At 68.9% G+C, this 112,377-nt stretch carries 104 protein-coding genes (1 of these 104 only partly in view); 43 read left to right on the top strand and 61 right to left on the bottom strand.

Annotation, left to right across the window (positions count from 1 at the left end):
- Nucleotides 1-216 precede the first annotated feature (216 nt).
- Nucleotides 217-985 (top strand): IS5 family transposase gene (locus tag EBE87_RS14230; RefSeq protein ID WP_408887718.1). Its coding sequence is split into 2 segments (ribosomal slippage): nt 217-521 and nt 520-985, totalling 771 coding nucleotides; the frame shifts between segments, so codons are not numbered across the junction.
- Nucleotides 986-1,077: 92 nt separating this feature from the next.
- On the opposite strand, the gene EBE87_RS14235 is transcribed toward EBE87_RS14230, so the two are convergent.
- From EBE87_RS14235 to EBE87_RS14250, 4 genes are all read right to left on the bottom strand, one after another.
- Nucleotides 1,078-2,055, bottom strand: a complete 978-nt coding sequence (locus EBE87_RS14235; RefSeq protein ID WP_120639830.1) for a Bug family tripartite tricarboxylate transporter substrate binding protein — start codon at nt 2,053-2,055, stop codon at nt 1,078-1,080.
- A 136-nt stretch (nt 2,056-2,191) separates the two neighbouring features.
- Nucleotides 2,192-2,836, bottom strand: coding sequence for a ThuA domain-containing protein (locus tag EBE87_RS14240; protein WP_120639831.1), 645 nt, complete (start codon nt 2,834-2,836; stop codon nt 2,192-2,194).
- 18 nt (nt 2,837-2,854) lie between these two features.
- Entirely contained in the window at nt 2,855-3,952 is a 1,098-nt protein-coding gene (locus tag EBE87_RS14245) for a Gfo/Idh/MocA family protein (RefSeq protein ID WP_120639832.1), read from the bottom strand.
- Entirely contained in the window at nt 3,928-5,178 is a 1,251-nt protein-coding gene (locus tag EBE87_RS14250) for an ROK family transcriptional regulator (RefSeq protein ID WP_120639833.1), read from the bottom strand. The genes EBE87_RS14245 and EBE87_RS14250 overlap by 25 nt, the downstream gene beginning before the upstream one ends.
- Nucleotides 5,179-5,377: 199 nt before the next feature.
- Between EBE87_RS14250 and EBE87_RS14255 the strand changes: the two genes are divergently transcribed.
- The 9 genes from EBE87_RS14255 (at nt 5,378) to EBE87_RS14295 (ending at nt 15,876) form a co-directional block, all read left to right on the top strand.
- Nucleotides 5,378-6,640, top strand: a complete 1,263-nt coding sequence (locus EBE87_RS14255; protein WP_120639834.1) for an ABC transporter substrate-binding protein — start codon at nt 5,378-5,380, stop codon at nt 6,638-6,640.
- 19 nt (nt 6,641-6,659) lie between these two features.
- Nucleotides 6,660-7,598 (top strand): carbohydrate ABC transporter permease, encoded by a 939-nt coding sequence (locus EBE87_RS14260; protein WP_120639835.1) that lies wholly within the window; start codon nt 6,660-6,662, stop codon nt 7,596-7,598.
- A complete protein-coding gene (locus EBE87_RS14265; RefSeq protein ID WP_120639836.1) occupies nt 7,598-8,419 on the top strand; it encodes a carbohydrate ABC transporter permease in 822 nt (273 codons plus the stop codon). The genes EBE87_RS14260 and EBE87_RS14265 overlap by 1 nt, the downstream gene beginning before the upstream one ends.
- 28 nt (nt 8,420-8,447) lie before the next feature.
- Nucleotides 8,448-9,509, top strand: a complete 1,062-nt coding sequence (locus tag EBE87_RS14270) for a sugar phosphate isomerase/epimerase family protein (RefSeq protein ID WP_456316291.1) — start codon at nt 8,448-8,450, stop codon at nt 9,507-9,509.
- A gap of 1 nt (nt 9,510) precedes the next feature.
- On the top strand, nt 9,511-10,692 hold the full coding sequence (locus EBE87_RS14275; RefSeq protein WP_199707706.1) for a Gfo/Idh/MocA family protein: 1,182 nt from the start codon (nt 9,511-9,513) through the stop codon (nt 10,690-10,692).
- Nucleotides 10,692-12,176: a xylulokinase gene (xylB, locus tag EBE87_RS14280; protein ID WP_120639838.1), complete on the top strand. Its 1,485-nt coding sequence runs from the start codon at nt 10,692-10,694 to the stop codon at nt 12,174-12,176. The genes EBE87_RS14275 and xylB overlap by 1 nt, the downstream gene beginning before the upstream one ends.
- Nucleotides 12,173-13,483 (top strand): xylose isomerase, encoded by a 1,311-nt coding sequence (gene xylA, locus EBE87_RS14285; RefSeq protein ID WP_120639839.1) that lies wholly within the window; start codon nt 12,173-12,175, stop codon nt 13,481-13,483. The genes xylB and xylA overlap by 4 nt, the downstream gene beginning before the upstream one ends.
- 120 nt (nt 13,484-13,603) lie before the next feature.
- Nucleotides 13,604-15,304, top strand: coding sequence for an ATP-binding protein (locus tag EBE87_RS14290; RefSeq protein ID WP_122140046.1), 1,701 nt, complete (start codon nt 13,604-13,606; stop codon nt 15,302-15,304).
- The gene (locus EBE87_RS14295; protein ID WP_122140047.1) at nt 15,301-15,876 is read left to right on the top strand and encodes a hypothetical protein; all 576 of its coding nucleotides are present in this window, start codon (nt 15,301-15,303) and stop codon (nt 15,874-15,876) included. Before EBE87_RS14290 ends, EBE87_RS14295 begins: the two co-directional genes overlap by 4 nt.
- On the opposite strand, the gene EBE87_RS14300 is transcribed toward EBE87_RS14295, so the two are convergent.
- From EBE87_RS14300 to EBE87_RS14320, 6 genes are all read right to left on the bottom strand, one after another.
- Entirely contained in the window at nt 15,873-16,811 is a 939-nt protein-coding gene (locus tag EBE87_RS14300) for an NAD(P)-dependent oxidoreductase (RefSeq protein ID WP_120637817.1), read from the bottom strand. The genes EBE87_RS14295 and EBE87_RS14300 overlap by 4 nt on opposite strands.
- Nucleotides 16,808-17,221 (bottom strand): carboxymuconolactone decarboxylase family protein, encoded by a 414-nt coding sequence (locus EBE87_RS14305; protein ID WP_120637816.1) that lies wholly within the window; start codon nt 17,219-17,221, stop codon nt 16,808-16,810. The genes EBE87_RS14300 and EBE87_RS14305 overlap by 4 nt, the downstream gene beginning before the upstream one ends.
- A gap of 106 nt (nt 17,222-17,327) precedes the next feature.
- The gene (locus EBE87_RS29005; RefSeq protein ID WP_158600852.1) at nt 17,328-17,477 is read right to left on the bottom strand and encodes a hypothetical protein; all 150 of its coding nucleotides are present in this window, start codon (nt 17,475-17,477) and stop codon (nt 17,328-17,330) included.
- A 320-nt stretch (nt 17,478-17,797) separates the two neighbouring features.
- Nucleotides 17,798-18,853 (bottom strand): HlyD family secretion protein, encoded by a 1,056-nt coding sequence (locus EBE87_RS14310; protein ID WP_120637815.1) that lies wholly within the window; start codon nt 18,851-18,853, stop codon nt 17,798-17,800.
- Between the two features lie 21 nt (nt 18,854-18,874).
- Complete coding sequence (locus EBE87_RS14315; protein ID WP_120637814.1) at nt 18,875-20,461, bottom strand: MFS transporter; 1,587 nt, start codon at nt 20,459-20,461, stop codon at nt 18,875-18,877.
- Entirely contained in the window at nt 20,458-20,898 is a 441-nt protein-coding gene (locus EBE87_RS14320) for a MarR family winged helix-turn-helix transcriptional regulator (RefSeq protein WP_233553150.1), read from the bottom strand. The genes EBE87_RS14315 and EBE87_RS14320 overlap by 4 nt, the downstream gene beginning before the upstream one ends.
- 197 nt (nt 20,899-21,095) lie before the next feature.
- On the opposite strand from EBE87_RS14320, the gene hemA reads away from it, so the two are divergent.
- Both hemA and EBE87_RS14330 read left to right on the top strand, forming a co-directional pair.
- On the top strand, nt 21,096-22,307 hold the full coding sequence (gene hemA / locus EBE87_RS14325) for a 5-aminolevulinate synthase (protein ID WP_120637812.1): 1,212 nt from the start codon (nt 21,096-21,098) through the stop codon (nt 22,305-22,307).
- Between the two features lie 139 nt (nt 22,308-22,446).
- Nucleotides 22,447-22,665, top strand: a complete 219-nt coding sequence (locus EBE87_RS14330) for a hypothetical protein (protein ID WP_120637811.1) — start codon at nt 22,447-22,449, stop codon at nt 22,663-22,665.
- Nucleotides 22,666-22,785: 120 nt separating this feature from the next.
- On the opposite strand, the gene EBE87_RS14335 is transcribed toward EBE87_RS14330, so the two are convergent.
- The 3 genes from EBE87_RS14335 to EBE87_RS14345 form a co-directional block, all read right to left on the bottom strand.
- On the bottom strand, nt 22,786-23,151 hold the full coding sequence (locus tag EBE87_RS14335; RefSeq protein ID WP_120637810.1) for a response regulator: 366 nt from the start codon (nt 23,149-23,151) through the stop codon (nt 22,786-22,788).
- Nucleotides 23,152-23,181: 30 nt separating this feature from the next.
- The gene (locus tag EBE87_RS14340; protein ID WP_120637809.1) at nt 23,182-24,627 is read right to left on the bottom strand and encodes an ATPase domain-containing protein; all 1,446 of its coding nucleotides are present in this window, start codon (nt 24,625-24,627) and stop codon (nt 23,182-23,184) included.
- 105 nt (nt 24,628-24,732) lie between these two features.
- The gene (locus tag EBE87_RS14345; RefSeq protein WP_120637821.1) at nt 24,733-27,228 is read right to left on the bottom strand and encodes a response regulator; all 2,496 of its coding nucleotides are present in this window, start codon (nt 27,226-27,228) and stop codon (nt 24,733-24,735) included.
- Nucleotides 27,229-27,641: 413 nt separating this feature from the next.
- Between EBE87_RS14345 and EBE87_RS14350 the strand changes: the two genes are divergently transcribed.
- A complete protein-coding gene (locus EBE87_RS14350) occupies nt 27,642-27,959 on the top strand; it encodes a hypothetical protein (protein WP_120637808.1) in 318 nt (105 codons plus the stop codon).
- Nucleotides 27,960-27,977: 18 nt separating this feature from the next.
- Here the strand turns inward: EBE87_RS14350 and EBE87_RS14355 are convergent, their stop codons facing one another.
- Entirely contained in the window at nt 27,978-28,628 is a 651-nt protein-coding gene (locus EBE87_RS14355) for a TetR/AcrR family transcriptional regulator (protein WP_120637807.1), read from the bottom strand.
- 106 nt (nt 28,629-28,734) lie between these two features.
- Here EBE87_RS14355 and EBE87_RS14360 point away from each other — a divergent pair, with 106 nt between their 5' ends.
- From EBE87_RS14360 to EBE87_RS14380, 5 genes are all read left to right on the top strand, one after another.
- A complete protein-coding gene (locus EBE87_RS14360) occupies nt 28,735-29,898 on the top strand; it encodes an efflux RND transporter periplasmic adaptor subunit (protein ID WP_120637806.1) in 1,164 nt (387 codons plus the stop codon).
- 6 nt (nt 29,899-29,904) lie between these two features.
- Nucleotides 29,905-33,021: an efflux RND transporter permease subunit gene (locus EBE87_RS14365; protein ID WP_120637805.1), complete on the top strand. Its 3,117-nt coding sequence runs from the start codon at nt 29,905-29,907 to the stop codon at nt 33,019-33,021.
- A 110-nt stretch (nt 33,022-33,131) separates the two neighbouring features.
- Complete coding sequence (locus EBE87_RS14370; protein ID WP_120637804.1) at nt 33,132-33,794, top strand: SGNH/GDSL hydrolase family protein; 663 nt, start codon at nt 33,132-33,134, stop codon at nt 33,792-33,794.
- A 128-nt stretch (nt 33,795-33,922) separates the two neighbouring features.
- Entirely contained in the window at nt 33,923-35,341 is a 1,419-nt protein-coding gene (locus EBE87_RS14375) for an MBOAT family O-acyltransferase (RefSeq protein ID WP_120637803.1), read from the top strand.
- A 10-nt stretch (nt 35,342-35,351) separates the two neighbouring features.
- Entirely contained in the window at nt 35,352-36,482 is a 1,131-nt protein-coding gene (locus tag EBE87_RS14380; RefSeq protein ID WP_120637802.1) for an alginate O-acetyltransferase AlgX-related protein, read from the top strand.
- 1 nt (nt 36,483) lies between these two features.
- Here EBE87_RS14380 and EBE87_RS14385 read toward each other — a convergent pair whose 3' ends face one another.
- The 12 genes from EBE87_RS14385 to EBE87_RS14440 all read right to left on the bottom strand — a co-directional run bounded on the left by EBE87_RS14385 (nt 36,484) and on the right by EBE87_RS14440 (nt 50,899).
- Nucleotides 36,484-37,224: a GDSL-type esterase/lipase family protein gene (locus EBE87_RS14385; RefSeq protein ID WP_120637801.1), complete on the bottom strand. Its 741-nt coding sequence runs from the start codon at nt 37,222-37,224 to the stop codon at nt 36,484-36,486.
- A complete protein-coding gene (locus tag EBE87_RS14390; RefSeq protein WP_120637800.1) occupies nt 37,221-37,922 on the bottom strand; it encodes an alginate O-acetyltransferase AlgF in 702 nt (233 codons plus the stop codon). The genes EBE87_RS14385 and EBE87_RS14390 overlap by 4 nt, the downstream gene beginning before the upstream one ends.
- An 83-nt stretch (nt 37,923-38,005) precedes the next feature.
- Complete coding sequence (locus EBE87_RS14395; RefSeq protein WP_120637799.1) at nt 38,006-41,893, bottom strand: cellulose biosynthesis protein BcsC; 3,888 nt, start codon at nt 41,891-41,893, stop codon at nt 38,006-38,008.
- A 494-nt stretch (nt 41,894-42,387) separates the two neighbouring features.
- Nucleotides 42,388-42,588 (bottom strand): hypothetical protein, encoded by a 201-nt coding sequence (locus tag EBE87_RS14400; RefSeq protein ID WP_120637798.1) that lies wholly within the window; start codon nt 42,586-42,588, stop codon nt 42,388-42,390.
- 124 nt (nt 42,589-42,712) lie between these two features.
- The gene (locus EBE87_RS14405; protein WP_233553147.1) at nt 42,713-44,101 is read right to left on the bottom strand and encodes an amidohydrolase family protein; all 1,389 of its coding nucleotides are present in this window, start codon (nt 44,099-44,101) and stop codon (nt 42,713-42,715) included.
- Between the two features lie 14 nt (nt 44,102-44,115).
- Entirely contained in the window at nt 44,116-45,699 is a 1,584-nt protein-coding gene (locus EBE87_RS14410; RefSeq protein ID WP_199707281.1) for an ABC transporter substrate-binding protein, read from the bottom strand.
- A 55-nt stretch (nt 45,700-45,754) separates the two neighbouring features.
- Nucleotides 45,755-46,576 (bottom strand): ABC transporter substrate-binding protein, encoded by an 822-nt coding sequence (locus tag EBE87_RS14415; protein ID WP_233553146.1) that lies wholly within the window; start codon nt 46,574-46,576, stop codon nt 45,755-45,757.
- 33 nt (nt 46,577-46,609) lie between these two features.
- Nucleotides 46,610-47,497, bottom strand: coding sequence for a polysaccharide deacetylase family protein (locus EBE87_RS14420; protein WP_120637795.1), 888 nt, complete (start codon nt 47,495-47,497; stop codon nt 46,610-46,612).
- The gene (locus tag EBE87_RS14425) at nt 47,484-48,308 is read right to left on the bottom strand and encodes an ABC transporter substrate-binding protein (RefSeq protein ID WP_120637794.1); all 825 of its coding nucleotides are present in this window, start codon (nt 48,306-48,308) and stop codon (nt 47,484-47,486) included. The genes EBE87_RS14420 and EBE87_RS14425 overlap by 14 nt, the downstream gene beginning before the upstream one ends.
- 10 nt (nt 48,309-48,318) lie before the next feature.
- Entirely contained in the window at nt 48,319-49,089 is a 771-nt protein-coding gene (locus EBE87_RS14430) for an amino acid ABC transporter ATP-binding protein (RefSeq protein ID WP_120637793.1), read from the bottom strand.
- Nucleotides 49,086-49,928, bottom strand: coding sequence for an amino acid ABC transporter permease (locus tag EBE87_RS14435; protein ID WP_120637792.1), 843 nt, complete (start codon nt 49,926-49,928; stop codon nt 49,086-49,088). The genes EBE87_RS14430 and EBE87_RS14435 overlap by 4 nt, the downstream gene beginning before the upstream one ends.
- A gap of 29 nt (nt 49,929-49,957) precedes the next feature.
- Nucleotides 49,958-50,899, bottom strand: a complete 942-nt coding sequence (locus tag EBE87_RS14440; protein ID WP_199707279.1) for an N-carbamoyl-D-amino-acid hydrolase — start codon at nt 50,897-50,899, stop codon at nt 49,958-49,960.
- Nucleotides 50,900-51,033: 134 nt separating this feature from the next.
- Between EBE87_RS14440 and EBE87_RS14445 the strand changes: the two genes are divergently transcribed.
- From EBE87_RS14445 to EBE87_RS14460, 4 genes are all read left to right on the top strand, one after another.
- On the top strand, nt 51,034-51,927 hold the full coding sequence (locus EBE87_RS14445; RefSeq protein WP_233553145.1) for a LysR family transcriptional regulator: 894 nt from the start codon (nt 51,034-51,036) through the stop codon (nt 51,925-51,927).
- Between the two features lie 233 nt (nt 51,928-52,160).
- Entirely contained in the window at nt 52,161-54,281 is a 2,121-nt protein-coding gene (locus EBE87_RS14450) for an FUSC family protein (protein ID WP_122140048.1), read from the top strand.
- A 152-nt stretch (nt 54,282-54,433) separates the two neighbouring features.
- Nucleotides 54,434-54,877 carry a hypothetical protein gene (locus EBE87_RS14455; protein WP_122140049.1) on the top strand — a complete coding sequence of 148 codons (444 nt, stop codon included), beginning with the start codon at nt 54,434-54,436 and terminating at the stop codon, nt 54,875-54,877.
- An 11-nt stretch (nt 54,878-54,888) separates the two neighbouring features.
- Entirely contained in the window at nt 54,889-56,109 is a 1,221-nt protein-coding gene (locus tag EBE87_RS14460) for an MFS transporter (protein WP_120638517.1), read from the top strand.
- Nucleotides 56,110-56,125: 16 nt separating this feature from the next.
- Here the strand turns inward: EBE87_RS14460 and EBE87_RS14465 are convergent, their stop codons facing one another.
- From EBE87_RS14465 to EBE87_RS14475, 3 genes are all read right to left on the bottom strand, one after another.
- Complete coding sequence (locus EBE87_RS14465) at nt 56,126-57,412, bottom strand: ArgE/DapE family deacylase (protein ID WP_120638516.1); 1,287 nt, start codon at nt 57,410-57,412, stop codon at nt 56,126-56,128.
- A gap of 17 nt (nt 57,413-57,429) precedes the next feature.
- Nucleotides 57,430-58,911 (bottom strand): ABC transporter substrate-binding protein, encoded by a 1,482-nt coding sequence (locus EBE87_RS14470; protein ID WP_233553224.1) that lies wholly within the window; start codon nt 58,909-58,911, stop codon nt 57,430-57,432.
- A gap of 291 nt (nt 58,912-59,202) precedes the next feature.
- On the bottom strand, nt 59,203-60,429 hold the full coding sequence (locus EBE87_RS14475) for a serine hydrolase domain-containing protein (protein WP_120638514.1): 1,227 nt from the start codon (nt 60,427-60,429) through the stop codon (nt 59,203-59,205).
- Between the two features lie 89 nt (nt 60,430-60,518).
- Between EBE87_RS14475 and EBE87_RS14480 the strand changes: the two genes are divergently transcribed.
- Entirely contained in the window at nt 60,519-61,265 is a 747-nt protein-coding gene (locus EBE87_RS14480) for a maleate cis-trans isomerase family protein (protein ID WP_120638523.1), read from the top strand.
- A 9-nt stretch (nt 61,266-61,274) separates the two neighbouring features.
- Here the strand turns inward: EBE87_RS14480 and EBE87_RS14485 are convergent, their stop codons facing one another.
- From EBE87_RS14485 to EBE87_RS14505, 5 genes are all read right to left on the bottom strand, one after another.
- The gene (locus EBE87_RS14485) at nt 61,275-62,768 is read right to left on the bottom strand and encodes a phospholipase D-like domain-containing protein (protein ID WP_120638513.1); all 1,494 of its coding nucleotides are present in this window, start codon (nt 62,766-62,768) and stop codon (nt 61,275-61,277) included.
- Between the two features lie 100 nt (nt 62,769-62,868).
- Nucleotides 62,869-63,870 (bottom strand): 2-hydroxyacid dehydrogenase, encoded by a 1,002-nt coding sequence (locus tag EBE87_RS14490; RefSeq protein ID WP_120638512.1) that lies wholly within the window; start codon nt 63,868-63,870, stop codon nt 62,869-62,871.
- Between the two features lie 13 nt (nt 63,871-63,883).
- Nucleotides 63,884-64,612, bottom strand: coding sequence for an LrgB family protein (locus EBE87_RS14495; RefSeq protein WP_120638511.1), 729 nt, complete (start codon nt 64,610-64,612; stop codon nt 63,884-63,886).
- Between the two features lie 6 nt (nt 64,613-64,618).
- On the bottom strand, nt 64,619-64,969 hold the full coding sequence (locus tag EBE87_RS14500) for a CidA/LrgA family protein (protein WP_120638510.1): 351 nt from the start codon (nt 64,967-64,969) through the stop codon (nt 64,619-64,621).
- A 128-nt stretch (nt 64,970-65,097) separates the two neighbouring features.
- On the bottom strand, nt 65,098-65,784 hold the full coding sequence (locus EBE87_RS14505) for a fumarylacetoacetate hydrolase family protein (RefSeq protein ID WP_120638509.1): 687 nt from the start codon (nt 65,782-65,784) through the stop codon (nt 65,098-65,100).
- A gap of 101 nt (nt 65,785-65,885) precedes the next feature.
- Here EBE87_RS14505 and EBE87_RS14510 point away from each other — a divergent pair, with 101 nt between their 5' ends.
- Nucleotides 65,886-66,569 (top strand): FadR/GntR family transcriptional regulator, encoded by a 684-nt coding sequence (locus tag EBE87_RS14510; protein ID WP_120638508.1) that lies wholly within the window; start codon nt 65,886-65,888, stop codon nt 66,567-66,569.
- On the opposite strand, the gene hemN is transcribed toward EBE87_RS14510, so the two are convergent.
- Together hemN and EBE87_RS14520 are read right to left on the bottom strand one after the other, a co-directional pair.
- The gene (gene hemN, locus EBE87_RS14515; protein ID WP_233553223.1) at nt 66,566-67,915 is read right to left on the bottom strand and encodes an oxygen-independent coproporphyrinogen III oxidase; all 1,350 of its coding nucleotides are present in this window, start codon (nt 67,913-67,915) and stop codon (nt 66,566-66,568) included. The genes EBE87_RS14510 and hemN overlap by 4 nt on opposite strands.
- A 48-nt stretch (nt 67,916-67,963) precedes the next feature.
- On the bottom strand, nt 67,964-68,629 hold the full coding sequence (locus EBE87_RS14520) for an OmpW/AlkL family protein (RefSeq protein ID WP_233553222.1): 666 nt from the start codon (nt 68,627-68,629) through the stop codon (nt 67,964-67,966).
- A gap of 120 nt (nt 68,630-68,749) precedes the next feature.
- Here EBE87_RS14520 and EBE87_RS14525 point away from each other — a divergent pair, with 120 nt between their 5' ends.
- The 3 genes from EBE87_RS14525 (at nt 68,750) to EBE87_RS14535 (ending at nt 71,306) form a co-directional block, all read left to right on the top strand.
- Nucleotides 68,750-69,499 (top strand): DUF3750 domain-containing protein, encoded by a 750-nt coding sequence (locus EBE87_RS14525; RefSeq protein ID WP_120638507.1) that lies wholly within the window; start codon nt 68,750-68,752, stop codon nt 69,497-69,499.
- Between the two features lie 41 nt (nt 69,500-69,540).
- A complete protein-coding gene (locus EBE87_RS14530; RefSeq protein ID WP_120638506.1) occupies nt 69,541-70,233 on the top strand; it encodes a GntR family transcriptional regulator in 693 nt (230 codons plus the stop codon).
- An 86-nt stretch (nt 70,234-70,319) separates the two neighbouring features.
- Entirely contained in the window at nt 70,320-71,306 is a 987-nt protein-coding gene (locus tag EBE87_RS14535) for a Bug family tripartite tricarboxylate transporter substrate binding protein (RefSeq protein WP_120638505.1), read from the top strand.
- A 36-nt stretch (nt 71,307-71,342) separates the two neighbouring features.
- On the opposite strand, the gene EBE87_RS14540 is transcribed toward EBE87_RS14535, so the two are convergent.
- Entirely contained in the window at nt 71,343-73,406 is a 2,064-nt protein-coding gene (locus EBE87_RS14540; protein ID WP_233553221.1) for an AsmA family protein, read from the bottom strand.
- A gap of 138 nt (nt 73,407-73,544) precedes the next feature.
- On the opposite strand from EBE87_RS14540, the gene EBE87_RS14545 reads away from it, so the two are divergent.
- The 3 genes from EBE87_RS14545 (at nt 73,545) to EBE87_RS14555 (ending at nt 77,662) form a co-directional block, all read left to right on the top strand.
- Nucleotides 73,545-75,410 carry a monovalent cation:proton antiporter-2 (CPA2) family protein gene (locus tag EBE87_RS14545; RefSeq protein WP_120638504.1) on the top strand — a complete coding sequence of 622 codons (1,866 nt, stop codon included), beginning with the start codon at nt 73,545-73,547 and terminating at the stop codon, nt 75,408-75,410.
- A gap of 53 nt (nt 75,411-75,463) precedes the next feature.
- Nucleotides 75,464-76,297 (top strand): DUF2272 domain-containing protein, encoded by an 834-nt coding sequence (locus EBE87_RS29710; protein ID WP_233553220.1) that lies wholly within the window; start codon nt 75,464-75,466, stop codon nt 76,295-76,297.
- A gap of 105 nt (nt 76,298-76,402) precedes the next feature.
- Complete coding sequence (locus EBE87_RS14555; RefSeq protein WP_233553219.1) at nt 76,403-77,662, top strand: multidrug effflux MFS transporter; 1,260 nt, start codon at nt 76,403-76,405, stop codon at nt 77,660-77,662.
- A gap of 10 nt (nt 77,663-77,672) precedes the next feature.
- On the opposite strand, the gene modD is transcribed toward EBE87_RS14555, so the two are convergent.
- The 5 genes from modD to hisD form a co-directional block, all read right to left on the bottom strand.
- A complete protein-coding gene (gene modD / locus EBE87_RS14560) occupies nt 77,673-78,524 on the bottom strand; it encodes a ModD protein (RefSeq protein ID WP_120638502.1) in 852 nt (283 codons plus the stop codon).
- A 149-nt stretch (nt 78,525-78,673) separates the two neighbouring features.
- On the bottom strand, nt 78,674-79,081 hold the full coding sequence (gene msrB, locus EBE87_RS14565) for a peptide-methionine (R)-S-oxide reductase MsrB (RefSeq protein ID WP_120638501.1): 408 nt from the start codon (nt 79,079-79,081) through the stop codon (nt 78,674-78,676).
- Between the two features lie 71 nt (nt 79,082-79,152).
- Complete coding sequence (locus EBE87_RS14570; protein ID WP_122140050.1) at nt 79,153-79,914, bottom strand: SDR family NAD(P)-dependent oxidoreductase; 762 nt, start codon at nt 79,912-79,914, stop codon at nt 79,153-79,155.
- Complete coding sequence (locus EBE87_RS14575; protein ID WP_120640044.1) at nt 79,914-80,852, bottom strand: 3-hydroxyacyl-CoA dehydrogenase; 939 nt, start codon at nt 80,850-80,852, stop codon at nt 79,914-79,916. Before EBE87_RS14575 ends, EBE87_RS14570 begins: the two co-directional genes overlap by 1 nt.
- Nucleotides 80,853-80,878: 26 nt before the next feature.
- The gene (hisD, locus tag EBE87_RS14580) at nt 80,879-82,186 is read right to left on the bottom strand and encodes a histidinol dehydrogenase (protein WP_120640045.1); all 1,308 of its coding nucleotides are present in this window, start codon (nt 82,184-82,186) and stop codon (nt 80,879-80,881) included.
- A 330-nt stretch (nt 82,187-82,516) separates the two neighbouring features.
- Between hisD and EBE87_RS14585 the strand changes: the two genes are divergently transcribed.
- From EBE87_RS14585 to EBE87_RS14605, 6 genes are all read left to right on the top strand, one after another.
- The gene (locus EBE87_RS14585; protein WP_120640046.1) at nt 82,517-82,912 is read left to right on the top strand and encodes a (R)-mandelonitrile lyase; all 396 of its coding nucleotides are present in this window, start codon (nt 82,517-82,519) and stop codon (nt 82,910-82,912) included.
- A gap of 79 nt (nt 82,913-82,991) precedes the next feature.
- Nucleotides 82,992-83,222: a tautomerase family protein gene (locus EBE87_RS14590; protein WP_120640047.1), complete on the top strand. Its 231-nt coding sequence runs from the start codon at nt 82,992-82,994 to the stop codon at nt 83,220-83,222.
- A gap of 314 nt (nt 83,223-83,536) precedes the next feature.
- Nucleotides 83,537-84,754 carry an MFS transporter gene (locus EBE87_RS14595; RefSeq protein ID WP_120640048.1) on the top strand — a complete coding sequence of 406 codons (1,218 nt, stop codon included), beginning with the start codon at nt 83,537-83,539 and terminating at the stop codon, nt 84,752-84,754.
- A 124-nt stretch (nt 84,755-84,878) separates the two neighbouring features.
- Entirely contained in the window at nt 84,879-85,163 is a 285-nt protein-coding gene (locus EBE87_RS28650; RefSeq protein ID WP_147426155.1) for a hypothetical protein, read from the top strand.
- Nucleotides 85,164-85,532: 369 nt separating this feature from the next.
- Nucleotides 85,533-86,135 (top strand): DUF2937 family protein, encoded by a 603-nt coding sequence (locus EBE87_RS14600; RefSeq protein ID WP_120640049.1) that lies wholly within the window; start codon nt 85,533-85,535, stop codon nt 86,133-86,135.
- A gap of 163 nt (nt 86,136-86,298) precedes the next feature.
- On the top strand, nt 86,299-86,478 hold the full coding sequence (locus EBE87_RS14605; protein ID WP_120640050.1) for a hypothetical protein: 180 nt from the start codon (nt 86,299-86,301) through the stop codon (nt 86,476-86,478).
- A gap of 73 nt (nt 86,479-86,551) precedes the next feature.
- Here the strand turns inward: EBE87_RS14605 and EBE87_RS14610 are convergent, their stop codons facing one another.
- From EBE87_RS14610 to EBE87_RS14635, 6 genes are all read right to left on the bottom strand, one after another.
- Entirely contained in the window at nt 86,552-87,649 is a 1,098-nt protein-coding gene (locus EBE87_RS14610) for a PAS domain-containing sensor histidine kinase (RefSeq protein ID WP_120640051.1), read from the bottom strand.
- A gap of 32 nt (nt 87,650-87,681) precedes the next feature.
- Entirely contained in the window at nt 87,682-88,497 is an 816-nt protein-coding gene (locus EBE87_RS14615) for an alpha/beta fold hydrolase (RefSeq protein WP_120640052.1), read from the bottom strand.
- A gap of 189 nt (nt 88,498-88,686) precedes the next feature.
- Nucleotides 88,687-90,294 carry an ABC transporter substrate-binding protein gene (locus EBE87_RS14620; RefSeq protein ID WP_120640053.1) on the bottom strand — a complete coding sequence of 536 codons (1,608 nt, stop codon included), beginning with the start codon at nt 90,292-90,294 and terminating at the stop codon, nt 88,687-88,689.
- A 29-nt stretch (nt 90,295-90,323) separates the two neighbouring features.
- On the bottom strand, nt 90,324-91,154 hold the full coding sequence (locus tag EBE87_RS14625; protein ID WP_120640054.1) for a polysaccharide deacetylase family protein: 831 nt from the start codon (nt 91,152-91,154) through the stop codon (nt 90,324-90,326).
- A gap of 14 nt (nt 91,155-91,168) precedes the next feature.
- The gene (locus tag EBE87_RS14630; protein ID WP_233560105.1) at nt 91,169-91,927 is read right to left on the bottom strand and encodes an SDR family NAD(P)-dependent oxidoreductase; all 759 of its coding nucleotides are present in this window, start codon (nt 91,925-91,927) and stop codon (nt 91,169-91,171) included.
- The gene (locus EBE87_RS14635; protein WP_120639876.1) at nt 91,920-92,684 is read right to left on the bottom strand and encodes an SDR family NAD(P)-dependent oxidoreductase; all 765 of its coding nucleotides are present in this window, start codon (nt 92,682-92,684) and stop codon (nt 91,920-91,922) included. Before EBE87_RS14635 ends, EBE87_RS14630 begins: the two co-directional genes overlap by 8 nt.
- 226 nt (nt 92,685-92,910) lie before the next feature.
- Here EBE87_RS14635 and EBE87_RS30325 point away from each other — a divergent pair, with 226 nt between their 5' ends.
- Nucleotides 92,911-93,042, top strand: coding sequence for a hypothetical protein (locus EBE87_RS30325; protein WP_267898258.1), 132 nt, complete (start codon nt 92,911-92,913; stop codon nt 93,040-93,042).
- 272 nt (nt 93,043-93,314) lie between these two features.
- On the opposite strand, the gene fbaA is transcribed toward EBE87_RS30325, so the two are convergent.
- The 3 genes from fbaA to EBE87_RS14655 all read right to left on the bottom strand — a co-directional run bounded on the left by fbaA (nt 93,315) and on the right by EBE87_RS14655 (nt 97,257).
- Nucleotides 93,315-94,412 carry a class II fructose-bisphosphate aldolase gene (gene fbaA / locus EBE87_RS14645; protein WP_120639875.1) on the bottom strand — a complete coding sequence of 366 codons (1,098 nt, stop codon included), beginning with the start codon at nt 94,410-94,412 and terminating at the stop codon, nt 93,315-93,317.
- 109 nt (nt 94,413-94,521) lie between these two features.
- Complete coding sequence (locus tag EBE87_RS14650) at nt 94,522-95,511, bottom strand: NAD-dependent epimerase/dehydratase family protein (protein ID WP_120639874.1); 990 nt, start codon at nt 95,509-95,511, stop codon at nt 94,522-94,524.
- A 3-nt stretch (nt 95,512-95,514) separates the two neighbouring features.
- A complete protein-coding gene (locus EBE87_RS14655) occupies nt 95,515-97,257 on the bottom strand; it encodes a fatty acyl-AMP ligase (RefSeq protein WP_120639873.1) in 1,743 nt (580 codons plus the stop codon).
- A 287-nt stretch (nt 97,258-97,544) separates the two neighbouring features.
- On the opposite strand from EBE87_RS14655, the gene EBE87_RS14660 reads away from it, so the two are divergent.
- A complete protein-coding gene (locus EBE87_RS14660; RefSeq protein WP_199707709.1) occupies nt 97,545-98,318 on the top strand; it encodes a phosphocholine cytidylyltransferase family protein in 774 nt (257 codons plus the stop codon).
- Between the two features lie 9 nt (nt 98,319-98,327).
- Here EBE87_RS14660 and EBE87_RS14665 read toward each other — a convergent pair whose 3' ends face one another.
- Genes EBE87_RS14665 through EBE87_RS14685 form a run of 5 tightly spaced genes read right to left on the bottom strand, consistent with a single transcriptional unit; the run spans nt 98,328 to nt 103,051 of the window.
- A complete protein-coding gene (locus EBE87_RS14665; protein ID WP_233553356.1) occupies nt 98,328-99,095 on the bottom strand; it encodes a nucleotidyltransferase family protein in 768 nt (255 codons plus the stop codon).
- Nucleotides 99,092-100,249 carry a GNAT family N-acetyltransferase gene (locus EBE87_RS14670; protein ID WP_233553355.1) on the bottom strand — a complete coding sequence of 386 codons (1,158 nt, stop codon included), beginning with the start codon at nt 100,247-100,249 and terminating at the stop codon, nt 99,092-99,094. The genes EBE87_RS14665 and EBE87_RS14670 overlap by 4 nt, the downstream gene beginning before the upstream one ends.
- Nucleotides 100,249-101,313, bottom strand: a complete 1,065-nt coding sequence (locus tag EBE87_RS14675; protein WP_120639871.1) for an LptF/LptG family permease — start codon at nt 101,311-101,313, stop codon at nt 100,249-100,251. The genes EBE87_RS14670 and EBE87_RS14675 overlap by 1 nt, the downstream gene beginning before the upstream one ends.
- Nucleotides 101,310-102,608, bottom strand: coding sequence for an LptF/LptG family permease (locus EBE87_RS14680; RefSeq protein WP_120639870.1), 1,299 nt, complete (start codon nt 102,606-102,608; stop codon nt 101,310-101,312). Before EBE87_RS14680 ends, EBE87_RS14675 begins: the two co-directional genes overlap by 4 nt.
- Entirely contained in the window at nt 102,608-103,051 is a 444-nt protein-coding gene (locus EBE87_RS14685) for an HIT family protein (protein ID WP_120639869.1), read from the bottom strand. Before EBE87_RS14685 ends, EBE87_RS14680 begins: the two co-directional genes overlap by 1 nt.
- A 31-nt stretch (nt 103,052-103,082) precedes the next feature.
- Between EBE87_RS14685 and EBE87_RS14690 the strand changes: the two genes are divergently transcribed.
- Complete coding sequence (locus tag EBE87_RS14690; protein ID WP_158611651.1) at nt 103,083-103,622, top strand: DUF2141 domain-containing protein; 540 nt, start codon at nt 103,083-103,085, stop codon at nt 103,620-103,622.
- Here the strand turns inward: EBE87_RS14690 and EBE87_RS14695 are convergent.
- Complete coding sequence (locus EBE87_RS14695) at nt 103,606-104,529, bottom strand: metallophosphoesterase family protein (RefSeq protein WP_122140052.1); 924 nt, start codon at nt 104,527-104,529, stop codon at nt 103,606-103,608. The genes EBE87_RS14690 and EBE87_RS14695 overlap by 17 nt on opposite strands.
- Here EBE87_RS14695 and EBE87_RS14700 point away from each other — a divergent pair.
- From EBE87_RS14700 to EBE87_RS14710, 3 genes are read left to right on the top strand one after another with little or no spacing between them, the layout of a single operon-like run.
- Nucleotides 104,509-105,699 (top strand): CDP-alcohol phosphatidyltransferase family protein, encoded by a 1,191-nt coding sequence (locus EBE87_RS14700; protein ID WP_233560107.1) that lies wholly within the window; start codon nt 104,509-104,511, stop codon nt 105,697-105,699. The genes EBE87_RS14695 and EBE87_RS14700 overlap by 21 nt on opposite strands.
- Complete coding sequence (locus tag EBE87_RS14705; protein ID WP_122140053.1) at nt 105,699-106,646, top strand: diacylglycerol/lipid kinase family protein; 948 nt, start codon at nt 105,699-105,701, stop codon at nt 106,644-106,646. Before EBE87_RS14700 ends, EBE87_RS14705 begins: the two co-directional genes overlap by 1 nt.
- Nucleotides 106,643-107,602, top strand: a complete 960-nt coding sequence (locus EBE87_RS14710; RefSeq protein WP_199707616.1) for a hypothetical protein — start codon at nt 106,643-106,645, stop codon at nt 107,600-107,602. The genes EBE87_RS14705 and EBE87_RS14710 overlap by 4 nt, the downstream gene beginning before the upstream one ends.
- 3 nt (nt 107,603-107,605) lie before the next feature.
- Here the strand turns inward: EBE87_RS14710 and spt are convergent, their stop codons facing one another.
- The 4 genes from spt to EBE87_RS14730 form a co-directional block, all read right to left on the bottom strand.
- Nucleotides 107,606-108,826, bottom strand: a complete 1,221-nt coding sequence (gene spt, locus EBE87_RS14715) for a serine palmitoyltransferase (RefSeq protein WP_199707625.1) — start codon at nt 108,824-108,826, stop codon at nt 107,606-107,608.
- Nucleotides 108,823-109,104, bottom strand: coding sequence for an acyl carrier protein (locus EBE87_RS14720; protein ID WP_367604845.1), 282 nt, complete (start codon nt 109,102-109,104; stop codon nt 108,823-108,825). Before EBE87_RS14720 ends, spt begins: the two co-directional genes overlap by 4 nt.
- A 29-nt stretch (nt 109,105-109,133) precedes the next feature.
- A complete protein-coding gene (locus EBE87_RS14725; RefSeq protein WP_120639591.1) occupies nt 109,134-110,519 on the bottom strand; it encodes a lipopolysaccharide biosynthesis protein in 1,386 nt (461 codons plus the stop codon).
- 150 nt (nt 110,520-110,669) lie between these two features.
- Nucleotides 110,670-111,608 carry an MYG1 family protein gene (locus tag EBE87_RS14730; RefSeq protein ID WP_120639592.1) on the bottom strand — a complete coding sequence of 313 codons (939 nt, stop codon included), beginning with the start codon at nt 111,606-111,608 and terminating at the stop codon, nt 110,670-110,672.
- 128 nt (nt 111,609-111,736) lie between these two features.
- Here EBE87_RS14730 and EBE87_RS14735 point away from each other — a divergent pair, with 128 nt between their 5' ends.
- Nucleotides 111,737-112,377: the 5' portion of a metallophosphoesterase family protein gene (locus EBE87_RS14735; RefSeq protein WP_120639593.1), read on the top strand. Its footprint extends 628 nt past the window's final position; the window shows 641 of its 1,269 coding nt (coding positions 1-641); its start codon is at nt 111,737-111,739; its stop codon lies off the right edge, out of view.

The raw sequence follows: 112,377 nt of genomic DNA on the forward strand, positions 1-112,377 counted from the left end.
CGACGCCTACATCAGGCGATCGCCAGAACATGCTACTGGCGCCGCAGCCAGCGTCTCGCTCGCATGAAAACTCAACTGTAGAATTAGAACCTATCCCACTAGACGCTGGCTGCGAGGCTTCCTAGCTCATCGTTCATGATGAGGAGATCTATTCGGGCGACGAAGCGGCGCATTCGAGATGACGGCTGGCGCCTGCCGGATGCGCTCTGGGCTGAGATGGAGCCGTTGCTGCCACCGCGGCCTAAACACCCGCTGGGCTGCCACAACCCACGTGTGCCGGACCGGGCGGCGATGGACGCCATCTTCTTTGTGCTGCGCACCGGCTGTCAGTGGAATGCGCTGCGGGAGACCAAGCTCTGCTCGTCCTCCTCAGCGCACCGGCGCTTTCAGGAATGGGCAAAGGCCGGAGTGTTCGAGGCGTTCTGGCGCAAGGGATTGCTGGCCTATGACGGCCTGCGAGGCATCGACTGGAGTTGGCTCGCACTCGACGGCGCCATGGGCAAGGCGCCGCTGGGCGGGGGAAAAAACCGGCTCCAATCCAACGGACCGCGGCAAGCGCGGGGTCAAGCGCTCGGTGCTGACCGACGGACGCGGCGTCCCTCTGGGTGCAGTGGTCGAGGGGGCGAACCGCAACGACCACAAGCTGATGCGCCAGACCCTGCAGGCCATCCCTGTTAAGCGGCCCAAGCCGACGCGCCGCCAACCCCAGCACCTCTGCCTCGACAAAGGCTTCGACTATGACGAGCCGCGCGCACTGGCAGCCGAGTTCGGCTTCACCCTGCACCTGCGCACACGTGGCGAGGAGGTCAGGGCCAGGCGGCACGCCAGAGCCAAGGCAAGGCGCTGGGTCGTTGAACGCACGCACTCTTGGCTGAACCGCTTCCGCTCCATCCTGATCCGCTGGACCAGGAAGCCTGCCAACGACCTCGCCCTGCTTCACCTTGCCTGCGGCATCATCACATGGCGTCATGCCCTACCGGGATAGGCTCTTACTGCCCGCTGCCGCTTGGGGTTCGTCGCCTCAGTGCCGCCGTCACAAGGCCGGCTCCGCAACAGGCGCGGAGCCGGGCTGCTACCTCAGTCCGAACTCATGGAGATCTTCTTCTCCTGCACCACACGGCTGGAGATCGCCTCCTGCTCCTCCAGAAACGCCGCGAAGGCCTTTCCGGTGGAGCCGACGACATCGACACCCTGATCCTCCAGCGGCTTGCGCACCGCCGGCTGTTGCAGGGCCTGCTGCAGGGCCGCCTCCATGCGCTGCATCACCGGCTCCGGCACGCCCGCCGGCCCAAGGATGCCCCAGAAGGCCTTGGCCGCCACGCCGGGCACGCCGCTTTCTATCAGCGTCGGGATATTAGGGCGAAGGGGAGAGCGCGTCTCACCGGTTTGGGCCAGGGCCCGCAGGGTGCTGCCGACCTGGCCGCCCAGCCCCACCACGCTGGCAACGGCCAAGTCGATCTCGCCGGCCGAAGCCGCCGCGCTCATCGGGCCGCCGCCACGATAGGGCACATGCACCATCTTGCAGCCCGCCGCGTCCTGCAAGCGTTCCATGGTCAGGTGCGCCAGGCTGCCAACGCCGATGGTGCCGTAGGTGATGGTGTCCGGCTGCTTCTTCGCCTGAGCGATGACCTCTTCCATCCTGGTCCAGGGGCGCTTCACCGGCGTCGCCGCCAGCATGGGCGCCGTGGCAAGCAGGCAGACCGGCCTGAGGTCCTTCTCCTCATAGCCCAGCGGCTTGATCAGCAGCGGGTTCACCACATGGGTGTCGAAAACCACCACGAAGCTCTGCCCATCCGGCGCCGCGCGGGCCACAGTGGCGGTGCCCATGGCGCCGCCCGCGCCCGGCCGATTCTCGATCACGATCGGCACGCCAAGGGATTGGGTCAGCGGGTTCTGCAGCAGGCGGCAGAGCAGATCGGCGCTGCCTCCGGGCGGAAAGGGCACAACGATGCGGATGGGGCCATCCGGCCAGGCACGCTGCGCCCGCAGGGTGGCGGGTGCGGCGAGAGACAGGCCAGCGGCAGCCAGCGCCGCGCGGCGCGTCAGGGTTCTCATGTCAGCCTCCTCCTGTGCTTCCGATTGGAAGCCGGCCAGGTGCCTGGCACGGCTTCAAAGCACGGAGTAGCGGCATTTCCGCCAATGTAACAGCCGCTTCCGCAATGGGCGCAGCGTCACGCCGCAGTGCGCACCCTCAGCCCCGCGCGGCCCAGAGCATGCCGCGCCGGACTATGGTCGCCATTTCAGGCACCTCGAACTCGACAGCATGGTGGCCGAGGGAGCTGTAGAAGACCCGCCCACTGCCGTGCCGCCGCTTCCAGACAACCGGGATGACATGCCCGTCGATCCAGGCGCAGTGATCCCCGCGGAAGGTCGTGGTTGCCAGGACTTCGTTGTTCGGGTCCACATGCATGTAGTACTGCTCGGACCGGTACGGGAAATCGCGGATTCCTTCCATGACCCCGTCATCAGGTTTCGTCACATTGACCACGTAGTCGATGATGTTGCCTGGATGCGCCACCCACTGGCCGCCCACCATGAACTGGTACTTCACCTCGTTGCGGAAGCTGTCGCCCATGCCGCCATGGAACCCCGCGAAGCCCACGCCGTCCTGCACGGCCTTGTAGAGCCCCTCAATCTCCTCCTTCTCGATCGTCGACATCGTGACGATCGGGACGATCAGGTCGAATTCATGGAGGTTGGGATCTGCGAAGGCCTCCGTGGTCTTTTCCGTGACCACTTCGAAGCCTTCCTCCCGCAGCATCCGCCCGACGACCTCGGCACATTCCTGCGGTTGATGGCCGGTCCAGCCACCCCAGACGATCAGAGCCTGCTTCATGGTTTCCTCCTTGTCGCTTCAGCCGAGGTCGCCCAGCACAGGGCGGGCGGGCAGCGGCGCCGGCCGTTCGCAACGGCTTTCGATCGTGACGGTGCGTTCCTCGTCGCTGGAGCGCTGGAAGGCCTCCATGACTTCCAGGACGTGGAAGGCCAACTCGCCGCTGCACCGGTGCGGACGCCCGGCGCGGATCGCCCTTGCCATATCGGCCAGCCCGATGATGCGGAAATTGCCATCCGCGATGCCGTGCGACAGCGGCACATCCGCCCAGGCCTCCCGCTGCCGCGCGATCGAGACGGTGCCGCCGAAGCGGTTCGGGTCCGGCACCACGAGTGAGCCCTGGCTGCCGTAAATTTCCATATTACCGTGCCGGTGCTGCCAGACATCGAAGCTGGTGGTCACGGCGATGACGGCCCCGCTGACGAAATGCAGCAGGCCGGTGACATGGGTGGCGGTTTCGACCGTGATGGTCTCGCCACTGCGCGGCCCGCTGCCGACGGTCCGCCCGGTGAAGCCGGCGTTTGCCGAGCCCATCACCTTCGCCACCGGCCCGAGCAGATTCACCAGGTTGGTCAGATAATACGGGCCCATGTCGAGCATCGGGCCACCGCCACGGGCATAATAGAAGCGCGGGTCGGGATGCCAGTGTTCGTGGCCATGGTTCATCATGAAGGCGGTGCCGGAGAGCGGCTTGCCGATGGCGCCGTCGTCGATCAGCTTTCGCGCTGTCTGATGCGCGCCGCCCAGGAAGGTATCGGGCGCCGAGCCGACGCGCAGCCCGGCCTTTGCCGCCGCCTCGATCAGCTTGCGGCCCTCGGCCGTGCTGGTGGCCAGCGGCTTCTCGCCATGCACATGCTTGCCATGGGCAATGGCATCCAGCCCCACCGGCACATGCGCCTGCGGCGTGGTGAGGTTCAGCACCACCTCGATCTCAGGGTCCGACAGCAGCGCGTCGATAGGAACGGCGCGGAGACCGAACTCCTCCGCGCGCGCACGTGCCTGGCTTTCATTCAGGTCCGCGCAGCAGGTGATCTGCAGCTCCGGGAAAAAGGCCGCAGCGCGCAGGTAAGCCGCGCTGATATTCCCGCAGCCGATCAGCCCGACCTTGACCGCATCCATACATCTTCCTCCGGACGGTTCTTGAGCGCTTCATTCCACGGCGCTTCATAGATTCGACGCAGCACGATGACGGCTGCACCCCGGGCCCACATTTCGTCGCCCCAAGGGTGAAAGGTGATCTGCATCGCCTCGCGCAGCGTCGGCAGCACATTGGCCTCGACAGCCGCCAGCAACGGCCGCCGCAGCAAGTCGCCGGCGCGCAGCCCCTCGCCCGTCAGGATGATCCTTGGCGGGTTCAGGAGATTGGCGATATTGGCGATGGCGAGCCCGAGCATCCCACCGGCACGCTCAAAGAGCTGCGCCAGGGCCGCGTCGCCCTGCTGGGCCTGCCGCACCAGTTGCGCCATGCGCCGCCCTGGGTCGCCCATCGCACCATCCGCCAGGCCCAGTTGTTCCGCCATCTGCAGGACGCCCCAATCCGAGGCATAGGCTTCGAGGCAGCCCGTTTGGCCGCAGCGGCAGGGCGCGCCACCGGCCTCCATCTTCACATGCCCCAGTTCAGGGCCAACACCATGGGCGCCGCGATAAAGCCGGCCGTCCACGATCAGGCCCATGCCAATCGTGTTTTCCACCGTCACCACGGCAAAGCTATCCAGCCCGCGGCCATAGCCGAACCAGTGCTCAGCCAAGGCCACCAGATTCGCGTCATTCTCGATCAGCGTGCGAATGCCGAGGCGCCGCTCCACCGCCTGCCCGAAGGGCTCCGCGCGCGGGCCCAGGACCGGGCTCCAGTGCGAGATGCCGCTGACGCCATCGATGACACCGGGCAGGCCGATGCCAATGCCGGAGATCTGGCTCATGGACAGCCTGGCATCCTGCACGCAGCCGCGCACGCCATCCTCAATGAGGTCGGCAATGACCTCCGTGGATTGCCGCGCCAACTGCACCGGCAGCACCAGCGAGGCCAGCGCCTCCCCCCGTGCATCCGTGATGGTGATGCTGATGCGCTGCGCCGAAAGCTTCACGCCGACGACATGAAATGCCGCCCCATTCAGGCCAAGCAGCACACGGGGCCGGCCACGGGCACCATTCTCCCCCGCCGCCACGCGCAGCACATCCACCAGCCCTTCCTCGATCAGGGCGCCGGTGATGGCGGAGACGGTCGCGGGGCTCAGCTCAGTGCGCTCAACAATCTCGACACGTGCGATGGGGCCATCACGACGGATGGCATCGATCACATGGTAGCGGTTGATGGCCCGCATCAGCTCCGGATCGGCCGTCTTCATCGCTGGCGTCTGTTCTCCATCAACGCCTGGAATTCTGGCCACAAGCGCCGGCAGGTCAAGCGATTAAGTTTGGGCGCAGAATTTAATGCCGTCCCTTTCCTCATCGAACGCCCTTTTTGCTTGACGGCTGCCGTAGGGCCTTCGCATCCTTTCTCCGAGAACCGAAAAAAAAGCGTCCCAGACGACGCAGGGAGGAGCGATGCGCGCAGTCTTTCGCGTGGGCGCTGTGCTGACACTGCTTGCGTGCAGCACGGCCGCGGCCTGGGCGGACACCACCGTCCGCTGGTTCATCTCGGAAACCTCGCCCGCCATGACAGCCTGGCAGAAGGAGGTCGCACGCCGTTACGAGGAAGGTCATCCCGGGACCCGCATCGAGGTCCTGGTGATGTCGGGCGAGCCTTACAAGGCGAAGCTCACCACCATGCTGCAGTCCAACGACCGGCCGCACCTCATCTATACCTGGGGCGGCGGCGTGCTCTTTGCGCAGGCGCGGGCCGGGCTGCTGGAGGATATCACCAGCAGGGTGCAGGGCGCCTGGGCCAACGAGCTGAATCCCGCCGCCCTGGAGGCGATGAGCTACAAGGGCAAGATCTATGGCGCGCCCACGCATCTGACGCAGGTAGTGCTCTGGTATAATCGTCGCCTGCTGAAGCAGGCAGGCGTTGAGGTATCGGAACTGGCGACCTGGGACGGCATGCTGGGCGCGGTGAAGAAGCTGCAGGCCGCCAATATCCAGCCTTTCACGGCAGGCGGCTCGGACAAATGGCCGCTGAACATGTTCTGGTCCGGCCTGGCGCTGCGGGTCGGCGGCAAGGAAGCCTTCGAGGCCGCGATGAACCGCAGCGGGCCGGGCTTCGACGGCCCGGTCTTCCAGCGTGCCAGCGAGATGTTCAAGCAGTTGGTGGACCTCAACCCCTTCCAGCGTGGCTTCCTGGCGGACACGGCCCCCAAGGCCGCAGGCCAGTTCGGCGACGGCAAGGCCGCGCTGCACCTGATGGGCAACTGGTTCTACAACATCCAGAAGTCGCAGAGCAGCAACCAGCAGGGCGTGCCGGATGAGGATCTCGGCTTTGTCCCCTTCCCCCAGGTATCCGGCGGCAAGGGAGACCCCAGCGATGTTGTCGGCGGCATCAACGGTTTTCTGGTGACGCGCGGCTCGCCGCCCGAGGCCGCCGATTTCCTGCGCTTCTACACCGGCACCGAGGTCCAACGCGAGGCGGCGCAGCGCGGCTTCACCATCCCGGCGGCCAAGGGTACGGCGGAGCAGTTGCAGAACGCGTTCTTCCGCCAGGTCGCCACGAATCTGCAGCAGGCCCACTACGTGCAGAACTTCTATGACCAGATGCTTGGCCCATCGGTCGGGCGCGTGGTGAACGACACCTCCGCGGATCTGGCGACCGGCCGCACCACGCCGAAGCAGGTGGGGCAGCAGATCCAGGAAGCCTGGGAACTTGAGCAATAGAGACCGGGAGGCGAGCGGGATGAGCGGCACCGGGGCCATCAACATCGCCATCCCTGTCGGAAGCCCGACCCGGCGCTCCGACAAGCGGCGGCTCGCCCTGGGCCGCAATCTGGCGGCGGGCGGCTTCCTGGCACCGGCCACCATCCTCTTCACGGTCTTTGTGGTGCTGCCGGTAGTCGAGGCCGCGTGGTACAGCTTCTATCGCTGGAACGGCTATGGCATCCCGACCGACTGGGTGGGCTGGCGCAACTACCTGACGCTGTTCAACAACAGCGTCTTCGCCTCGGCTGCCTGGAACACGGCGCTGGTGGTCGCGGTCTCGCTGCTGGTGCAATTGCCGCTGGGGCTGGCACTGGCCCTGATGGTAGCACGCAATTCCCGCAGCAGCATGATCTTCCGCACCATCTTCTTCCTTCCCTACGTGCTGGGTGAAGTCGCGGCCGGGTTGATCTGGCGCTTCGTCTTCGACGGCAATGTCGGCCTCATGGCCGCCGCGGCCCGCAAGATCGGCATCGAGGCGCCCTTCATCCTGGCCGATCCGGACCTCGCCATCTATGCCGTGCTGACGGTGGTGGTCTGGAAGTATTTCGGCTTCCACATGATGATCTACATCGCCGGCCTGCAGGATATCCCGCGCGAGATGCGCGAGGCCGCGGAGATCGACGGCGCCAGCCGCTGGCAGTCCCTGCGCTACGTCATCCTGCCGATGCTCTGGCCGGCCATCCGCATCTCCATCTTCTTCTCGGTAGTGGGCGCGCTGCAGCTCTTCGATGTGGTGATGCCGTTGACGGGCGGTGGCCCCTCCAATGCCACCCATACCTTCGTCACCTTCCAGTACACCTTCGGCATCACGCGGATGAACATCGGCTTCGGTAGCGCCATGGGCGTGGTGATCTTCCTGATCTGCGTGACCTTCACGCTTCTCTACCGTCGCTTCGTCATGCGGGATGCCGGCTGATGCGCAGCATGTCCTCCTATTCGCGCCTGCTGGTCCTGGTGCTGGTGGCCGGCATCGTGCTGGTGCCGCTGGTGACGGTGGCACTCGGCGGCTTCAAGACCATGGGTGAGCTGGAGGCCAATCCTTTTGGCCTGCCGGTCCAGTGGCACTGGGAGAACTACCTTTCGGCGCTGACGGGCCGCAGGCTCTGGCTCTCGCTCGGCAATTCGGTGCTGCTGTCCTTCGGTACCGTGTTTCTGACGCTGGTGGTCGGCACCATGGCGGCCTTCGCCTTTGCGCAGATCCACTTCTTCGGCAAGCGGATGATCTTCTCCTACTTCCTGATGGGCCTGCTGTTCCCGGCCGCCACGGCCATCCTGCCGCTCTTCATCCGCGTGCGGAACCTGGGGCTGCTGGATACGCCCTGGGGCGTCATTCTGCCGCAGGCGGCCTTCGGGCTGGGCATGGCCATCCTGCTGCTCTGGGGCTTCTTCAAGCAGTTGCCGGAAGCGCTCTGGGATGCGGCGGTGATCGACGGATGCAGCTATGGCCGCTTCCTGTGGTATGTGGTGCTGCCGCTCTCCCGTCCCATCCTGGCCACGGTTTCGGTCTTCGCCCTGGTGCATAGCTGGAACAGCTACCTGCTGCCGCTGACCTTGCTGAACTCGCCCGGCACTTATCCGTGGACGCTGACCATCATGGATTATTCCGGCGAATATTCCACGGACTGGCCGGGTATCCTGGCCTTCATCACCCTGACTCTCGTGCCCGCCATCATCTTCTTCCTGGTGGCGCAGAAGCAGATTGTCGCTGGCCTCACCAGCGGCGCCGTGAAGGGCTGAACACAGAGAAACGGAAGGAACGTGACGCATGTCGATGCGCACCATCAAGGGGCCGGCGATATTCCTTGCCCAGTTCGCGGCCGATACGGCGCCGCATAACAACCTGCCGGAGATTGCCAGCTGGGCCGCCGGCCATGGCTACAAGGGCGTGCAGATCCCCAGTTGGGACGCGCGGCTCTTCGACCTCGAGCGCGCTGCCGAAAGCAAGACCTATTGCGATGAGGTGAAGGGCATCCTGGCCAGTGCCGGCGTGGCGCTCACGGAACTCTCCACGCACCTCCAAGGCCAGTTGGTGGCGGTGCATCCGGCCTACGACCTGGCCTTCGACGGCTTCGCGGTGCCGGAGGTGCGCAACAACCCGGCGGCGCGGCAGGAATGGGCGGTGCGGCAGATGATGCTGGCGGCCAGGGCTTCCAGGAACCTCGGCCTGACAGCGCATGTTACCTTCTCGGGCGGCCTCGCCTGGCCTTTCGTCTATCCCTGGCCGCAGCGGCCGGCGGGGCTGGTGGAAACCGCCTTTGACGAGCTGGCGCGCCGCTGGCAGCCCATTCTGGATGCTTTCGATGAGGCGGGTGTCGATCTCTGCTACGAGATCCATCCGGGCGAAGACCTGCACGATGGCGTCACCTTCGAGATATTCCTCGAACGCACTGGCAACCATCCGCGCTGCAACATCCTCTACGATCCCAGCCACTTCCTGCTGCAGCAACTGGACTATCTCGATTTCATCGACATCTATCACCAGCGCATCCGCATGTTCCATGTGAAGGACGCGGAGTTCAATCCCACTGGCCGTCAGGGGGTTTATTCCGGCTTCCAGCCCTGGGCGCAGCGCGCGGGGCGCTTCCGCTCCCTGGGCGACGGGCAGGTCGATTTCGGCGCCATCTTCTCCAAGCTGTCGCAATACGGTTTTGACGGCTGGGCCGTGCTGGAATGGGAATGCTGCATCAAGGACAGCGAGCAAGGCGCCGCCGAGGGCGCGCCCTTCATCGCCGACCATATCATCCGCGTCGCCTCCCGCGCCTTCGATGACTTCGCCGCCAGCGGTGTCGATCAGGCTACCAACCGCAAGCTGCTGGGGATCGCCTGAGATGACCATCGAGGCAGCGACCGGCGGCGCGGCGCGGCGGCGGCTGCGCCTTGGCATGGTGGGCGGTGGCCAGGGCGCCTTCATCGGCGCCGTCCATCGCATCGCGGCGCGGCTCGACGACCGGTATGAGCTGGTGGCCGGCGCCCTCTCCTCTGATGCGGAACGCGCGCGTGCCAGCGCGGCGGAACTGCATATCGCGCCGGACCGCGCCTATGGCAGCTTCGCCGAGATGGCCGAACGCGAGGCGGCACGCGAGGACGGCATCGATGTGGTGGCCGTGGTCACGCCCAACCACATGCACGCGGCGCCCGTGCGCGCCTTCGCGGAGCGCGGCATCCATGTGATCTGCGACAAGCCGCTGACGCACAGGCTGGAGGATGCACTGGAACTGGTGGAGGTGGTGCGGCGCGCCGGCATCGTCTTTGGCCTGACCCATAACTATACCGGCCATCCGATGGTGCGGCAGGCACGCGAGATGGTCGCCGCTGGCGAGCTGGGCACGCTGCGGGTGGTGCAGGTGGAATATCCGCAGGATTGGCTGACAACGCGGCTGGAGGAGAGCGGCCAGAAGCAGGCCGCCTGGCGCACCGACCCCGCGCGCTCCGGCGCCGCCGGCAGCGTGGGCGACATCGGCACGCATGCCTTCAACCTGGCGGAATTCGTCACGGGGCTGCGCTGCGAGAGCCTGGCGGCGGAGCTGACCGCCTTCGTGCCGGGCCGGCCGCTGGACGACAACGCGCAGATGCTGCTGCGCTTCGGCGGCGGTGCGCGGGGCATGCTCTGGTCCTCCCAGGTCGCGCCCGGCAACGAGAATGCGCTGCGCCTGCGCGTCTATGGCGAGAAGGGCGGGCTGGAATGGGCGCAGGAGCAGCCGAACCTGCTGCTGCACACGCCGTTCGGCGAGCCGCCGCGCATAATCAGCCGCGCCGGCGCGGGTGCCTCGCTCGCCGCCGCCCATGCCAGCCGCATCCCGGCCGGGCATCCGGAGGGCTATCTGGAAGCTTTTGCGCAGATCTACCGCGACCTCGCCGAGCAGATCACCGCCCGCATGGAAAGCCGGCAGCCGGACCCCGCCTGCCTGCTGGTGCCGGGGCTTGAGGCCGGGTTGCGCGGCATGCGCTTCATCGCCGCCGCCGTGGAGTCCGGCCGCAACAATGCGGCCTGGACCGAGATCGGGCACTGATGCATCTCGGCATCGATCTCGGCACCTCCGGCGTCAAGGCGGTGCTGACCGGCCCGGCGGGCGAGGTGCTGGCCCAGGCCACTGCGCCGCTGGCCCTTTCCAGCCCGCGCCCGCTCTGGAGCGAGCAGGACCCGGAGGACTGGTTGCGGGCGACGCAGGCCGCCCTCGCCTCGCTGCGCGCCTCGCGGGATCTTTCGGGGGTACGGGCCCTGGGCCTCGCCGGCCAGATGCACGGGGCGGTGCTGCTGGATGCCTCGGACCAGGTGCTGCGCCCCGCCATCCTCTGGAACGACGGGCGCAGCGGGGCCGAATGCGCGGCGCTGGAGCAGGCCCAGCCTGCCTCGCGCGGCATCACCGGCAATCTGGCCATGCCGGGCTTCACCGCCCCCAAGCTGCTCTGGGTACGGCGGCATGAACCGGAGATCTTCGCCCGCACCCGCCGCGTGCTGCTGCCCAAGGACTGGCTGCGCCTGCGCCTGACCGGGGAAGCGGTGTCGGAGATGTCGGATGCCTCCGGCACCCTCTGGCTGGATGTGGCGGCGCGCCGCTGGTCGGGCGCCATGCTGGAGGCCACGGGACTGTCGGAGGCGCAGATGCCGGCACTGGTCGAGGGCACCGCCCCGGCTGGCCGGCTGCGGGCGGAGATGGCGGCGCTGCTTGGCCTGCCCGCCGGCATCCCGCTGGCCGGCGGCGCGGGCGACAATGCCGCCGGGGCCGTGGGGATCGGCTGCGTCTCGCCGGGTGATGCCTTTCTCTCCCTCGGCACCTCCGGCGTCGTCTTTGTCAGCGATCCCGGCTTCCTGCCGGACCCGGCGCGGACGGTGCATGCCTTCTGCCATTGCCTGCCGGGAACCTGGCACCGCATGTCGGTCATCCTCTCCGCCGCGGCGGCCTTGAGCTGGGTCACCCGCGTGACCGGGGCCGGGAGCGAGGCCGCGCTTCTGGCGGAGGTGGAGCAGGCAGGGCTCGCGAAGCCGGGCCGGCTGGCCTTCCTGCCTTATCTCTCTGGCGAGCGCACGCCGCATAACGACCCTCGGGCAGCCGGTGTCTTCTTCGGCCTGTCCGGCACCGACGAGCGGGCCGACCTCGCCCGCGCGGTGCTGGAGGGCGTGGCCTTCGCACTGGCCGATGGGCTGGAGGCACTGGAAGCACTGGGCGGCCGCATCGAGGCCTTGACGGCCATCGGCGGCGGGGCCCGTAGCACCGCCTGGCTGCGCATCCTCTCCGCCGCCACGGCGCGGCCGATCCGCTCTGTCATCGGCGGGGAAGCGGGGCCGGCGCTGGGCGCCGCCCGGCTGGCCCGCATCGCCGCTGGCGACGGCAGCATTGCCGAGGTCTGCACCAAGCCGCCGGTCGCGGTGCAATACGAACCCGAAGCCGGCCTCGCTGCCGCCCTGGCACCGCGCCGGGCGGCCTATCGCCGGCTTTATCCCACGCTCCAGACCCTCTTCGCCGAGACGGTCGATCCGGAACCCCTCGCATGAGCAGCTTCTTCGACAACCTCCCCGTCGTCCGTTACGGCGGCCCCGAGGCCACCGATCCCTTCGCCCTGCGCTTCTACGATGCCGGGCGCATGGTCCTCGGCCGGCGGATGGAGGAATGGCTGCGCCCCGCGGTCGCCTATTGGCATTCCTTCGTGGGCAATGGCCTCGACCCTTTCGGCGCGCCGACGCATGAGCGCCCCTGGTTCTCGGGCGACCCGATGCAGGCGGCGGTCACCAAGGCCGAGGCCGCCTTCGCCTTCCTGGAACGCCTCGGCCTGCCCTTCTTCTGCTTCCATGACCGCGACGTGGCGCCGGAGGGCGAGACGCTGCGGGAAAGCCATGCGCGGCTGGACCGCGTGCTGGATGTGGTGGAGGCGCAGATGCAGCGCACCGGCATCGGGCTTCTTTGGGGCACGGCCAATCTGTTCAGCCATCCGCGCTACATGGCGGGCGCCGCGACCAACCCGGACCCGGAGGTCTTCGCCTTCGCCGCCGCGCAGGTGAAGCATGTGCTGGAAGCGACGCACCGGCTCGGTGGCGCCAACTATGTGCTCTGGGGCGGGCGCGAGGGCTATGACACGCTGCTGAACACCGACCTGCGGCAGGAGGATGCGCAGCTCGGCCGCTTCCTGAACCTGGTGGTCGAGCACAAGCACCGCATCGGCTTCACCGGCACCATCCTGGTGGAGCCCAAGCCGATGGAGCCCACCAAGCACCAGTACGACCGTGATGTCGCCACCGTCTATGGCTTCCTCTCGCGCCATGGGCTGCTGGGCGAGGTGAAGGTCAATATCGAGGCCAACCATGCAACCCTGGCCGGGCATTCCTTCGAGCATGAGATCGCCACGGCGGCGGCGCTGGGCATCCTGGGCTCGCTCGACATGAACCGCGGGGACCCGCAGAACGGCTGGGACACCGACCAGTTCCCCAACAATGCCCAGGACCTCTCGCTGGCCATGCTGGAGGTGGTGCGTGCCGGTGGGCTGGGCCAGGGCGGCATGAATTTCGACGCCAAGATCCGCCGCCAGAGCATAGAGCCAGAGGATCTGCTGCATGCCCATATCGGCGGCCTGGACACCACCGCCCGTGCCCTGCTGATCGCGGAGCGAATGGTGCAGGACGGCGCCCTGGACCGCGCGCGGGCGGAACGCTACGCCGGCTGGCGCCAGCCCTTCGGCCAGGACATCCTGGCCGGGCGCATGGACCTCGATGCCCTGGCGGCGCATGCCGAGGCCGCCGGCGCCGGGCCGAAGCCGCGCAGCGGCCGCCAGGAGGCGCTGGAGAACCTCGCCGCCCGTTTCATCTGAGGAGTTCCGGCCTCGCGAAGCCTGTCCGGCCGGTGGCGGCAGCAGTAATCCAGGCCCTGGCCATTGCAGCGGACGCAACCTTCGGCCACATAGGGCGGGATGGTAGCTGGGTCCATCTCCATGTCCCAATTCGCCGGCAATGCGGCCGCGGTGCCGCATCACGCCTGGACGGAGGCGCAGCGCGCCATCCTCGACGCCTTCAAGGCCGGCGAGCCCCTGCTTCTGCTCATCGGCCCACCCGGTGTCGGCAAGAGCCGGCTGCTGCGCGAGATCGAGGAGAGTCTCCGCGCCCTCGACCCCCATGTGCTGCGGCTGGAGAGCGGCGAATGGGTGGATCTGCAGACCGCACCGCCCCGGCTGCTGGTGGATGAAGCCAGCCGGATGGACGATGCCACGCTGGAGCAGCTGGTGCGGCGCCAGGACAGCTTCACGCTGCTGGTAGGGCTACCATCCTTGGTGGAGCGGCTGGGCTCCCTGCCGCATCGCGTCGTGCAGCTTGGGCCGCTGCGGGCGGAGGATGTGCCGGCCTATGTCGCCGCGCGGCTCGCCGCCACAGGCCTCGACAGCTCGCGCCTCGCCGAGGGTTCCGTGGCCGCACTGTCCGAGGCCTCCGGCAACCTGCCAAGCCTGCTGAACCTGTTGCTGGGCACCAGCTTCCTGATGGCCGACATGGTGGCCTCGCCGCAAGTGACGCCCGATCATGTCCGCGAGGCCGCCGCGCTGCGCGACGACATGGCGCCCTTCGAGGAAAGCCCCGCGCCGGAACCCGCGCCCACCGCCGCGCCGGAGGCGCCGCGCAGCGAGGAAGCGCCTCCCGCCCCGCCGCCCGTGGCGGAGCCCGTGGCAACGCCCCGCACGACGCTCCCGGTCCCCCTGCCGCCCGCCCCCGCCCCGAAGCCGGCGGCGAAGGGCCGCGCCGTCCTGGTGGCCGCCGTGCTGCTGGCTGGCGGCGGCCTCGCCTGGGTGGCGACGCAGAAGGCGCGCAACCCGGCGGAGACAGCCCCCGCCTCTCCTGCCACGTCAGCGGCGCCAACGGTGGCCGCCATGGCACCGCCAAACGCAGCCGAGAACCCTGCGGCACCGGCGCAGGAGGCCGCGCCCGCACAGCCCCCCTCGGAGGCACCGGCCGGGGCCACCGAAAACCTGCCCTCGGGCGCCATGGTGCGGGTGGTCATCACCTATCCGCGCGGCGCGGCGGGCGCGACCGAGCGCGCGGCGGCGTTGAGCGCGGAACTGGAGCAGGCCGGGCTTTCCGCCGGTGCGCCTTTCCCGCTGTCCCGCCCCGTCACGGCTTCCAGCCTCAGCTATTTCTTCCGGGAAGACCGCGCGGCGGCGCTGCGGGTGCAGGAACTGGCCGGTGAGCGCCTCAGCCAGGCGGTGCCCAGGCTCGGCACCGTGGAGGGCGCCTTGCCGCGCCCCGGTGCCATCGAGGTGGAGCTTTCCGCCACCGATACCAGCACCGGCAGTCCCTCGCCCGCCCCCGAAGAGGCTGAGGCGCCAGGCCCCGAAGCCGCCGAACTCGCCGAGCCCGCGAATGGCGCCACGCTGCCGCTGGCGGCGGCGCAGCGGGGCGTGGTGCTGTCCTGGCGCACGACGGCGGAGGCGCAGCCGGGCTGCTGCTTCGTCGAGGTCGTGCCGCTCGGCGGCAATACCAACCGCCGCGCCGTCTTCGCCGCCTATGCCGAGGCGGCCGAGCAGCAGACCGTGCGCCTCAGCCGCCCTGGCCAGTATGCCTGGCGCATCCTGACCGTCTCTCGCACCGCCCAACGCTACACGGCAAGCCCGTGGCGGCACTTCCTGGTAGGGGAAAGCACACCATGATCCGGATCGCCTCACCCCTGCTGCTGCTCGCGCTCGGCCTCGCCGCCTGCCAGTCCGCGCCGCCGCCGCCGCCGCGCGTGGTCTCGCGCGCCCCCGCGCGGCCCGCGCCGCCGGTGCCGAGCGAGGTGGAGGGCGCCTGGTCCTTCAGCGTGCTCGGAGACCGCTGCAACGCCCGGGTCGCGCACCGGGAGATGACACTGGCCGTGACCGCCGGGCCGGGCCAGCAGGCCAACCTCTCGCTCACCGCGCCAAGCCGTGGCTTGCCCGTCAACCGGCCGCTGCGCATCGAATTCCGCGGCGATGGCGGCAACTGGCAGATCCCGGGGCGCACCAGCCGTGGCCGCGTGGCCTCGGCCTCCATGCCGCTCAACCAGACAGGGGAAGCACGCATCCGCGACCTGCTGGGCGGCGGCACCGTGAAGGCGAGTGGTTCCGGTGTCTCCGCCCCCGCCCTCAGCGTGCCGGATGCCGGCGTTTCCGGCCGCGACTGGTATGGCTGCGTCGCGCGGCTGGCGCAGGGCGCCGCTGCCAAGCCGGGCGGCGACGAGGCCGCGCCGGACAAGGCGTCCTAACGGCCGCCGGCCGGAACGCCTGAAGCGCGGTTCTGCGTCCCCAGAGCCTCCCCCGCCAGTTGCTCCGAGAAGCGGGCGAAGGCCGTGTGGTCCTCGCCCGGGCCCAGCACGGCGCCGGCGCTGGCCGCCATTTCCCGGCAGAGCGCGGAGAAAGGCGTCGGCGTGCCGCCTTCACGCCCCACCTCCAGCGCGATGGTCAGGTCCTTGATCATCAGGTCCAGGCCGAAGCCGGAATCGAAGCGGCGGGACAGCACGAACTGCTTGAACTTCTTCTGCGTGCTGTTGTTCATGCCGGTGGAGGCATTCAGCACATCCACCATCAGCGCCGGGTCGAGGCCGAAGCGCTGGCCGATCAGCAAGGCCTCGATGCCGATCAGGAAGCCGCCGGCGCTGACCAGATTGTTCAGCGCCTTCATGGCCTGCCCGGCGCCGACGCCGCCGCAGCGGTGGATGCTGGTGCTCATGGCCCGCAGCACCGGCTCGGCCCGGTCCAGCGCCGCTGCCTCGCCACCGGCCATGATCGCCAGTTCTCCTGTCCTGGCACGCGGCACGCCGCCGGAAACCGGGGCATCGACCAGCGTGACACCCTGCCCCGCCAGTTCCTCGGCCAGATGGCGGGTCACGCCGGGGGCGCCGGAGCTCATCTCGATCAGCAGCGCACCGGGCGCCAGGGCCTCGCGGATACCTGCCACCACTTCCGCCACCTGCTTGCTGGTGGGCAGGATGGTGATCACGGCATCGGCGCCCCGCGCGGCCTCCGCGCCATTTGCGGCAGCGGTGCCGCCGACCTCGCTGGCGAAGCGCGCCGCACGGTCAGGCACCGCATCGCAGATGGCCAGTTCGAAGCCCGCCGCATGCAGGCGCGCCGCCATGGGCCAGCCCATATTGCCGATGCCGATGAAACCGATGCGGCGGATGGGGTTGGCGGTGCTCATTCCGCTGCCCCATCCGGCTTCTTCGGCAAGGCGCCCTCCGCCACCAGCACTTCATGCGCCGCCTTGAAGGCATCCAGCCCGGCGGGAATGCCGCAGTAGGCGGTGGCATGCAGCAGAACGGCCTTGATCTGCTCCACCGTCAGGCCGTTGTGCAGCGCGCCTTTCACATGCAGCTTGATCTCCGGGGTGCGGCCAAGCGCGGTCAGCATCGCCAGGTTCAGCATGGAGCGCGTTTGCCGGTCCAGCGTCGGGTCGCCCCAGGCCCAACCCCAGGCCCAGGCCGTGGTGGCGCGCTGGAAGGCCATCATGAAGTCATCGGCCTTGGCCATGGAGGCATCGACGTAATCGGCGCCGAGTACTTCCCGGCGGATCGGCAAACCCTTGTCGAAAAGTGCTTGATCGTCGGACATTCTGTTTCCCGTGTTCTGGTTTGAGGATCTCGTTGACCGCGTCTGTGACGGCCTTGCCGCTGCCTGCATGTCGAAGCCGTGGCGGATGCGGTGACGACGCGGCGGGTCACGAAGGCTGCGGGACGAAGATGTCGGGATCGAAGTTCGTGAGCAGGCCAGGCGTATCGGCCATGGCGCAAAAGGCTGGCACACCTGCCAGGACACCCTCCTGCTCCAGCGGTTTATCCAGGCGGCCGAGTGTGGATGCCCGTGCCATGATGTTCCTCCCCGCCCGGGCACCGTGCGGCGCCCATCCCAGGTACATGCCCTGCCGATTCTTCTTCGGAATCCATCAGCGCCCGCACGACTGTGAATGAGGCGGCGGCCGCAGGGAAGTTCGATTGACGATGACAAGCGCGCGACAGGGCATATGAGGAGCTGTGATGCTGCATCTGCCACCAGTGGCGCGGCCAGGCGGACCCTTGCCAGGCGATGTCAGTCATCGGCGCGGGTGCGTCGGCGGCGGAGCGGCCAAGTGCCTGGCCGCTGTGCCCATCCGTGCCAAGCCTGCAGGATAGACCTGCCGGCAGCCCGGCGTCAGTGAACCGGTTCGGCCGCCGTGTCGATCCGCACCACCACGGAAAGGCCGGGGCGCAGCTTCTCCGCCAGGGGCTGATTGTTATCCACCGCGATCCGCACCGGCAGGCGCTGCGCCACCTTCGTGAAGTTTCCGGTGGCATTGTCGGCGCGGATGACGCTGAACTCCGAACCCGTGGCGGGTGAGAAGCGCTCGATGCGCCCGGTCAGTTCGGCGCCGTTCAAGGCATCCACGGCGAAGCGCACGGGCTGGCCGACCTTCATGCCCGCCACCTGCGTTTCCTTGTAATTGGCCACGACCCAGCGGTGCGGCGGCACCAGCGTCGTCAACTGTGTGCCAGCCTGGACATACTGGCCGACACGCGCGCCGACCTCGCCCAACCGCCCATCCTCTGGCGCGTGGATCTCGGTGTTCTGCAGGTCGATTTCGGCCATCCGCACCGCCGCCTCGGCACTGTGCACGGCGGCTTCCAGTGCCGGGCGGGTCGCCAGCGTCTCGGCCAGGTTCTGCTCCGCCACCGTGACGGAGGCACGCGCCTGCGCCAGCGCCGCCTGTGCCTGGTGCAGCGCCGCCTCGGTGGTGACCAGCGTGGCGCGGGACTGGATATTGGAGGCCACCAGTGGCGAGATGCGATCGTAATCCGCATCCGCCTTGGTGAGCACGGCCTCCGCATTCTGCACCTGCGCGCGGGCGACGGCGATGCTGGCTTCCCGCGTCTCCCGCGTCACCGCCAGGCTCGCCAGATTGGCGCGGGCGGAGGCCAGCGATGCGCGCGCCTGTTCCAGCCGCTGCCGGTAGATGCGCTCATCGATCTTCACCAGCAGCGCGCCGGCCTTGACATCCATGTAGTCCTGCACGGGGATCTCGGTGATGTAGCCGGAAACCTGCGGGCTGATGGTGGTGACGAGGCCGCGCACATAGGCATTGTCCGTCACCTGCTCCGTGGTGGTGAAGGGCGGCAGGCGCCAAGCATAGAGCACCAGCAGCACGCCGGCGGCGCCGAGCGCCAGCACCGGAATGGTGGCGCCTGATTTGAGGAAGGAAGGAAGAGGCATGGTGGTCCTGTGTCGGCCGGGTCAGGCGGCCAGTGTCTGGCGGCTGCGCAGCCGCTTGTAGGCCATGTGGCAGAGCAGCATCACGGCGGCGGCGGCGGCGGCCACCGCAACGGCCAGAAAGACATCATTGTAGGCCAGCACGTAGGATTCACGGCTGGCCACCTGCCCGAGCATGACCGTGCCTTCAGCGGCACGGAGTGCCGGGTCGCCCAGGGTGCCGGCATGGGCGCCGCTGTATTGCTGCACGCGTTGCGCCACCATCGGGTTCTGCAGCGTCATGGCCTCCACCACATGGCTGGAATGGAATTTCTCCCGGTAGATCAGCAATGTGCCGAGGCCGGCTGAGCCCAGCAGACCCCCAAAGGTCTGCGAGGCCAGGAAGATCGCGAGATAGCTGGAGATGAAGTTCAGCCCAGTCCGCACCAGATGCGCGAAGCTCCAGGACATCGCGGCCGGCAGGAAGATGGCACCGCCGAAGGCTACCATGGCCTGCGACAGATACAGGTCATGCGGCCGTGTCAGGCTGGTGGACTGGCTGTCCATCCAGGCACCCACCGCGATCAGCGCCAGCGCGACCAGGTGAATGCCCTCGGCCCTCTGCGGCTCATTCATGAGGGCAACCAGAAGATAGCCCGCGACCGTCGCCGCCGTGATCACCCAGAACAGCCCGGAAAGCTGGTCGTTCATGAAGCCGAGGTTCTGGAAGAAGCTGACCACGCCGGTGGTCTGCTCCGCCAGGATGAAGCGCAGGATCAGCATGGAGCCGCCGAAGCCGATCATGGCGCCGGAGGACAGGAAACGCATGTGCAGCAGCGGCTGCGCACGGTTCAGCTCGACCACCAGCAGCAGGGTCAGGGCCGCGATGCCACCGGCCAGCGTCAGCCCCAGCCACGGTGCCTCTGTCCACCAGTAGTAGCGGCCCAGGGTCAGCGCCACCGAGAGCAGCCCGCAGCCCAGCATCAGCAGCGGCAGGCTGATGATATCCATGCGGTCAAAGACCTTGGCGTGGGGCGGCGGCGTGATGGGCACCAGGTGCACCACCGCGAAGCTCAACAGCGCCAGCCCCATCTCAAGCACATTGAGGCCGTGCCAGAGCCCCAGTTGCAGCAGCTCCGGTGAGATGGCGCGCGCCAGCGGCGTGGCCACCTGGCTGCCCATCAGGCCGAAGCAGACACCAACCGTGAGACGCTTGGCCGGCGGCAGCGGCTCCAGGATATAGAGGAAGGCCAGGGTGCCCAGCGGGGCTGTGGCGAAGCCGGCGACCGCCCGCAGCACCACCGCCTGATTGAGGTCGTTGGTGAAGATATGCGCCAGCGACACCAGCACGAAGAAGCCGAGCCCGAGCTTGGCGAAGATGCGGATGCCATACTGCGTGCGGAACTTCCACAGCAGCAGCGTGGCCGTGGCGCTGGTGGCGCTATAGGCCGCCATCAGCCACAGCGCCTCATTGGTGGTGGCGGCGAACTGGGCCTGCGCCGCCTGGGTATTGACCGCCACCAGATTATTGCTGAGCCCCGAGGTCAGCCCGAAGAGCATTGAGGCCAGGAAATACCCGAAGGTGCGCAGGAAGCCAGCGGGTGGCGGTGCCGGCGGTGCGGTGCCGCTCATCGTCCGCCCTCGCCCGCCACGGCGTCCAGATTGGCGCTGATGGAGCGCAGGACCCGCAGCGCGGTGGCCAGGTCCGCCTCGTCCACCCCCTGCAGCACGCGGTCGCGCAACCGGCCGGAGATGCCGGTGACCTCGGCCGCCACCGGAGAGGCCTGGCTGGTCAGCGCAACGCGGTTGGCCCGGCGGTCCCCGGCCTCAGGCACACGGGCGACAAGCCCCTGGCGCTCCAGTCCGTCCAGCAGGCGCACCAGGGTCGGGTTCTCGATCGAGAGCTGCAAAGCCAGCTCCCGCTGCAGCAGCCCATCCTCCTCCTGTGCCAGCAGCGCCAGCACCCGCGCGCGGGCCAGGGTCTGGCCGGAGGCACGCAGCTCCGCATCGAAGCAGCTGCGCCAGCGGAAGAAGACGCGCCGCAACTCGGCCCCGAAGGCTTCACGCACACCCAATGCCGGTTCCTATAGCAAGCTAAATGTTAGCATGCTAACTAAAAGCCCGAAGTGCTGATCGCAAGCGAAACAGCCCTGCCCTGCGGGTGTGGCTGCCCTGCACCGCCCGCGCCACAGGGCCAGTTGCGGGATGACAGGGCCGGCGCGGGTGCCTATCTACCCGCGATTCCTGAGTAAAGCCGGAGGCCGCCTTGCACCCGTTCCAGCAATATTGCCGCGACGAGCTGGACCGCATGAAGACGGAAGGCCGCTACCGCAGCTTCGCCGCCCTCACCAAGTCCCGCCGTGGCTTTCCCCGTTATACCGATGCGGGCGGCCGGGAGATCACGGTCTGGTCCTCCAACGACTATCTGGGTCTCGGCGGCTCCGATGTGCTGGCTGAAGCCGCGAGGCAGGCCATCGAGGCGCATGGCGTGGGTTCCGGCGGCACGCGCAACATTTCCGGCAACACCCCGGCGCATGAGGCGCTGGAGCGGGAACTGGCGCTGCTGCACGGCAAGGAAGCGGCGCTGGTCTTCACCTCCGGCTATGTCGCCAACCAGGCGGCGCTGGGTACCATCCTGGCCAGCATGGGCGGCAACTGGCAGGTCTTCTCGGACGAGAAGAACCACAATTCCATGATCGCCGGCATGAAGAATGCCCGGGCCAAGAGCATCTTCCGCCACAACGACGTGGCGCATCTGGAAGAGCTGCTGGCTGCCGCCGACCCGGCGGTCAACAAGCTGGTGGCCTTCGAATCCGTCTATTCCATGGACGGCGATATCGGCCCCCTGGCGGAACTGGCGGCGGTCTGCCGCAGGCATGGCGCGCTGAGCTATCTGGACGAGGTGCATGCCGTCGGCATGTATGGCGCGACCGGCGCCGGCGTGGCCGAGCGGGACGGCGTTTCCGATCAGATCGACATCATCCAGGGCACCCTGGCCAAGGCCTTCGGCTGCCATGGCGGGTATGTCGCCGCCAGGGCCGAGGTGATCGACTATCTCCGCTCCGCCGCCGCCGGCTTCATCTTCACCACCTCGCTGCCGCCGGCACTGGCAGCGGCGGCGCTGGCCAGCGTGAGGCATGTGAAGGGCGCCACGGCGCTGCGGGCCCGCCATGCCGAACGCGCCGCGCGGCTGAAGGCCGCCTTCCGGGAGGTGGGCGTGGAGCCCATGCCCTCCGTCAGTCATATCGTGCCGGTACCCGTGGGGGACGCCGCCCTTTGCCGGGAGGTCAGCCGCCTGCTGCTGGAGGAGCATGGCCTCTACGTCACGCCCATCAACTATCCCACGGTGCCGCGCGGCACGGAGCGGCTGCGCTTCACCCCCACCCCGCGCCATGAGGATGCCGACATCGAGCGCGTGGCACAGGCTGTCGCACATGTGCTGCGCCAGGTGGGCCTGCTGCGGGCGGATGCTGCCTGACACTTTCCTCTCGGCTTCGTGACAACTGCGCCATGAATGAAGCCGGCGCTTGTCGCGGCGCTCCCGCGTCAGGCACGAAGGCGAGGCCGGGCAGAATGTTTCCAGATGGAAACGGGCCTCGCGCAGGAGCGTCATCAAGATGGAAGCCTTGGGAAAATTGCTCAGCCCGCTGGGGCTGGCAATCGGCCGCCACCCCTACACCTGTGCCCTGATCTGTGTTGCCGTGGCGGTGCTTTCGGCCGTGGCGCACTGGGGGCACATGGTCGCCGCCTTCACCTGCGCGGCCAGCATGATCATGATGTGGAAAAATGAGATGGACCACCCCGTCCCGGCATTGGAAGAGCCGGCCGCCGCCTGAGGCGGCATGCATGGCGCTTCACGGCGCCATGCAGGGGCCTGAACAGGGCCCTGGCGTTGGGCTACCGCGCGGAAAGCCGTGGCTGCCGAAGTTCCTGAATCGGCTGCGCCTGCTGTGGTCCTACTCAGGCGGGCCCACCAGACCCACGACAGCCTGCACGATCTCCGCAACCCGGAAGGGCTTGTCGAAAACGGCGGCGAAAAGGTCACCGTTCTGGCGGGCGATCTCGGCCTGGGCGCCACTCATCAGGATGATGGGAAGGGAGGCGCCATCCCCCCGCTCGCGGATCGCCCGCGCGAATTCCAGCCCGTTCATCACCGGCATCATGAAATCCGTGATCACCAGGGCCGGCCGGTCGCGCTGGAAGACATCCAGCCCCTTCCGCCCATTGCTGGCGCGGACAACCATGTACCCCTCGTCCTCCAGCGCGAAGGCGAGCACGTCGGCAATCAGGAACTCATCATCGACCACAAGGATCGTCGTCATCTGCCGGCCTGCCTCCAAACGCTGCCGCGATCAATTCCCCGATCCGGCGGCGGAGCCGCCCGTGCTGACCGCGTTCGGCAGGTTTTCGTAGGCCTTCGCCAGGCGAATACCGTTCTGCGTGATCAGGAGCTCCCGAAGGGAGGCATCGAAGCCGCTGTCCCTGATCTTGAGGATGGTGAAGACACGCCGCACCTCGGCACGCACCTCCACGAACCGCGTCATCAGCATGTTGTCGAAGAGGCTGGACAGCTCCATCGCCGGCGTATGAGCATTGCTGTCGAAGACATCACGGATCTCCCACGTCGCCATCACGGTCGTGCCCATGGCGCGCAGTTCGTTGATCAGCGCCGTGAAGAACTCAATTCGCCGTGCCGGCTCGGCGGAAGCGCGCGCGATGGCGCCCAGGCTGTCGATCAGCACACGGCGATATCCGCCCTGGCGGACGGCATCCAGCAGGCGGTAGGCGAGCACGTCCATGAACTGCTCGGTGGTCGGCTGCCAGATCACCCGCACCGCACCGTCCCGTATCTGGCCCCGCAGGTTCAGGCCAATGTTATCGGCCTTGGACTTCAGGCGCCCCTCCGTCTCGTAGAAGCCGAAGATCAGGCCGGGCTCTTCCGGCGTGCAGCAGGACAGGAAGCTCAGCCCCAGGCTGGTCTTGCCCGTGCCGGAAGCGCCGATCATCAGCGTGGCGGAAACGCGCTGCATCCCGCCGCCGATCATGGCGTCCAGGTCCGGCACGCCGGTCGGGATCTTCTCCTCGACCGGGTCATTGGAGCCGGGCCGGCTGCCTAGCACCGCTTCCAGCCGCGGGTAGACGACGATGCCCTGGGAAGTGATCTGGAATTCATGCAGGCCAGAAACGGCGCCGCTGCCGCGGGTCTTGCGCAGGTGCAGCCGCCGGATCGAACGATTGCCGATCAGTTCCTCGCCCAGTTCGATCACGCCATCGACCATGGTGTGCTCCGGGCTGGAATCGTCCAGCCGGGCACTGGTCAGGAACAGCGCGGTACAGCCGGCGAAGGCGGCATGACCCTGCAGCTCGGCAATGAATTTCTTGGTGTCGATGGCATGTTCGGCGCGGGAGCGGGCGTTCAGCACGCCGTCCACCACCAGAACCGTCGCCTTCTGGCGCGTGATCTCACGCCGCAGCAACTTCACCACCTCTTCCAGCCCCTCGCCTTCCAGCGTGTCGAAGGCACTGACGAACTGAATTTCGTCGCCGATCCGCTCGCGGTCGAAAAAACTGAGGGTGGAGAGGAACTGGAACAGCCTCTCATGCGATTCGGACAGCAGCGTCGCGAAGAGCACGCGGCCGCCCTTCCGGGCATGGTGGAAGGCGATCTGGTTGGCGAAGATGGTCTTGCCCGAGCCGGGGCGGCCCTGGACAATATAGGATGAGCCGGCCACCAAGCCGCCTTGCAGCAGCATGTCGAGACCCTGGATCCCACTTTCCAGCCTTGCGAGATGTTCCAAGATCCGTCGAGCCCCAGCAAAACGATAGACAGGCGGCGACTGCCGCCCAGAATGAATCCGCCCATTCCTGCACCGAATGGGCCGGCGGGTCAAAGGGGCGGCGTGTCAGTCACGGCTGGAACGTGCCGCCCGCTCCAGGCATTGCAGCATCTGGCGCGTGTCATAGGGCTTGTGCAGCATCACGGCGCGCCCTGCCAGCGCCTCGGGCAGGTCCGGGGCCTGATGGTAGCCTGTGGCGAAGACAAGCCCGATGCCGGGCACGATGGCATCGGCGCGCACGGCCAGTTCACCGCCCGTCATGCCCGGCAGTCCGATATCGGTGATCAGCACGTCACAAGGTTCCTGCTCCAGCAGGGCCAGCGCCTGCTGGGCATCGGCCGCCGCCTCCACGCGGTGCCCGGCCTTGGCCAGCAGGTCGCGCGCGCTTTCGCGGATCAGCATATCATCCTCCACCAGCAGCACCGAGAACACCGGCGGCGCGGCAGGCGCAGGGGCAATGGGGGCAGCAGCGGCGTTCCGTTGCGCCTGATTGGCCAGCACGTCGCGCAGCTTCCGCGCCAGGGCTTTCTGCGAATAGGGCTTGGTCAGCAGCTCCACCCCGGCATCCAGGCGGCCGCCATGCACGATGGCATTCTCCGCGTAGCCGGAGGTGAAGAGCACCGCCATGCGCGGCTGCATGCTCCGCGCGCGCTCCACCAGCTCGGTGCTGCGCATCGGGCCGGGCATGACCACGTCCGTGAAGAGCAGGTCCACCGTCATGCCGCTGTCGATGATCGCCATGGCGCTCTGCGCGTCGCGGGCGCGCAGCACGGTATAGCCGAGGCTGGTCAGGGTATCGACCACCACCTCCCGCACCGCCGCGTCATCCTCCACCACCAGCACGGTTTCCTTGCCGCCCAGCATGGGGCTGGTGCCGCCCTTCTCCTCCTGATCCACCTGGCTTTCGCAGCGCGGCAGGTAGAGGCGGATGGTGGTGCCGCGGCCCAGCTCGCTGTCGATCCGCACATCGCCGCCGGATTGCCGCACGAAGCCATAGACCATGGAAAGGCCGAGCCCCGTCCCCTTTCCTTCCGGCTTGGTGGTGAAGAAGGGCTCGAAGACCTTCTCCATCACCTCGGGCGACATGCCGGAGCCTGTATCGGTGACGGAGAGCATGACGTATTCGCCAGGCACGGCTTCCGGGTGCAGCCGTGCATAGGCGGCATCCAGCGTCACGTTGCTGGCCTCGATGGTCAGGCGGCCATGGCCTTCCATCGCATCGCGGGCATTGATGGCCAGGTTCAGCAGCGCGTTTTCCACCTGCCCCGGGTCCACCAGCGTGTTCCAGAGGCCCGGGCCGATCATGGTGTCGATCTCGATCTGCTCGCCCAGGCTGCGGTTGAGCATGTCGTCCAGCCCGTGCAGGAAGCGAGCGATATTCACCACGCGCGGCTGCAAGGGCTGGCGCCGCGCGAAGGCCAGTAGCTGCGAGGCCAGCCGGGCACCACGGTCCACGGCGTCCAGGGCATGCTCCACCCGCCGCGCCGGCTCCGGCTGGCCGGCCACATCACGCGCCAGCAGCTCCAGGTTGCCGTGGATGACCTGCAGCAGGTTGTTGAAGTCATGCGCGACGCCGCCGGTGAGGTTGCCCAGCGCTTCCATCTTCTGCGCCTGGCGCAGCTGGCTCTCGGCGCGCTGGCGCTCCCGCTGCTCCGCCTCCAGCTCCCGCGTGCGCTCCTGCACCCGCGCTTCCAGGTCGATGGCGCTTTGCCGCAGCATGTCGCGGGCGCGCACCGTATGCTCGATATCGGTGCAGGTGCCGAGCCAGCGGATCACCTCCCCGGTCATCTCGTCCCGCACCGGCAGGGCGCGGCGCAGGAACCAGCGCCAGCTGCCATCGGCGCGCCGCAGCCGGTACTCTGCCTGATACTCCTGGCCGGTTTCCACCGCGTGGCGCCAGTTCAGGTCCGCCACCTCACGGTCCTCGGGGTGCACCACGCCAAGCCAGGCGGCGACATCCGTCGTTTCCGCCTGGAGGCCGGTGAACTCACGCCAGCGCTCGTTGAAATAGTCGTAGCGGCCGCTGGCGTCGGCGGTCCAGATCAGCTGCGGCAGGGCGGCGGTCAAAGCCTGGAGCTGTGCCTCGCTGTTGCGCAGGGCACGGCCGGCCGATTGCCGCTGGCGCTCCAGTTGCAGCCGCTCGGTGGTGTCGATCAGCACCTGCATGATGCCGACCACCTCGTTCCGCCGGTTGCGCACCGGGCTGTAATGCAGGTCCAGCCAGATCTGCTCGCACATGCCGCCACGCTGCAGCATGAAAGGCTGCTCGACGTAGGAGAGCTGGCCGCCATCCAGGCAGCGCCGCAGCACCTCCTGGACGAAAACTGCGGCCTCCGGCCAGGCCTCGGCGGCGGGGCGGCCGAGAATGTCCGGATGCCGATCGGCGGCGAAGCGGGCATAGGCCTCGTTGTAGATCAGGATACCCTGCTCACCCCAAAGCAGCGCCAGCGGCAGCGGCGCCTGGATGACGAAGCTGATGGTGGATTTCAGCGTGCCGGACCATTTTGCGATCGGCCCCAGCGATGTCGCGGCCCAGTCGAAATCCTGAATGAGTCTGGCCATGCCGCCTTCCCCATGGATGAAGGTGGCTTTGGCTTCCGAACTGCTGACCGCTGCGGCGAAAGGCATTCTCAGGTCTCGACATGCAAGTCCATGCAACAGCGGCACACAACCACAGGCATGGCAATAATATTGAAGGCAGCGCTACCGCTCGGCTTCAATCCTGTTTAGTGCTGTGAAAATCAATATCTCGCTAGGACAATTTCTTACGTTTAACGTAAATATGCGAAAATATCGGCCGTTGGCGTGGAGCAGGCTGTTCTACTGCCAATGTTCTCTATGCCTCATCTGCACAGGCACCGCTGTGACAGCTTCCTGTCCCTCACGCAGCCCTCAGCGCGAAACCTCTTGGGCCATCCCGTTGTTCTTTCAGCAAGAGCGCGCCGCCTGGCGCCTGACCTGGAGGACTCTTCGTGATGCGGCAATTCTTGCTGTCGTTGGCAACCGCAGGCACCTTGCTGGCACTGGCCGGACCCATGCTGGCCCAGGGCGAGCCTAACCGCTTCATCACCCAGCCGCCGACGGCCACTGTGCCCAATCCGTCCAGTGGCACCCCCAATACGAGTTCTGGCGTGACACGGCCCGGCGGCAATGCCGGCAACAGCGCCTCCCGCCCCGAGCCCCAGCAGGGGCTGAAGACCGGCCCCAACGGCACCACCACCGAAGCGCCCTCGCTCGAGAATCGTGAAGTGAATCCGGCTGCCCGTCCGGACAAGGCGGCTGGCGGCGGCTAAAGCCACGCGCTGCATCTTTCAAAGATCCAGCGCACGCAATGCGAGATTCAGATGTGCATCCCGCATCACCCGCAGATCTGGGGCCTCGCGCGGCCCCAGCATCATGCGCCAGATCGAACCCATCAGAATCGGCGCCAACAGGACATGCGTAAGCCCGGGCTGACGCACCAGGTCCTCGCGGAATTCGCCGCTCTCCACCCCTGCCTGCAACACGGTGGCTGCCAGCCGTAGCGCCGGTTGCAGCACGCGGTCGCGATAGAAGCGGGCGAGTTCCGGGAAGCGGTCCGCCTCGATCAGCAGCAGCTTCATCAAGACCTCCTCGCGTGGCGGCGCTGCTTCCAGGCGGGCGTAACCCAACTCGATCAACGCCTGCAGCAATGCCCGCGCGGAGCCCTTGAAGCTGCCGGCCACCTCCCGCGCCTCCGTCAGCGTCGGCTCGACGCAGGCCGCCACCACCGCCTGGAACAGGTCGGTCTTGCCGCCCGGGAAGTAGTGGTACAGCAGCCCCTTCGTCACGCCGGCACGGCTGGCCACGGCGGCCATGCGGGCGCCGGCAAAGCCGCGGTCGGCAAATTCCTCCATGGCTGCGTCGAGGATCTGCGCGTGCCGCTCAGCCGTGGGCAGGCGAGCCGCACGGGGGGTGGGGTCTTCGGGTTCGGTGTCGCTCATGGTCCGTGGTTGTTCTATGCGGCCTTATTGACCGTTTAGTCAATAGCATCATATAGGAACGGCCGCCGGTCCTTTCGCCGGCCCGGCAGGAAGGCCCACAGCGTTCATGCTTGACCACCCCGCTCCGCAATTCACTGCCTCCTCCAGGGCCCCGGCCCCATCGCGCCGCCGCGCCTGGGTCTGGCCACTGGTGGTGCTCGCACTGCTAGCGGCGGGTGGCGTGGCGGCATGGCAACTGCTGCCCAACCGACCCACCACAGCGCCACCAACCGCTGCCAGTGCGGAGCCGCCTCCGGCCCTGGCTGTGGCGGTGGTGACGGCCCAATCCCGCCCCCTGGCCCGCGCCGTCCTGGGCGATGGCTCGGTGGTGGCCTGGCAGGAGCTGGTGCTCGGCGCCGAGGCTGGTGGGCTACGCGTCGCCGAGGTGGCGGTGGAGGAAGGCGACCATGTGCGCCAGGGCCAGGTCCTGGTGCGGCTGGAGGATTCCGTGCCTGCCGCGCAGCTGGCCCAGGCCGAGGCCGGGCTGGCGGAGGCCGAGGCTGCCCTCAGCATCGCGCGCGCCGACCTGAACCGTGCCGTGGAACTCTCCCGCAGCCAGAACACGCCGCGCCAGGTGCTGGAGCAGCGGCAATCCGCCGCACGGCAGGCCGAGGCCCGCATCGCTTCCGCCCGCGCCGCGCGGGATGAGGCACGTGCCCGGCTGAGCCAGACGCGCATCGAGGCCCCCTATGATGGCGTGGTGCTGCGCCGGAACGTGCTGCCCGGCGCGGTGACGGGCGTGGGCCAGGAGATGGTGCGCCTGCTGCGCGATGGTCGGCTGGAACTGGATGCCCGGGTGCCGGAGCTGGACCTCGGCGCCGTCGCGCCCGGCCAGCCGGTCAAGGTCTGGCATGGTACGCGGGAAATTGCCGCCACGGTGCGTGCCGTGGCCCCGAATGTGACGCCGGATAACCGGCTGGGCACGGTGCATGTCGCCCTGCCCGCCGATTCGGGCCTGCGCCCGGGCATGTTCGCCCGCGCCGAAATTCATGCCGAGGCCTCGCCCGGCATTGTCGTGCCGCAGGAAGCGGTGGTCTTCCGGGACGGCGCCGCCGGCGCTTTCGTGCTGGAAGGCCAGCAGGTGCGCCTGCGCCGCCTGACCACCGGCACGCGCCGGGACGGCATGGTGGAGGTGCTGGACGGCCTCGCCGCCGGGGAGCGTGTGGTGCGCACCGGCGCCGGCTTCCTGGCGGATGGCGATCATGTCCGCCTCGCCCCGGCGGCGGAGTGACGCGCCATGACTGAGCACCGCAATATCTCGGCCTGGGCCATCCGCAACCCGGTGGCCACGATCGTGCTGTTTCTGCTGCTGACGGTGGCCGGCCTCGCCAGCTATCCGATGCTGCGCATCAACAACATGCCGGACCTCGATCTGCCGGTGGTGGTCGTCACGGTGATGCAGCCCGGCGCCGCGCCTTCGGAACTGGAGACGCAGGTGACGCGGCGCGTCGAGGATGCGGTCGCCGGCCTGGGCGACGTGCGCCATATCACCTCCACCGTGGTGGATGGCACTTCCACCACCGTCCTGGAATTCGCCCTGGGCAAGAATGTCGAGCAGGCAACGAATGACGTGCGGGACCGCATCGCGCGCATCCGCACGGACCTGCCGGCCGATATCCGCGACCCCAGCATCACCCGTGTGGAAGCCACCGGCGGTGCCATCCTGACTTACACCGTCGCCGCGCCGGCCATGACGCCGACGGAGCTGAGCTGGTTTGTCGACGACACCATCTCCCGCAGCCTGCTCTCCGTGCGCGGCGTGGCCGAGATCAACCGCGTCGGCGGCGTAGAGCGCGAGATCCGCGTGGCCCTGCGGCCGGACCGGATGCTGGCGCTGGGCATCACCGCCGCCCAGGTGAACGACCAGTTGCGCGCGCTGAACATCGACCTGCCCGGCGGCCGCGGCACGCTGGGCGGCGCGGAACAGGCCATCCGCACCCTCGGCTCGGCGGAGAGCGTGGAGACGCTGCGGGCACGCAGCATCGTGCTGCCCAACGGCCGCACCGCGCGGCTTTCCGAACTGGCCGATGTCACTGATGCCACGGCGGAGGTCCGTACCGCCGCGCGCCTGGACGGCCGCCCCGTGGTGGCCTTCGAGGTGCTGCGCACCAAGGGCTCCTCCGAGGTTTCAGTGGCCGAGGGCGTGGCGGCGCGGGTGCAGCGGCTGGTGGCCGAGCATCCGGGCGTGGAGATCAGGCTCGTCGCCTCCACCGTCACCTTCGTGGTGGCTGGCTACCATGCGGCGCTGGAGGCGCTGATCGTCGGTGCCGTGCTGGCCATGCTGGTGGTCTGGATCTTCCTGCGGGACTGGCGCGCGACCTGGATCGCCTCCATCGCCATGCCTTTCTCGCTGATCCCCACCTTCTTCGTGATGTGGGTCTTCGGCTTCTCGCTGAACAACGTCACGCTGCTGGGCCTGACCCTGGTGGTGGGCGTGCTGGTGGATGACGCGATCGTCGAGATCGAGAACATCGTCCGCCACCTGCGCGCCAATCCTGCCGCTGGCACCATGCGCGCGGCGCTGGATGCCTCGGCGGAGATCGGTCTGGCCGTTGTGGCCACCACCGCCACCATCCTGGCGGTCTTCGTGCCCGTGGCCTTCATGCCCGGAATTCCCGGCCAGTTCTTCCGCGAATTCGGCCTGACGGTCGCGGCGGCGGTCGCCTTCTCCCTGGTGGTGGCGCGGCTGCTGACACCACTGCTGGGCGCGCATTTCCTGAAGGCCAGCGCGCGCCCGCATGATGAGGACGCCACCGGCTTCTTTGGCCGCCGCTACATGCCCTTGCTGCGCTGGTGCCTGCGCCACCGGCTGCTGACGGTGCTGGCGGGGGTGGGCTTCCTGGCGGCCTCGGTGGCATTGACGCCCTATATCCCGCGCGACTTCATGCCGGCCAGCGACCGCAGCCGCTCCGCCCTCTCCATCGAACTGGCGCCCGGCTCCACCCTGTCGGAGACCGAGCAGGTGGTGCAGGCCGCAACCCGCATCCTGAAGGCGCGGCCGGAGGTGCAGTCCGTCTTCGCCTCCCTCGGCACCAGCAACAGCGGTGCCATGGCCATCGGCAGCACCACCCATGCCGGCGACCCGCGCCAGGCGAACCTGATCGTCAACCTCGTGCCGCGCAGCGAGCGCGCGCTGAGCCAGCAGAAGTTCGAGGCCGCCGTGCGGCCGGAGCTGGAGAAGCTGCCCGGCGCCCGCCTGCGCTTCGGCGCCGACAACCAGAGCGGCTCCAAGCTGCAGATCACCCTGGTGGGCGACGACGGCGCCGCCCTTTCCGCTGCGGCGCGGGAGCTGGAGCGGCAGATGCGCGGCCTGCCGCAACTGGCCGGCGCCCGCTCCACCGCCAGCCTCTCGCGGCCGGAGATCCAGATCATGCCGTTGGAAGGACGGGCGGCGGATGCTGGCATCTCGGCCAATGCCATCGCGGCAACGGCGCGCATCGCCACCACCGGCGACATCGACCAGAACCTGGCGCGCTTCAACCTCCCAGACCGGCAAATCCCCATCCGCGTCATGCTGGACGAGGAAGCCCGCAACGACCTGGAGCAGCTACGCGCCCTGCGGGTGCAGGGACGCGGCGGCGCGTTGCCGCTGGGCAGCGTCGCCAGCATCCAGCACGGTGCCGGCCCGGCGCAGATCGACCGGCTGGACCGCGTGCGCAAAGCCACCGTCGAGGCCGAACTGAACGGCATGCCGCTGGGCGAGGCCACCAAGCTGGTGAACGCCCTGCCCATCCTGCGCGACCTGCCGGCCGGCATCCGCCAGCAGGAAGTCGGCGATGCCGAGACCATGAAGGAGTTGTTCTCCGGCTTCGCCATGGCGCTGGGGGCCGGCGTGCTGATGGTCTATCTGGTGCTGGTGCTGCTTTTCGGCGGCTTCCTGCAGCCGCTGACCATCATGTCCGCCCTGCCGCTGTCCCTGGGCGGCGCGCTGATGGCACTGGTGATCGCGCAGAAGTCGCTGGGCGTCTCGGCCGTCATCGGCGTGCTGATGCTGATGGGCATCGTGGCCAAGAACTCCATCCTGCTGGTGGAATACGCCATCCTGGCGCGAAGCCAGCTTGGGTTGGACCGTGACGCCGCCATTCTGGAAGCGGCCCGGAAGCGTGCCCGGCCCATCATCATGACCACGATCGCCATGTGCGCCGGCATGGCGCATATCGCGATGGGCATCGGGGCGGATTCCGAGTTCCGGTCGCCGATGGCCCTGGTGGTGATCGGCGGCCTGATCACCTCCACCCTGCTCAGCCTGGTCTTTGTCCCGGTCGCTTATTCCTACATGGATGGACTGGAAGGCTGGATTGCGCGCCGCCTGCGCCGCTCCGCCGCTCAAAATAAACCGGCGGTTGCACCATAGGTTATGGCCAAGCGTAAAATTATCGCGTCGTGATGCTCCTTTTTCTTAGTAAGTAAATTATAACAGAGGCGATCCTTGGCGGGGTCGCCTAGCAGTGGAGCTTTCGACGCATGCAATCGGTCCTGATGGGGCTCAGCCTCCTCATCCTTGGCGACAGCCATTTCGGGATGCAGAACTACCTGATCACCACCTTGCAGGATGAATTGATCCGCCGGGGTGCCAAGGTCGCCTCCTATTCCGCCTGCGGCTCGCCCCCCAGCATCTGGCTGACAGTGCGCGTGGCTTCCTGCGGCACGGCGCAGCGCGTCCAATCCGGTGCCATCACGCAGCAGACCGGGGCCAATGCCAAGACCACTCCGATCGACCAGCTGGTGTCGCAGAACAAGCCCAACATGATCGTGGTGGCCATGGCCGACACCATCGGCGGCTACACCAAGCCGCAGATGCCAAAGGAGGAGATCCAGGAGCAGGTGACGGCGCTGACGGATAAGATCCGCAGCATGAACATCCCCTGCCTCTGGGTTGGCCCAAGCTGGGGCACCGAGGGCGGTCCCTTCATGAAGACCTTCGCCCGGGTGGATGAGCTGAACAAGTACATGGCCACCGTGGTCAGCCCTTGCACCTATGTGGACAGCACCAAGCTGAGCAAGCCAGGCGCCTGGCCGACCTTCGACGGCCAGCACTACACGGTGGACGGCTACAAGGCCTATGGCGCGGCCCTGGCGGATCAGATCGCCAAGATGCCCGAGGTCCAGGCGTCGGCGAAGCGCTGACGCCCCGGCCGGTGCGGCCAGCCGAGCCGCACCGGCCTTTAACCCCCTGCGCACCGTCCGGCTGCCGCGCCCCGCGTGGCGGGGGCGTGCCTTCCCCGCCCCTTGCCTAAGGCCGCAGGCGTGACCGCATGATCTTCGCCTCGTTCGAGTTCATCTTCCTCTTCCTGCCGGTCTATTTCGCGCTCTACTTCCTGACACCGGCCCGGTGGCGGAACTGGCCGGTGCTGATCCTCTCCTGGTTCTTCTATGCCTGGTGGCGGGTGGACTTCCTGGCGCTGCTGATCGGCGTCACGGTCTTCACCTTCGTCGTGGCGCGGCTGATGCATGCCTCGGGCGTGGACAGCCCGCGCGGCAAACGGCTCTTCGTGCTCGGCATCCTCGGCAACCTCGGCGTGCTGGGCTACTTCAAGTATGCCAATTTCGGCGTGCAGACCTTCAACGACCTCGTCACCGGCCTCGGCTTCACGCCGGTGGCCTGGAACGAGATCCTGCTGCCCATCGGCCTGTCCTTCTATGTGCTGCAATCGGTCAGCTACCTGATCGACCTGCGCCGGGGCACCGTGCCGGTCAGCCGCAACTTCATCGCCTATGCCACCTACAAGGCGATCTTCAGCCAGCTCATTGCCGGCCCCATCGTCCGCTACGCCGAGATCGAGCAGGATCTGAAGCACCGCAAGCATTCGCTGGCGATCTTCGGCGCCGGCGCGCGGCGCTTCATGATCGGCTTCATCATGAAGGTGGCGCTGGCGGATACGCTGAGCCCGATGGTGGATGCCATCTTCGCCCTGCCCGCGCCGACGCTGGCGGAGTCCTGGGCCGGCGCCATCGCCTATACGCTGCAATTGTTCTTCGACTTCGCCGGCTATTCCGCCATGGCCATCGGGCTGGCGCTGATGTGCGGCTTCCACTTCCCGGAGAACTTCGCCCACCCCTACCTTTCCGGCAATATCCAGGAATTCTGGCAGCGCTGGCACATGACGCTGGGCCGCTTCCTGCGCGACTATCTCTACATCGCGCTGGGCGGCAACCGGAAAGGCAAGGTCCGCACCTACGTCAACCTCTTCCTGACCATGGTGATCGGCGGCCTCTGGCACGGTGCCAACTGGACCTTCATCCTCTGGGGCGTCTGGCACGGCGGGATGCTGGCGGCACACCGCTGGTGGAGCCGCGCCGGCTTCCGGATGCCGCTGATCATCGGCAACATCGTCCTGATGCTCTGCGTCATCATCGGCTGGGTCACGTTCCGCGCACCGGATATCCACGGCACCTTCGGCATGTATCGCGGCATGCTGGGCCTCAATGGCACCGGGCTGACCGATGCCGTCGCCTGGCAGATCACGCTGGACCAGTGGTGGACGATGGTGATCGCCGCTGTCGTGGTTTATCTGCCGGTGCTGGCCGCGCGCACGCCCCTCTTCCGCCCACCGGAGCAGAATGGCCCCGTCTGGCGCGCCGCCTGGGCCGCCGCGCCCTTCATCGGCTTCGTGCTGAGCCTGGTGCTGCTCTATAGCCGCGCCGCCGTCCCCTTCCTGTATTTCCAGTTCTGAGGTGGCCGCGATGATCCCACCCACCAGCCGTTTTCGTCGGGCTGCCTCCGTTGGCCAGGGCGTCGCCGTCATCGCGCTGCTCGGCTGGGGGTTCTGGCAGGGCATCACCGCCATGACCGCGCCGGAAGCGCAGGAACGCATCCGGCAGACCTTCTCCTTCCAGTCCTTGCTGAAGGGCGAAACCGCCGCGGCGGTGAACCATGCCATGGCGCATAACCTGCCAGTGGACCCGCTCTTCCGCGCCACGGGTGGCGTGCTGCGCTGGAAGATCTTCGGCTCCGCCGGCCCGCAGGTGCGCGCCGGCTGTGACGACTGGCTCTTCCTGACGGAGGAGCTGCGCCCCTGGCCGGATGCCGCCGCGCATCAGGCCACCCGCGTCGCCGCCCTCCGCCGCGCGGCGGCGAAGCTGGCGGAGCAGCAGATCCAACTGCTTGTCGCCGTGGTGCCGGACAAGGCGCGCGTGTATTCGGAGGAACTCTGCGGCGCCCCTTGGTCCACACAGTCCCAGGCGCGCTACGACGGCTTCGTGGCGGCGCTTCAGGAAGCGGGCCTGCGCCATGTCAGCCTGCTGCCGGCGCTGCGGGACGCCAAGGCGAATGGCCCCGTCTTCTACCGCACCGATACCCACTGGAGCCAGGCGGGTGCCGCCACGGCCGCCGAGGCCATCGCCCCCATGGTGCGCCAGATGGGCATCGAGCCCGCCGAGCGCTTCCGCACCACCGCCGAGGCCACCGAATCCAATGGCCCCGGCGACCTGCTGCGGCTGATGAGCCTGGACAAGGTGCCGGACTGGCTGCGCCCCACCCCGGACCGGCAGCACAAGGAAACCACCGAGGCGGAGCAGCCGGTGGAATCCGGCGGCGGTGGCCTGCTGGACGAGACGCCAGCGCCGCCGGTGACGCTGATCGGCTCATCCTATTCTGTGAACGCGAATTTCCACGGGCAGCTGCAACAGGCGCTGGGCGTCACCACCGGCAATTTCGCCCAGGCGGGCGGCGGCTTCTTCCGCGCCGCCAGCGACTATTTCGCCGGCGAGGCCTTCCGTGAGACGCCGCCGAAGCTGGTGGTCTGGGAAATTCCTGAGCGCGTCATCGGCCAGCCGATCGAGCCGGCGGAGCAGCGCTTCCTCGACCGCTGGTGAGCTACTTGCCCAGCAGCGTGCGGATCTGCGGCTCCAGGGCCGTGGAGAGGATGGCGTAGCCCACCATGGTCGGATGCAGCCGGTCATAGGCGATCTGGTCCGACAGGTTCCCGGCGCCATCCAGCAGCATTGGGCCAGGATCGGCGTAGAAGACGTGCTTGTTGTCGGCGCAGCGGGCGATCATGGCATTGATGGCCGTGATGGAAGCGCGGAACGGGTCCTGCGCCGTCTCGCCACGCGGCAGCACCCCGACCAGCAGGATGCGGCTCTGCGGCGAACGCTGGCGGATCAGCCGGATATTCTCCGCCACGCCGAGCGCCACATCCTCCGCTCGCGGATTATGCGCGTTGTTGGTGCCGATCAGCAGCACCACCAGTTCCGGCTTCAAGGCAGCGCCGAGCGGCAGGCGGTTCAGGCGCCAAAGCAAGCCCTGCGTGGTATCGGTGCCCACACCCAGGTTCAGCGCAGCGCGCATCCCGTAGAATTGCTGAAAAATCAGCGGGAACCAAGCCTGTGTTATAGAGTCACCCAAGAAGAGCAGCCGCACGCGCGAGAGGTCGGTGCTGGCCAGGACGCGGTCCAGTTCCTGCACTCGCGGCTGCCACCAGGGTCCTGGCACCTGGGCGGGCAGTGCCTCGGGCGGCGGGTTGGCGCGGGGCGGCAAGCTGGGGCAAGCCGCCTGCGCCAGCGCCGGGCCGGCGGCCAAGCCGGCCAGAAGTGCTAGGAATGCCGCGCGGCTCATCGGCGCGGGGCGATCCGGTCCCGGGCCAGCAAGGTGACCGGCTTGCCCTCCGGCGCCATCAGCCAGACGCTGTACTGCCCGCCGGCATCCAGCTTGCCCAGGTCCTGCACCGGCGCCGGCTTGCCGCCGCAGGCCGCCTGTACGCTGGCCGTGGTGGGGTTCACGCTGCGGGACTTGGTGGTATTCGGCGCCACGCCGGTGAAGACCGCCTGGTTGGAGCCCTGCAACGTCAGGCTGCCATCGGCGCAGCCGGGGATCAGATTGTAGAAGGCAAGACGTGCCCGCAACTGATTGAATTCCAAGCTATCCGACAGGTTCGTTGCCACCAGCTTCCCGTCCTGCCGTTGCAGGATGACGGTGTTGTAGCCCTGCTTGAAGCTGACACTGGCCTTGGCCGTCTCGCCGCCCTGGGTGATCTCCAGCGCCTGTTCCTTGCCTACCGCCTTCTCGGCAGGAACATAGGGGCCGACGCGGTCGGCATCGTCGCTGCTCTGGGTGAAGGCCGGAGAGAAGTCAGACTTCACCGAAACTTCGCCGGGCAGAGCATTGATAACACGGACAAACGCCGTATCGTCCGGTAGGCGCTGCTCGTAAAGCATCGGCGCCTGGGCCTGGGCCGGCAGAGAACCCAACCCGGCCAGCAGGATTGCCCCTAGCAGGATACGGCGGGCTTGGCGGGTCTGGGCAGGGTGGCTCATCAGGCTCTCCAGGTCGGCGGGGCGGTCATCGGCGGTTCCGGGTGGAAAGCCCGATGGATCGGAACAGGGTTGCGGCACGGCGGTCAGCGGGGCAGCGGCATGATGGGGTTGAGATCCGGGCCTGGCTGCTCGAAGGCATAGCGGAGGCGCACCATGCCGGTGGCCTGCTTCCAATCCCCGCTGCGGTCATAAGTGGCGTAGGCACCGATGCGCAGTTGCGGCGTGATGTCATACTCGGCCTCGGCCCGCAGGTTGCCGATCACGCCGCTACCGTCTCGCCCGACGTAGCGGGCACTGAGGGTGGAATCGCCCGCGGCGGCGGCGGCAAGCTGGGCCTGCAGGTCGGGGTTGTTGGGGAAGACCGGGGTGTCGTCTTCGCGGTAGGTCTGGTAGCCCACGGCACCGCCCAGCCGCAGGCGCAGATCGCCGATGCGCCTGCGCCAATCCGCCTGCACCACCGCCGCCACCTGGGACTGCGGGCTGAAATAGCCGCCATGGCCGAGGGTGAAGTAGCGCAGGTTCTTCTCGTAGGCGGAGTAACGGGCGTCGAAGCCCAGCACCAGGGACTGGTCGGGCTGCCGCAGCACCGTCCAGGCGATGCCGCCACCCAGGTCGAAGCGGCTGTTGTTGGCGACATGGCGGCCGTCGATGGCGGCATAGCCGCCGCCGCCATACAGCACCGCATCGCCCACCGTGTATTCCAACTGCGCCCGGCCGCCTGCGGTGGTCACGCCGCCCCAGCTGGCGCCGGTGCGCCCATCGCGCAGGCCGGCATAGGACAGCAGGCTGTCCGTCACCGCCCGGCGCTCGCCGGTAATGCGCAGGCGCAGCCGGTCCGTCAGCGAGGGTGCATATTCGATGCCGCCCACCGCATTGGCGATGCGGAAGCCCAGTGGCGTGGAGCCCACATCGGCCCGCAGATCGCCATAGGCATAGCCGACATTCAGGGCCACGCCAGTCGCGGTGCCCTTGGCGCCCCTGAGGCCGGCCGCGTTGCCGCCGCCCAGCACATTGCTGCCGAACTGCCGAAGCGTATTGAGATCGCCGCCGATGGAGCCGGTGTTCAGCGAAACCGCCTCCGCCTTCGCCGTCACACGGCCGCCGATGCCAGGCACCGCCGCCGAGACCTCGACCGGTGCCGTCACTTCGGTCAGCTTGCTGAGCCCGCCCTGGCCGGAGCGGCCGCGCATGCCCACCCCGGCCTGCAGCCAGGTCACCGTCTCCTGCCGCGCCGCCGCCAGCTCACTGGCAATCTGGGAGGCCACGGGGTCGGAAATCTCCGCCGCCTGCCCCGTCGCTTCCCCGGTGCCGCCGCGCAGCCGCTCGGCCAGCCGTTCCGCATCATTGGCGCGGCTGCCGCCGCCGGCCTGCAACTGCGCGTAGCGGCGCACACCGGCGCTCTCGAGCGCCCGCAGCGCGCGGTAATGGTCGCCCTGGGCGCGGGCCCGGCGGGCTTCCAGCAGCATGATCTGCGGATCGGCCGGGTAGCGGCTGCGGCCCTCCTGCAACAGCGCATCGGCGCGCCGCCAGTCCTGCCGCGCCATCGCCGCATCAGCCGCGACCGTCAGCGCCTCCAGGCTGCCGGGGTTCCGCGCCAGCACCGTGTCCGCGATACCCTGCGCTTCCGCCGCGCGGCTGCTGGCCAGATAGACCCGTGCCAGTGCCAGGTTCACGGCGGGGTTGTCCGGCATCTCCCGCAGCGCCGGCTGCAACTGCGCCAGGGCGGCGCGTTGGTTGCCTTCGGCGCTCAGCTGCCCCGCCTGCACCATGGCGGAACCGGCGGAGAGCGAGGCGATCTGCCGGCGTTGCTCCTCCGTCAGCCGCCCCCCAGCCAGCAGGCTGGCGGTGATGGCCTGCGCATCCTCCACCCGGCGGGCGGAGAGCAGTGCGCCGGCGAGCTGGATGCGGGCATCCGGCGTGGCATTGCGGTTGACCGTCAGTGCGGTGCGGGCCGCCTGGGCGGCGGCTTCCGGCTGTTGCAGCCGGCCCAGGGCGCGTACCACCCCAGCGGCCATGGTGCCGGAAGGATCGGGCCGCGACGCCAGCGCCATCAGTTGCTGGATGGCGCCGGACCGCGGCATCTCACGGGCCTGGGCTTCCAGCCGGCCGATTTCCTGCTCCTGCCGCGCCTGGGTCAGCAGGCGGTTGGCATCGGCATTGCGGACGCGGGTGGGGATGGCCTCCAGCCGCGCCACCACCTCGCCATAGCGTTCCTGGTCCTGCGCCAGCAGGGCTGCGGCATAGGCGGCATCGTTGTTGCCCAGTGCGGCGAGTTCCTGTTCCTCCCGCGCCGCATCGGCCTCCTGGCCCTGGGCGCGCAGCAGGCGCACGAGGTCCAGCCGGACCCAGGGGTTCTGCGGGTCCACCGCCTTGGCCTGGGCCAGCAGCGCGGCGGCCTGGGCGGGCTCGCTCCGGCTGGCTTCGTCGCGCAAGGTATAGGCACGCTGCGTGGCCAGCCCGGCGGCCGAACTGGGCCGGAAGCCGGTTTCCTGTTGCAGAGCCTCGGCTTCCGCGAAGCGGTTCTGCCGTTGCAGCACGTCGTAAAGGCCACCCAGGGCCTCCGGCAGGCCGGGGCGGCGGGCCAGGGCGGCGCGGAAGCGCGCCTCGGCAGTGCCCACGTCGTCCCGGCGCAGCGCGATCAGGCCGAGAATGATCTCCGCCTGCACCTGCTCATTGGCGTTGCTGCTGGCGGCCCGGCGGGCGAAGTCATCCGCCTGGTCCAAATTGCCGCGCGCCAGTGCCTGCCGCGCCTGCACCGAGGGGCTGGGCGGCACCCGCGCCGCCTGGCCGCCGCCACTCCGGGCAGGCTGCAAGGCGGCATCGAGCCCGGTGAACATGGTCATGAACTCGTCGCGCCGCTGGGGCGCGGCGGCGATGGCACGGTCCCGCAGGTCGCGCGCCTCGGCCGCATGGCCCTGCCGCCAGCGCACCAGTCCCAGCCCGGCCAGGGCACCCGGATCATCCGGCACGGATTGCAGGGAGGTGCGGAACTGCTGCTCCGCCTGCGCGAGTTGCCCGCCCTCGACCGACTGGTAGCCGTCGATGCGCGCCTGGGTCGCGGCATCGGGCAGCGTGCCGCGCGCTTCCCGCAGCTTGGCCTCGATCTGCGGGTCGGAGGGGTTGGAGGCCAGGTAGGTCTCGATGGCGCTGATCAGCTCGCCGCTCGGCCCTTCCCACAGCAGCGCCTGCCGCCAGGCGGCACGGGCCGATGCGCCCACGGAGGAATTGCCGGTCAAGGAGCGCAGCGTATCGATGCCGCTGTAGCGCGTGGTTTCGCGATAGGTCTGGATCTGCGCCAGGGTCAGGCGCAGCCGGGTGTTGTCCGGGTCGCGCTCCAGCCGCTGGCGCAGTGCCGCCGTGGCGTCCCGGAAGTTCTGGTAATCGATGCCCGCCATCGTCTGGTAGTATTCGGGCACCAGGTTGTCCGGCACATTGCCGTTGAGAAAGAAGCTCTTGTAGCGCGCGATGGCTTCCGCCGCCCGGCCAGACTGCGCCAGGGCCCGGGCTTCCTCCAGCGCCGCGCGGTCCGATTCGCCGAAGTTCCGCTGGCGCTCCACCACCGCGATCCGCGGGTCATTGGGCGCCACACGGCGCAGCGTGGCCAGATAGCCGTCGGCGGCATCCTTGCGGCCCATCTGGGCAGCGATCTCGGCGGCGCTGGCCAGCACCTCCGGGTCGCGCGGATTGGCGGCCAGCAGGCGCTCCACGGCTGCAAAGGCCAGTTCCGGCCGGTTCTGTGCGCGCCAGTAATCCACCTGCTCCGCCAGGGTCGAGAGAGCGGAGCTCTGTTCCGGACCACTGGCCGGTGCCGCTGCGGCAGGGGGATTCGCCGCAGGCGCGGGGTCCTGGGCCAGGGCGCCGCCGCTCAGCAGAAGACCGCCCAGCACGGCCCCCACGGCCGGCATCCCTCGCCCGCGCCCGGTGGCATCGGAGTGCGACCGGCGGTCGCGCTGCTGCGAAGGCTGTGTCATCCGATCGTCCGATCCACCAACAGGCAACTCAACGCGCCATCCAAAGCCGCGGCAGGCCTGGACATCAGGCCAGGACGCGCCGCTGAACCAGCCAAGCCATCCTGGTGGATCGCCGCCGTCGCAATTTATCAACGGGCGAAGGCTTTTGAAAAGCGTAACCCGTATTGCAGGCAACGTAAGCCACGCACTGTGTCATTCCAGCCCCACCCCCTTGTTCAGCAAGGTTGATGGCCTGCCTAAGCCGTTCTGGCAGTTTGCGTCGAACGGCAGATTTTCAAATGGGAATTTTGCACAAAGCGCAAGAGGATGCCGCGCCAGGCGAGCTTGTCACGAGGCAGGCAACCGGGACGTGCGGGCCCCAGCTCGGCAGCTACGAGAGCGCGAGCCTGGCAGCCTGAGTCAGGCAGATGGTCTGCCGGACAGTCGATGCCCGCCTTGGGCCAGACATGGGAACGGGCGGAGGGATCTCTCCCCCCGCCCGTCCAGCCACTCACTCAGCGGGGGGAACCGGTCCCCGGCAGCGTATTCATGATGGGCACGCCCGGGGGCGGCGGGGCGGTGGCACGCGCTTCGGCCGGGCGGCCGCCCTCGCGCACGACCTCGCCAGAGGCCGGGCTGTTCTGGTTCCCAGACGACGGCGCGCAGGCGGCGACAAGCAGGCCGAGGCCCAGGACACCCAGGGTAATCGTCCGCATGGTCTTCTCTCCTTGTGCTGTGCCCGCCGGCGCCCAGGAGGCACTGACGGAACGGTCAGGACAAAGGCTCAACGTATGCATGCCGGATCGGTTGTGCCCCGCCGCCACCATTTTTGGTCCTGCCTCAGCCGGCGAAGGCGGCGCGGGCTTCCGGCAGGTCCCAGATACGCTGGATGGCGGCGGCCCCTGCGGCGGTGATGGCGTGCTCATCCCCGGCCAGCAGCGCGCCATTGTGCAGCAGCAGCCGGCCATCGACCATGACGCCGTCGATATTGGCGCGGTTGGCCAGCCAGACCAGCGCCCGGCGCGGCTCGAACAGGGGCTGCAGATGCGGGTGGTTGAGGTCCACCACCGTCAGGTCCGCCGTGGCGCCGATGCGGATGGCGCCCAGGTCTTCACGCCCGATCGCCGCCGCGGCGTCCCGCGTCACGGCGCCGATCAGTTCCGGCGCCGTGGCCACATCCGCCTGCCCGGCGGTGACCTTGGAGATCATGGCGGCGGCATTCACCTCCCCCAGCAGGTCCATGTTGTAGCCATCGGTGCCGATGACGGTGCGCACGCCGTGGGAGGCGAAATGCGCGTAGGAGGCGGTGGTGCCGGCGCGGGCAAAGACGCGCGGGCAGTTCAGCACCGTGCTGCCGCGCGCCGCCATCAGCCGCAGGTCGTCCCCGGTGGAGTTGATGCAATGCGCCGCCAGCAGGTCGGGGCCGAGCACGCCCAGCCAGTCCAGGTATTCCGCCGGGGTGCGGCCGTCATAGCGCTGGCCGATGGTCGCGACCTCCCCCGGGCTCTGCGCCAGGTGGGTGGTGATAGGCACGCCCAGCTCCCGCGCCCGCGCGGCGGCGGTGCGCAGCAGATCGGGGGCGCAGGTATCCGTCGCATGCGGGCTCATCGCCATGCGGATACGGCCATGGTCGGCGCCTTCCCAGCGCGCGTGCAGCGCGTTCCAGGCGGCCAGATCCACCGCGCCGTCATCCCCGGCATAGGTCACCTGGCCGGAGGCATCCGCCTTGGCATCGGCGGTGGAGAAGAGATAGGGCGCGCCATAGAAGCGCAGCCCCATGTCCAGCGCCGCGTCGAACATCTCCGGGATGCCGTTGCGGAAGGGCTCCATCACCGTGGTGGCGCCGCCCTTCAGCAACTGCAGGATGCCCAGCCGCGCCACGGCCAGCCGCTCCTGCGGCGACAGGATCTCGATGCCGCGCTTGGTCAGCGGCAGCAGCACCGTATAGACGATGCTGGCGTTGTTCTTACGCCCCGCCCCGTCCTCGGAATGCGTCCGGGCCACGGCCTCGCTGAAGCAATGGTTGTGCAGGTTCATCAGGCCGGGCAGCACGAAGCGGCCCGGCTGGTCCAGCACGATATCGGCCTGCGGGCGGGTGGTGGTGAAGGCGGCGATGCGCCGCCCCTCCGTCAGCACCCAGTGGTCCCGCAGCACCACCTGCTCCCCATCGCGCTCCGTCAGCACATAGCTGCCGAAGATGGCGGTGGTGCCAGGCTCGGTCATGGGCATGTCCGTCATTCCTCTCACGCCGGCCTCACGTTCCAGAAGGTGGCCGTGCCCTTGCCGATGCCGGTGATGGCGCTGCGGTAGGCCGTCGGCTGCTTGTACTGGCCGAGCGGATAGTAGGGCACTTCCTCGAAGCTGATGCGCTGGATCTCGGCGCAGATCTGCTGCTGCTCCTCCAGCGAGGCGGCGGAGAGCCAGCGGTCGCGCAGGGCTTCCGTCCGCTCGCTGCTGGACCAGCCGGGATAGCTGGCATTGCCGCGTAGGGTCAGGTGCCCGGCCGGGTTCAGCCAGTCCATGCCCTGCCAGTTGGCGACGAAGGCGCTCCAGCCCCCCTCCTCCACCGGCGTCTTGCGGTTGCGCCGCGTCAGCACCGAGCCGAAGTCGATGCCGACATATTCCACGTTCATGCCAGCCTGCTGCATCATGCCGAAGGCGACATCGCCCAGCGGCTTCTGCGCCAGCGAGTCCGCCGGCACCAGCACCACCACCTTCTCTCCCTTGTAGCCCGCGGCGGCGAGGTCACGCCTCACCTTGTCGTAGTCGCGCGGACCCTTGAAGACATCGAGGCCCACATCGCTGGCCATCGGCGTGCCCGGGCAGAAGAAGCCGATGGGCGTGTGCTGGAAGGCCGGGTCATCGCCCGCCACGGCGGACATGAAGTCACTCTGGTCGATGGCACCCAGCAGCGCGCGGCGGATGGCCGGGTTGTTGAAGGGCGGCTGGAGATGGTTGATGCGCAGCAGGCAGGTGAAGCCCAGAGGGTCCAGCACATCGATCTTGATGTTGCCCGTGCGGCGCAGCAGCGGCAGCAGGTCGTGCGGAGTGGTTTCCTGCCAGTCCTGCTCGCCCGATTGCAGGGAGGCGGCGCCGGTCGCCGCATCCGGCATGGTGGTCCATTCCACGCGGTCGTAGTGCACCACCTTCGGCCCGGCGGTCCAGTCGCTCACGCCGCCCTCGCGCGGCTTGTAGCCCGCGAAGCGTTCATAGACGTTGCGGGCGCCAGGGATGCGCTCGTTGGCCACGAAGCGGAAGGGGCCGCTGCCGATGACCTCGGGGATGACCTTGAACGGGTCGGTATTCGCCAGCCGCTCCGGCATCATGAAGCAGGCCGGCACGGCGGCCTTGCCCAGCGCCATCGGCAGGAAGGGGAAAGGCCGCTTCAGGCGGAAGCGGATGGTGCGGTCGTCCGGCGCCGAAAGCTCGTCCGTCGCCGCCATCAGCGCATCGCCAAAGGGGTCGCGTTTCGCCCAGCGCTTGATGCTGGCGACGCAGTCTCGCGCCAGCACCTTCTCGCCATCGTGCCAGGTCAGGCCCTCGCGCAGCGTCAGGTCCCAGCGCTTGCCGTCGTCCTCCACCCGATGGCCTTCCACCATCTGCGGCGAGACCTCCAGCTTGCTGTTCATGCCGTAGAGCGTGTCGAAGACCATGAAGCCATGGTTCCGCGAGACTTGCGCCGTGGAATAGATCGGGTCCACGAAGGCGAGGTCGATCACCGGAATGAAGCGCAGCGTGGTGGCCGAGGCAGCGCGGGCGAAGCGCGGTGCCGAAAGGCCAGCCAGAGACGTTGCCGCGGCGGCGCGCAGCAGAGAACGACGATGCATCAAGATACTCCAGGAAGGGTCGGCGGCCGCCCCCGGCGGCCACCAGGGCGCGGCGTTATTCGCCCGCGTCGATGGTGATGGCGGAAAGCGCCTGCTTCTCCAGCCCGTGCTTCTTCAGGATCTCCATGTAGGTGCCGTTGGAGATCATGCGGTTCAACGCGCCGGCCACGGCATCCCGCAGCGGCGCCTGCTCCTTGGCGAAGGCCATGCCGGAGAGGTTGCGCGAGATCGGCTCGCCGATGGTGACGAAGGTGCCCGGGTTCTGCTGCGACAGGTACACGACATATTCGGCGCCGAGGATGGCGCCATCGGCGCGGCCCTGCTGCAGGTCTGTGCGGGCGGCGGCGGCGCCTTCGGTACCGATCACGCGGATCGGCGGCTTGCCGGCGGCGACGCAGTTCTTCTCGCTCCAGGCCTGGGCCTGCGGGAAGTAGTTGGTGGTGCGCGGCGTGGCGATGCTGCGGCCACAGAAATCGATGGGCTGCTGCGCGCCCTTCTGCTGCTGCACGGTGGTGAAGATCTGCGCGCCGGTGGAGATGTAATCCACGAAGCTCAGCTTCTCCCGCCGCGAGGGCAGGTCGGTCATGGAACTGCCGCTGAAATCCACCCGGTTGGTGGCGATGGCGGGAATGAGCTGCGCGAAGGCCATTTCCTCCCAGCGCAGCTCGATGCCCAGTTCCTTGCCGATGGCGGTGACCAGGTCGACATTGACGCCGCGCCGCTCATTGGTGGCGGGGTCCTTGTAGGCCATTGGCGGATAGGTGGCTTCGATGCCCACCCGCAGGTGGCCCTGCTTTCGCACGGCCTCCGGCAGTTCCTGGGCGAAGGCGGGTGCCATGAAGACCATGGCGACGATACCGGCGGAGAGAAACTTCATCCTCATAGCACCTACCTTCGTTGTTGCAGTGGTTTAGCCAGCAGCCTCGCAGCTTGCGAAATGCGCCGCGATCTGCTCGCCCGTGGCGATCCAGACATCGTTATAGGCGCGGGCATGCTCCAGGAACTCGCGCAGCAGCTTCAGCCGCATCGGGCGGCCGCTGCATTGCGGGTGCAGCACGGTGGTGACCATGCCGCCCCATTCGCGCGTTTCCTCCAGCTCGTCCTTCCAGATGGAGAGAACGTGCTCACGCTCGAACATCGGGCGCGGGCTGTAGCGGTGCGAGAGGCCGAACAGCCAGTCGTCATAGGTCATGGTCACCGGCAGCTCGATCAACCCAGGCCGGCCATCGGCCAGCAGGTGCCGGTACGGCCGCACGTCGTCGCGCCAGGAGGAGGAATAGATCAGCCCCCGCTCCTTCAGCAGCACGCGCAGCTCCTCGCAGCTTTCGCCGGAAGGCGCGCGATAGCCCTTGGGCACCACGCCCAGGCGGCGTTTCAGCACTTCCAGGCCACGGTCCACCTCTTCCACCAGCATCGGGTCCCCGGGGATGGGCATGACGTGGTGGAAACCGTGGTGGCCGACCTCATGCCCGTCCTTCAGGATGGCCTCGCACATCGCAGGATGCGCCTCGACCGACCAGCCGGTGATGAAGAAGGTGGCCTTCAGTTCCTGCTGCCGCAGCATCTCCAGCAGCTTGGGCACGCCGACGCGCACCTCGAAGCCGCCATAGGACATGGTCACCAGCTCGCCGTAGCGGGCGGGGTCCTTCGCCGTCCAGGCCGTCTCGGCATCGACGTCGAAGGACAGGAACATCGCCGCCTTGTACCCCTGCGGCCAGGGGTACTCGGGGGCCAGCGGCGCCCGGTTGGCTGGCGCCAGCGGGATCGCGTTCAGCGCCGCCGAATCAATTGCCGCCATTGACCTGCACCTCGGGGATGGCGCTCGGCGTCAGCGACCACTTCTCCAGCAGCTTGGCATAGGTGCCATCGGCGATCAGGCCGCGCAGGCCATCGGCCAGCGCGTTCTGCAGTTCCGTTTCTTCCTTGCCCACGGCAATGCCCATCAGCGTGTAGCGCACCGGCTCGCCCACCAGGGCGTAGGTGTTCGGCTCCTGCGCCATGATGTAGGGCAGCGTCTCGCCGCCCTGCATCGCGGCGTCGATGCGGCCCTGGCGCAGCTGCGTGCGCGCATCCGCCGAGCCCTCGGTGCCGACAACGCGGATCTCCGGGCGGCCCTTGGCGACGCATTCGGCATCGCTGAAGACCTTGATGTCGTTCACCAGCGCGGTGCGGCGGCTGGCGCCGACGGCCTTGCCGCAGAGCGCCTCGGGCGTCTTGAATTCCGCCGCGCGGTCGGCCTGCGTGAAGAACTGCGAGCCGGAGCGCAGGTAGTCGATGAAGGTGGCGGTATCCTGCCGCGTCTTCAGGTCGCTCATGCCGGAGAGGATGATGTCCACGCGGCCGGTGCGCACCGAGGCCAGCATCTGGTCGAAGCTGGTTTCCTGCCACTGCATCTTCACGCCCAGCTTGGCGGCCAGCGCATTGCCCAGCTCGACATCGAAGCCGGTCAGCTCGTTGGTCTTGGGGTCGCGCAGGTCCAGCGGCGGATAGTTCGGCACGATGGCGGAGATGATGGTGCCGCGCGACTTGATGCGCGCGGGCAGCTCGGCCGCCTGCGCCGCGACGGTGGTCGCCAGCAGCGCGACCGAAAGCATCAGGGCCTTTTTCATGGCGTGTCCTTCAGGAAATCACAGCGGAAAGGAAGGCCTGGGTCCGCGCTTCGCGCGGGTTGCCCAGGACCTCGGATGCGGGGCCGGATTCAACGATGCTGCCATGGTCCATGAAGACCACGCGGTCGGCGACCTCACGGGCGAAGCCCAGCTCATGCGTCACCACAATCATGGTCATGCCGGAACGGGCGAGTTCCTTCATCACCGCCAGCACTTCGCCCACCAGCTCGGGGTCGAGCGCGCTGGTCGGCTCATCGAAGAGCATCAGCTTCGGCTTCATGGCCAGGGCGCGGGCGATGGCCACGCGCTGCTGCTGCCCGCCGGAAAGATTGGCGGGATAAGCATCGGCCTTGTGCGCCAGGCCAACGCGTTCCAGCAGCGCGCGCGCCTCGGCCTCGCATTCGCGGCGCGGGCGGTTCAGCACGCGCACCGGGCCTTCGATGATGTTTTCCAGCGCCGTCATGTGCGGGAAAAGGTTGAAGCGCTGGAAGACCATGCCGGTAGCCAGGCGCTGCCGGGCGATCTCGCTCTCGCTCAAGGGGTGCAGGCTGTGCCCCCGGATACGATGCCCGGTCAACTCGCCGTCCACCCAGATGGCGCCGCTGTCCGGCTCCACGAGCTGGTTGATGCAGCGCAGAAGCGTGGTCTTGCCGGAGCCGGAGGCGCCGATGATGCAGAGCACCTCGCCCGCCGCGACATCCAGGGAGACGCCCTTCAGCGCGTGAAAGCTGCCGAAATGCTTCTGCACATCAACAATGGAAACCAGGGGAATCTTGCTCATCGGGTGCTCCCCGCGCCACGGGAGAAACGGCGCTCCAGCAGCATCTGCGCCGGCGTCAGCAGCGAGACCACAACCAGATACCAGATGGCGGCGACGATCAGCAGCTCGATGACACGCGAGTTGGCGTAGTAGACGTTCTGCGCCGCGTGCAGGATCTCGGCGAACTGGATGACGCTGGCCAGCGAGGTCAGCTTCACCATGCCGATGAACTCGTTGCCCAGCGGCGGAATGATCACGCGCATCGCCTGCGGGAAGACGATGCGGCGCAGCGCCACCAGCCGCGTCATGCCGATGGACTTCGCCGCTTCATACTGCCCGGCATCAACCGAGAGCATGCCGGCGCGCACCACCTCGGAGGTATAGGCGCCCTGGTTGATGCCGAGGCCGAGCAGCGCGGCCAGCATCGGCGTCATGACATCCACCGTGCGCATCGACCAGTCCCCCCAGCCCAGCCGGGGGAAGACGAGCGCCAGGTTGAACCACAGCAGCAACTGCAGGATGATCGGCGTGCCGCGGAACAACCAGGTGTAGCCCATGGCCACGCCGCGCAGCACGGGGTTGGGCGACATGCGCATCACGGCGGTGCCGATGCCCAGCGCAATGCCCAGCGCCATGGCGGCGATGGACATCCAGATGGTGTTGACCAGCCCCTGCATGATGGCAGGGGCGGTCAGGAACTGGCCGACATAGTCCCATTCGATCTGGCCGACCGCGAAGGCCCGGGCCAGCAGCGCCAGCAGGACGGCGATAACAGCGACCGCCAGCCAGCGCCCCCAGTGTCGCGTTGGAATGATCCGGTAGCCGGAAATATCCGGCAAGGCGGAGGCGGGGTGTGACATGGACAGGGCTTCCCGGCTCTGGCGCTGTGTCAGGCCGGCGCCTGGGCGCCAACCTGGTCCACGATACGCCGGTAATGTTCTGGCCGGCGATGGCTGGCGAAGTGGAACATCTTTTCCTTGCCCTGGCGGCAGGCATCGAGGTCGATCTCCGCCACCACCACTTCATCGGCCAGCGACTTGGCTTCCGCCACCACGACGCCATTGGGGTCCACGATGCAGGAGCCGCCGATCAGGCCCGAGCCATCCTCGTTGCCGGCCTTGGCGACGCTGACCGCCCAGGTGGCGTTCATGTAGGCATTGGCCTGCGCCGCCAGGGTGGAATGGAAGGTGCGGATGGATTCGTTCTCGGTGCTGCCGCCATTGGGGTCATAGGCGGCGGAGTTGTAGCCCATCACCATCAGCTCAACGTCCTGCAGGCCATAGACGCGCCAGGCTTCCGGCCAGCGGCGGTCGTTGCAGACCAGCATGCCCATGACCGGGCGGTGCCAGGATTCCGCGCCGCGGAAGGCGGGGAATCCGAGGTCGCCATATTCGAAATAGCGCTTCTCGAGCTGCTGGAAGCGCGCGCCCTCGCGCGGCTCGACACTGCCTGGCAGGTGCACCTTGCGGTACTTGCCCAGGATGATGCCGTCAGGACCCACGGTAATGGCGCTGTTGAAGTGCTGGCCTTCCGGCGTCAGTTCGGCATAGCCGACATAGAAGCCGACGCCGAGTTCCTTGGCGCGGTCGAACAGCGGCTGCACCTGCGGGTTCGGCATGGCCGGCTCGAAGTAGCTTTCCACTTCCTCGCCGCTCAGCAGCCAGCGCGGGAAGAAGGTGGTGAAGGCCAGTTCGGGAAAGACCACCAGTTGCGCGCCCTTGGCGGCGGCCTCTTCCAGCAGCGCGATCATGCGCGCCAGGGTTGTCTCACGCGGCTCGGCCCGCTGGGTGGGGCCCATCTGGGCGGCGGCGATATGAAGCATACGGGGCATGGTGGCGCTCTTCCGTTCAGTCTTGGCGCCGAACATCGCATAACTGTCTGGCAGATCAATTGGTTTCGCTATACGAAATCGCGTAGTTTCATTCGTCACGCTTATAGGGTGCCCAAGGATTGACCTTACGCCAGTTGGAAATCCTCCGCGCCACCATCCGCTGCCAGACCACCATGGCGGCGGCGCGGGCGTTGGGGATGTCGCAACCCGCCGTCAGCAGCGCCATCCGCCACATGGAAGGCCAGCTCGGCTTCCCGTTGTTCGAGCGGGTCAACAACCGCCTCTTCCCGACCGAGGCCGCCCGCGTGCTGCATGAGGATGCCGAGCCACTCTTCGCCATCCATGCCGCGCTGGAACTGAAGCTGCAGGACCTGCGGGAGGACAAGATCAGCCGGCTGCGCATCCTCAGCACGCCGCCGCTGGGCCATTCCGCCATTCCCGCGGCGCTGGAGAGCTTCCTGCGCCGCCATCCACGCCTGCGGATCTTCTTCGATGTGCGCAACCTGTCGGAGGTGGTGCGCAGCGTCGAGGCCGGCACCACCGACCTCGGCTTCGGCCTCAGCCTGGGGCACCACGAATCCTTGCAGGTGCAGCCGCTCTTTACCGGCCGCATGGTCTGCGTCGCGCGCCGCGACCACCCGCTGGCGCGCCTGCCCAGCGTGACGCCGCGCGACCTGGTGGCCCACCCCTTCATCGCGCTGGAGGCCGGTACACGCATGGGCATCGCGGTCCGCGACGCCTTCCTGGCCGAGCGCCAGCCCTTCGGCTTCCGCGCCGAGGTCCGCTATTGCGACACAGCCTGCGTGCTGGCGGCCGCCGGGCTGGGAGCGGCGGTGGTGGACCCCTTCTCCCCCACCCGGGACCACAGCCTCGCGGCGCGGCCCTTCGAGCCTGCGATCCCTTCCGTCGCCTATGCCTTCTGGTCCGCCCGCAAGCCGATCTCGCAAACCGCGCGGCGTTTCCTGGCGGAGGTGATGGAGGCGCTGGATGGGCTGGTGGGCAACCTACCGGCCCAGGCGCCGCTGTAACCGGTCCTGCACCGCCATCCTTCTCGCAGTTCGGCCCAGGCCAGCGCATCGGCCTCGGCAATTCCGCGCTGATGGTGGCTCTGCCGCCATGATGCCGACATAAGCCTGGGCTCTACCGGCCGGTATGCGCCGCAACCCTGCCGCGCGCCTGCCGGGCCGGCTTGGTGCGGCTCCCTGGCAGGCGCTAGAAGCGCGTCCCTTTTCTCGCCCGCCAGATCAACAGCGGAACGGCCATGCCTCCCAGACGCAACGACGCCTCCCGCACCGGCCAGCGCCCGCGCGCCGGCACACCCCGCAATCCGGGCGCCGACCTGTCCCGCCTGCCCTGGGGCCTGGACCTCGGCGCGGTGCGGGTGGCCGAGGGCGTCCGCGCCGCGCTGGCCTGCGGGGTGGTGCTGCTGGCCAATGAATGGCTGGGCTGGCCGCCGCTGGTCTACATGGCCCTGGCGGCCTTCTTCACCTGCCTCTGCGACATCGGCGGCCCCATCCGCTTCCGCGTGCCGGCGCTGCTGGCCTTCACGGTCTCGGGCGCCTTGGTCTGGGTCTGCTTCGGGCTGTTGCGGGACCCTGGGCTGCCGGTGGTGCTGCCACTGGCCTTCGTCGGGCTCTTCTGCCTCGGCATGGCGCGGGTCTGGGGCGCCGGCGCGGCGGCGGTGGGCAATATCCTCTGCATCGTGCTGGTGGTCTCGGTGGGCCAGCCCCTGGCGATGCATGAAGCTTTCGAGGCCGGCATCATGTTCGTCTGCGGCGGGCTTTGGGCGACGCTGCTGACCATGGTGGTCTGGCGCCTGCATCCCTACCGCCCCGCCCGCAACGCTGTGGCCGGTTGCTGGCGCCGGCTGGCGGAGCTCGCCGCCGACCAGCGCCTCCTGCTGCTGGACGGCGCCGGCACCGAGGCCTGGGACGCGCATGGCCGCGCCCATCGCCGCGCGGTGCGGGAGGAGCTGGAACATGCCCGCACCATCGTGCTGGACCTGGTCAGGATGCGCGGGCGCCTGTCGCTGCGCGGCGGGCAGGCGCTGCTGCGGCTGGAGGCCTGCGACCAGATCTTCGGCTCGCTGATCGCGTTGTCGGACCTGCTGGACGGCGAGCGCGACCCGGCCCGCCTGGCGGCCGCCGAGACGCTGCTGCGCCTGCTGCGCCCGATGCTGGTGGTGCTGGCCGATGCCATTGCCGCCGATACCAATGTGCGCGCCGAGGTGCTGGAGCGCGCCACCAGCCGCGCCCTGGCGGCCACCGCCGCCGACCCGCTGCTGCACCCGCTGGCCGAGGCCATGGCCGAGCGCCTGCGCATCGCCGCTCGGCTCAGCACCCCGGGCGGCTACCTGCCCGGCGGGCCGGTCGGCGCGGCCCGGGCGCAGCCCTGGCGCGACCGCGTGCTGGTGCCGCTGCGCGCCAACCTGAACTGGGAATCGGCGACGCTGCGGCACGCGCTGCGCGTCGCCGTCATCGGCGCGCCGGCCCTGGCGCTGACGCTGGACTACGGGCAGCAGTTCGCCCAATGGCTGCCCATCACCGCCATCGTGACGCTGCAGCCCTTCTTCGCCACCACCTGGCAGCGGGCGCTGGAACGCATTGGCGGCACGGTGCTGGGCGGGCTGATCGGCGCCGTCATCGCCTATTTCATTCGCGCGCCGCTGGACCTCGCGCTGGTGCTGTTTCCGCTCTGCACGGTGGCCTTCGCCGCGCGGCAGGTCTCCTTCACCGCCTGGATCACCGGCATCACGCCCATCGTGGTGGTGCTGATGGAGTTGCTCCATCCCGGCCACAGTTCCTGGGAGATCGCGGGGCTGCGGGCCCTCCTGACGCTGGGCGGCGGGTTGCTGGCCATCTTCGGCTGCCTCTTCCTGTGGCCGAGCTGGGAACCGATGCGGCTGGTTCAGGAACAGCGCGACGCCATTGCCGCCCATGCCGATTACGCGCGGGCGGTGCTGTCCGAGATCATCGGCGAAAGCCCCGCCGGCAGCGCCGAGGCCACCCGCCGCGCCGCCGGCATGGCCACCAACAACCTGGAAGCGAGCATCTCCCGCGCCTTGCAGGAACCGCGCGGCGGCGGGCGGCTGGCGGTCGGCAGCGCCACGCTGGTGGATGCCACGCTGCGCCGCATCGCCGGCCGGCTCTCCGCCCTGCGGCACGACCCCATGGCCCATGCCGCGCTGACGGCCGCCGAGGGCGATGCGTGGCGGGACTGGATCACCGCCTCCATGGGCGGCCTGACAACAGGCAACGGCCCCTTGCCGCCCCGCCCGCCGCTGCCGCAGGGCGAGGCGCTGCTGGACCCGCTGGCCCGCATCGCCCGGCAGATCGAGCTGCTGGAAGGAGCGCTGCGGCGGCCGGAGCCCGCGCACGCCTGAGGTCGGTCGGCTTGGTCTTCACCAATCCGCGCAGCGGCACCGCGTGGTGGGGAGAGGACTTGCTCCGCGCCCCGAGTAAGCGCAGTTACAGAAGCATGGGTCCGCAGCATTGCTTCAAGCTTCCCGCCCTCGCACTGACAGGCTTGGTCCTGTTGTCGCCCTCGGTGGTCCTGGCCGCTGCCGAAGAGGCACCCGCGCCGCCCGCCGCCCCCCCGGCGGCCGAGGCGCCGCCCCCGCTGCCCCCCGCTTCCGGCCGCAAGCTGGAGAAGGGCACCTTCTTCCGCCTGCTGGGCCAGGACGTGAAGGGGCCCAGCGACATGGTCGTGGCGCAACTGGTGAACGTGCTGGTGGACGCGCAGGCCCAGCCGGTGGGCGCGGTGCTGGACTACGGCGGCTTCCTGGGCGTCGGCAAACGGCGGCTGGCGGTGGCCTGGGAAGTGCTGAGCATCGGTCCTTCCGGCATCAAACTGAGCCTGGGCCGGGAGCAACTTCGCAGCATCCCTGACTTTAAGGACGGTGAGGGTGCCGTTCTGGCCGCGCCTCCTGCGCCAGCTGAGGCAGAGGCCCCCGCGGGAGAACCACCCGCGGACCAATAGAAGGCGGGTTCATGACAGGCGGACGGAGCGGACGGGCGCTCGACTGGCTCAACTTCTTCACCGCGAATGTGCAGACCGGCTTCGGTCCCTTTGTTGTCGTCTATCTGACCACCCAGTCCTGGACCGAGGTGCAGACAGGCCTGGTGCTCAGCATCGGCACCGCGACCATGATGCTGTGCCAGGTGCCCGCCGGCATGTTGGTGGATGCCACGCCGCGCAAGCGGCTGGCGGCGCTGGTCGCCATCCTGTGCATCGCCTTCAGCGCCCTGCTGATGGTGGTCTGGCCCTCCTACCTGCCGGTGCTGGGCTCCCAGGTGCTGCATGGCGTCGCGTCGTGCGTGCTGACGCCGGCCATCGCCGCCATCAGCCTGGCGCTGGTCGGGCGGGCGCATCTGGGGGAGCGGCTGGGGCGCAATGCCCGCTTCGGCGCGCTGGGCAGCGGCATCGCGGCGGCGGTGATGGGTGTGGTGGGCTCATGGTTCTCCGCAGGATCGGTCTTCTGGCTGACAGCCGCGCTGACCATTCCCGGCCTGATCGCGCTGTCGGCCATCAGGGGCACGGCGCTGCATCCGCCGCCGGTGCAGCCGGTCGTCGCCGGCGTCACCGCTCCGGAAGGCGGGCTGCGCTCGCTGCTGACGGACAGGCGCGTGCTGGTGTTCGCCGCCTGTGGCATGCTCTTCACCTTGTCCAACGCGGCGCTGCTGCAGCTGGTGGGCACCGAGATCACGCGCAATGCCGGCGACTACGCCAATGTCGTGATCGCCGCCTGCATCGTGGTGCCGCAGCTGGTGATGTGCGCCATCGCGCCCTGGGTCGGCCGGCTGACGGAAACCCGTGGGCGGCGGCTGGTGCTGCTGGCCGGGCTGGGCGCCCTGCCCCTGCGCGGGCTGCTGATGAGCGTGATCAACGACCCTTACCTGATCGTGGCGGCGCAGGCGCTGGATGGCATCAGCGCCGCCGCGCTTGGCGTGCTGGTGCCGCTGCTGGCCGCCGACCTGACGCGGGGCAGCAACCGCTTCAACCTCTGCATGGCGTTGTTCGGCCTCTCGATGGGGCTTGGCGGCACCATCAGCAGCACCCTGGCCGGCGCCATCGCCACCTGGGTCAGCGTGGGCGCGGCCTTCGCGGTGCTGACAGCGGCCGGTTTCCTGGGCTTCCTGCTCGCCGCTTTCGCGATGCCGGAAACGCGGGAGGCCGACGACAGCCTTGAGCCGGCTCTGGGGGCGCCCTGAGGCACCCCCGGGCGCCTCAGCGGATCTCGCGCAGCCCGCACCAATCGGCGATGAAGGCGGCCATGGACAGCGTCGTCTTGCGGATGCTGTCCAGGTTGGTCCGCTCGTCGAAGGCATGCGAGCCCTCGCCCGCCGGGCCGTAGCAGAGCGCCGGCATGTCGTAATACAGGCCATAGAAGCGCGTGTCGTTCACGCCGGTCGAGCGCCGCTCCTCCATCGGCTTGGCGAAGACCTGCTGATGCGCGCCCGCCAGCACCTTCTCCGCCTCGCTGCCCGGCTCCAGCACGAAGCCGTCGGCCTGGAAGCCATGCCAGATGATCTCCGGCGGGTTGTTGGACAGGAAGTTGTCGCCGCCCTGTGCGGAGCGCACGCAGGCCTCCACCGCCGCCATGGCGTCCTTGACCTCGGTGCCGGGCAGCACGCCGATGCGGCAGTCCACCTCGCACCAGGCCGGCGTGGAGCTGGCCCAGTCGCCGCCGCGGATGATGCCGGGGTTGAACTTGATGGGGTCCTGGATATCGGCATACCAGGCGTGCGAGCGCGCCTCGACGTTCACCGCCTTGGTATGTTCCTGCAGCGCCTGGATCAGGTGCATGGCGGAGAGGATGGCATTGGTGCCGGTCTGCGCGTAGGCGACATGCACCGGCACGCCGCGCACGCGGATGCGGAACCACAGCGTGCCGGTATGGGCACGGGTGATGGTGTGGTTGGTCGGCTCCGGAATCAGGCAGGCATCGGCCCGGTAGCCGCGCGCCAGCGTGGCGAGCGCGCCGTTGCCGGTGCTTTCCTCCTCCGTCACCGTCTGCAGATGCACATCGGCGGCGGGCTCGAAGCCAGCGGCGCGGATGGCATCCATGGCGTAGATCATGCAGGCGACGCCGGCCTTCATGTCATTGGCGCCGCGGCCATACATCCAGCCGTCGCGGATCACGGCGGCATAGGGCGGGTGTGTCCACATCTCGGTGGGGCCTTCCGGCACCACGTCGATATGGCCCTGCATGATCAGGCTGCGGCCGGTCGGGTCCTTGGCGCGGTGGCTGGCCACCACCTGCACCGACTTGGCCGGGTCGGCATCCACCATCGGGCTGGCCTTGGGATGCGAGGCCAGCGGGGTATCGGCGATGGTGAAGCGGTCCACGGCATAGCCGCGCGTGCTGAACTGCCGCGCGAGCCAGTCCTGGATCGGCGCCTCGTTCCCACGCAGGCTGGGGAAGCGCACCATCTCCGACAGGAACTCGACTTCCCCATCGAAATTGGCGTCGACCGCTTTGCGCAGGCGCTCAAGAACAGTGTTGTCAGGCATGGGCTTTCCTCTCCGTCTCAGCGCTGCACAGGTGCGGCATAGAGCGCCGAAGTGTACCAGTTGGGGCTAGCATCGTAGGTGATGCGGTCCTTGCGGGCCGCCCAGTTCACGCGCAGGTAGAAGACCGGGATCACGCCCTTGTCCTCCACCAGCGCCGTCATGGACTGCCCCGTCAGTTGCAGGCGGCGGGCGGGGTCCATGGTGCGCAGCGCTTCCTCCAGCGGCCCATCCACCGCCGGGTTGGAGTAATGCTGCCGGTTGAAGGGACCGGCGCCGGTCTCCGTCTTCCTGGTCATCGCCACCTGGCGCAGCGTGTTGGCCGCCAGGTTCGCGGTATAGGTCGTCAGGAACATCGCGAAGTCGCGGTTCGTGGCGCGGGTGAAGAAATTCGCCGGCGGCAGCACCTCCACCTGGGTCTCCACGCCGATGCGGTTGAAGCCCTGCGCGATGGCCTGCAGCACATCCGAGTCACTGGCGAAGAAGCCATTCGGGCCATGCACGGTCATGCGGAAGCCCTCGGCATAGCCGGCTTCCGCCAGCAGCTTCCGCGCGCGCTCGATATCGGTGGCCAGCGGCGGCAGGCCGCGCGCACGGTCCTGCACCGGCGGCGGCGCGAACTGCTCGGCCGGCGTGCCCTGCCCGGCCAGCAGCCGGTCCACGATGCCCTGCCGGTTGATGGCCAGCGACAATGCCTCCCGCACCCGCCGGTCCTGCAAGGGGTTGCGCGCCAGCGGCTTGCCCTGCTTATCCGTGATGAAGGGCACCTGATCCCGGCCGCTGTCCGGAAAGAGATAGGCGGTGCCGTAGCTGTCGGTGCCGCTGATGGTGATGCGGGAATCCGCCTGCAGCCGCTTCACATCCTGCACGGGCACCGTGTCGATCAGATCGACCTCACCCGCCAGAATGGCCGCGACGCGGGAGCCGGCGCTGGAGACATAGCGCGTCTCGACCCGATCCCAGGCCGGCTTCGCGCCATAGAAATTCGGATTGGCTTCCAGCGACAGACGCTCGTTCAGCACGAAGGAGCGGTAGCGGTAAGGGCCGGTGCCGATCGCCAGCTTGCCGGAGGTGAAGCCAGATGTCGTCGCATCCATATGGATCTTGCGCGACAGGATCAGCACGCGCGTCAGGTCGTAATCCAGGAAAGGATTGGGCTGGTGCGTATGGATGCGCACCGTCAGCGGATCGACCACCTCCACCGATTTGATCGAGCGCGCATAAGGCGTGAAGGGCCCCGGGCTATTGGGGACATTCGGAATACGCTCCAGCGTGAAGGCGATATCCTCGGCCTCGAAGGGCGTGCCGTCATGGAACTGCACGCCCTGGCGCAGCTTGAATTCCCAGGTCAGGTCATCGACCACCCGCCAGGATGCCGCGAGCCTGGGCTTCAACTCGCCGGAATTCGCCTCCTCAACCAGGGAGTCGAAGATCTGCTGCAGCGCCATGTTGTTGTTGTTGGTGGAATGGTAATGTGGGTCGAGGGCGCTTGGAGATGTCATAGCCGCAATGGTCAGCGTCGTTTCGGCGACAGCCGGCGCCGCGGCAAGGGCCGCGAGAAGTGCCACAGCCGGAAGAGCTGCATTACGGTACTGCATCAATGTACTGTTCCCTCAACGTTTCCTTACGGATGTTACCTAAAGTTTATTGTGCCGCTAGAGCTTTTGTATGGTTGCCGGCAATGTTCCGCAATGCGATCATTCTTCCGCCGTAGCCATTCGACTTCTTGCTTGTCGCAACAATGTCTTTCCAAAAAGCGAAAGTTCCGCTGAGTGGAACTTCCGTCTTCCGCATCAGTCCGTGATGGCCTGATACGTCAGCACCCGCAATTCACGGCGCAGCGGGTAGGTCGAGGATGGCATGAGCTGCGTCAGCAGGATCACCGCCATGTCTTCCACCGGGTCCACCCAGAAGGCCGTGCTCGCGGCACCGCCCCAGGCGCATTCACCCGGCGTGCCGAGGATCTGCGCGCGTGCCGGGTCTAGCATGACGGAGAAGCCCAGGCCAAAGCCGATGCCCGTATAGGTGCTTTCAGAAAAGCGGGCCTGGCCCATGGCGGCCATGTCGCCGTCCAGGTGGTTGCTCATCATCAATTCCACCGTCTTGCGGCCGAGCAGCCGCACGCCTTCAAGCTCCCCTTTGTTCAGCAGGAAGCGGCAGAAGCGCGCATAGTCCCATACGGTGGAGACCAGGCCGCCTCCCCCGGAGCAGATGGCACGTGGCGCGCTGAAGCGACCTTCGCGCGGGTCGTCGATCAGCACGGGCCGCCCATCCTGCCCCCGCGCGTAGCAGGCAGCGAAGCGCGGCAGCTTGTGCTCCGGCACATGGAAATCCGTATCCGCCATACCCAGCGGCGCGATGATCCGCTGCCGCATGAAATCCCCGAAATCCTGGCCGGAGATGACGGCGACGAGATGCCCCAGCACATCGGTGGCGATGGAATAGTTCCAGGCACGCCCCGGCTGCGCCAGCAGCGGCAGGGAGGCCGCCAGTTCCACCACCTCGCCCAGGCTGCGGTCAGAGGTCTGGAAGTCGACGCCCTGCTCGCGGTACATCGCATCCACCAGCGTGGATTGCATGAAGCCATAGGTCAGGCCGGCGGTATGCGTCAGCAGGTCCCGGAAGGTGATGTCGCGCTCCGCCGGCACTGATTCGAAGGAGCCGCGGCTGCCGCCGGTGAAGACCCGCATGTCGCGGAAACAGGGCAGGAAGCGCGTGACCGGGTCGTCCAGCTGGAAGCGGCCTTCCTCGTAGAGCATCATGATGGCGACGCTGGTGAGCGGCTTGGTCATGGAATAGATGCGCAGGATGCTGTCCGGCGTCATGGCCACGCCGCGCTCCATGTCCGCGAGGCCCGAGCAGCCCAGATGCGCTACCTGCCCGCGTCGCATGACCAGCGTGGTGGCGCCAGCCAGCTTTCCGTCGCGGATCAGCGCCTCCCGCCAGGCATCGACACGGGCCAGCCTTTCGCCGCTGAGGCCGACATCATCCGGTTTCACGGCATGAAACGCGTCGTTCATGGAATGGCTTCCCCACTGCGGCGTGATGCGCCACCATGCCGGCCACCGGCTGGTTTGGCCAGCCGGAGACGCAAGTGAAGGAACCGGTGATGCCTGACGTCCAAGGCTGGCGCGCGAAGTTCGGCGTGCTTGGCCCTTCCACCAATACCATCGTCCAGCCCGACTTCGACGCAATGCGTCCGATGGGCGTCACCAACCACTATTCCCGCATCTTCACGCCCAATGCCAACGCGGTCAGCAACGAAAGCTCCCGCGCCGGCACCGAGGTGATCGCCGGCAATGTGCTGGACGCGGTGCGCAGCGTCATGACCTGCAAGCCCGACTATCTGGTCATGGGCATGTCGGCCGTCACCTTCTTCGATGGCGCCAAGGGCGCCGATGCCTTCGTGAAGAAGGTGGAGGACGAGGCGGGCGTGAAGATCAGCGTCGGCAGCCATGCCTGCGCCGCCGCGCTGAACGCCTATGGCGGCGTCAAGCGCATCGCCTTCCTTTCACCCTACTGGCCGGTGATCAATGCCGAGGTGAAGCGGTATTTCGGCGACATGGGCTTCGAGACGGTGCGCGAGACCTGCCTGCAGTGCAAGTCCTGGACCGCCATCGCCGAGGTGACGGAAGACACCCTGCGCGGCGTGCTGCGCGAGCTGGACGGCGACGACGTGGACGCCATCGTGCAGGTCGGCACCAACCTGTCCATGGTGCGGCTGGCGGCGGCGGCGGAGATGTGGCTGGGCAAGCCTGTCGTGGCCATCAATACCGCGACCTACTGGCACGCCCTGCGCGCCAACGGCATCAAGGACCAGATGCAGGGCTTCGGCCGGCTGCTTTCCGACTTCTGAGGCCGCGCCTCAGGGCTTGCGGCGCAGCAGGCGCCGCAGCCGGCCGCCGCGGAACAGGCCGCGGCGGCTGAGGGATTCGAACATCTCCTCTGGCCCTTCCGGGTCCAGCACCTCGTTATCCGCCAGCCATTGCTCGACGGCATTGAGGTCCGGCTCCTCGTAAGGGCGCAGGGAGCGCCCCGGGCCGCGCAGCTTCTCGATGGTGCGGATCAGCGACCCCTCCTGCTCCATCCGCCGCGCGACCTCGGCTTCCTCCGCGCCGAGATGCTCGGCCAGCAGAGAATCCCGGAAGCGGCGGATGCGGTCGGAAAGGTCGGGGTCGCAGGGCGCGCCGGCATCGACGGCCACGTCGCATTCGGTGTCGAGCCGCAGCGACCGGTTGTTCATGTTGGAGGAGCCGACGCGCAGCACGCGGTCATCCACGATCATGATCTTGGCATGGACGTAGATCGGCTCGCCCCCCGCCGTGAAGGGGTGGTAGAGCCGGAAGCGGCCATGCTTGTCGGCCCGCCGCAGCGCCTCATGCAGCCGGGCACGGGCGGTGTCCATGGCGATCGGCTCCAGCCATCCCTGGGCGGTGACCGGGTTCACCAGGACGATCTCCGGCCCATCCGGCTCAGCCAGCCGCTTCGCGATGGCCTCGGCGATGCGGCGGGACGCGAAATACTGGCTTTCCGCATAGATGAAGCGCCGCGCGCTGCCGATCAGGTCGAGGTAAAGGCGCTCGATCTCATGGACCGGTTCCACATCCGGCATCTGCGGATAGGTGCGGGCGATGGCGACATCCACGTTCCCGAACTGCGGCGCCAGCGTCTCGGGCCAGCAATCGGTGCAGCTTTCCACCGGCTTCAGCTCACGCCCGCCCGCGGCGCGCCAGCGGTCGCGCGCCACCTGCCCGATGGCACGGGCGGCCTCTCCCTCCAGCGCCATGGTGGCATCGTGCCAGGGCTTGTAGGGGCTGCCGTTGGGGCGGCGGCGGCCGGGGTCCGAGTCCAGGTGCTGCCGGGTGTCCCAGCGGTCCGAAGTCATGTCGATGCCGCCGCAGAAAGCGAGGCTGTCATCCAGCACCACGATCTTCTGGTGATGCGAGGCGCCGGCGGGATGCATGCCATCCAGCCGCGCGGTGATGCGCTTGTGCCACATCCAGCGCGCCAGGGTCAGGATGGTGGTGCCGCGGAACAGCGTGTTCACCGCGCCCAGGTCCCAGCGCAGCAGGAAGACTTCCAGCTCCGGCCGCCGCTTCACCAGCCAGAGAATGAAATCGCCTAGCTGCTCGGGAGCGTCATCGCCGGCATCTGCCTGCCCCAACCGGATGCGCGCATCGAAATCCCAGCCCACCAGCATGATGCGGTGCCGGGCGGCGAGCATGGCGGCGCGGGCGACGCGGAAATAATCATCGGCATCGACGATCACCGCTGCGCGGTCGGCCCGGGCGATGCGCCAGCAGTTCTCGCCCGGCCGCAGCAGCGGAGATGCCGCGCGAAGGGGGGCGGATTGGTCCATGCCTGCTGGTTTCACTCCCGTCCCTGGCGGCGCCAAGGCCGCATCGTGACCATTTGGTGGCCGGCGAAGCAACGGCTGCCAGGGGTCCGGGTTGCATGGCTCAGCCCGAGGTGCCGAGGCGGTTGGGCAGCGGCCGGCCGGCGGCGAAATCCGTGGCCGATTGCAGGGTAGTGCGCGCGATGGCCTGCAAGGCCGGGCGGGTCAGGAAGGCCTGGTGGCCGGTGACCAGCACGTTGGGAAAGGTCAGCAGGCGCTGGAACACGTCGTCCTGGATGATTTCATTGGACAGGTCCTCGAAGAACAGGTCGCCTTCCTGCTCGTAGACATCCAGCGCCACGCCGCCGACGCGGCCGGATTTCAGCGCGTCGATCAGCGCATCGGCATCCACCAGCGCGCCCCGGCTGGTATTGACCAACTGGAAGCCCGGCCGCGCCGCCGCGAGGCTGGCGGCATTGACCAGATGATGCGTCTCCGGCGTCAGGGGACAGTGCAGGGTGACGATATCGGCCTCCGCCAGCAGTTGCTCCACCGGCACATAGCGGATACCGGCGGCGATCAGCGCGGGGTCCTGCACATGGTCGGACGCCAGCACCTCGCAGCCGAAGCCCAGCCGCAGCGCCCGCGCCACCAGCCCGCCGATGCGGCCGGTGCCGACCACCCCCGCCACGCGCCCATGCAGCCCGAGGCCCAGCAGCCCGTCCAGGGAGAAGTTGTTCTCCCGCACGCGGGCCCAGGCACGGTGGATCTTGCGGTCCAGCGCCAGCAACAGGCCGATGGTGAATTCGGAAACCGCCTCCGGCGAATAGGCCGGCACCCGCACCACCGCGATGCCGAGCCGCTCCGCCGCCGCAAGATCGACATTGTTGAAGCCGGCGCAGCGCAGCGCCACCAGCCGCGTGCCGCCTTCGGCCAGCGCGGCCAGAGCCGAGGCATCCAGGCGGTCGTTGACGAAGGCGCAGACGGCGGGCCAGCCGGCGGCGAGCGTGGCCGTCACCGCATCCAGGCGCGGCTCGAAGTAACCGATCTCGTGACCGTAATCGCGGTTGGCTTCATCGAAGCTGTTGCGGTCATAGGTCTTGGTGCTGAAGAAGGCGATGCGCATCGGTACCTGTCTTTCAACCGAGCGAACGCAGCAGGCTCCACAGGAAAGGCAGCCAGAGCGCCGTCAGTACCGCATTCAGCCCCATTGCGAGCCCGCTGAACACCCCTGCCTGCATGTTCACCGAAAGCGCCCGCGCCGTGCCGATGCCATGGGCGGCCGTACCGATGGCCAGCCCCCTTGCCCGCCAGTCGCGGATTCCGGCCCAGTCCATGGCCATCGGTCCCAGCACGGCGCCCACGGCGCCGGAGCAGAGCACCACCACGGCGGTCAGCGAAGGCAGCCCGCCCAGCCGCTCCGCGATGCCCATGGCGACGGGTGTGGTGACCGAACGAGGCCCCAGGGAAGCGACGATCTCCGCCGGGGAACCCAGGGCCGCCGCGATGCCGACGCCAAGCGCCGCCGCCAGCATGCCGCCGAGGAGGATGGACAGCACCGCCGGCACCATGGCGCTGCGCAGCCCGTGCCATTGCCGGTGCAGCGGGATGGCCAGCGCCACCGTGGCCGGGCCGAGCAGGAAATGGACGAATTGCGCGCCCTGGAAATAGGCGCGGTAGTCGATGCCGGCCGCCATCAGCCCAGCCGCCAGGATCAGCACCGCGATCAGCACTGGATTGGCCAGCGGGTGGTAATGCGCCAGCCGGTGCAGCCGCACCGCCGCCAGCCAGGCCAGCAGCGTGAAGGTCAGGGCGGAGAGCGGCTCCCGTGCCAGGTAAACCCAGATGGCCGCGATATCGGCGGGCATGGCGGTTCAGCCCCAGCGCCGCAGCAAAGCCTGCGCCAGCCGCCCGGTGATGACCATGGCGAGCAGCGTGCCCCCCACGATGGCCAGCATCAGGGACAGCCAGTTCTGCGCCAGGGTATGCAGCAGCACCACCACGCCGACGCCCGCCGGAACAAAGAGCAGGCCCAGGTTGCCCAGCAGCGTATCCGCCACCTTGCCCAGGGCTTCCGGCGGTTCACCTTCCGGGTAGCGCAGCAGCAGCGCCAGGAACAGCAGGACCATGCCGATCACCGGCCCAGGAACGGGCAGGTGCAGCACGCGTGCCAGGACCTCGCCGATCAGCTGGCAGACCAACAGGGCAGTGATCGCGCCGGTCATGGCCGGCACGCGGTGATGAAGATGGACATGGCAAGGGTCCCTACAGCGCAAGGACCCTCAGGTTCCCTCCGGCTGGCCGATGCTGCAACGCACAATGCAACCGGCCAGCCTTGCGAAGGGTGCGAGCCTCAGGCGGCGTAGGTGACCGTCACCTCGCCCACGCCCTCGCAGGTGCCGTGCATGGTGTCGCCCGGCTTCACGGCGCTGACACCGGCCGGGGTGCCGGTCATGATCAGGTCGCCCGGCAGCAGCTCCACGTAGCGGGAGAGATAGGCGATGGCCTCCGGCAGTGACCAGATCATCTGGTTCATGTCGCCGGTCTGCTGCACCTTGCCGTTGACCGTGATCTCGATCTTGCCCTGGGTCGGGTGGCCGATGCGCGCGGCCGGCACGATCGGGCTGATCGGGCAGGACTGGTCGAAGCCCTTGGAAAGTTCCCAGGGACGACCAAGCTTCTTGGCTTCGGCCTGGATGTCGCGGCGCGTCATGTCCAGGCCGATAGCATAACCATAGACATGCTCCAGCGCGCGCTCGGCCGGGATGTCCTTGCCGCCCTTGCCGATGGCCGCCACCAGCTCGACCTCGTGGTGCAGGTCCTTGGTCTGGCCGGGGAAAGGCAAGGTGCCACCGGGCACGGCGGCATTGGCGGGCTTGGAGAAGAAGAAGGGCGGTTCGCGGTCCGGGTCATGGCCCATCTCGCGCGCATGGTCGGCGTAGTTGCGGCCGACGCACCAGATGCGCCGAACCGGGAAGACGCCTTCCTCGCCAGCGACGGGGATGGTGGTCTCGGGCGCGGGCTCGATGACGTAGCGCATGGCGGTCTTCTCCTGAACCAATCGACAAATTGGTTACGCCTGTGCCCGGAAGCCGTCAAGCCGCTGGCGTGACGCCGGAAGGCCGCCTATGGCAATGCGTCATGGAACCTGAACCCGGCCTGGACGGCACGCCGGTGCTGACGCTGCTGCAGGCCTATCTCGCCAGCACCCCCCTGCCCGATTCCGGTCGCCTGCCGCCGGAGCGTGAGCTGGCGGAGGCGCTGGGCGTATCCCGTGCCGAACTCCGCAAGGCGCTGGCAACGCTGGAGGCGGAAGGGCAGCTCTGGCGCCATGTCGGAAAGGGCACCTTCCTGGGCGCCCGGCCGCTGGCCGCCATTGGCGACGTGGCGCAACTGGCGCGGCAGGCCGGGGCGGAGGACACGCTGCGGGCACGGCTGGTGCTGGAGCCGCAACTGGCGGCGCTGGCCGCGCGCCACGCCACCCCGGAGCAGGTGGAGGCCATGCGGGCCGCCATGGAGGCTTCCCGCCGCCCCGGCCTCTCCTGGCGCGGCTACGAGGGCCAGGATGCCCGGCTGCACCGGGAGATCGCCGCCGCCGCCGGCAATCCGCTGCTGCTGCATCTGTTTGACCAGCTCGCCGCCATCCGCCGCGTGCTGACCTGGAACCGCCCGCGCCCGCAGCCGGAGGGCCCGCCGCCTGGCCACCCCTCCTTCGCGGAGCATGAAGGCATCGTCGCCGCCATCGCGGGTGGCGAGGCTGCGGCGGCGCAGGCACGGATGCACGACCACATCGCGGCCGTGCACCGGATCATCGCCGCGGGCTAGACCGCCGCCGAGTGGCGCTGCGCCGCCGGCCGCCAATAGGCATCGAAGCAGGCCGCCACCTGCCGCACGAAGCGCCGCCGGGCCGGCGGCACCAGCAGATGCGCGCCATCCAGCCGCACCAGCCCGTCCCGCTCCAGCGGCCCCAGGCGTGCCATGGCATCCACCAGCATGGCATCCGGCACGGCGCAGAGATCCAGCGCGAAGTCGCACATCAGCCGCTCGATCAGCCCGGCGCGCAGCCGGTCCTCCTCCGTGGTGGCGATGCCGCGCGCCACCGGCAGGCGGCCGGCCGCCACGGTCTCGGCATAGCGGCGCTCATCGGCGATGTTCTGCGCGAAGCCGCCGCGCAGCACGCCGATGGAGGAAGCTCCCAGCCCCAGCAGGGCCGGCGCCGTATCGGTCGTGTAGCCCTGGAAGTTGCGGCGCAGCCGGCCTTCATCGGCCGCGACGGCCAGTGGGTCCTGGGGCAGCGCAAAATGGTCCAGGCCCAGGGCCACATAGCCGGCGGCGCGCAGCACCGCCTCGGCGGCATCCGCCTGGCCCATGCGCGCGGAGGCATCGGGCAGCAGGCTGGAGTCGATGGCCTTCTGGTGCGGCTTCATCCAGGCCACATGGGCATAGCCAAACACGGCGATGCGCGGCACCCGCAGTTCCGCCGCGAAGCGCGCGCTGGCCTCCACATGCGCCACGGTCTGCGCCGGCAGCCCATACATCAGGTCCAGGTTGATGCCGGTGATGCCCACGCGCCGCAGCCGCTCCACCCCCACGCGCACCATCTCGGCGGGCTGCGGGCGGCCGATGCGCGCCTGCACCTCAGGCGCGATGTCCTGCACGCCCAGGCTGGCGCGGTTGAAGCCCAGCGCGCCCAGCCCCTCCACCAGGGCCTCGTCCATCAGGCGCGGGTCCAACTCGATGGCCAGTTCGGCACCGGGGCGGATGCCGATGCGGGCGCGGATGGCGGCCAGCAGCAGGCCCAGCCCCTCCGCCTTCAGGATGGAAGGGGTGCCGCCGCCGAAATGCAGGTGGGAGATGCCGCCATGCGCCGGCAGCGCCGCCGCCAGCAGCTCCAGTTCCGCCCGCAGTGCGGCGCCATAGGCAGTGACGCGTGCATCGGAGCGCGTCGGCTTGGCATGGCAGGCGCAATACCAGCAGAGGTCGCGGCAGAAGGGCACATGCAGGTAGAGCGAAAGCGGGTCCGCCGCGCCGATGCCCCGCTGGAGCCACTCGCGGTAAGTGGCCTCTTCCAGCGCACCGAACTGCGCGGCGGTGGGATAGCTGGTGTAGCGAGGCACCCTGGCCTCGGCCAGGGCGAGCAGATCGCAGGAGGGCATCGGGGTGTCGGTCATGCCGGCATTCTCGCCGGTGCCGCGCCCCGCGCCTTGAGCCAGGTCAAGTCAGAAGCGGTAACGCACGCCCGCGCCGACGATCCAGGGGTCCAGATCGGCCCGCGCCCCGATGGCACCACTGTTGACCGAGACATCCGGCCGCAGGAACAGCTTCTTGACGTCGAAATTCACCGCCCAGCGCGGCGCCACCTCGATATCCACGCCGGCATTCAGCGCCCAGCCCCAGCCGTTCTTCACATCCACCTTCTCCACCGGCGGCGTGCGGCGGCCACCTTCGGAATAGAAGAAGGTGTAGTTGATGCCCGCGCCCACATAGGGGCTGACGCGCGCCTGCGGGAAAGGATGGAATTGCAGCGTCAAGGTCGGCGGCAGCGCCCAGACCCGGCCGAGGTCCACCTCACCCAGCGCCGAGCCATTCACATGCACATCATGGCGCGTGGTGGCGGCGATCAGGTTGAGGGACAGGTTGGGCGTGGCGAACCAGGTGAGGTCCAGCTGCGGCGAGGCACTGTCGCTCGCATGGGGCTTGCCGCCGATGGCATCCACCCGCCCACCTGAATCCGGCAGCACGCCGATGACGCCGATGCCGAGCACGAGGTCGCCGGCCAGCTTGCCGCGCACCGGCTCCTGCGCCGTGGCGGTGTTGGCCAGGGGAAGCGCCGCGAGGCAGGAGAAGGCCGCGGCGGCGGAAAGGCTACGAAGAATCTGGTTCACGGAAAACTCTCTCTTTCAGGCAGCCTGGGCCGCCTGAAAGGGGTCATAGAAAGCTTGGCCGGGGCCTTCCTTGATCTGCGTCATCATTGCCTTTGGCGAAAGCGGAACAATCTCTGCTCGATGCCGATCCTGCTCAAATATGCCCTCGGGCTCTTCCTGCTGTTCTTCATCCTCCCACTCTGCATCTCCGCCGCCCTTTATTGGCAGAAAGGCCAGGGCGCCGGCTGGCAGACCGCCGACCGCACCTCCGCCGGCTTGCTGCCGGCACCGGCGGCGCATCGCCCGGCGGTGCTGCGCGTCTTCGCGGCGCAGACGGTGCGCTGGCGTGGCATCTTCGCCGTGCACTGCTGGATCGCCTTCAAGCCGGAAGGGGCGGCGCACTACACGCGCTACGACTATACCGCCTGGGGCGAGCCGATCCGCATGAATGGCTTCGAGCCCGATGGCCGCTGGTTCGGCCACCTGCCGGAGACTGTCTTCTCAGCCGATGGCGCAGCGGCGGAGGCACTGATCCCGCGCGTGAAGCAGGCCATCGCGGAATATGCCTTCCGCAACCGGGGCGATTATCAGGCTTGGCCCGGGCCCAATTCCAATACCTTCGTCGCCGCCGTGCTGGACGGCCTGCCGGAAGTGACGCTGGCGCTGCCGCCCAATGCCATTGGCAAGGACTATCCCTATGACGGCCGCTGGCTGCGCGGCACGCCCTCCGGCACCGGGTTGCGGCTGACGCTGGGGGGCTATGGCGGGCTGACCCTGGCCTGGGTGGAGGGCATCGAGATCAATATCCTTGGCGCCGTGGCGGGGCTGGACCTGCGGCGGCCGGCACTGAAACTGCCGGGGCTGGGGCGGCTGGGTTTCGGGCTCGGCTAAGCGCTTGCCGCCCCGGCGGGGGCTCTGCTATGGCAGATGGAATGGCCCATGTCCCAGCCCCGTCCGCGCTGAACCCATTGCCGGCGGAAGACGACCTCCGCCCGCTGGCCGACCGCGCCTACGAGCGGCTGCGGGAAGCCATCGTCGACGGGATGCTGACCTCCGGCACCAAGCTGTCGGAACGTGGCCTGGCCGCCGCCCTCGGCATCTCGGCCCAGCCGGTCCGTGAAGCGCTGCGCCAGTTGGAAGCCGAGGGCATGGTGGAAACCCGCCCCCGCAGCGGCTCCTTCGTCGCGCCGCTGGACACCGCGCGGCTGGTGGAGATGGGCCGTATCCGGGCCGCGCTGGAAGGCGCCGCCGCCGGGCTTGCCGCGCGGCGGGCCAAGCCGGCCGATATCGCGGCGCTGCAATCCCGCCTCTCCGCCATGCGCGCGGCCACGGCGCTCGGCGACCCGGCGGTGCTGCGGCGGGCGAATGAGGGCTTCCACGACACCCTGCACGCCATCTGCGGCAACAGCTTCCTGATCCGCAGCCTGAACGCGCTGGGCGCCTATGACCATATCGGCCGTGCCCGGGCGCTGGCGGCGGCGAATGAGCCGCCACAGGCCCTGGACGAGCACGCCGCCATCCTCAAGGCCATCGCGGATGGCGAGGCCGAGGCGGCGGAAGCTCTGATGCGCGCGCATGCCCTCCGGTCCCTGGCCGTGGCCTTTCCCGAGGAACTGCGCGGCTGAGACGTGCCAGTGGCGGCGCCGCCGGATGACGTGCCTGAGTAACCCAATCGGCGGGCGGCCAACGCCCTGCCATAAGGAGGAATGGAATGAGCAAGCTCTTCCCGCGCGCTGCCTTCGCCGCGGCGATGCTGACGCTGGCGGCGCCCTGGGCCGCCTCGCCCGCGGCGGCGCAGAACCGCGCCTACCCGACCCAGCCGATCCGCGTGATCGTGCCCTTCTCCGCCGGCACCTCGGACACCGTGGCGCGCCTTGTCGGCCAGAAGATGAGCGAGACGCTGGGCCAGCCGCTGGTGGTGGAAAGCCGCCCGGGTGCCGGCGGCAATATCGGCAGCGAGGCCTGCGCCCGCGCCACGCCGGATGGCTATACCATCTGCCTCGGCACCATCAGCAGCCACGCGATCAATCCTTCGATCTTCGTGAAGATGCCTTATGACAACCTGAAGGACTTCGCGCCGATCACGCAGCTCGCGGCGCAGCCGAATGCGCTGGCCGTGACCAACGACCTGCCCGCGAAGAACATCCAGGAGCTGATCGCGCTGCTGAAGGCGAACCCGGGCAAGTACAATTACGGCTCCTCCGGCGTCGGCACCTCCATCCATCTGGCCGGCGCGCTCTTTTCCCAGCTTACGGGGACGGAGATGGAGCATGTGCCCTATCGCGGCAGCGGCCAGATCATGACGGCGCTGCTGACCGGCGAGCTGCCGCTGGCCTTCGACAACTTCTCCTCCGCCTGGCCCTTCGCCAAGGAAGGCAAGATCCGCATCCTGGGCGTGACCTCCGCCACGCGCAGCCAGACGGCGCCCGATATTCCCGCCATCGCGGAAACCGTGCCGGGCTTCGAGAGCCTGTCCTGGCACGGCTTCTTCGCCCCCGCCGGCACGCCGCCCGAGATCGTGGCGCGGCTGAACAAGGAAGCCGTGGCGGCGCTGAAGTCTGACACCGTGACCGCCCGCTTCCGCGAGCTGGGCATCACGCCCATCGGCAATACGCCAGAGGAATTCCGCACCTTCATCGCCAGCGAGACGAAGCGCTGGGGCGATGTGGCGCGCAACGCGAAGATCCAGGTGGAATAACCGGACTGCCCCGGGGCCTCGGCCCCGGGGCGCCCCTTACCGCCGCCGGCTGCCGGCGCGGTTGGCGAGGGACTTGCAGCCACTGTCCTCATCCGTACCGAACTGGATGGTGGGCAGGATGGCCAGCAGCGGGTTCAGGAAGCCCAGCGCCACGGCGGCGCCACCCCGCGCACCGAGCTCCACCGGGTCCGGCAGCACGCTCGGGTCACGGAAGGTGCCGCCGATGCGGATATCGGTGGAAAGCGCGCCGATGGTGAAATCGCGCGACTGGGTCCGCAGGCGGTAGGCGATCTGTTCCCGCGCCAGATTGATGCTGCCATCGCCGATAATGATCGCCTCATCGGTATCGATGATCGCCGACTGCGTGTTCAGCGTGCCGTCCTGCAGGCGGAAATCCGCGATGAAGCATTGCAGATCGGTGCGGCTCGGGATGCCGAGGGCCGAGAGAATGGCATTGGCGATCCGCAGCCCGGACAGGTCCACCAGCAGCGCCGAGAGATTGCCGCCGGACGTGCTCAGCGTGATCCGCCCATCCCCGGTGCCCAGCAGTTGCGCCACGGATTTGCCGGTGCCCCGCAGCTCCGCACGCCCGCTCAGCGCGCCACCGCCTTCCGAGCCCGCCGCCTGCATCAGCTTGGAGATGTCGAGGCGCTGGAACTCCGCCTTCACATCCGCCCGCAGCCCGCCGCCATTCACCGGGGACAGCTTGCCGCTGAAGAGCATCTGCCCGCGCCCGATGCCGAAGGAGATCGGGTGCAGGTCCACATTGCCCTCGACGATGTCGAAATCGGCCCGCAGGTTGTCCAGCGGCTGCCGGCGCCCGCCGCGGATGGAACTGGCGCGGTATTTCACATGCACGTCGGCGGCGGTCAGCTTCGGCATGTTCACCGGCGTATCCGGCAGCACCCGCTCGCTCGGCTTGGCCGGGGCCTTGTCGCCCGGCTCCTCACCAACGAAGCCGGCGAGGTCATCCAGGTCCACCAGGCGGGAGTTGAGGTTCACCGTGACGTCCGGCCGCTCCCGGCGCGGCAGCACGGCCACCTCGCCATTGAGGTCACTGCTACCCACGGTGCCCTTGATGTCGCTGAAGCGGACCCGCTCCGCCGTGTAGTCCAGAGCGCCGGCCACGCGGTAGCGCGGCGTCTTGGGGATGGGCACGCCCGTCAGCGGCGTCAGCAGGCCCATGTCCGGCCCGGCGAACACCAGTTGCAGCGCCGCGCCCTTGAAGTGGATGGGATCCTGCAGCGTTCCCTGCAGGGACACGTTGGTCGGGCCGTTATCCACCCGCAGCTGCACCGGCCAGGGCTTCTCCGCCTCCCGCAGCGAGAGCAGGCCGCCGCCGACCAGCCGCGCCTTGATGGGCTGGTCGGCATAGGTACCCTCGGCGCTGACAATGATGCGGGAAGGCTCGGCCACGAGCTGGGGCAGCATGTCCGGCATCGCGGCATCCGCTGCCTCCGGCGCGGGCGGAGCGGGCAGCGGCAGGCCGTTCTCGGCGATGACCATGGTGGAGGCAGGCTCGGGCTCGGCCTCCGCCGGTTGTTCCGCCCCCGGCTTCTCCTCTCCCTCGGTGGCGATGCGCAGGTCGAAATCGGCGCGAAGCTGCGGCAGCACCACCTTGCCCTGGCCGTCATGGATGCGCAGCGCGCCGATCTGCGGCTCCTGCGCCGCCGGGGCATTGGGGTCGGCCGGCGTGTCGCTGCTGCCCGTATCGAAGAGGTAATTGGCGCGGCCGTCGGGCATGGCGCGCACGTTCAGGATGGGCTTCTCGGCCTCGACCCAGGGCAGGACCAGACCCCTGCCCTTCCACCAGTCCCACACATTGATAGCCGCGGAGAGCTTTTCGACCCGCGCGAAGGGCGTGGGGTCGGTGAAGCCCTCCGGGTTGCCGACCACAACGTTATTGGCCGTGACCACCACCGTGCGGCCCAGCTTCACATGCAGATGCTCCAACGTCACCTCCCGCCCCAGGGCGGCGGAAGCGCGCGACTCAACGATGGGAATCAGCCAGTCCCACCGGAACAGCAGCAGGAAGAGCCCGATGGCCAGCACCGGGGTGCCGAGCCAGAGCAGCCACCTGCGCGTACGATGGTTCGCCACGGCGGTCCTCCATGTTTGTCAGCCATCCAACGTCGCCAGGGGCCAAGGGTTGTCCTGGCCGTAATGCTCAAGCCACCGTGAGGCGGGCCTCGGGGAGGCGGCCGCTATCCTGACCACGCGGACAGGAGCAAAGACGGCATGGCAGCCGAGCATGGCAGCGATCTGGTGCAGGTAGTGGTGGTGCTCGCCGCCGGCGTGGTGGCGGTGCCGCTGTTCCGCCGGCTGGGGCTGGGCTCGGTGCTGGGCTACCTGGCGGCGGGGCTGGCCATCGGCCCCTTTGGGCTGCGCTTCTTCCAGGACCCCCAGGCGGTGCTGCATGTGGCGGAACTGGGCGTGGTCATGTTCCTCTTCGTCATCGGGCTCGAGATGCAGCCCTCACGGCTCTGGGGCATGCGGCGGGATATCTTTGGCTCGGGCCTGACGCAGGTGGCGGTCTGCGGCGGGCTGTTGACCGGGCTGGGCTGGCTGCTGGGCTTCCCGCTGCCCACGGCCTTTCTGGCAGCCATGGGCTTCGTGCTCTCCTCCACCGCCATCGTCATGCAGATCCTGGAGGAACGCGGCGAGACCAGCACCCTGGCCGGCCAGCGCATCGTCTCCATCCTGCTGCTGGAGGACCTGGCCATCGTGCCGCTGCTGGCGGTCGTGGCGGTGCTGGCACCGGTGCCCTCGGGCGGCAGCGATACCTCGCAATGGGTGACGGCGGGCATCGCGGTCGCGGCCATCGCCACGCTGGTAGCGGTCAGCCGCTGGCTGCTGACGCCGCTCTTCTCCCTGCTGGCCAATGCCGGGGCGCGGGAGGTGATGACCGCCGCCGCCCTGCTGGTGGTGCTGGGCGCGGCCCTGGCCATGCAGGCGGGCGGGCTGTCCATGGCCATGGGCGCCTTCGCCGCCGGGGTCATGCTGTCGGAAAGCCCATTCCGGCGGCAGCTGGAGGCGGATATCGAGCCCTTCCGCGGCATCCTGCTCGGCCTGTTCTTCATGGGCGTCGGCATGTCGCTGGACGTGGCGCTGGTGGGGCGGGACTGGCAGATCATCCTGGCCAGCGTGGTGGTGATGATGGCGGTGAAATCCGCCGGCATCCTGATCGTCGCGCGCATGACCTGCGCCGGCCTGCGGGAAGCCCTGCACCGCGCCGCGCTGATGGGCCAGGGCGGCGAATTCGCCTTCGTGCTTTATGCCGCCGCCACCGCCGCCGGGATCTTCGAGCCACGGATCAATGCGGTGCTGACGGCGGTGGTGGTGCTCTCCATGGCGTTGACGCCGCTGGTGGTGGCGGCCATGCGCCTGCTGCCGGAACCCGCCGCGCCACCGGACCTCGATGGTGTGGAAGGGGCCGAGCAGATCGGCGCCGTGCATGACCATGTGCTGATGATCGGCTTCGGCCGCTTCGGGCAGGTAGCCAGCCAGGGGCTGCTGGCGCGGGGCATCGACATCACCATCATCGAATCCGATACCGAGATGATCCGCGCCGCCGCCGGCTTCGGCTTCAAGGTTTATTATGGTGACGGGCGGCGGCTGGATGTGCTGCATGCCAGCGGCGCCGGCCATGCCCGCGCCGTGCTGGTCTGCACCGACCGGCCGGAGACCACCACCGCCATAGTACGGCTGCTCAAGGCCGAGTTCCCCCTGACGCCGGTGATGGCCCGCGCCTATGACCGCCCGCATGTACTGGCGCTGCTGAAGGCGGGTGTCGATTTCCATCTGCGGGAGACCCTGGAATCCGCCCTTGCCTTCGGCACCGCCGCCCTGCGCCAGCTTGGCGAGGCGGAAGAGGCCCTGGGCGAGATCGAAGCCGATATCCGCCGCCGTGACCGCGCCCGGCTGGAGCTGGAAGGGCTGGGAGAGCGGGAGGCCGCCCGTGCGCTGATGCATGGCAACCGCATGGTGCCGAAGCCGCTGACCCGCCCCCGCCAGCCCGGCCAGGCGCTGAGCCGGGAAACGGAGGCGGTGATCCAGGAGGCCGCCGAGCGCGATGCCCTGCAACAGGATGGACATCCTGTGTGACCTAAAGCTCTCTGCCGCGTTGAAGCTTCCGCAACCGAGGCGGAGCGGATCTGATGCGTGGATGGATGAGGAAGGGGCTGACCCTGGCGATGGCCGGGGCGGCGCTTCTGGCGGGCTGCGCCTCGCCACCTCCTCCACCCACGGTGCCCTCGGGCTCCAACCTACCGGCGACGCAGAGCGCCGCCCTGGTGCGCGCGGCCCTGACGGAATGGGAACGCTGGGGCCGGCTGACGGTGGATGGATGGCCCGAGGCCCTGCCGGCGGCGGCGGCGCCGGAAAACTATTCCAATGTGCTCACCTACTGGGAAGCGGTGCCGGAAGGCCCCGGCGTCATCCGCCGCCACCAGGACACCCATGACGCGCTGCTGGCGGGGCTGACGGAGATTTTGCCTGAAGGCGCGCCACCGCCTGCCCTGCCCTCCATCTCGCTCTGGGCCTATCCGGCCTGGTCGGCCGCCTTCATCAGTTATGTGATGCAGCGGGCGCAGGTGCCGGGCTTTGTCTTCCCGCCCTCGGCCGCGCATTCCGCCTATATCGACGCATTGCTGGCGAGCTGGGCAAGCTCCCCGGAGAATGCAGCCTTCCGTCCCCACGCCCCCTCGGAATACGCGCCCCGGCCGGGCGACCTGATCTGCGCCGACCGCTCGGCGGCGCCGCTCTACCATTGGCAGGACAAGCTGGCGGAGGCCGGGCAGTTCCGCCCCATGCATTGCGACGTGGTGGTGGCTGCCGGCGGCGGGCTGGTGCAGGCCATCGGCGGCAATGTGCTGGATGCGGTGGTGCTGCGCCGCTTCCCGGCCGACCGGGCCGGCCATGCCCTGCCGCCGCCCTGGGACAAGGCGCCCTTCTTCGTGGTCTTCGAGAACCGGCTGGACAGCGCGCCATGATGTGACAGGCCCCGGGCCCGGCAGCAGCCCTGCCCCGCCCTCCGGCTGCTTACCTCATCTTCGCAGGTGCAGTAGAGACGGCGGCGACAGAACAGGAACAGGCAGATGGCAACAACGGACGGAGCCACCGCGCCCCCCAGGCTCAAGACCCCGGCGCCCCACCCCGGCATGGGCTTCCGGGAATTCGTGACAATCATCGCCGCCATGATGATGACCAATGCGCTGGCCATCGATTCCATGCTGCCGGCGCTGCCCGAGATCGGCCATGCGCTGGGGGTCGCCACCGACAACCAGCGGCAGTGGATCATCACCGCCTATCTCCTGGGCTTTGGCGCGGCGCAGATCTTCTATGGGCCGCTGGCGGACCGCTACGGCCGCAAGCCGGTGCTGCTGGCGGGCTTCGGCATCTATACGCTGGCCAGCCTGCTCGCGATGTTCAGCGGCAGCTTCGAGACCATGCTCGCCGCCCGCGTGCTGCAGGGTATCGGCGCGGCCAGCACGCGTGTGCTGGCGGTTTCCATCGTGCGGGACTGCTATGCCGGGCGGAAGATGGCGCAGGTGATGTCGCTGGCCTTCATCGTCTTCCTGGCGGTGCCGGTGGTGGCGCCGACCCTGGGCCAGCTGATCATGCTGGTGGCGCCCTGGCGCTTCATCTTCCTCTTCCTGGCGGTCTTCGGCGGGGCGGTCAGCCTCTGGGCGCTCAGCCGCCTGCCGGAGACACTGCACCCGGAAGACCGCCTGCCCATCGATGCCGGCCGCATCCTGGCGGCCTTCCGCTTCGTGCTCAGCGACCGCGTGGCGGTGGGCTACATGCTGGCCATGACGCTGATGCTGGGCAGCCTCTTCGGCTTCATCAACTCCGCGCAGCAGGTCTTCGCGGATACCTTCCAGGCGCCGGAACTCTTCACCACCATCTTCGCGGCCGTCGCCATTGCCATGGCGGTCGCCTCGGTGCTGAACGCCAAGCTGGTGGGGCGCTTCGGCACGCGCCGCATCTCCCACACCGCGCTGCTGGGCTACATCGCCTTCGCGGTGGTGCATGCGGGCGTGGCGCTCTCCGGGCATGAGAACCTCTGGAGCTTCGCGCTGCTGCAGGCGGGCATGATGTTCTGCTTCGGCCTGACCGGCCCGAACTTCGGTTCCATGGCCATGGAGCCGCTGGGGCATATCGCCGGCACGGCCTCGGCGGTGCAGGGCTTCATCACCACCGTGGGCGGGGCGCTGATCGGCTTCTTCATCGGCCAGCAGTTCAACGGCACCACGGGGCCGCTGATGCTGGGCTTCGCCACCTGCGGCATCGCCGCGCTGGCGGTGGTGCTCTTCGCCGAGGGCGGGCGGCTGTTCCGTCCCCGCCATACCGCCTGACGGCTGGGCCCTAGCCCAGCCGGTCCATCGTCACCTTCACGTCCAGCGGCGCCGCCGCGAAGGGCGCGGAGGTGACGAGCACATCGGCCCCCGCCCGCGCATAGGCGGCGGCATTGCCTTCATGGATGTCGCCGGCGGCGGCCAGCACGGGGCGGCTGCCATGGTCGGCCAGGGCGCGGGATACCTCGGCGAACTGCTCGGGCGAGAGCCCGTCGCATTGCACGGTATCGACGCCGGCATGGGCCAGCAGCACCGCCTCATCCACGCTGAATGCCTCGACCACCAGCCGGCGCGCCGGCTGCACGGCCCGCACGCGGGACACCCAGCGATGCGCCGGCTCCCGGCCCAGGAAGGCACGGTGCTGCGCGGATACCAGCAGGCTGTCCGAAAGGCCCAGACGGTTCGGGATGCAGCCGGCGGTCATGATGGCCTTCAGCATCACGTCCTTGATGCCCGGCAGGTGCCTGCGCGTGCAGGCCACCACGATATCCGGCCGCGCGCTGCGGGCCTCGCTGCGGATGCGGGCAGCACGGCTGGCGACGCCGGAGGCGGTCTCCATCAGCGCCTGCGCCGCCCGGGCGGCTAGGTAAAGCCCGGAGACCGGGCCTTCCGCGGTCAGGATGGTGCCGCCCTCCTCCAGCAGGCCACCGGAGGCGGCGACGCGGTGCGCATCGGTGCAGCCGGCGAGGCGGAACAGCGCCTCGGCTTCCTCGGCGCAGCACAGCATCATGGTGGCGCCGGCGCGCAGCACCGCCTGGCCCCGCGTGTCGCCGATATCCAGGGCCTGCGTGGTCAGGTCGCCGTAAGGGGCGTCTTCCCGCAACATCGCTTCCAGCCGGGCGGTGGATATCAGGAATGTCATGACGGCTGGTTTCCTCCTGCGCGGGTGCCTGAGGAAACACGATAGCGCCGTCCGCGCCAGGGCATGACAGGACGCAGCGGGCGGCTCACATGCCGCTGAGTCATGCCTCGGGCTTGGCCCGCGCCCGGAATCGGGCGCGGGCCAGGGAGTCAGGCGGGGGTGAAATCCATTGCCACGCCGTTGATGCAGTAGCGGTTGTGGCTGGGCGGCGGGCCGTCCGGGAAGACATGGCCGAGGTGGCTGCCGCAGCGGGAGCAATGCACCTCGGTCCGCACCATGCCGTAGCTGCGGTCGGTCGTGGTCTCCACCGCGCCCTCCAGCGGCTCGTCGAAGGAGGGCCAGCCGGTGCCGCTCTCGAACTTGCGGCTGTTGGTGAAAAGCGGCTGGCCGCAGCCGGCGCAGGAGAAGGTGCCCTGGCGCTTCTCATGCAGCAGGGCGCAGGTGCCCGGGCGCTCCGTGCCGTGCTGGCGCATCACCTGGTACTGCTCGGGCGTCAGCCGCTGGCGCCACTCGGCATCCGTGAAGGTGACGGGGTATTGGCGGGTATGGGTGTCCATGGCGCGGGGCTCCGTGGAAGTCCGGCGGGAAAACGGCCAGAGGTTCATCGTGGCAGAGAGATGGGGTCTCCCTACTCCGCCGTCCAGCCGCCATCCACCAGCATGGCCGACCCGGTCATCAGCGCCGAGGCATCGGAGGCCAGGAAGAGCACCGCCCCCATCAGGTCCTCCACCTGCCCGATGCGGCCCAGCTTGATCTTGCCCAGCACATGCTCCTTGAAGGCCGGGTCCTCGAAGAAGGGCCGCGTCATCGGCGTCTCGATGAATGTGGGGCCGATGCTGTTCACCCGGATGCCATGCGGCGCCAGGTCGATGGCCATGGCCTTGGTCAGGCCCTCGATGGCGTGCTTGCTGGCGCAATAGACGGTGCGGCGTGGCCCGCCCACATGCCCCATCTGGGAGGAGATATGGATGATGGAGCCGGGCTGCCCGGCTTCCACCAGCCGCTTCGCCACCGCCTGGGCGGCGAAGAAGGCGCCGCGCAGGTTCAGGTTCATCACCGCGTCGAAATCCTCCACCGTCACCTCGGTGAAGGGCGCCGGGCGGTTGGTGCCGGCATTGTTGACCAGGATGCCGTAAGGCTCCCGCGCCGCCAGCGCGGCAGCGGTGGCCCTGGTATCGCCCACGTCCAGGCAGAGCGTATCGGCACTGCCACCGGCGGCGCGGATGGCCTCGGCGCCTTCCGTGATCTCATTCGCCGTGCGGGCGGCGAGGGTGACATGCGCCCCCGCCTCGGCCAGCGCCGCGGCGGCGGCGAGGCCGATGCCCCGCCCCGCCCCGGTCACCAGCGCGCGCCGCCCGTCCAGGCGGAAGGATGGCGTGCGGGGCAGCATCACGAGGCCTCCGCGTTCTTCAGGTGGCGGGCCAGCGCCATCAGGCGGCGGTCGCGCCAGGCGCGGCGGGTGGCGAGGTCGGAAGCCGGCAGCACCTCCCGCCGCTGCGCCTCCACCGCACCGATCAGCGCCTCGTCCCAGACGCGGTGCTCATCCGTGGAAGCAGCGATGCTGTGGTAGAGCGGGCCCAGGCGCCGCGCGTAATCCGCCACGCCGCCAGGGGCATTGAGGTCGATGGTCTCGAAGGGCCCCATGAAGGCCCAGCGGAGGCCGAGGCCCTTGGAAACCGTCTTGTCCACGTCCTCGGCCGTGGCGAGCCCGGCTTCCACCAGCCGCCAGGCCTCCATCAGCAGCACGCCCTGAAGGCGGTTGAGGATGAAGCCCTCAATCTCCCGCGTCATCTCCACCGGCGCCTGGCCGACACGCTCCATCAGGGCGCGCACCGCCTTCACCGTCTCCGGCGCCGTCCAGGGGGCGGGCACCAGTTCCACCACCGGGGCCAGCGAGGGCGGGTTGACCGGATGCGCCACCAGGCAGCGGGCCTTGCAGGCCACGTGGTCGGTATATGCCGAGGCCGGGATGCCGGAGGAGGAGGAGCCCACCAGGGTGTCGGGACCGATCACCGCGTCGATGGCGCTGAAGACCTCGCGCTTCACGTCGGTGCGCTCGAAGGTGCTTTCCTGCGCGTAGACGGCGCCGTCCAGTGCCTCCTTCAGCGTCGTGGCGACGGAGACACGGGCCAGGATGGCCGAGGGCTCATCCTCCACCAGCCCATAGGCGGCGAGGTCGTTGAGCTGCTGCGCCACCACCTCCCGCCCCTGCTCCGCCCCGCCGGGCGCGGCGTCGTACATGGCGACGTCGCAGCCCGCGCGGGCGAAGACCACGGCCCAGCCGCTGCCGACCAGTCCTGTGCCGATGATGGCGATCTTCTCGGCCATTGGGTGCGTTCCTCCCTCTCGTCTTCTTATTCGGCGGCGGCGCCGTAGGGCACGTTCTTGCCGCCGTAGCGCCGCACCCGCAGGTTGGCCTGTTCCCCGTGGCCCGTGAAGCCTTCCAGCGCGCAAAGGCGGGAGCAGTATTCGCCAATGCTGGCCGAGGCCTCATCCGTCAGCACGCGCTGATAGGTGCAGGTCTTGAGGAACTTGCCGACCCAGAGGCCACCCGTGTAGCGCGCCGCCTTCTTGGTGGGCAGCGTGTGGTTGGTGCCGATGACCTTGTCGCCATAGGCCACGTTGGTGCGCGGGCCGAGGAAGAGCGCGCCGTAGTTCGTCATGCGGTCCAGGAACCAGTCGGGGTCACTGGTCATGACCTGCACATGCTCGGAAGCGATCTGGTCGGCGATCTTCAGCATTTCCGCATCGTCTTCCGCGACGATGACGGCGCCATGGCTTTCCCAGGCCTTCCGCGCGATCTCGGCGGTGGGCAGGATCTTCAACAGGCGCTCCACCTCCGCCATGGTTTCCCGCGCCAGCTTCTCGGAAGTGGTCAGCAGGATGGCGGGCGAATCAGGGCCATGCTCGGCCTGGCCCAGCAGGTCGGTGGCGCACATCTCGCCGTCCACGGCCTCATCGGCGATCACCAGCGTCTCGGTCGGGCCGGCGAAGAGGTCGATGCCGACACGGCCATAGAGCTGCCGCTTGGCCTCGGCGACAAAGGCATTGCCGGGGCCGACCAGCATGTCCACGCTCTCGATGCTCTGCGTGCCCAGCGCCATGGCGCCGATGGCCTGGATGCCGCCGAGGCAATAGATCTCGTCCGCGCCCGCCATGTGCTGCGCGGCGACGATGGCCGGCGCCGGCTTGCCCTGATACGGCGGCGCGCAGGTGATGATGCGCGGCACGCCCGCCACCTTGGCGGTGATGACCGACATATGGGCCGAGGCCAACAGCGGATACTTGCCGCCGGGCACATAGCAGCCCACCGAGTTCACCGGGATGTTCTTGTGGCCGAGCACCACGCCCGGCAGCGTCTCCACCTCGATATCCTTCAGCGCGTCGCGCTGGGCCTGGGCGAAGTTGCGGACCTGGGTCTGGGCGAAGGCGATGTCGTCCAGGTCGCGGTCCTTCAACTGGGCCATGCAGTCCTGAATCTCCGAGGGGCTGAGGCGGTAGCCGTCCCGGTCCCATTTATCGAAGCGGATGGAGAGTTCACGCACCGCCGTGTCGCCGCGCGCCTCGATATCCAGCAGGATGGCTTCCACCGTCTCCCGCACCTGCCGGTCTGCCGACTTGGCGGCTTCCACATCGGTTCCGCGCTTGAGCCACTGCGCCATGGATCACTCTCCCCCAGGCATGTTGCATACGTATGCATAAAGCCTAGACCACTCCCTGGAGACCTGCAACGGGGGGTCCCCCTGATGCTTGGCGGCAGCCGGCATCAGGCTCACCGCTGGCTCCACTGTCTGAGGCGGAATTCCTGGTCGGCACGCGCCGCGCCCGGAAAGCCTCGAGATTCTTGAGCCCGGCTTCTTTATTCAGAAGAGCCTCTCACAGACCCTTTCGGTTCATGCTCCAGTTCCGCCCGCATCCCTCCACCAGTTGCTGGCAGGAATATCGCGGGTGCCTGTTAAGGTGCTCATTGGCAGACATGATGGAGAGCGTGAATGGACATCAAGCGCCCGGGCACACAGCCCTCCGGCAAGGGGCCGCCCGACTACTTCACCGGCACGGTTCGCATTGATCCCTTGTTCAGCCCGCCCGATCCGGCCCGCGTTGCCGGCGCGCTGGTGACCTTTGAGCCCGGTGCCCGTACCGCCTGGCACACGCATCCGCTTGGGCAGACGCTGGTGGTCACCGCCGGCTGCGGCTGGGCGCAGCGCGAGGGTGGCCCTGTGGAGGAAATTCGGCCGGGTGACGTGGTCTGGTTCCCGCCGGGTGAAAAACACTGGCATGGTGCCACGCCGACCACGGCCATGACCCATATCGCCATTCAGGAAAAGCTCAACGGCTCCCCCGTGGATTGGCTGGAACAGGTGACGGACGAGCAGTACCAGCCCTGAATCAGTTGCTGAGACACGGTGTTGCCGCCGCTGCCGGCTTCACCGCACACTGGTTTCCCGCACAGAAAAGGAACGGCTGATGCCGCATGTCATCGTCAAGATTTACACGGGGCAAACCGAGCAGCAGAAGGCGCGGATCGCTGAGGAAGTGACCAAGGCCGTCATGGGCGCCACCGGCCATAAAGACGCCGCCGTGTCCGTCAGCATCGAGGATGTTCAGCCAGAAGAATGGGTCGAGGCAGTCTATCGTCCGGATATCCTCTCCAAGCCTGACACGCTCTATAAAAAGCCCGGCTACAATCCCCTTTGAGGCGCTGACCATTCGCGCCTGCGGCCGCCGCCCCTTGAGGGTGGCATCGCCTGCCCCTTCCCGAGCTGGCGCGGGGGAAGCGGAGCATGCAGCCCATGATGCTCCGCCGCCTTCCGGCTGCCCTACCGCCGCGCCGAAGGCGTGGCCGCAGGACCGCCCATTCCATCCCCGACCTGCTTCTGGCCCGGCCGCCACGCCCCAGCTTTGACCGCACGGCGCATTGAGGGCCACATTGAGCAAAACCTGACGCGAAGCCGCATGATGTGTTCCCTCCCCACAGAGGCAGTGCCAAGCAAGCAAGAAGGGGATGCTCCTTGAACGGTAAGGCTACCAACCTTGCGCTGATTACCATTGCGCAGGTGCTGGCGCTCTCGCTCTGGTTTTCGGGCACGGCGGCCGGACCCGGGATGGCCCGCGAAGCCGGCATCGCGGTGGGCTCGACCTTCCAGGCGCTTCTGACCGGCGCCGTGCAGGCCGGCTTTGTCCTGGGCACTCTCATCAGCGCCGTGCTGACCCTGGCCGACCGCTACGACCCTCGCCGCTTCTTCATCACGGCGGCGCTGCTCGGGGCAGCCGTAAATGCTGCGATCCTGGTCTTTCCAGCCGGATCGGCCATGGCCATCGCCGCGCGCTTCCTGACCGGTGCCGCCCTGGCGGGCGTTTATCCGGTCGGCATGAAGCTCGCCGTCGGCTGGGCTGACCGGGGCGACACCGGGCTGGTCATCGGCATCCTCGTGGGCGGGCTGACACTCGGCTCGGCCTCGCCGCATCTGGCAAATGCGCTAGGTGGCCTGGACTGGCGGCTCACGCTGACGACAGCCTCGCTGGCAGCAGTCCTTGGGGCTGGCCTCATCGGCCTGGTGAAGCTCGGGCCGCGGCATGCGCCAGCGGCCCCCTTCAAGCCTGCCGCCGCGCTGGAGCTTTGGCGCAACCGTGGCACGCGGCTCACGACCCTCGGCTATCTCGGCCACATGTGGGAACTCTACGCCATGTGGGCCTGGGTCGGGGCCTATCTCGCCGCCAGCTTCGCGGCATGGCGCGGTGGCGGCGGGGCCGCATCCGGAGGAGCGGCGATGGCAACCTTCGCCGTGGTCGCCGCCGGCACGATCGGCTGCGTGGCCGCCGGCCTCCTGGCCGACCGTCTTGGCCGGGTTCGTGTGACGGTATGGGCAATGGCCACCTCTGGCGCGTGCTGCCTCCTGGCCGGGCCGGCTTTCGGACTGCACCCGGCGCTGACCATCGGGCTCTGCTTTGTCTGGGGCGTCGCGGTGATAGCCGACTCCGCCCAGTTCTCCGCGAGCGTGGCGGAACTCTCGGACCCCAGGCTGACCGGCACCATGCTGACGGTGCAGAACTGCCTTGGCTTCGCGCTGACACTGGTCACCATCCATCTCATGCCAGTGCTGGTCGGCAGCATAGGCTGGGGCGGCGCCTTCGCCTCGCTGGCGATCGGCCCCGCACTGGGATGCATCGCGATGCTGCGCCTTGGCCGCAGCAAGGCGGCGACACGACTGGCCAGCGGCCGAGGTTGAAGCTTGGCTATCCCGAGAAACCGCTTCGGACCTCCGAATCCACAGGGTTAAGGGCGGCTCTTGAGCAATCGTTGATGACCACGCGCCCCTCGTTTTACGGCAGGGTCATCCCCAGGTGCAGGACATGGCCCGCAGAAACACCGCCCATCCCTTTGCTGCCTATGCGTGGCTGGCGGAAGCCGGCTGGGTTTTCGCTATGCACAGCGCCCAGCTTTGGGCCAACCCAGCCAAAGCCACCGCACGCCTCGCTGCCTTGGGAGCCGAAAAACAAAAGGCCTTCGCCGAGGGCAGCATGAAGGCCAGTCTCGCTACGCTACGCGGAGCGAAGCCGAACAGCATCGTGAACGCTGCCATGGCGCCTGCCCGCGTTCGGGTGCGGGCAAATGCGAAGAAGCTCCGGAAGGGTTAGTACCTGCGGAGGAGGACAAAAAGAAAGCCTGCCTCACCTTTCGTCCACCCTTTTCACTGGCACGCTCTGGCGGCAGCAATTTCCTGCAATCTCTTGCTTTCCTTTCTTGTCTGAATTGCAGACAAGATTTTCGGACTGCGTGCAAAGTAGAGGCCGGTGTCGTGCTGATCGTTCTGTCTCAGGAGAGCAGAGGCCTGTTGATGGCCCCGCGCGCATCAGCACCGATTTATTTGCTTGCATAACGTGATCATGCAGCCGTCATTCTTGCTGCTTTGAAGTACCTGCAATTTCGACTGGCGGCATGTCTGACCGCAACCCCGTGGCCCCTGCACCGCTTCTCTGACCAAGGCAGCCAGGGATATATGGCCGATGCGGCGCTTCATCGCGGGTTGGCTTTCAGACAGCATCCGGTTCGGGCTGGGCTTGATGTTTGCCCTGGCAGCGTTGCAACTGCCGGCCCTGACTCATGCCTATACCACCGCGCTGTTGCAGGTGGCCGAAGGCACCAGGCGTGACATCAACCAGCGCAAGGAAGTCGCCAGCCAGTATTACCGTTGGAGTGACACCATGGCCGATGCCGCCGCCGTGGATGCCCTTCGCCCGCTTGAACCCGCCAATGCCGAAGGCCTTTCCGCCTCCATCGCCCGGGAGGGACTGCTGCGGGACAGCTACAGGAGGCTGATGGCCGCACCGGAGCTGCTGCGGCCATTGAAGGCCGGGTGGGAACTGGTTGAGGATGCCGGGACCGAAACGCGGGAGGTGCTGCGCATCGCCTGGGCGACGCATGTGCCGCAGGTGGTGATCAGCACGGCTGGCGCGATCTATGGCCTTGCTGGCTTGATGCTGGGTCTCTTGCTCGCGCAGTTGCTGCTGACGTTCCTGGCCGCTTTGTGGCGGCCAAGGCCAAAGCGCCTGAATACCGCTGTCGAACGGCGGCATCCCACCCTCCCTGCCCGCGATTCCCTGCCATAATCTGGCCGCTGCCTGCCTCTTTCTGCCTGTCGCGTTCCTGAATCGTTTTAATTTCCACGCAAAATCAGGGCCAAAAATGGCAAAAACGTGACCTCCTTTGCCCAAATTGGGGCTGGAATGTGGCAGCCGCCTGCCCTAATTCCTAAAGCAGAGCAGGAGACCGATGATGGACAGCAAGCTGGTCGAGATCCGCAGCGCCAAGAAGACCCGGGAAGACGCGGTCGCCGCCGCTCGCCGCGAGCGCGAGAGCGCCGCCTATGCCGAGCTGGCCGAAATGAATGGCAGCTGGAACAGCTGGGGCGAGAAGAATGGCTTCCTGATGGGCTCCTACCGCCCCTTCTGACACTTTCGCCCGTCAGGTCATTGCTGCGGCGAAGCGAGGGCGCGGCATTACGCGGCGGCTGTAGTCAGCCGCCTCAAGGCAGCGTCAGGCGGAAGAGCGTGCCACCGCCCGTGGTGCTCTCCAGCCTGAGACTGCCTTGATGCAGTTGCATCACCTGGGTGGCGATGGCCACGCCGAGCCCGGCGCCCTCCAGCGACCGCCTATGCAGGTTTTCCATCCCCAGGGGTTCCTTGAGCCGCGCCGCTATTTCAGGCGGCAGCGCCAATGCGTCGCAGCGCAGGGTCAGTTCCAGCCCTGCCTTCCCAGCCGCCCAGCCGATCTCCAGACGTGCCCCTGCGGGTGCGCGGCCGGCCAGTTCACGCATCAGGCTGGCAATGCCGTCGCGCATCAGTTTCGGCTCCACCTGGGCCGAGAGATCCGGCACCTCTGTCGTCGAGACCCGCATCCCCGCATCGGCCAGCCGTACCGCGGCCATCTGCGTCGCCTGCCGTGTCAGCAGGCCGACCGACATGCTGGTCAGCCGCAATGGCGTGCTGGCGGCGAAGACCTCGGTATAAAGCGCCGCGTCATCGACCAGGTGCAGCAGCCGCCCGGCGGCATCCTGGATGGCGGCCAGATAATCCCGCTGCTGGGCAGGCGCCGCACCCATGGCCAGCAATTCACCGTAACCCATGATCAGCCCGATCGGCGTGCGGAACTCATGCTGCATCGCTGAAAGGAAGCGGCCCTTGGCGGCATCGGCGGCCTGGGCGGCGCCCAGCGCCTGCCGCAATTCGGCCTCCGCCGCCTCGGCGCGGTGACGCGCCTGCAGGAGCTCCCGCTCGTAGTGGCGGCGCTCCGTTGCCAGGGTGAAGCTGAGCAGGATGCGCTCCGGCTGGCTTTCAGCATCCCGCAGCAGCCGCGCGCTGGCCAGGACCGGCAGGCGTTGCCCATCCACCCGCAGCAGGTCGAGGTCCATCTCCTCCACCACCCCGCCCAGCAGCAGTGCCGGCAGGTAGCGCAGGTCGTGGAAGACGCGCCCGGCCGGCGGTAGGAGGTCCTGGAAGCGGTGGCCCGTCAGACTGGCCTCATCATGCCCCGTCCAGCTCAGGAAGGTGCGGTTGACCTGCAGGATGCTGCCGTCCGGCCGCGTCGAGATCCGCCCGCCAGGGGAATCGCCATCCAGATCCATTGGGGTGACGCCGCCTGGTACCGGCGTGCCGGTCACGCCCTGGCCCGGGAGAAGTGATTATCCGCCAGCCAGGACCGGATGGCCGCCGCCGTTTCCAGGGGCGCGCTGAGATGTGGGCAGTGGCCGCTGGCCTTCAGCCGCACCAGGTGCCCGCGCGGCAGATGCGCCTGCACGTAAGCGCCCACGGCATCGGGCGCGATGGCATCATGGGCGCATTGCAGCACCAGGGTCTCGGTGCTCACCGCCGGCAGCACGGCACGGTGATCGGACAGGAAGGTGACGCGGGCGAATTGCCGCGCGACCACCGGGTCGGTGCGGCAGAAGCGCTCCGCCAGATCCTCCGCCAAGTCGGGCCGGTCGGGGTTTCCCATGATGGTTTCCGCCATCAGCCGGGCCCAGCTCAGCCTGTTGCGGTCCAGCAGCCCCAGCAGGTCCTCGATGTCCTGCCGGCTGAAGCCCCCGGGATAGTCGCCATCGTTGAGGTAGCAGGGGGACGGCGTCAGCATCACCAACCGGGCGAAGTAGCCTGGCTGCCTGGCCGCCGCCAATGCGCCGATGATGGCGCCGACGGAATGGCCGATGAAGATCGGCGCATCGCCGCAACTGGCCTCGCAGACATCCAGCACATCCTCGGCATAGGCGTGCAGGCTGGAGTAACGCTCAGGGTTATAGGCGGAAAGGTCGGAGCCACCGGAGCCGACATGGTCGAAGAGCACAACGCGGTAATCGGCCAGGAAGGCGGGTGTCAGAAGCTGCCAGACCTCCTGGTCGCAGCCATAGCCATGCGCGAAGACAACGGACTGCCGCCCGTGCCCCAGGATGCGCACATTGTTCCTGGCGATCACCATGCTTGGTCTCCGTCGCGCCGAGGATGCAGCGCGCAGGCACATGGTTCAACCAGCCTCTGCCTCAGCCTGGGCGCTGCCACTGATGGTGCATCAATAGACCAGCGGCAGGAGTTCTCCTAACCGGATCTGCCATGCTGTCCGCTCAGGAGTGGGGAAAGCCGGCGGCGGCTCTCCCACCCCCCCGCCGGGTCAGCGTGCCGCGCGGCGGATGTTCCAGAGCACCGGAAAGCCGAAATCGATCACGCCTTGCAACTCAGAGCGCCAGACCGCCGGGCTGGAGAACTGGCCAGTGAGCGGGAAGTTCACATTGGCCAGGGCATGGCGGTTGATCTCGGCCATGATCTGCCTGCGCTTGCCGAGATCCGCCTCCGCCTCGAACTGCTGCAACAGCGGCGTCAGCTGCTCGTCGCAATAGAGCCAGGGCGCGGTGCCGGTGCAGTTGTAGCCGATGCCCAGGTTGCTCAGTGGGTCGGAAAGGTCGAAGCCGGTATAGACCACGGGCACGGCGCTCCAGCCGCCCTTTTCCACCGGCTCCCGGCTCAACCAGCGCTGCGCGGCGGTGGCCCAGTCCAGCGTCTGCTGATCGACATTCAGCCCGATCTGCTTCATGCGGTCGGCCACCACCATGGCCATCGGGTTGATCAGCGCCGAATCCGCCGGGTGCAGCAGAACCACCCGCTCATTCCTGTAGCCGGATTCCTTCAGCATCTGCTTGGCGCGTTCGATGCTGGGCTGCCGCAGGCCCTCGCTGCCGGCCTCGCTGCTGTAGCGCGTGCCGCACATGGTCATGGACTGGCAGATGGGCATGAACATGCCATCCGGCAGGCCATGCACGGCCACCGTCTCGCTCTGGTCCAGCGCCATCTGCAAGGCCTGGCGCACCTTCAGGTTGTTGAAGGGCGGCTGGGCATGGTTCAGCGCCAGCCCGCCCATGATCTGCGCGATGCCGCCGGGCTTGGCGATGGTCAGCTTGCGGTCGCGGCTCAGCACCGGCAGGAAATCCAGCGGCGCGTATTCGAGGTAATCCACCTCGCCATTCTGCAAGGCGGCGGCGCGGGTGGCCGGGTCGTTGATGTTGACGAACTCGGCGCGCTCGATATGCACCACCTTGCCGCCGGCCAGGCCATCGGCGGGCTCGCTGCGCGGCTGGTAGCGCGGGTTGCGGCGGAAGATGGCCTTCTCGCCCGGCACCCACTCGTCCTTGACGAAGAGGAAGGGGCCGGAACCCACGATCTCCTTCACCGCCTCGGTCGGCGGCGTGCTGCCGGCGATGCGCGCGGGCATCATGAAGGGCACATGCACGCTGGGCTTGGCCAGCGCGTCGATGACGCCGCCGAAAGGCCGTGCCAGTTGCAGCACGAAGCGGTTCTCGCCTTCCGCCCGCAACTCCTTGGTGGCGGCCATCAGGCGCCGGCCGGTGGAATCGCGCCCGCCCCAGCGCTTGATGGAGGCGACGCAATCCTCCGCCGTCACCGGCTTGCCGTCATGCCACTCCAGCCCGGGGCGCAGGGTGAAGGTATAGGTCAGGCCGTCATCGCTGACCTGCCAGCCCTCCAGCATCTGCGGCTTGATGTCGCCCTTGCTGTCCATCGCCACCAGCGTGTCGAAGACCATGTAGGCGAAGTTGCGCGTGACGAAGGAGGTGCCGACGATCGGGTCCAGTACCTGCAAACCGACATTGATCACCAGCCGCAGCGGCTTTTCCGCCGGCTGCGCGATGACCGGTGCGGCCGCCCCAGCCGCTGCCAGCAGCGCCGAGGCGAGGACTGTCCTGCGAAGCCAATTCCGAAGCTGCATGCTCTTATCTTTCCCGTTGCCCACCGCGCTCAGCCAGCCTCATGCGCGGCGGACCAGGCCTGCGCCACCTCGGCCCCCGTGGCGAACCAGACGCCAGGGAAGGTCTTCATCCACTGGATCATCTCGCGCAGCAGCGCCACGCGGCTCGGGCGGCCGCTGATCTGCGGATGCATCACGAGGTTATAAAGGCCGCCCCAGCGGTAGATCTCGCGGAACTCGTCCTGGAAGATCTCGCGCAGGTGGCTGTTGGGAAAGATCGGGCGCGGGCTCTTGATGGAGAACAGCGCATGCGGCGCGTCGTCCAGGCTCCAGTGCCAGGGCAGTTCGATCGGCCCGCGGCTGCCATCCGGCAGCTCCAGCCGGTAGGGATTGATGTCGGACATCAGCGAGCTGTCGTACAGGAAGCCATGCTTCTGCAGCAGCGAGACCATGTTGTCGCTGCTTTCGCCGGCGGGCGAGCGATAGCCCTTCGGCACCACGCCCAGCACGCGCTTCAGCGCCTCCAGCCCCTTCTCCATCTCCTCCACTTCCTTTTCGGGGAAATCGGGGTCGATCCAGTTGTGGGAATAGGAATGGTGGGCGATTTCATGCCCGCCCTTCAGGATCATCTCGCCACGGCTGGCATGGTGCTCGGCGGTCCAGCCCGGCACGAAGAAGGTGGCCTTGACCTCTTCCTCCGCCAGCGTCTCCAGGATCTTCGGCACGGCGACACGGGCGCCATAGACGCCCTGGCTCAGGATACCCGGGCGGCGCGCATTGGCCGGGTCGCGGGAGAGCCACAGCGTCTCGGCATCGAAATCGAAGGTCAGCATCACCGCGATGCGGGCGCCGCTCGGCCAGTTCACCTTCATGTCGATCATGGTCGTTCCTGTTCTCAGTGTTCGTCGTCGCGCGGCGGGTGGCGCCCGTCCAGCCAACCACCATCGGCCACGATCACCTGCCCCGTCACGAAGGAAGCATCCTCCGAGGCCAGGAAGGCGATGACGCCGGCGATCTCCTCCGGCTTCGCGCTGCGCCGCAGCGGCGTGGTGGCCAACATGGCTTGCTGGTAGTGCGGATTCTGCAAATGGCCCTTGGTCATCGCCGTCTCGATCACGCCGGGCGCCACGGCATTGACGCGCAGCCCGCGCGGCCCCTGCTCAGCCGCGAGTTGCCGGGTGAATTGCGCGATGCCCGCCTTGGCCACCGCATAGGCCGTGCTGCCCGGATAGCCCGCCAGGCCGAACACGGAGGACAGGTTCACCACGCAGCCGCCCGGCAGCGTCAGATGCGGCAGCACGTCGCGCGTGACGCGCAGCACGGCGCTGAGGTTGGTATCGACAAAGCGCGAGATCAGCGCATCGTCGCTTTCCAGCAAAGGGCGGGAGCCGCCGATGCCGGCATTGTTCACCAGGATGTCGATGCGGCCGAAGGCATCCAGCGCCGCCTGGGCCAGGCGCTTGCCGGCATCGGGCGCGGTGATGTCCACGACGCAGGTGGCGGCGCCGGGCGGGGCGGCGAAGCCGGGCTCGCGGTCGGCCAGCAGGACCTGGGCGCCCTCGGCAGCGAGGCGGGCGGCCGTGGCCGCGCCGATGCCGCCGGCCGCGCCGGTGACGATGGCAGCCTTTCCGGCAAAGCGGGTGGGATCAGGCAAGGCGGCCTCCATCGACAGGCAGGGCGACACCGGTGACGAAGCCGGCGCCCTCGCTCAGCAGGAACAACACGGTGTCCGCCACCTCCCCCGCCTTGCCGAAGCGGCCCATCGGATGGCGGGCACGGAAGGCGGCAATGCGCGCGGCCACCGCCGCTTCATCCCCGGCGGCGGCGAAGGTGGCTTCCAGCATCGGCGTCTCAATAGAGCCGGGGCAGACGCAATTGACGCGGATACCCTCCGGCGCATGCGCCAGCGCCAGGGAGCGGGTGAACATCACCACCGCACCCTTGCTGGCCGAGTAAGCCGGCAACGCCAGCGACCCCGCCAGTCCGGCGGTGGAGGCCATGGTGACCACCGCGCCGCCGCCCGCCTGCCGGATCTGCGGAATGAAGGCGCGCGCGGTCAGCCAGGTGCCCTTCACATTGACGGCGAAGACGCGATCCCAGTCTGCTTCCTCCGCCTCCACCGCCGGCACGGTGGGGCCGAGCATCCCGGCGGCGGTGACCAGCAGGCTGGCGGGCCCCAGGCGTTCCAGCCCTTCCGCCGCCGCGCGCGCCATGTCGGCCGCACTGGAAACATCCACCGCGACGGCATGGGAGCCAGGGCAGGCCGCAGCCAATGCCTCCAGCCCCGCCGCGTCGCGGTCCATCAGCAGCAGCCGGGCCCCCTCGCGCGCCAGCGCCTCCGCCACCGCGCGGCCTAGGCCGGAGGCGGCGCCAGTGACCGCCGCCACCCGTCCATCAAAACGTCCACCCATGCCGCAACCCCGAATGCCGAAAGAATGCTGGACAAGAACCGTATCTCCCAGCAATACGGTTACATTGGAAAACGAGTCTAAGAAGCGGCGGTGAAGCTGTCAAAGGGAGAGCGTCCGCCTTACCGGAGGGCGCGGACGACCGGCTGTTCCTGCAATCGGTGGAACGCGCCATGCGCGTGCTGGAAGCCTTCGGGCAGCAGGCGCGGCGCGGCGCATCGCGCATACCTTGCAGGTGCTGGGCTATCTGGAACGCGGCGCGGGGCTGGTGCCGGGCAAGCGGCTGCCGGACCGCTCGTTCGATGCCTTGCGAATGAACCTGCTGGTACAGGGCGCCACTCCCTGGTGCAGGAACGGGTAGACCTCAGCCTGTTTGACGGTACCAGCGTGATCTATGCGGTGCGCTTCGCCCTGGCGGCGGAGGAAACACTTCTGGGAGAGCTCGTGCTGGCCGCCGCGGTGCGGAACCAGGAGGGGCAGCCGGTGGCCACGATCCATGTCGCGGCATCGCTGGCGGAATGGGAGGTGGAAACTTTCCGCCGCCGCGTCCGGCCTTGGCCGTCGAGGCGGCCCGTGCCCTCAGCCAGGCCGAGGGTTGGCCCGGCGCGCCGTGACGCGCCGGGCCGACGTCGCTTACTGCGCCAGCGAGCGGCCGGCGGAGCCCAGGTCGGCGAAGGCCTCGTCCAGGCGCTTCACGATGCCCTTCTCGCCCGCGCGCAGCCACTTGCGGGGGTCGTAGAGCTTCTTCTGCGGCTTGCCCGTGGCCGGGTCGATCTGGTGCTTGAAGGCCACCGGGTTGGCATCGACATAGGCGCCCACCGGCTCGGCGAAGGCGAACTGCGTGTCGGTGTCGATGTTCATCTTGAACACGCCATAGGACACGGCCTCGGTGATCTTGTCCTTCTCCGAGCCCGAGCCACCGTGGAAGACCAGCGCCATCGGCTTGTCGCCGCCGCCGAACTTCTTGGACACCGCTTCCTGCGAGGCCTTCAGGATCTCAGGGCGCAGCTTCACGTTGCCCGGCGCATAGACGCCGTGGACGTTGCCGAAGGAGGCCGCCATGGTGACGTGGCCGATTGGGGAGAGCACTTCCCAGGCCTTCAGCACGTCCTCGGGCTGCGTGTAGAGGTGGGCGTTGTCGGCGCTTTCCTCGACATCATGGCCGATGCCGTCTTCCTCGCCGCCCGTCACGCCCAGCTCGATCTCCAGGCTCATGCCCAGCGGCGCCATGCGCTTCAGGACCTTGGCGCATTCCTCGATGTTCACATCGAGCGGCTCGGCCGAAAGGTCGATCATGTGGGAGGAGAAGAGCGGCTTGCCGGTCCGCTTCATGTGCTCCTCGCCATGGTCGATCATGTCATTGACCCAGCCGAGCAGGGAGCGGTCGGCGTGGTCGGTGTGCAGCACCACGCAGATGCCATAGGCCTTGGCCACGGTATGCACATGCTGCGCGGCGGAGACAGCGCCCAGCACGCGGGCGGCGGCGGCATCGGGGCAGCCCTCGCCGGCGAAGAAGCGCGCGCCGCCGTTGGAAAGCTGGATGATGACGTCGGACTTGTTCTTCGCGGCCGCTTCCAGCACTGCATTGATGCTGTTGGTGCCGACCACGTTCACCGCGGGCAGGGCGTAGCCGCCTTCGCGGCAGGCCTCGAGCAGCGTGAGGTAGTCGGCGCCGGTCACCACGCCCGGCTGCAGCTTCTTGCCGGATTGTGCCTGGCTGCCCTGTACCATGTCGTTCATCGTTGTTCCCCACGGTGGTTGTTTTGCGCCATCGGCGGAAGCCCGGCCGCAGCTATGATGAAGTGGTCCCGGCCTGCGTCTTGGAGCAGGGGCCGAGACACTAATCCGAATTGTCGACGCCGGGTAGATGGGCGCCAGCAAGCGTGACCTCGGCGGAGCCATCCGCCCACCATTTCGCCACGCCTTCCATGCCCCGCGCCAGGGAAATACGCGGTGCCCAGAGCGTGGCGGGCGGCAGCAGCGCCGGGTTGGCGCTCCAGTCGCGGTGCAGCAACTCGCGTGCCTTGCCACGGCCGAAGATGCCGCGCCGACCGCTGAGGCCGGCCCAGAGATCCGCCGCCGTGCCGGCGCCGAGGAATACGGCATCCGGCAGCCGCAACATGCGCGGCGGCTTGCGGCCCAGGGCGGCGGCGGTGACGGCCAGCACCTCGGCGAAGCCATAGCCATCGGGCCGCTCGTCGCAGAGTTCGTAGAGCCCGCCTGCCATTCCGGCGCCGCAGAAAGCGGCGATGGATTCCGCCACATCGGCGGCGTGGACCATGGCGAGGCGCGGTTCCGGCGGGCCCGGCATGGCGGCCAGCGGCGCGGTGGCCAGGCCACGCAGCGCCTTTCCTTCCTCGTCGCCCGGGCCATAGACGACGCCGGGGCGCAGGATGGTCCAGCCCTCGCCACCCGGCGCGGCGCGTGCCGCTTCTTCCCCTGCCCGCTTGCTGGCGGCGTAATGCGACAGGGCCGGTTCCCGCGCCGCAAGCGAGGAAACCAGCAGCCGCCGTGCTCCCGGTGCCTCGCGCGCCGCGGCGGCGACGATGCGGGCGGTGCCGTCGCGGTTGACGCGCAGGAAACCTTCGAGATCGGGCGCCTTGGTCAGGCCGGCGATATGCACCACGGCATCGGCGCCACGCACCAGCCGGGCCAGCGCGGCCTCGTCACCAAGGTCGCCCAGCACCAGTTCCGGCACCACGTCCCGCAGCAGCGGGTGCACCGGGTCCCGCCGCACCAGCAGGCGAACCGACCACCCCGCCCGCGCCAGCGCCGCGACGGCATAGCGGCCGACGAAGCCGGTGCCGCCGGTGACGGCCACCAGCCCCATGCGTCAGGCGGCTTCCGAATTCGCGCTCGCGACCGGGCCGTAGGCGCCTTCCAGGTACTTCCGCCGCGTCCAGGCCCGGCTCAACTTGCCGGAAGAGGTCTGCACCAGCCCGCCCGGCGGCACCAGCACCACCCGGCTTTCCAGCCCGTGGCGGGAACGCAGCACGCCGCCAACATCGGCGATCAGCCGTTCCCGCGCCGTGGGGTCCGGGGCGCCGCGGGCTTCCACCAGCACCACCACCGTCTCCTCGCCTTCCTCATCCACCGAGAAGGCGGCGACATCGCCGGTGCGCAGGCCCTGCACCGCCTGTTCCACCGACCATTCCAGGTCCTGCGGCCAGATGTTGCGGCCCTTGACCAGGATCACGTCCTTGGCGCGGCCGGTGATCACCACCTCACCATCCAGGCGGTAGCCGAGGTCGCCGGTATCCAGCCAGCCATCGGCGGACAGAACCTCGGCGGTGCGCTCCGGCTGGCCGTCGTAGCCCAGCATGATGGAAGGGCCGCGCACCAGGATGCTGCCCACCTGCCGGTCCGGCAGGCTGTGGCCCTCGGCATCGCGGATATCCAGCTCATGCCCCGGCAGCACGGCACCGCAGGCGACGAACTGGCGGCGCCGCTCGGTGGCCTCGGTGGCCGGCTCGGCGCGGCCGTCGGTCTCCAGGCGTGTCAGGTCGATCTCGTCCGTGCGGATGCCACGGTCCAGCTCCGCGAAGGAAATGGCGAGCGTCGCCTCCGCCATGCCGTAGCTGGGCACCAGCGCCTCGGCCCGGAAGCCGTAGGGCGCGAAGGTTTCCACGAAGCTGGCCAGCACATGCGGCCGGATCATGTCGCCGCCCAGGCCCGCGCCACGCCAGGAGGACAGGTCCAGCCCTTCCGGCACGGCGGCGCGGCGGCGGACACAAAGCTCGTAGCCGAAGGAGGGGCTGAAGGAGAGCGTGCCCTTGTACTCGGACAGGATCGACAGCCACATCATCGGCCGCCGCGCGAAATCCGCCGTCGGCATCAGGTCGATCGAAAGCTGCCCGGCCATCGGGGTCAGCAGGAAGCCGACCAGCCCCATGTCATGGTAGAAGGGCAGCCAGGAGGTGGTGCGGTCGCCCATCCGCATCTTCAGCCCGTGCTGCATGATGCCGGAGGTATTGGCCATCACCGCCCGCTGCCGCACCGCGACGCCCGCCGGGTGGCGCGTGCTGCCGGAGGAGAACTGGAGGTAGGCGATGTCGTCGGGCCCGCTCGGCACCGGCGCCTCGGCGCCCGGCTGCACGCCGCGCATCTGCTCCACCGTGCCGAAGAGCTTCAGGCCCAGCTGCTCCGCCACGGGGGAGAGCCAGGGCAGGATCTCACCGGGGGCAAACAGCGCCGCGGCATGCGACTCGCGCAACAGCCGCTCGACCTGCGCCACATAGGTGTCGCGCCCGCCGAAGGGCGGCGGCAGCGGCAGCGGGGCCGGCACCAGCCCGGCATATTGGGCAGCGAAGAAGGCCCGCACGAAGTCCGGCGAGGTATCCGCCAGCATGGCCACCCGCTGCCCTCGCTGCAGGCCAGCGCCGAGCAGCCGTGCCGCCAGGTCCAGGGCATCCTGCCGCAACTCGCGGTAAGGAAGGCTGGCGACATGGCCGCCACGAATAGAATGGAAAGCCAGCCCGGTGGCCCCGCCGGCGGCGTAGTCCAGGGCCTGTGGCAACGTCTCGAACTCACCCCGGCGCAGCGGAAGGCCGCTCAAGGTCGGGATCGGAAGCGGCATGTAGAGCTATCTCCGCCCTGATGCTCCGGCCTTGCCGGAAACGAACACAGCCCGCCTAGAGCTCCGGCGGGCATGGAGACGGCTCCGCAGAGCGGGAGCACGCCCCGCCTGCCTAGAGACTCGCTTCCACCACGTCAATCTTGCGATTGGATGACAAAGGCAAGCGCAGGGCTGCCCTGCCGTGGCGTAAGAGCAGGCCAGATGCTAGTTTAACCCCCTTGACCCGGAGCTCAGGCACCGGGCTCCGCGGCACTGCCGCAGCCCCGGCCGATGAGGACCAGAATATCTTGCGTGCTGTTATTCTCTGCGCCGGCCAGGGCCGGCGCCTCATGCCCCTGACCGAAACCCGCCCCAAGTGCCTCCTGCCCGTTGCCGGCATGCCCGTGCTGGAATGGCAGCTCCGGGCGCTGGCCGCCAACGGCGTCACCGATGTCACAGTTGTGACCGGCTTCGGTGCCGACCGGGTCGATGAGATGCTGGCGGGGCTTGGCGCCTTCGCCGCCGGGGTGCGGACGCGGTTCAATCCCTTCTTCGCCGTGGCCGACAATATCGGCAGCTGCTTCCTGGCGCGGGACGTGCTGGAAAACGGCAGCCGGGAGGGCGGCTGTATCCTGCTGAACGGCGACACGCTCTTCGAGCCCGCCATTCTCGCCCGCCTGCTGCAGGCGCCGCCGGCCCCGATCACGGTCACCATCGACCGTAAGCCGAGTTACGACGACGACGACATGAAGGTCTCGCTGGAGGGCATGCGGCTGCGCGCCGTCGGCAAGACCCTGCCGCCGGAGCGCACCCACGGCGAGTCGATCGGCATGCTGCTGTTCCGCGAGGAAGGCGGCGCCCGCTTCGCGGCCGGAGTGGAGGCGATGATGCGCCAGCCGGACGGGCTGAAGCGCTGGTACCTTTCTGTCATCGACGCCCTTTCGGCCGAGACCGAGGTGCGCGTCGCCTCCATCGAGGGCCTCTCCTGGGGCGAGATCGACTTTCCCGCCGACGTGATGCGCGCGGAACTGCTGGGCCAGCGCTGGCGCCAGGATGGCCTCGCGCCCGCGGCGGCCGAGTAGCCCCTGCCCTCAGCCCCGCCGCGCCAGGACGGCTTCGGCCAGTTCCAGGTCGGCGGGCTTGTCCACGTCCACGGCGGCCTCGGCGAAACGCATCTCCACCGCCGCCAGCCGTGCGCCGGTGTGGGCGCCCAGGGCTGCCAGGGCCTGCGGCAGGCTGAGCAGGCCCAGCGCGAAGCGCAGCAGCACCCAGGGGCCCAGCATCCGCACCATGGCCAGCGGCTTCTTGCGCTGCTGCTCCACCCGCCGCCAGAACTCCACCACCCGGGCGGCGCGCGGCGTGCCCATCCAGAACAGGTTGCAGCCGCTGAACCGCCCGCCGCGGAAGCGCATCCAGGTGCGGCGTGCATCCGGCCAGGCGGCCAGCACCACCTCGGACCGCGCCAAACCCGCCGCCACGTCCACGCCGGGCGGCAGGTCGGCCATGAACTCCGCCACCATGGCGGGGGTCAGCAGCGCGTGGTCGGCGGTGGTGACCAGCAGCGGCGCGCCAAATTCCTCCAGCGCGGCCGCGACGCTGCGGCTCGGCGAGGGCTGCGCCGGGCGCAGCAGCACATCGGGCTCCAGCGGAAAGCCGTCGAGGCTGCGCTCCGGCGTCTCGATCATCACCACGGTGCGGGCAATACGGGGGCTGTCCCGCAGTGCTTCCAGCACCCGCGCCAGCATGGGCACGCCGCCCACCGGCAGCAGCGCCTTGTGCGAGACGCCAGCGGCCATGGCCATGGGGTCGGCCGCGCCGGCACGGCTGCCGGCCAGCACCAGGGCGGTGACGCCGCTCACGCCGCCAGGTCCTTGCCGAAGACGCGATAAGTCTTGTAGGCCTCGCCGCCCACCGCCTCCGCCAGCCGGCGCATCGGGAGGTTGTCGTCCAGCACCCAGGACATCTCGATGGTGCGGATGCCCTGCGCCCGCGCTTCCCGCCGCAGCGCATCCACGATGAACAAGGGCAGCACCCGGCCCAGCATCCCCTTGGCCAGGCTGCGCTTCACGCCCATCAGCGGCACCCGCGCGGTGTGGATGCGGTGGCCCTTCAGCCGCCAGAGCAGCTTGGCCCAACCCAGCGGCAGCAGCTTGCCGTCCAGGTCGCGGATGGCCTCGTTCAGGTTGGGCAGGCAGACGGCGAAGGCCACAGCCTCCCCCTCCACCTCCGCGAACCAGACCAGCTTCTCCCGCAGCAACGGCTTCAGGGCGGTGGCCATGGCGTCCACCTCGTCCTGGGTGATGGGCACGAAGCCCCAGTTGCCGGCCCAGGCATCGTTGAAGATGCCCACCAGCCGCGCGACCTCCTGCCGCATCTCGCCCATGCGGATGGGCCGTAGCACCACGCCCGGCGGCAGCCCGCGCCCGACAAGCTGCGCGGCGGCGGCGGAAGGCGGCGCGGCGGTTTCCACCCGGTAGGCCAGCAGGTCCTTTTCCCGCCCATAGCCCAGCGCTTCCAGGTGCCGGGCGGTATGAGGCGGGTCATGGGGCATCATCAGCATGGGCGGCGTGTCGAAACCCGCCACCAGCAGCCCGCTTTCCTCATTGATGGAGAGGCTGAAGGGGCCGGTGATGCGCTTCACCCCGCGCGCGGCGCACCAACCCTCGGCGGCGCGCAGCAGGGCGGCATGGACCTCGGCGTCGTCCTCGGCCAGCAGCAGGCCAAAATGGCCGGCGGGGCTGCCATCGGGCATGGGCGGGGAAAGCCGGTCCTGCTGCGCGCTGATGCGCCCGACCACCCGCCCGCCGCGCTTCGCCAGCCAGAAGGCGGCCGCGGCATGGCGGAAATAGGGGTTCTTGCGCGGCGAGAAGGCCATCCGCCGCTCCATCCGCAACGGCGGCACGAAACGCGGGTCGCCACGCAGCAACTGCTCCGGCAGCCGGATGAAATGCTCCATGGCGGCGGCGCCGGAGACCGGGACGATCTCCACCGCCGCCCGGCTGTGCTCAGTCATCATTGTTCCTCGAAGCGGATCAGCAGGCTGCCGCCAATCGCGGCGAAGAGGATAGGCGCCGTCCAGACGGCCAGGGCGGCGGGCATCACCCCGGCCTCGCCCAGCGCCCCCAGCAGGCCACTGAGCAGCATGAAGCCCAGCCCCAGGGACAGCGCCAGCAGCGACCGCGCCATGCTGCTGCCGCGGCGCGGTACATCGAAGGCCACCACGGCCGCCAGCAGCAGCATCACGAAGGGGCCCAGCAGCCGGGCCGCCATGGTGTGCAGGCGCGTCTGGTAGAAGGCGGGGCCACGGTCCACGGCCTTCTCCCGCCGCAGGGCGCGCAGCAGCCACCAGGGCTCCTGCGCATCGGTGGGCCGCGCCACGTCCAGGATCTCGGCTGGCGGCGGGCCCTCGGGCCAGGGGCGCAGCGCCTGCCGGGCCAGCACGGCGCCGCTAGGCTCCGCCACGCGCACGCCGCGCAGCATCCAGCCGGCGGAGGTATGCTCGGCGCTCTCGGCCTCGATGCGGGCCAGGGCCAGGGCATCGGCGCTGCGGGGCACCAGCAGCACGCCCTGCAACTGCGTGCCGTCCAGCGAAACGCGATCGATGCCGATGATCTGCGAGCCTGCCCGCAGCCAGACCCGCTGCGTCTTCTTGTCAGGCACCAGGGCGCGGCTTTCGGTGCGCGCCCACCAAGCGGCCAGGGCGCGTTCCGTGCGCGGCGCCACGACCCCCAGCAGCAGCGCCTGCGCCACCGCCGCCATGGCGCAGGCGGGCAGCAGCATCACCAGCACGCGGCGGACAGGAATGCCGGCCGCGCGCAGGGCGGTCATCTCCAGCGTCATGGCCAGCCGCCGCAGCGTCAGCATCCCGGCGATCAGCACCGCCAGCGGCACCATCTGGCCCAGCACGCTGGGCAGCCGCAGCCCGGCATAGCGGACGAGGTCCAGCAGCCCGCCGCGGTGCAGCACCTCGCTGGCGCGGTCCAGCAGGTCCAGCAACTGGATCAGCGCCGCCAGCCCGAGCAGCGCCGCCAGCAGCCGCCCGAGGAACATCCGGGACAGGTAGCGGCGGCGGATCATGGCCGCATGGCCTCGGAGGAAGTCTCAGTGGCGGCACGGCGGCGGCGGCGCGGCAGGCGGCTGCGGATGGCGGCGGTCATGCCCTCCAGCCGTTCCAGCACGGCGTCGAAGGGGCCTTCGTAGGGATTGCGGTTGGCATGGCGGAAGGCCAGCAGCGAGAAGATGGCAAAGGCGCCGAACAGGCCCCAGAGCGCCGGGCGCGGGTCGATCAGCCCGACATCGCCGAGCGATTCCGCCAGCTGCACGCCGTGGTGGTAGATCACCAGGATGAGTGCCGAGAGCGCCACGCCCTGCCAGCGCCGCGTGCGCTTGGCACCCAGGCCCATCGGCACCGCCAGCAGCGGCAGCAGCGCGAAGGAGAAGGAGCGCACCAGCCGCCCATGCAGCTCGCCCACCAGGCGCTGGGGCGGGATCGGATCGCCGCCGCCGGTCGGGACAGGCGGCGGGCCGGCCGTCGCCTTCCAGAGTTCGTCCAGCGTCATCTCGCGCTCGTCGTCGCCACGGGCGCGGAAGGGCGGGATGGTGAGGCTGAAGGGGCGCGTGATGGAGGAATCGCCGAAGCGCAGGGTATGCACCTCGCCATCGGGGGAAACCTCGATCTGCGAGCCGCCCTCCAGTTGCAGCACCAGCGTGCCCTCGTCGGGCTGGCGCACCAGCCAGCCGCGCCGGGCGGTGGTGGTGACCTCGGTGCCATCGGCGCGCCGCTGCTCGATGAAGACGCCGGTGAGCTGGCCGGTCCTGGGATCCACTGAATCGGCGGTCACGGTCAGGCGGCTGCCGAGGCGGATGAAGTCCCCCGCGCCGACCTTGGCGTTCCAGCCAGCATGGGTCACGGCATTGAAGGCGGCGCGGTAGTTGTAGCGGCCGAGCGGCTGCATGTAGCCATGCAGCGCCAGCCCCAGCAGCGTCAGCGCCACGCCCACCGCCAGGAAGGGCCGCGACAGCCGCGACAGGGACATGCCGGTGCCCTGGAGGGCATCCAGCTCATGATATTCGCTGAGCTGGGTGATGACGGTGAAGACGCTGACAAAGAAGGCCGCCGGCAGCGCCAGGCCGATGTAATGCGGCACCAGGAAGAGCACCAGCTGGATCACCGGCCCCACCGCGCCGGCGCTGGTGGCGACAAGATCGAACAGCCGCAGCAGCCGCTCCAGCAGCAGCGCCGGCAGCACCACCAGCAGGGTCGCCACCAATGGCCGCCCCAGCAGGCGCAGCAGGTAGCGCGTCACCAGCGGGCTGCCGGCGCCCCTGGTTGCACGCGGCCGCGCCTCCAGCGTGGCGGGGGCGGTATCCATCAGGCCGGCAGGCCGGCCCAGCGCGCGCGCAGCGTGGCAACCAGGTCTTTCAGCGCCGCCTCATCCGGCTTCACGGCGGTGCCCAGCGCCGGGGGGCCGGGCCAGCCGGCATCCGGCACCGAAAGGCCGTTATGCTCGCGGCTGCCCTCGTAGCGGGGGATGACGTGGAAATGTACGTCGGGGTCCACCATCATCAGCATGAGGTAGTTGATCTTGGCGTAGCCGGTGAAATCCCGCAGCAGGGCCTCGATCCGGGCGACCACACCGCCCATCTCGGCGAAGGCGGCCGGGCTGACCTCGCCGAAGGCCGTGACAGGCTCCCGGCAGATCAGTACCAGGCTGCCGAGTGTCGGCTGCTCCGGGCGCACAAGCACCGCCCAGTGCGTCGTCTCCGCCACCAGTGTCATGGGATAACCGAACTTGTTCAGTGTCGCACTTGGCATGCCGCGTCTCAAAAAACAGAGGGGACGAAGGGTGCTTCCGGCGGTCAACATAGTCTCTCCGGCCTCCGACGACGAGGGGCGGCTGCGGCGGCTCAGGCGTGGCTGGCCTGTGCTGCTCGCCATGCTGGCCCTGGCGCCGCTGACGCCTGCCCGCGCGGCGGAACAGGTGGCGGGGACCTGCGGCGAACCTGGCGCCCCGTCGGGGCCGCGGATCGAGGTGGTGGTCACCGGCGCGCGCAAGGTGGCGGGCAACATGACCATCACGCTCTACGGCAGCCGGCCCGAGGGCTTCCTGGCCCGCAACGGCAAGCTGGCCCGGCAGCGCGTGCCGATGCGCGGCACGCAGGCGGAGGCCTGCTTCGCCGTCTCCGCCCCCGGCGTCTATGCCGTCGCGGTCTATCACGATGAGAACAATGACCATGACTTCAACCGCACGCTGCTGGGCATGCCGGCCGAAGGCTATGGCTTCTCCAATGACGCGCCGACCGTGATCGGCCTGCCGAGCTTCGAGTCCGTGCGCTTCCAGGTGGGGCCGGAAGGCGCCCGCGTGCCCATCAGGCTGCGATACTGACCGCAGCTTCCCCCACGGCGCGGCCGAGCCTCAGGCGCCATCGGCCCAGGCTGCGGAAGCGGTCGACGGCGGGGTCGTAGCCGCGCACCAGGGTCTCCAGCGCCCAGCCACCCCCTTCCGGCCCGATGCGGTAGAGATGCCAGCGCGCGAGGTGACGGTGCCCAGCCCCCGCCAGCGCCTGGGGTACCCCGATGCTCGGCAGCACCTGCCCGGCCGGGCCCGCGACCGGCAGCAGCGCCGGCCGGTGGCTGTGGCCATGCAGCAGCATCTCCGCCCCATGCCGCGCCAGCACCTGCATGAGCGCCGCGCGGTCATCCAGCCCCCGCCGGCGGTTCTCGCCCAAAGGCGGGTGGTGGATCAGCACCACACGGCAGAGGCCCTGGCGCCCCGTCTCCGCCAGCAGCGTTGCCAGCCTGTCCAGTTGCTCCCGCCCCAGACGGCCGGAGGCGAGGCCCGGCGCCGTCGGCACGGCGGAGGAAAGGCCGATGATGGCCACATCGCCCATGCGGCGCAGAAAGGGGAAGCCGGCGAAGGCTTCCGTGTCTCCACGCATCCACTCGGCCCATTGGCCCAGTCCCGCCGCCCAGGGCACCGGCACCAGCGCGTCGTGATTGCCGGGAATGGCCAGCACCTTGCCCGGCGGACCCAGCCGCGCCAGGAAGGCACGGCCAGCCCGGAACTCGTCCGGCAGGGCGAAATGCGTCAGGTCGCCGGTGACGGCGATCGCGTCCGGCGCGAAGCCCGCCAGATCCTCCAGCAGGTGGGGCAAAGGCAGTTCCTTGCGCCGCGGACGCTTGCGTTGCCACGCAAGGTAGGACAGCAAGCGCTTGCCAAAGAGCTGCCGAAGCGTCGGCCCAGCCTCGGGTGGCAGGTGGAGATCGGAAAGATGGGCCAGGACCAGGGTCATAGGGGCGCGACCATAGCGGCTGCCACGCCGGCGGCGAATGCCTCCGCACCAGTGGCGGCACGGCTGCTGGGCGAGGGGCCGGTGCCGGTCTGGAGCATGCCTTCCTCCGAATTGCTGCGCCGCGCGTTGACCCGCGCCAAGGTGCCGGTGGCCGGGGCAGGCGAGAGTGCCGCCCTGCTGCTGCGCGCCGACCATGTCTATGACGCCGCGCTGGTGGGCCAGATGGCCCGCTCCCCCGGCACCCTGCTGCTGCGGCCCGAGGACCGGCGGCCCGTTGCCGCGCATCTGCCCACCGGGGCCGGTGCCGCCCAGGCCGAGGCCGTGGCCCAGGCGCTGCTGGCCGGCGCCCCCACCACCGACCCGGCCTTCGCCGGCCTTGCCGCCGCCGCCCCGGCGGAAATGGTGGGCGCCTATGACCAGGCGCTGCGCAAGCGCGGCTCCGCCTATGTGCTGGAGCTGACGGCCGAGAGCCGCCGCGCGGTGGAATGGCGGATGTTCGGCGGCGCCTACAAAGGCGTGACGGATGTGGTGACCAAGTACTGGTGGCCGGTGCCGGCCTTCCATGTCACCCGCGCCTGCGCCGCGCTGGGCATCACGCCCAACCAGGTGACCGGCTTCAGCCTGCTGCTGGTCTTCGCGGCCTTGTGGTGGTTCTACCAGGGCGACTTCATCCCGGGCCTGATCGCCGGCTGGCTGATGACCTTCCTCGACACCGTGGACGGCAAGCTGGCGCGGGTGACGCTGACCTCCACCAAGTTCGGCAATTACTTCGACCACCTGACGGACCTGATCCACCCGCCCTTCTGGTGGCTGGCCTGGATCGCCGGCTGCAGCGCCGCCGGCATGCCGCTGGCCGACCCCTGGCTGGTGGGCATCGTCATTTTCGGCGGCTATGTGCTGCAGCGCATCCAGGAAGGCATCTTCATCCGCGCCTTCGGCATGCATATCCATGTCTGGCGGCACTTCGACAGCTTCTTCCGGCTGATCCTGGCGCGGCGGAACCCCAACCTGATCCTGCTGACCCCGCTGGCGTTGGTCGGCCGGCCCGATATCGGCATCCTGCTGGTGGCGATCTGGACGGCGCTCTGCTGTGTCGAGCAGCTGGTGGTCACGATCCAGGCGATGCTGGCCCGGCGCCGCGGGCCGCTGCGCTCCTGGCTGGATGCCTGATGGCGCCGCGCATCGGCATCATCAGCAACCCGCGCAGCAGCAGCCACCGCGCCGGCCAGGCCGGGCTGGCCGAGGCCGCCGCCCGGTTGCCCCATGCCGCGCCCGAAAGCCGTGAGGCCCTGCGTGCCGCCCTGGCCGGATTCGCGGCGGATGGTGTGGAGGTGCTGGCGGTGCATGGCGGCGACGGCACGCTGCGCGAGGTGCTGAGCGCCCTGCCCCAGGCCTGGGCCGGGCCCATGCCGGCCATCGCCCCCCTGCCCGCCGGCCGCACCAACCTGGCCGCCCATACCCTCGGATACCCCGCCGCCGGGCGGCGGGAGGACCCCACCGACCTGCGGCGCCTGCTGGCGGCGGCCGGGGCCGGGCGGCTGCGGCGGCAATCCCGGCCGGTGCTGGAAGTCTCGGGTGCCGACGCGGCGCCGATGCGCGGGTTGCTTTTCGGCGCCGCCGCCTTCACCCGCGCCGTTGGCCTGGCCGAGGGCCGGCTGCACCGCCACGGGCTGATGGACAACGCGGTAGTGGGCATGACCGGCGTGATGATGGCGGTGCAGGCCCTGGCCGGGCGCGGCGCCTTCGGCCGCGCGCTACGGCAGGGCACCGCCATGCAGGTGGCCCGAGACGGCGGTGCCGCCGTGGGTGGGCAGCGCTTCATCCTGCTGGCCACCACGCTGGACCGGCTGATGCTGGGCCTCTGGCCTTTCTGGGGCAACGGTGAGGGCGCCATCCGCGTGCTGGACGTGGCGGCGCCGCCGCAGCGGCTGGGCGCCGGGCTCTGGTCCCTGCTACGCGGCCGGTCGCCGGCCCTGCCCGGCTGGCGCAGCGGCCGCGCCGATACGCTGCACATCGGCCTGCGGGATGGCTTCGTGCTGGATGGCGAGACCTTCCAGCCCGGACCGGATGGCATCCGCCTCTCGGCCACCGCGCCGCTGACCTTCGTCGCGGCATGAGCGGCACGGCACAGGCCGCGCTGGCGGCACGGGTGGCGGCCGAGATGGCGGTGCCGGAAGCCCCTTCCCCCGCCATGGCCGGTGCCCTGGCGCTCGCGCGGGATATCGTGGCGGAGCATGGCGGGGCCGTGCGGGCGGTGCTCTTCTATGGCTCCTGCCGCCGCACCGGGGATGCCTCCGGGCTGCTGGACCTTTACGTGGTGCATGACGGCCAGCGCGCCTTCCACCGCCGCTGGCTGCCGGCGCTGCTGAATGCCGCCCTGCCGCCCAATGTCATGCAGCGCGTCGGGCGGGCGGAAGGCATGGGGGAAGTCCGTGCCAAGGTCGCCGTGCTCTCCCGCCGGCAGTTCGAGCGCCGGCTGCGGCCGGGCACGCTGGACACCACCATCTGGGCCCGCTTCTGCCAGCCCACGACCCTGGTTTACGCCCGCGATGCCGAGGCCGCAGCCTGGGCCGCTGATGCCGGGGCGCGGGCCTTCGCCACCGCCGCGCTCTGGGCCGTGCGGCTGGGGCCGCGCCGCGCGGCACCAGCGGGCTTCTGGCAGGCGCTCTTCGCCAAGACCTATGGCGCCGAGCTGCGCACCGAACGCCAGGGGCGCGGCAACAGCATCCATGAGGCGGCGCCGGAGTGGTTCGACGGCAACCTGCCGCTGGCTTTCGCCGCGCAGGGGCTGGACGCCACCCCGGATGCCGAGGGCCGGTTGACGCCGGGGCTGGCGCCGTCCTGGCGCCATGGTGCCGGCTGGGCCCTGCGGCGCTGGCTGGGCAAGCCGCTGAACGTGGCGCGGCTGGTCAAGGCCGCCTTCACCTTCGAGGGCGGCGCCGACTATCTGGCCTGGAAGATCGAGCGCCATTCCGGGGAGGCGCTGGCGCTGACCGACTGGCAGCGCCGCCACCCCATCCTCGCCGCGCCCCGCCTGTTGTGGCGGCTGCTGCGGCGGGGTGCGGTGCGCTGAGGCTTACTCGGCGGCGGTACCGGCGGCGAAGGTGTCCAGCATGCCAAGCGACTGGCCCACGGCGGTGATGGTCGCCAGGGCGTGGTCGATCTGCTCCGGCGTGTGCTCGGCGCACATGCTGGTACGCAGCAGCGGCTTGCCTTCCGGCGTCGCCTGCCCCAGCGCCAGGTTGACGTAGACACCCTCCGCCAGCAGGCGGTTCCAGAAGAGGATGGCGGTCTCCTGGTCCGGGCAGCGGATAGAGGCCACCGGGCTGGCCACGGGGCCAAGGCTGAAGCCCGCCGCCTGCAGGCCGGAATGGAAGTGGCGCACGTTGCGCTGCAGCCGCACTCGGCGCAGCGGCTGGCTTTCCATCACCTCGATCGCCCGCGTCACCGAGGCGATCACGGAAGGCGGCAGCGAGGCGGTGAACATATAAGGCCGCGAGGTCAGGCGCAGCAGGTCGAAGTCCTCGACATCCGAGGCGCAGAAGCCGCCCACAGCGCCCAGGCTCTTGCTGAAGGTGCCGACGACATAGTCCACGCCGTCCTCGCAGCCCTCGGCTTCCGCCAGGCCACGGCCGTTCTCGCCCAGCACGCCCAGGGAATGGGCCTCGTCGACCATCAGCCAGGCGCCGGCCTCGCGCTTGACCTCGACGAAGTCGCGCAGGGGCGCGGTGTCGCCCAGCATGGAATAGATGCCCTCGACCACCACCAGCTTCTCGCCGGGCTGGGAGGAAAGGTGCCGCAGGCGGCGGCGCAGGTCCTCGGGGTCGTTGTGGCGGAAGCGCGTCACCTGCGCCCCGGCCAGCTTGGCGCCGTCATAGATGCTGGCATGGCTGTCGGCATCCAGCAGCAGGTGGTCCTTGGGCCCGGCCAGCGCCGCCAGCATGCCCAGGTTGGCCTGGTAGCCGGTGGAGAAGACCATGGCGGAGCGGCGCTTCAGGAAGGCGGCCAGGCGCCGCTCCAGCCCGGAATGCCCGCCATAGGAGCCATTGGCGATGCGGGAGCCGGTGGTGCCGGTGCCCTCGGTCTGCAGGGCCTCGACACCGGCGGCGATGCAGCTCTCCTCGAAGGTCAGGCCCAGGTAGTTGTTGGTGCCCAGCAGCAGCACCCGGTGGTCGCCGATCAGCGCCTCGGTGGCCGAGATGACGCGGTCAAAGACCACGCCGAAGGGGTCCTGGCCAGCGGAGGCCACAGCGGCATGCGCTTCACGCAGCTTACGGTACTTGGCGAGCACGCTCAGGCCACCTTGGATGCGTTCAGGATACGGACAAGATCGCCCACCGTCTCGATCTCCGCCATCTGGTTCATGGGGATCACGGTGTCGAACTGAGTCTCGACCTGCATGATGAAATCCATCACCGCGACGGAGTCGAGGTTCAGATCCTGCAGGATATTGGTTTCCGCCGTGATGGGACGGGACACGCCGACCACCGATTGTATGGCGGCCACCACGTTTCTGTAAATTTCATCCTCTTGCAATGAACTATGCCCCCAGGTGCTGTTGGTGCCCCCGGGCACCTTTTCATGACAAAACAGAGTAGGAAGAATTAATCCACTTCGGCAGCATTGTCAGGCGGCGGATTGTTCAGGCTGTTATTCCCGCCTCGCAATACGGCCACAGCGGTACCGGCCTGCAACACCGCCATAAGCATGGCCATTGCGATGGCCGCCAGCCCGGCGCCCCAGAGCCCCAGCCAGTGCATTCCAGCCAGTGCGGCGGGCACGTACAGCACTGCCCCCGCCAGCCGCGCCCGCAGGGCCGCGCCCTGGCGGTCGAGGGACATCAGCAGCGGCTCCAGCGCGAAGGACGCGAAGCCGATCGCCGAGGCGACGCCGAGCAGCAGCATCACCGGATAGGCTGGCACCGCCTCCGCCCCGCCCACGGCGCGCAGCAGCGGATGGCCCAGCAGCGCCAGCACCACCAGCAGGAGCGCCGAGCCGCCGGTGGAAGCCAGCAGGGCGCGCCGCATCAGGGCGCTGATGGCGTGGCGGTTCCGCGATGCCGCCAACCGGGTCAGCTCCGGGTAGATCGCCGGGCTGAGGAAGCGGCCGGGCTTCAGCGCCGCCTCGCCGATCTGGCGGGCGATGGCGAAGAGCGCGGCCTCCGCCGGCCCCAGCACCGCGCCGGCGCAGAGGGCACCGAGATGGCCGGAAGCCAGGGACAGCGTCGATGTCAGGTTGGTGGTCCAGACAAAGGACCAGATGCCGAGATGCACCGCCGAGGCACGCGGCAGCCGCCCTTCCCCCTTGTCCCCGATCAGCCCGCGCCGGTGCAGTTCCCGCCAGGCGGCGAAGGCCAGGGAAAGGCCGCCCACGGCCGTGGCCAGGTACCAGACCGCCAGGAAGGCCGGCAGCCCGCCGCCCAGCAGTGCGGCGAGCCCGGCGCCAGCCAGCCGCACCAGGGCACCCATGGTGTCCCGAGTCGCGAGCACATCGAAGCGGTTGAACAGCCGCAGCAGCCCGGTGGGCGTCGCCATCACCATGAAGGCGGAGGAGGTGGCGTAGAGCGCCGCCATGCCCGCCATCTCGGACGGGATCTCGAAGAGCGCGCCCAGCCACCAGGCCACGGCGGCGCAGATGAACATGCCGCCCAGCGCGGCACCGGCATCCAGCCCGGCGGTGAAGCGGACCAGGGAGCGGAACTCGGCACGCTGCCCATGCTCCAGGCTGGCGGCGCCATAGCGCAGCACCGCCTGCCAGGACTGGAACTTGGTGATGGAGGAAGCCGTCTGCGCGAAGGCATGCATCAGCACCAGCACGCCGAAGGCCTCGATGCCGAGCGACCGGAAGGCCACGCCGGTGGCCGCGAGGTTGATGAGCCCCATGGCCGCCTTGCCGCCCAGCATGGTGCCGGCATTGCGCAACAGGCGGCGCGTGATGGTGTCGATGCTGGCGGCGGAGGAAAGGCTGTCCCCGCCTGAAGATGCTGTCACGATGGCTTACCCGCGTCGGGGCCATGGGCGGCGGTCGCGGCGCGCCCATGCCTCGGAATACGCCCGCCGCCGTTGCGAGTTGCCGCAGCGCGGGATGAAGGGCCCACTATAGGGCCGGCGCCCCGCCCAGGCCAGATCTTTGCAGATTCCTCAGGCCGGCGGCAGGCCGCCGATCCGCAGCGCCTCCCGCGCCATGGCCACCGCGCCGGCGCGGGAGCGGGCGGCGCCGACGAAGCGGCGCACATGCACGAAGACCGCGTCCGGCACCTTGGAGGCCTCCGCCAGCGCGCCTTCCTGCAGGCCCGCCCAGGCTTCCGGCAGCGGCAGGCGCTGGGCGAAGGAATGCGGCTCCGGCGGCATGGCATCCACCATCCAGTTGCCGTTGGGCACGGGGTAGACGGCGTAGATCACCGGCAGCTCATGCGCGAAGACGGCGTTCTTCCAGGGCATGCCGCGCTCCAGCTCCAGCACGCGCGGGTCGGCCGAGGCCTGGTGCGCCGCCACCACCATGGCATCCGCCGCGTGACGGGAGCGCAGCACGTCCACCCGGCGGCGCAGCACGCCTTCCAGCAGCGCCACGGCCTCCAGGAAGGCGGCGTCCTCGGCCTGTTGCCGGCCCTCGGCGGGGGTATCCCAGGTCAGGTTGCAGTCGCCGACCAGGGCAGCGAGGTCCAGCGGCTCTCGGCTGCCGGCCACGCCATTGTCGATCTCGTCGATGCGGCGGATCACGGCCCGGTCGAGGTCGGCGGCGATGGTGGCGGACATCTCGCCGCCGCCCAGGGCGCGCACGGCGGCCTCGCCGAACTGCTGCCAGACCAGGCCAGCGGAGGAAAAGGGCGTGCCGTCGTCCCGCACCGGCGCGCCACGCTGGTGGTGGTCGAAGCGGTTGGCGCCAGGGTCGAAGGTCAGGCCGACATCCCAGACATAGTCACCCTGCTTGATGGTATCAGCATCCCGCGTGCGGACCAGCCGGTGGTCCTGCCCCGGCGCCTTCAGGCCCAGTGCCTGCCGCAGCACGACATAGGCGAAGGCCTCGTCGCAGTGGAAGCTGCCGCTATGGGTAACGAGGAGGGGCAAGGTCTGGCTCATGACATATCCTGGCTGGCTGCGGCGGGGCGTTATGTCCCCGATGCCGCGCCGCCACAACCGCGGGCGCCCGCCCCCTGTCCCGCGGGCCGTGCCCGTGGCATCCTGGCGGCCTGACCGTAGAGACCATCTTGCCCAGCTTCCGCTTCCTGCACGCCGCCGACCTGCATCTCGACAGCCCCCTGCGCGGGCTGGACGCCGATGCCACCGCCCCCGCCCGCCGCATCCGGCAGGCGAGCCGGGACGCGCTGGACCGGCTGGTCGGGCTGGCGCTGGCGGAGCAGGTGGATTTCGTGGTGGTAGCCGGCGACCTCTACGACGGGGACTGGCAGGACTTCCGCACCGGACAGGCCCTGGTGGCCGCCTTCGCGCGGCTGACGCGGGCGGGCATCCGCATCGTCGCCATCCGCGGCAACCACGATGCCGACAGCGTCCTGACCCGCAACCTGCGGCTGCCCGAGGGCGCCACCCTGCTCTCCCACCGGAAGGCGGAAACGCTGCGCTTCGAGGATCTGGGCGTCGCCTTCCATGGGCAGAGCTTCGCCCAGCGGGCGGTGGTGGAGAATATCGCCCGGGATTATCCCGCGCCGCTGCCGGGCCTGTTCAATATCGGCCTGCTGCACACGGCGGCCGCCGGCCATGCGGCGCACGAGACCTACGCCCCCTGCTCGGTCGAGCAACTGGCCGGACATGGCTACGACTACTGGGCGCTCGGCCATGTGCATGAGCGCGCGGTGCTGCACCGGGAACCCTGGATCGTCTTTCCCGGCAA

Source organism: Teichococcus wenyumeiae (assembly GCF_003696345.1).
Taxonomy (GTDB): Bacteria; Pseudomonadota; Alphaproteobacteria; order Acetobacterales; family Acetobacteraceae; genus Pseudoroseomonas; species Pseudoroseomonas wenyumeiae.

Excerpts from the sequence above, each read along its gene's own strand:
- EBE87_RS14245 (WP_120639832.1), bottom strand. The coding sequence starts at position 3,952 with ATGGATGCGGTCAAGGTCGGGCTGATCGGCTGCGGGAATATCAGCGCG.
- EBE87_RS14480 (WP_120638523.1), top strand. The coding sequence starts at position 60,519 with ATGCCTGACGTCCAAGGCTGGCGCGCGAAGTTCGGCGTGCTTGGCCCT.
- EBE87_RS14330 (WP_120637811.1), top strand. The coding sequence starts at position 22,447 with ATGGAAGCCTTGGGAAAATTGCTCAGCCCGCTGGGGCTGGCAATCGGC.
- EBE87_RS14610 (WP_120640051.1), bottom strand. The coding sequence starts at position 87,649 with ATGGATCTGGATGGCGATTCCCCTGGCGGGCGGATCTCGACGCGGCCG.
- EBE87_RS14620 (WP_120640053.1), bottom strand. The coding sequence starts at position 90,294 with ATGCAGCTTCGGAATTGGCTTCGCAGGACAGTCCTCGCCTCGGCGCTG.
- EBE87_RS14650 (WP_120639874.1), bottom strand. The coding sequence starts at position 95,511 with ATGGGGCTGGTGGCCGTCACCGGCGGCACCGGCTTCGTCGGCCGCTAT.
- EBE87_RS14475 (WP_120638514.1), bottom strand. The coding sequence starts at position 60,429 with ATGAACGACGCGTTTCATGCCGTGAAACCGGATGATGTCGGCCTCAGC.
- EBE87_RS14410 (WP_199707281.1), bottom strand. The coding sequence starts at position 45,699 with ATGCATCGTCGTTCTCTGCTGCGCGCCGCCGCGGCAACGTCTCTGGCT.
- EBE87_RS14605 (WP_120640050.1), top strand. The coding sequence starts at position 86,299 with ATGATGGACAGCAAGCTGGTCGAGATCCGCAGCGCCAAGAAGACCCGG.
- EBE87_RS14405 (WP_233553147.1), bottom strand. The coding sequence starts at position 44,101 with ATGCCCATGACCGAGCCTGGCACCACCGCCATCTTCGGCAGCTATGTG.
- EBE87_RS14400 (WP_120637798.1), bottom strand. The coding sequence starts at position 42,588 with ATGCGGACGATTACCCTGGGTGTCCTGGGCCTCGGCCTGCTTGTCGCC.
- EBE87_RS14615 (WP_120640052.1), bottom strand. The coding sequence starts at position 88,497 with ATGGTGATCGCCAGGAACAATGTGCGCATCCTGGGGCACGGGCGGCAG.
- EBE87_RS14420 (WP_120637795.1), bottom strand. The coding sequence starts at position 47,497 with ATGGCGGCAATTGATTCGGCGGCGCTGAACGCGATCCCGCTGGCGCCA.
- EBE87_RS29710 (WP_233553220.1), top strand. The coding sequence starts at position 75,464 with ATGCGTGGATGGATGAGGAAGGGGCTGACCCTGGCGATGGCCGGGGCG.
- EBE87_RS14350 (WP_120637808.1), top strand. The coding sequence starts at position 27,642 with ATGCGGCAATTCTTGCTGTCGTTGGCAACCGCAGGCACCTTGCTGGCA.
- EBE87_RS14705 (WP_122140053.1), top strand. The coding sequence starts at position 105,699 with ATGGCGCCGCGCATCGGCATCATCAGCAACCCGCGCAGCAGCAGCCAC.
- msrB (WP_120638501.1), bottom strand. The coding sequence starts at position 79,081 with ATGGACACCCATACCCGCCAATACCCCGTCACCTTCACGGATGCCGAG.
- EBE87_RS14380 (WP_120637802.1), top strand. The coding sequence starts at position 35,352 with ATGATCCCACCCACCAGCCGTTTTCGTCGGGCTGCCTCCGTTGGCCAG.
- EBE87_RS14250 (WP_120639833.1), bottom strand. The coding sequence starts at position 5,178 with ATGAAGACGGCCGATCCGGAGCTGATGCGGGCCATCAACCGCTACCAT.
- EBE87_RS14415 (WP_233553146.1), bottom strand. The coding sequence starts at position 46,576 with ATGAAGTTTCTCTCCGCCGGTATCGTCGCCATGGTCTTCATGGCACCC.
- xylA (WP_120639839.1), top strand. The coding sequence starts at position 12,173 with ATGAGCAGCTTCTTCGACAACCTCCCCGTCGTCCGTTACGGCGGCCCC.
- EBE87_RS14585 (WP_120640046.1), top strand. The coding sequence starts at position 82,517 with ATGGACATCAAGCGCCCGGGCACACAGCCCTCCGGCAAGGGGCCGCCC.
- EBE87_RS14530 (WP_120638506.1), top strand. The coding sequence starts at position 69,541 with ATGGCCCATGTCCCAGCCCCGTCCGCGCTGAACCCATTGCCGGCGGAA.
- EBE87_RS14385 (WP_120637801.1), bottom strand. The coding sequence starts at position 37,224 with ATGAGCCGCGCGGCATTCCTAGCACTTCTGGCCGGCTTGGCCGCCGGC.
- EBE87_RS14450 (WP_122140048.1), top strand. The coding sequence starts at position 52,161 with ATGCCTCCCAGACGCAACGACGCCTCCCGCACCGGCCAGCGCCCGCGC.
- EBE87_RS14260 (WP_120639835.1), top strand. The coding sequence starts at position 6,660 with ATGAGCGGCACCGGGGCCATCAACATCGCCATCCCTGTCGGAAGCCCG.
- EBE87_RS14315 (WP_120637814.1), bottom strand. The coding sequence starts at position 20,461 with ATGAGCGGCACCGCACCGCCGGCACCGCCACCCGCTGGCTTCCTGCGC.
- EBE87_RS14710 (WP_199707616.1), top strand. The coding sequence starts at position 106,643 with ATGAGCGGCACGGCACAGGCCGCGCTGGCGGCACGGGTGGCGGCCGAG.
- EBE87_RS14625 (WP_120640054.1), bottom strand. The coding sequence starts at position 91,154 with ATGATCGACATGAAGGTGAACTGGCCGAGCGGCGCCCGCATCGCGGTG.
- EBE87_RS14535 (WP_120638505.1), top strand. The coding sequence starts at position 70,320 with ATGAGCAAGCTCTTCCCGCGCGCTGCCTTCGCCGCGGCGATGCTGACG.
- EBE87_RS14730 (WP_120639592.1), bottom strand. The coding sequence starts at position 111,608 with ATGAGCCAGACCTTGCCCCTCCTCGTTACCCATAGCGGCAGCTTCCAC.
- EBE87_RS14490 (WP_120638512.1), bottom strand. The coding sequence starts at position 63,870 with ATGCGCATCGCCTTCTTCAGCACCAAGACCTATGACCGCAACAGCTTC.
- EBE87_RS14525 (WP_120638507.1), top strand. The coding sequence starts at position 68,750 with ATGCCGATCCTGCTCAAATATGCCCTCGGGCTCTTCCTGCTGTTCTTC.
- EBE87_RS14310 (WP_120637815.1), bottom strand. The coding sequence starts at position 18,853 with ATGCCTCTTCCTTCCTTCCTCAAATCAGGCGCCACCATTCCGGTGCTG.
- EBE87_RS14270 (WP_456316291.1), top strand. The coding sequence starts at position 8,448 with ATGTCGATGCGCACCATCAAGGGGCCGGCGATATTCCTTGCCCAGTTC.
- EBE87_RS28650 (WP_147426155.1), top strand. The coding sequence starts at position 84,879 with ATGGCCCGCAGAAACACCGCCCATCCCTTTGCTGCCTATGCGTGGCTG.
- EBE87_RS14240 (WP_120639831.1), bottom strand. The coding sequence starts at position 2,836 with ATGAAGCAGGCTCTGATCGTCTGGGGTGGCTGGACCGGCCATCAACCG.
- EBE87_RS14430 (WP_120637793.1), bottom strand. The coding sequence starts at position 49,089 with ATGAGCAAGATTCCCCTGGTTTCCATTGTTGATGTGCAGAAGCATTTC.
- EBE87_RS14635 (WP_120639876.1), bottom strand. The coding sequence starts at position 92,684 with ATGGGTGGACGTTTTGATGGACGGGTGGCGGCGGTCACTGGCGCCGCC.
- EBE87_RS14355 (WP_120637807.1), bottom strand. The coding sequence starts at position 28,628 with ATGAGCGACACCGAACCCGAAGACCCCACCCCCCGTGCGGCTCGCCTG.
- EBE87_RS29005 (WP_158600852.1), bottom strand. The coding sequence starts at position 17,477 with ATGGCACGGGCATCCACACTCGGCCGCCTGGATAAACCGCTGGAGCAG.
- EBE87_RS14235 (WP_120639830.1), bottom strand. The coding sequence starts at position 2,055 with ATGAGAACCCTGACGCGCCGCGCGGCGCTGGCTGCCGCTGGCCTGTCT.
- EBE87_RS14680 (WP_120639870.1), bottom strand. The coding sequence starts at position 102,608 with ATGGATACCGCCCCCGCCACGCTGGAGGCGCGGCCGCGTGCAACCAGG.
- EBE87_RS14590 (WP_120640047.1), top strand. The coding sequence starts at position 82,992 with ATGCCGCATGTCATCGTCAAGATTTACACGGGGCAAACCGAGCAGCAG.
- EBE87_RS14575 (WP_120640044.1), bottom strand. The coding sequence starts at position 80,852 with ATGGCCGAGAAGATCGCCATCATCGGCACAGGACTGGTCGGCAGCGGC.
- xylB (WP_120639838.1), top strand. The coding sequence starts at position 10,692 with ATGCATCTCGGCATCGATCTCGGCACCTCCGGCGTCAAGGCGGTGCTG.
- EBE87_RS14370 (WP_120637804.1), top strand. The coding sequence starts at position 33,132 with ATGCAATCGGTCCTGATGGGGCTCAGCCTCCTCATCCTTGGCGACAGC.
- EBE87_RS14510 (WP_120638508.1), top strand. The coding sequence starts at position 65,886 with ATGGAACCTGAACCCGGCCTGGACGGCACGCCGGTGCTGACGCTGCTG.
- EBE87_RS14335 (WP_120637810.1), bottom strand. The coding sequence starts at position 23,151 with ATGACGACGATCCTTGTGGTCGATGATGAGTTCCTGATTGCCGACGTG.
- EBE87_RS14460 (WP_120638517.1), top strand. The coding sequence starts at position 54,889 with ATGACAGGCGGACGGAGCGGACGGGCGCTCGACTGGCTCAACTTCTTC.
- EBE87_RS14470 (WP_233553224.1), bottom strand. The coding sequence starts at position 58,911 with ATGACATCTCCAAGCGCCCTCGACCCACATTACCATTCCACCAACAAC.
- EBE87_RS14695 (WP_122140052.1), bottom strand. The coding sequence starts at position 104,529 with ATGACCCTGGTCCTGGCCCATCTTTCCGATCTCCACCTGCCACCCGAG.
- EBE87_RS14390 (WP_120637800.1), bottom strand. The coding sequence starts at position 37,922 with ATGAGCCACCCTGCCCAGACCCGCCAAGCCCGCCGTATCCTGCTAGGG.
- EBE87_RS14570 (WP_122140050.1), bottom strand. The coding sequence starts at position 79,914 with ATGCTGCCCCGCACGCCATCCTTCCGCCTGGACGGGCGGCGCGCGCTG.
- fbaA (WP_120639875.1), bottom strand. The coding sequence starts at position 94,412 with ATGGTACAGGGCAGCCAGGCACAATCCGGCAAGAAGCTGCAGCCGGGC.
- EBE87_RS14360 (WP_120637806.1), top strand. The coding sequence starts at position 28,735 with ATGCTTGACCACCCCGCTCCGCAATTCACTGCCTCCTCCAGGGCCCCG.
- EBE87_RS14275 (WP_199707706.1), top strand. The coding sequence starts at position 9,511 with ATGACCATCGAGGCAGCGACCGGCGGCGCGGCGCGGCGGCGGCTGCGC.
- EBE87_RS14365 (WP_120637805.1), top strand. The coding sequence starts at position 29,905 with ATGACTGAGCACCGCAATATCTCGGCCTGGGCCATCCGCAACCCGGTG.
- modD (WP_120638502.1), bottom strand. The coding sequence starts at position 78,524 with ATGACATTCCTGATATCCACCGCCCGGCTGGAAGCGATGTTGCGGGAA.
- EBE87_RS14395 (WP_120637799.1), bottom strand. The coding sequence starts at position 41,893 with ATGACACAGCCTTCGCAGCAGCGCGACCGCCGGTCGCACTCCGATGCC.
- EBE87_RS14685 (WP_120639869.1), bottom strand. The coding sequence starts at position 103,051 with ATGCCAAGTGCGACACTGAACAAGTTCGGTTATCCCATGACACTGGTG.
- EBE87_RS14675 (WP_120639871.1), bottom strand. The coding sequence starts at position 101,313 with ATGATCCGCCGCCGCTACCTGTCCCGGATGTTCCTCGGGCGGCTGCTG.
- EBE87_RS14440 (WP_199707279.1), bottom strand. The coding sequence starts at position 50,899 with ATGCCCCGTATGCTTCATATCGCCGCCGCCCAGATGGGCCCCACCCAG.
- EBE87_RS14655 (WP_120639873.1), bottom strand. The coding sequence starts at position 97,257 with ATGCCGCTTCCGATCCCGACCTTGAGCGGCCTTCCGCTGCGCCGGGGT.
- EBE87_RS14300 (WP_120637817.1), bottom strand. The coding sequence starts at position 16,811 with ATGAGCACCGCCAACCCCATCCGCCGCATCGGTTTCATCGGCATCGGC.
- EBE87_RS14265 (WP_120639836.1), top strand. The coding sequence starts at position 7,598 with ATGCGCAGCATGTCCTCCTATTCGCGCCTGCTGGTCCTGGTGCTGGTG.
- EBE87_RS14375 (WP_120637803.1), top strand. The coding sequence starts at position 33,923 with ATGATCTTCGCCTCGTTCGAGTTCATCTTCCTCTTCCTGCCGGTCTAT.
- EBE87_RS14505 (WP_120638509.1), bottom strand. The coding sequence starts at position 65,784 with ATGCGCTACGTCATCGAGCCCGCGCCCGAGACCACCATCCCCGTCGCT.
- EBE87_RS14600 (WP_120640049.1), top strand. The coding sequence starts at position 85,533 with ATGCGGCGCTTCATCGCGGGTTGGCTTTCAGACAGCATCCGGTTCGGG.
- EBE87_RS14295 (WP_122140047.1), top strand. The coding sequence starts at position 15,301 with ATGATCCGGATCGCCTCACCCCTGCTGCTGCTCGCGCTCGGCCTCGCC.
- EBE87_RS14495 (WP_120638511.1), bottom strand. The coding sequence starts at position 64,612 with ATGCCCGCCGATATCGCGGCCATCTGGGTTTACCTGGCACGGGAGCCG.
- EBE87_RS14465 (WP_120638516.1), bottom strand. The coding sequence starts at position 57,412 with ATGCCTGACAACACTGTTCTTGAGCGCCTGCGCAAAGCGGTCGACGCC.
- EBE87_RS14345 (WP_120637821.1), bottom strand. The coding sequence starts at position 27,228 with ATGGCCAGACTCATTCAGGATTTCGACTGGGCCGCGACATCGCTGGGG.
- EBE87_RS14425 (WP_120637794.1), bottom strand. The coding sequence starts at position 48,308 with ATGAAAAAGGCCCTGATGCTTTCGGTCGCGCTGCTGGCGACCACCGTC.
- EBE87_RS14255 (WP_120639834.1), top strand. The coding sequence starts at position 5,378 with ATGCGCGCAGTCTTTCGCGTGGGCGCTGTGCTGACACTGCTTGCGTGC.
- EBE87_RS14435 (WP_120637792.1), bottom strand. The coding sequence starts at position 49,928 with ATGTCACACCCCGCCTCCGCCTTGCCGGATATTTCCGGCTACCGGATC.
- EBE87_RS14700 (WP_233560107.1), top strand. The coding sequence starts at position 104,509 with ATGGGCCAGGACCAGGGTCATAGGGGCGCGACCATAGCGGCTGCCACG.
- EBE87_RS14555 (WP_233553219.1), top strand. The coding sequence starts at position 76,403 with ATGGCAACAACGGACGGAGCCACCGCGCCCCCCAGGCTCAAGACCCCG.
- hisD (WP_120640045.1), bottom strand. The coding sequence starts at position 82,186 with ATGGCGCAGTGGCTCAAGCGCGGAACCGATGTGGAAGCCGCCAAGTCG.
- hemN (WP_233553223.1), bottom strand. The coding sequence starts at position 67,915 with ATGACCGACACCCCGATGCCCTCCTGCGATCTGCTCGCCCTGGCCGAG.
- EBE87_RS14290 (WP_122140046.1), top strand. The coding sequence starts at position 13,604 with ATGTCCCAATTCGCCGGCAATGCGGCCGCGGTGCCGCATCACGCCTGG.
- EBE87_RS14670 (WP_233553355.1), bottom strand. The coding sequence starts at position 100,249 with ATGACTGAGCACAGCCGGGCGGCGGTGGAGATCGTCCCGGTCTCCGGC.
- EBE87_RS14500 (WP_120638510.1), bottom strand. The coding sequence starts at position 64,969 with ATGACCGGCGCGATCACTGCCCTGTTGGTCTGCCAGCTGATCGGCGAG.
- EBE87_RS14485 (WP_120638513.1), bottom strand. The coding sequence starts at position 62,768 with ATGGACCAATCCGCCCCCCTTCGCGCGGCATCTCCGCTGCTGCGGCCG.
- EBE87_RS14305 (WP_120637816.1), bottom strand. The coding sequence starts at position 17,221 with ATGTCCGACGATCAAGCACTTTTCGACAAGGGTTTGCCGATCCGCCGG.
- EBE87_RS14545 (WP_120638504.1), top strand. The coding sequence starts at position 73,545 with ATGGCAGCCGAGCATGGCAGCGATCTGGTGCAGGTAGTGGTGGTGCTC.